Source organism: Xanthomonas sp. WHRI 7945, from assembly GCF_035026585.1.
Map to the genome: position 1 here is coordinate 1 of NZ_JAYIQP010000002.1, position 115,343 is coordinate 115,343.

Annotated in this window: 85 protein-coding genes (1 of these 85 running past the window's edge); 23 read left to right on the forward strand and 62 right to left on the reverse strand. The window is 69.3% G+C overall.

The window, feature by feature from the left end; all coding sequences use genetic code 11:
• Positions 1-377: 377 nt before the first annotated feature.
• From VDQ83_RS01985 to VDQ83_RS02010, 6 genes are all read right to left on the reverse strand, one after another.
• On the reverse strand, positions 378-767 hold the full coding sequence (locus tag VDQ83_RS01985) for a hypothetical protein (protein ID WP_455433677.1): 390 nt from the start codon (positions 765-767) through the stop codon (positions 378-380).
• A gap of 4 nt (positions 768-771) precedes the next feature.
• Complete coding sequence (gene yeiP, locus VDQ83_RS01990) at positions 772-1,338, reverse strand: elongation factor P-like protein YeiP (RefSeq protein ID WP_263398181.1); 567 nt, start codon at positions 1,336-1,338, stop codon at positions 772-774.
• Positions 1,339-1,449: 111 nt separating this feature from the next.
• Positions 1,450-2,220: an SDR family oxidoreductase gene (locus VDQ83_RS01995; protein WP_455433678.1), complete on the reverse strand. Its 771-nt coding sequence runs from the start codon at positions 2,218-2,220 to the stop codon at positions 1,450-1,452.
• Between the two features lie 304 nt (positions 2,221-2,524).
• On the reverse strand, positions 2,525-3,418 hold the full coding sequence (locus VDQ83_RS02000) for a hydroxymethylglutaryl-CoA lyase (RefSeq protein WP_455433679.1): 894 nt from the start codon (positions 3,416-3,418) through the stop codon (positions 2,525-2,527).
• Between the two features lie 169 nt (positions 3,419-3,587).
• Positions 3,588-3,989 (reverse strand): VOC family protein, encoded by a 402-nt coding sequence (locus VDQ83_RS02005; RefSeq protein ID WP_455433680.1) that lies wholly within the window; start codon positions 3,987-3,989, stop codon positions 3,588-3,590.
• Entirely contained in the window at positions 3,986-4,774 is a 789-nt protein-coding gene (locus VDQ83_RS02010; RefSeq protein ID WP_455433681.1) for an enoyl-CoA hydratase-related protein, read from the reverse strand. Before VDQ83_RS02010 ends, VDQ83_RS02005 begins: the two co-directional genes overlap by 4 nt.
• A 124-nt stretch (positions 4,775-4,898) precedes the next feature.
• Between VDQ83_RS02010 and VDQ83_RS02015 the strand changes: the two genes are divergently transcribed.
• From VDQ83_RS02015 to VDQ83_RS02105, 19 genes are all read left to right on the forward strand, one after another.
• Entirely contained in the window at positions 4,899-5,144 is a 246-nt protein-coding gene (locus VDQ83_RS02015) for a FeoA family protein (protein ID WP_309915581.1), read from the forward strand.
• On the forward strand, positions 5,141-7,000 hold the full coding sequence (gene feoB, locus VDQ83_RS02020; RefSeq protein ID WP_309915584.1) for a ferrous iron transporter B: 1,860 nt from the start codon (positions 5,141-5,143) through the stop codon (positions 6,998-7,000). Before VDQ83_RS02015 ends, feoB begins: the two co-directional genes overlap by 4 nt.
• A 3-nt stretch (positions 7,001-7,003) precedes the next feature.
• Positions 7,004-7,264 carry a DUF6587 family protein gene (locus tag VDQ83_RS02025; protein ID WP_309915586.1) on the forward strand — a complete coding sequence of 87 codons (261 nt, stop codon included), beginning with the start codon at positions 7,004-7,006 and terminating at the stop codon, positions 7,262-7,264.
• A gap of 5 nt (positions 7,265-7,269) precedes the next feature.
• Entirely contained in the window at positions 7,270-7,641 is a 372-nt protein-coding gene (locus VDQ83_RS02030) for a hypothetical protein (protein ID WP_455433682.1), read from the forward strand.
• Positions 7,642-7,897: 256 nt separating this feature from the next.
• Positions 7,898-9,106 carry an aminotransferase-like domain-containing protein gene (locus VDQ83_RS02035; protein ID WP_455433683.1) on the forward strand — a complete coding sequence of 403 codons (1,209 nt, stop codon included), beginning with the start codon at positions 7,898-7,900 and terminating at the stop codon, positions 9,104-9,106.
• A gap of 22 nt (positions 9,107-9,128) precedes the next feature.
• The gene (locus VDQ83_RS02040; RefSeq protein WP_455433684.1) at positions 9,129-9,845 is read left to right on the forward strand and encodes an MOSC domain-containing protein; all 717 of its coding nucleotides are present in this window, start codon (positions 9,129-9,131) and stop codon (positions 9,843-9,845) included.
• Between the two features lie 428 nt (positions 9,846-10,273).
• Positions 10,274-10,990, forward strand: coding sequence for a 4-hydroxy-tetrahydrodipicolinate reductase (gene dapB, locus VDQ83_RS02045; protein ID WP_455433685.1), 717 nt, complete (start codon positions 10,274-10,276; stop codon positions 10,988-10,990).
• Positions 10,991-11,151: 161 nt separating this feature from the next.
• Positions 11,152-12,306 (forward strand): glutamine-hydrolyzing carbamoyl-phosphate synthase small subunit, encoded by a 1,155-nt coding sequence (gene carA, locus VDQ83_RS02050; RefSeq protein ID WP_455433686.1) that lies wholly within the window; start codon positions 11,152-11,154, stop codon positions 12,304-12,306.
• Positions 12,303-12,707: a four helix bundle protein gene (locus VDQ83_RS02055; RefSeq protein ID WP_455433687.1), complete on the forward strand. Its 405-nt coding sequence runs from the start codon at positions 12,303-12,305 to the stop codon at positions 12,705-12,707. Before carA ends, VDQ83_RS02055 begins: the two co-directional genes overlap by 4 nt.
• Before the next feature lies 1 nt (position 12,708).
• Positions 12,709-15,951 carry a carbamoyl-phosphate synthase large subunit gene (carB, locus tag VDQ83_RS02060; RefSeq protein ID WP_309915604.1) on the forward strand — a complete coding sequence of 1,081 codons (3,243 nt, stop codon included), beginning with the start codon at positions 12,709-12,711 and terminating at the stop codon, positions 15,949-15,951.
• Positions 15,952-15,959: 8 nt separating this feature from the next.
• Complete coding sequence (greA, locus tag VDQ83_RS02065) at positions 15,960-16,424, forward strand: transcription elongation factor GreA (protein ID WP_170867603.1); 465 nt, start codon at positions 15,960-15,962, stop codon at positions 16,422-16,424.
• Between the two features lie 4 nt (positions 16,425-16,428).
• On the forward strand, positions 16,429-17,349 hold the full coding sequence (locus VDQ83_RS02070; protein ID WP_455433688.1) for a phosphoglycerate mutase: 921 nt from the start codon (positions 16,429-16,431) through the stop codon (positions 17,347-17,349).
• Positions 17,346-19,076, forward strand: coding sequence for a single-stranded-DNA-specific exonuclease RecJ (recJ, locus tag VDQ83_RS02075; protein ID WP_455433689.1), 1,731 nt, complete (start codon positions 17,346-17,348; stop codon positions 19,074-19,076). The genes VDQ83_RS02070 and recJ overlap by 4 nt, the downstream gene beginning before the upstream one ends.
• A gap of 761 nt (positions 19,077-19,837) precedes the next feature.
• Complete coding sequence (locus tag VDQ83_RS02080; protein ID WP_455433690.1) at positions 19,838-22,774, forward strand: VIT domain-containing protein; 2,937 nt, start codon at positions 19,838-19,840, stop codon at positions 22,772-22,774.
• A 51-nt stretch (positions 22,775-22,825) separates the two neighbouring features.
• A complete protein-coding gene (locus tag VDQ83_RS02085) occupies positions 22,826-23,722 on the forward strand; it encodes a LytTR family DNA-binding domain-containing protein (protein ID WP_455433691.1) in 897 nt (298 codons plus the stop codon).
• 115 nt (positions 23,723-23,837) lie between these two features.
• A protein-coding gene (gene prfB, locus VDQ83_RS02090; protein WP_263398200.1) for a peptide chain release factor 2 occupies positions 23,838-24,963 on the forward strand; the annotation gives its coding sequence in 2 pieces (ribosomal slippage) (positions 23,838-23,912 and positions 23,914-24,963; 1,125 coding nt in all).
• Positions 24,964-25,059: 96 nt separating this feature from the next.
• Positions 25,060-26,577 carry a lysine--tRNA ligase gene (gene lysS, locus VDQ83_RS02095; protein ID WP_455433692.1) on the forward strand — a complete coding sequence of 506 codons (1,518 nt, stop codon included), beginning with the start codon at positions 25,060-25,062 and terminating at the stop codon, positions 26,575-26,577.
• A gap of 165 nt (positions 26,578-26,742) precedes the next feature.
• A complete protein-coding gene (locus tag VDQ83_RS02100; RefSeq protein ID WP_309915620.1) occupies positions 26,743-27,885 on the forward strand; it encodes an HD-GYP domain-containing protein in 1,143 nt (380 codons plus the stop codon).
• Positions 27,882-30,050 (forward strand): ATP-binding protein, encoded by a 2,169-nt coding sequence (locus VDQ83_RS02105; RefSeq protein WP_455433693.1) that lies wholly within the window; start codon positions 27,882-27,884, stop codon positions 30,048-30,050. Before VDQ83_RS02100 ends, VDQ83_RS02105 begins: the two co-directional genes overlap by 4 nt.
• Positions 30,051-30,098: 48 nt before the next feature.
• Here the strand turns inward: VDQ83_RS02105 and VDQ83_RS02110 are convergent, their stop codons facing one another.
• On the reverse strand, positions 30,099-30,974 hold the full coding sequence (locus VDQ83_RS02110) for a crotonase/enoyl-CoA hydratase family protein (protein WP_455433694.1): 876 nt from the start codon (positions 30,972-30,974) through the stop codon (positions 30,099-30,101).
• Positions 30,975-31,225: 251 nt separating this feature from the next.
• Positions 31,226-32,914, reverse strand: coding sequence for a long-chain fatty acid--CoA ligase (locus tag VDQ83_RS02115; RefSeq protein ID WP_309915629.1), 1,689 nt, complete (start codon positions 32,912-32,914; stop codon positions 31,226-31,228).
• 144 nt (positions 32,915-33,058) lie between these two features.
• Between VDQ83_RS02115 and VDQ83_RS02120 the strand changes: the two genes are divergently transcribed.
• On the forward strand, positions 33,059-33,457 hold the full coding sequence (locus tag VDQ83_RS02120; protein WP_309915632.1) for a Cif family virulence factor: 399 nt from the start codon (positions 33,059-33,061) through the stop codon (positions 33,455-33,457).
• A gap of 184 nt (positions 33,458-33,641) precedes the next feature.
• Here the strand turns inward: VDQ83_RS02120 and acnA are convergent, their stop codons facing one another.
• Complete coding sequence (gene acnA / locus VDQ83_RS02125) at positions 33,642-36,410, reverse strand: aconitate hydratase AcnA (protein WP_455433695.1); 2,769 nt, start codon at positions 36,408-36,410, stop codon at positions 33,642-33,644.
• Positions 36,411-36,557: 147 nt separating this feature from the next.
• On the opposite strand from acnA, the gene VDQ83_RS02130 reads away from it, so the two are divergent.
• Genes VDQ83_RS02130 through acnB form a run of 3 tightly spaced genes read left to right on the forward strand, consistent with a single transcriptional unit; the run spans position 36,558 to position 39,863 of the window.
• Positions 36,558-36,815, forward strand: a complete 258-nt coding sequence (locus VDQ83_RS02130; RefSeq protein ID WP_455433696.1) for an AbrB/MazE/SpoVT family DNA-binding domain-containing protein — start codon at positions 36,558-36,560, stop codon at positions 36,813-36,815.
• On the forward strand, positions 36,812-37,219 hold the full coding sequence (locus tag VDQ83_RS02135; protein WP_309915640.1) for a type II toxin-antitoxin system VapC family toxin: 408 nt from the start codon (positions 36,812-36,814) through the stop codon (positions 37,217-37,219). The genes VDQ83_RS02130 and VDQ83_RS02135 overlap by 4 nt, the downstream gene beginning before the upstream one ends.
• A gap of 52 nt (positions 37,220-37,271) precedes the next feature.
• The gene (acnB, locus tag VDQ83_RS02140; protein WP_455433697.1) at positions 37,272-39,863 is read left to right on the forward strand and encodes a bifunctional aconitate hydratase 2/2-methylisocitrate dehydratase; all 2,592 of its coding nucleotides are present in this window, start codon (positions 37,272-37,274) and stop codon (positions 39,861-39,863) included.
• Positions 39,864-40,289: 426 nt separating this feature from the next.
• Here the strand turns inward: acnB and VDQ83_RS02145 are convergent, their stop codons facing one another.
• From VDQ83_RS02145 to VDQ83_RS02405, 53 genes are all read right to left on the reverse strand, one after another.
• On the reverse strand, positions 40,290-43,211 hold the full coding sequence (locus tag VDQ83_RS02145; protein ID WP_455433698.1) for a diguanylate cyclase: 2,922 nt from the start codon (positions 43,209-43,211) through the stop codon (positions 40,290-40,292).
• 56 nt (positions 43,212-43,267) lie between these two features.
• Positions 43,268-45,910, reverse strand: a complete 2,643-nt coding sequence (locus VDQ83_RS02150; RefSeq protein ID WP_455433699.1) for a sensor domain-containing protein — start codon at positions 45,908-45,910, stop codon at positions 43,268-43,270.
• 185 nt (positions 45,911-46,095) lie between these two features.
• Positions 46,096-47,172 carry a protein-glutamate methylesterase/protein-glutamine glutaminase gene (locus VDQ83_RS02155; protein ID WP_309915652.1) on the reverse strand — a complete coding sequence of 359 codons (1,077 nt, stop codon included), beginning with the start codon at positions 47,170-47,172 and terminating at the stop codon, positions 46,096-46,098.
• The gene (gene cheD / locus VDQ83_RS02160) at positions 47,169-47,771 is read right to left on the reverse strand and encodes a chemoreceptor glutamine deamidase CheD (protein ID WP_263398213.1); all 603 of its coding nucleotides are present in this window, start codon (positions 47,769-47,771) and stop codon (positions 47,169-47,171) included. Before cheD ends, VDQ83_RS02155 begins: the two co-directional genes overlap by 4 nt.
• Positions 47,768-48,634, reverse strand: coding sequence for a CheR family methyltransferase (locus tag VDQ83_RS02165; protein WP_263398214.1), 867 nt, complete (start codon positions 48,632-48,634; stop codon positions 47,768-47,770). Before VDQ83_RS02165 ends, cheD begins: the two co-directional genes overlap by 4 nt.
• Positions 48,635-48,724: 90 nt before the next feature.
• Positions 48,725-50,971, reverse strand: a complete 2,247-nt coding sequence (locus tag VDQ83_RS02170; protein WP_455433700.1) for a methyl-accepting chemotaxis protein — start codon at positions 50,969-50,971, stop codon at positions 48,725-48,727.
• A 55-nt stretch (positions 50,972-51,026) separates the two neighbouring features.
• Positions 51,027-51,596, reverse strand: coding sequence for an MCP four helix bundle domain-containing protein (locus VDQ83_RS02175; RefSeq protein WP_455433701.1), 570 nt, complete (start codon positions 51,594-51,596; stop codon positions 51,027-51,029).
• Positions 51,597-51,765: 169 nt separating this feature from the next.
• Positions 51,766-54,033, reverse strand: a complete 2,268-nt coding sequence (locus VDQ83_RS02180; protein ID WP_455433702.1) for a methyl-accepting chemotaxis protein — start codon at positions 54,031-54,033, stop codon at positions 51,766-51,768.
• Positions 54,034-54,212: 179 nt separating this feature from the next.
• Positions 54,213-56,600, reverse strand: coding sequence for a methyl-accepting chemotaxis protein (locus VDQ83_RS02185; protein ID WP_455433703.1), 2,388 nt, complete (start codon positions 56,598-56,600; stop codon positions 54,213-54,215).
• Between the two features lie 100 nt (positions 56,601-56,700).
• Positions 56,701-57,081 (reverse strand): hypothetical protein, encoded by a 381-nt coding sequence (locus VDQ83_RS02190; protein ID WP_309915673.1) that lies wholly within the window; start codon positions 57,079-57,081, stop codon positions 56,701-56,703.
• Between the two features lie 183 nt (positions 57,082-57,264).
• A complete protein-coding gene (locus VDQ83_RS02195; protein WP_206258023.1) occupies positions 57,265-57,756 on the reverse strand; it encodes a chemotaxis protein CheW in 492 nt (163 codons plus the stop codon).
• A 258-nt stretch (positions 57,757-58,014) separates the two neighbouring features.
• The gene (locus VDQ83_RS02200; protein ID WP_455433704.1) at positions 58,015-58,797 is read right to left on the reverse strand and encodes a flagellar brake protein; all 783 of its coding nucleotides are present in this window, start codon (positions 58,795-58,797) and stop codon (positions 58,015-58,017) included.
• 61 nt (positions 58,798-58,858) lie between these two features.
• Entirely contained in the window at positions 58,859-61,066 is a 2,208-nt protein-coding gene (locus tag VDQ83_RS02205; RefSeq protein ID WP_455433705.1) for a methyl-accepting chemotaxis protein, read from the reverse strand.
• Positions 61,063-61,563: a hypothetical protein gene (locus tag VDQ83_RS02210; protein ID WP_455433706.1), complete on the reverse strand. Its 501-nt coding sequence runs from the start codon at positions 61,561-61,563 to the stop codon at positions 61,063-61,065. The genes VDQ83_RS02205 and VDQ83_RS02210 overlap by 4 nt, the downstream gene beginning before the upstream one ends.
• A 419-nt stretch (positions 61,564-61,982) precedes the next feature.
• Positions 61,983-64,583, reverse strand: coding sequence for a methyl-accepting chemotaxis protein (locus tag VDQ83_RS02215; protein WP_455433707.1), 2,601 nt, complete (start codon positions 64,581-64,583; stop codon positions 61,983-61,985).
• A gap of 471 nt (positions 64,584-65,054) precedes the next feature.
• Entirely contained in the window at positions 65,055-67,292 is a 2,238-nt protein-coding gene (locus VDQ83_RS02220; RefSeq protein ID WP_455433708.1) for a methyl-accepting chemotaxis protein, read from the reverse strand.
• Between the two features lie 777 nt (positions 67,293-68,069).
• Complete coding sequence (locus tag VDQ83_RS02225; protein ID WP_455433709.1) at positions 68,070-70,313, reverse strand: methyl-accepting chemotaxis protein; 2,244 nt, start codon at positions 70,311-70,313, stop codon at positions 68,070-68,072.
• Between the two features lie 236 nt (positions 70,314-70,549).
• Entirely contained in the window at positions 70,550-72,910 is a 2,361-nt protein-coding gene (locus tag VDQ83_RS02230) for a methyl-accepting chemotaxis protein (RefSeq protein WP_455433710.1), read from the reverse strand.
• Between the two features lie 14 nt (positions 72,911-72,924).
• Complete coding sequence (locus tag VDQ83_RS02235) at positions 72,925-73,689, reverse strand: transporter (RefSeq protein ID WP_455433711.1); 765 nt, start codon at positions 73,687-73,689, stop codon at positions 72,925-72,927.
• A gap of 317 nt (positions 73,690-74,006) precedes the next feature.
• Positions 74,007-76,679 (reverse strand): methyl-accepting chemotaxis protein, encoded by a 2,673-nt coding sequence (locus VDQ83_RS02240; protein ID WP_455433712.1) that lies wholly within the window; start codon positions 76,677-76,679, stop codon positions 74,007-74,009.
• A 187-nt stretch (positions 76,680-76,866) separates the two neighbouring features.
• Positions 76,867-79,077 carry a methyl-accepting chemotaxis protein gene (locus tag VDQ83_RS02245; RefSeq protein ID WP_455433713.1) on the reverse strand — a complete coding sequence of 737 codons (2,211 nt, stop codon included), beginning with the start codon at positions 79,075-79,077 and terminating at the stop codon, positions 76,867-76,869.
• A 495-nt stretch (positions 79,078-79,572) separates the two neighbouring features.
• Positions 79,573-81,573, reverse strand: coding sequence for a chemotaxis protein CheA (locus tag VDQ83_RS02250; protein WP_455433714.1), 2,001 nt, complete (start codon positions 81,571-81,573; stop codon positions 79,573-79,575).
• A 37-nt stretch (positions 81,574-81,610) separates the two neighbouring features.
• The gene (locus VDQ83_RS02255) at positions 81,611-81,976 is read right to left on the reverse strand and encodes a response regulator (protein WP_263109418.1); all 366 of its coding nucleotides are present in this window, start codon (positions 81,974-81,976) and stop codon (positions 81,611-81,613) included.
• Positions 81,973-82,281, reverse strand: a complete 309-nt coding sequence (locus tag VDQ83_RS02260) for an STAS domain-containing protein (protein ID WP_309915709.1) — start codon at positions 82,279-82,281, stop codon at positions 81,973-81,975. Before VDQ83_RS02260 ends, VDQ83_RS02255 begins: the two co-directional genes overlap by 4 nt.
• A gap of 275 nt (positions 82,282-82,556) precedes the next feature.
• Positions 82,557-83,921 (reverse strand): chemotaxis protein CheW, encoded by a 1,365-nt coding sequence (locus VDQ83_RS02265; RefSeq protein ID WP_455433715.1) that lies wholly within the window; start codon positions 83,919-83,921, stop codon positions 82,557-82,559.
• A complete protein-coding gene (locus tag VDQ83_RS02270) occupies positions 83,918-84,700 on the reverse strand; it encodes a ParA family protein (protein WP_455433716.1) in 783 nt (260 codons plus the stop codon). Before VDQ83_RS02270 ends, VDQ83_RS02265 begins: the two co-directional genes overlap by 4 nt.
• Complete coding sequence (motD, locus tag VDQ83_RS02275) at positions 84,700-85,704, reverse strand: flagellar motor protein MotD (protein ID WP_455433717.1); 1,005 nt, start codon at positions 85,702-85,704, stop codon at positions 84,700-84,702. The genes VDQ83_RS02270 and motD overlap by 1 nt, the downstream gene beginning before the upstream one ends.
• Positions 85,705-85,714: 10 nt before the next feature.
• On the reverse strand, positions 85,715-86,455 hold the full coding sequence (locus VDQ83_RS02280; RefSeq protein ID WP_309915715.1) for a flagellar motor protein: 741 nt from the start codon (positions 86,453-86,455) through the stop codon (positions 85,715-85,717).
• Between the two features lie 316 nt (positions 86,456-86,771).
• Positions 86,772-88,508: a chemotaxis protein CheA gene (locus VDQ83_RS02285; protein WP_263398235.1), complete on the reverse strand. Its 1,737-nt coding sequence runs from the start codon at positions 88,506-88,508 to the stop codon at positions 86,772-86,774.
• A 4-nt stretch (positions 88,509-88,512) separates the two neighbouring features.
• Complete coding sequence (locus tag VDQ83_RS02290; protein WP_263398236.1) at positions 88,513-89,121, reverse strand: protein phosphatase CheZ; 609 nt, start codon at positions 89,119-89,121, stop codon at positions 88,513-88,515.
• Positions 89,121-89,513, reverse strand: a complete 393-nt coding sequence (cheY, locus tag VDQ83_RS02295; RefSeq protein ID WP_010341542.1) for a chemotaxis response regulator CheY — start codon at positions 89,511-89,513, stop codon at positions 89,121-89,123. Before cheY ends, VDQ83_RS02290 begins: the two co-directional genes overlap by 1 nt.
• 17 nt (positions 89,514-89,530) lie before the next feature.
• On the reverse strand, positions 89,531-90,280 hold the full coding sequence (locus VDQ83_RS02300; protein WP_263398237.1) for an RNA polymerase sigma factor FliA: 750 nt from the start codon (positions 90,278-90,280) through the stop codon (positions 89,531-89,533).
• The gene (locus tag VDQ83_RS02305) at positions 90,277-91,161 is read right to left on the reverse strand and encodes a MinD/ParA family ATP-binding protein (RefSeq protein WP_263398238.1); all 885 of its coding nucleotides are present in this window, start codon (positions 91,159-91,161) and stop codon (positions 90,277-90,279) included. Before VDQ83_RS02305 ends, VDQ83_RS02300 begins: the two co-directional genes overlap by 4 nt.
• Positions 91,148-92,803: a flagellar biosynthesis protein FlhF gene (gene flhF / locus VDQ83_RS02310; protein ID WP_455433718.1), complete on the reverse strand. Its 1,656-nt coding sequence runs from the start codon at positions 92,801-92,803 to the stop codon at positions 91,148-91,150. Before flhF ends, VDQ83_RS02305 begins: the two co-directional genes overlap by 14 nt.
• Before the next feature lie 183 nt (positions 92,804-92,986).
• Positions 92,987-95,071 carry a flagellar biosynthesis protein FlhA gene (flhA, locus tag VDQ83_RS02315; RefSeq protein ID WP_455433719.1) on the reverse strand — a complete coding sequence of 695 codons (2,085 nt, stop codon included), beginning with the start codon at positions 95,069-95,071 and terminating at the stop codon, positions 92,987-92,989.
• Entirely contained in the window at positions 95,068-96,198 is a 1,131-nt protein-coding gene (gene flhB / locus VDQ83_RS02320; RefSeq protein ID WP_263398240.1) for a flagellar biosynthesis protein FlhB, read from the reverse strand. Before flhB ends, flhA begins: the two co-directional genes overlap by 4 nt.
• A gap of 182 nt (positions 96,199-96,380) precedes the next feature.
• Positions 96,381-99,326, reverse strand: coding sequence for a diguanylate cyclase (locus VDQ83_RS02325; RefSeq protein ID WP_455433720.1), 2,946 nt, complete (start codon positions 99,324-99,326; stop codon positions 96,381-96,383).
• Positions 99,327-99,486: 160 nt separating this feature from the next.
• Positions 99,487-102,369, reverse strand: coding sequence for a ligand-binding sensor domain-containing diguanylate cyclase (locus VDQ83_RS02330; protein WP_455433721.1), 2,883 nt, complete (start codon positions 102,367-102,369; stop codon positions 99,487-99,489).
• A 196-nt stretch (positions 102,370-102,565) separates the two neighbouring features.
• Entirely contained in the window at positions 102,566-103,357 is a 792-nt protein-coding gene (gene fliR / locus VDQ83_RS02335; RefSeq protein WP_263398243.1) for a flagellar biosynthetic protein FliR, read from the reverse strand.
• Between the two features lie 136 nt (positions 103,358-103,493).
• Positions 103,494-103,766, reverse strand: coding sequence for a flagellar biosynthetic protein FliQ (locus tag VDQ83_RS02340; protein WP_263398244.1), 273 nt, complete (start codon positions 103,764-103,766; stop codon positions 103,494-103,496).
• A gap of 4 nt (positions 103,767-103,770) precedes the next feature.
• Complete coding sequence (fliP, locus tag VDQ83_RS02345; protein WP_263398245.1) at positions 103,771-104,601, reverse strand: flagellar type III secretion system pore protein FliP; 831 nt, start codon at positions 104,599-104,601, stop codon at positions 103,771-103,773.
• A 2-nt stretch (positions 104,602-104,603) separates the two neighbouring features.
• Positions 104,604-105,020 carry a flagellar biosynthetic protein FliO gene (gene fliO / locus VDQ83_RS02350; RefSeq protein WP_263398246.1) on the reverse strand — a complete coding sequence of 139 codons (417 nt, stop codon included), beginning with the start codon at positions 105,018-105,020 and terminating at the stop codon, positions 104,604-104,606.
• Positions 105,017-105,358 carry a flagellar motor switch protein FliN gene (gene fliN / locus VDQ83_RS02355; protein ID WP_263398247.1) on the reverse strand — a complete coding sequence of 114 codons (342 nt, stop codon included), beginning with the start codon at positions 105,356-105,358 and terminating at the stop codon, positions 105,017-105,019. Before fliN ends, fliO begins: the two co-directional genes overlap by 4 nt.
• Positions 105,355-106,362, reverse strand: coding sequence for a flagellar motor switch protein FliM (gene fliM / locus VDQ83_RS02360; protein WP_263398248.1), 1,008 nt, complete (start codon positions 106,360-106,362; stop codon positions 105,355-105,357). The genes fliN and fliM overlap by 4 nt, the downstream gene beginning before the upstream one ends.
• A gap of 12 nt (positions 106,363-106,374) precedes the next feature.
• Positions 106,375-106,902, reverse strand: a complete 528-nt coding sequence (locus tag VDQ83_RS02365; protein ID WP_263398249.1) for a flagellar basal body-associated FliL family protein — start codon at positions 106,900-106,902, stop codon at positions 106,375-106,377.
• A 229-nt stretch (positions 106,903-107,131) separates the two neighbouring features.
• On the reverse strand, positions 107,132-108,427 hold the full coding sequence (locus VDQ83_RS02370; RefSeq protein ID WP_455433722.1) for a flagellar hook-length control protein FliK: 1,296 nt from the start codon (positions 108,425-108,427) through the stop codon (positions 107,132-107,134).
• Entirely contained in the window at positions 108,424-108,891 is a 468-nt protein-coding gene (gene fliJ / locus VDQ83_RS02375) for a flagellar export protein FliJ (RefSeq protein ID WP_263109388.1), read from the reverse strand. The genes VDQ83_RS02370 and fliJ overlap by 4 nt, the downstream gene beginning before the upstream one ends.
• Positions 108,892-108,894: 3 nt before the next feature.
• Positions 108,895-110,271, reverse strand: a complete 1,377-nt coding sequence (locus VDQ83_RS02380) for a FliI/YscN family ATPase (RefSeq protein ID WP_455433723.1) — start codon at positions 110,269-110,271, stop codon at positions 108,895-108,897.
• Positions 110,268-110,891, reverse strand: a complete 624-nt coding sequence (locus VDQ83_RS02385; RefSeq protein ID WP_263398252.1) for a FliH/SctL family protein — start codon at positions 110,889-110,891, stop codon at positions 110,268-110,270. Before VDQ83_RS02385 ends, VDQ83_RS02380 begins: the two co-directional genes overlap by 4 nt.
• Positions 110,888-111,877, reverse strand: a complete 990-nt coding sequence (fliG, locus tag VDQ83_RS02390) for a flagellar motor switch protein FliG (protein WP_263398454.1) — start codon at positions 111,875-111,877, stop codon at positions 110,888-110,890. Before fliG ends, VDQ83_RS02385 begins: the two co-directional genes overlap by 4 nt.
• Positions 111,878-111,887: 10 nt before the next feature.
• A complete protein-coding gene (fliF, locus tag VDQ83_RS02395) occupies positions 111,888-113,594 on the reverse strand; it encodes a flagellar basal-body MS-ring/collar protein FliF (protein ID WP_263398253.1) in 1,707 nt (568 codons plus the stop codon).
• A gap of 11 nt (positions 113,595-113,605) precedes the next feature.
• Positions 113,606-113,968 carry a flagellar hook-basal body complex protein FliE gene (gene fliE / locus VDQ83_RS02400; RefSeq protein ID WP_263398254.1) on the reverse strand — a complete coding sequence of 121 codons (363 nt, stop codon included), beginning with the start codon at positions 113,966-113,968 and terminating at the stop codon, positions 113,606-113,608.
• 345 nt (positions 113,969-114,313) lie between these two features.
• On the reverse strand, positions 114,314-115,343 hold the 3' portion of the coding sequence (locus VDQ83_RS02405) for a glycosyltransferase (RefSeq protein WP_455433724.1). Its footprint extends 2,519 nt past the window's final position; the window shows 1,030 of its 3,549 coding nt (coding positions 2,520-3,549); the start codon falls outside the window, past its right edge; it ends in the stop codon at positions 114,314-114,316.

Genomic DNA, 115,343 nt, shown 5'->3' on the forward strand with positions numbered 1-115,343 from the left:
AGGGGCTTCAGCCCCGACCGAATCCATGGCCGGCGGGTGTGCTGCTCCGTTCGTCGCGACTGAAGTCGCTCCCACAAGGGCGCGCGGGGGGCCGGCCGGGTGCACTGTGGGAGGGACTTCAGTCCCGACTGCTGCCGAAGCCGGGAAGCTGGACGGCTCCGTTCGTCGCGGCTGAAGCCGCTCCTACCAAGGCTTGCGGCGAGCTGGCTGGGTGCACTGTAGGAGGGGCTTCAGCCCCGACCGAATCCGCGGGCGGTAGGTGTGCCGCTTCGTTCGTCGCGACTGAAGTCGCGCCTACAAGAACTTTTTGCGAGCTGATCGATGCGGTGTAGGAGGGCTCAATTCCAGCCCTCCCTTTCCAAAGCCGGCTGCCGCCGCTACGGCAGGTCGAGGCCGGCGTCCTCGCCGTAGCGGTTCAACCAGGCGGTGCGCGCCGGGTCCTGGCGGTACTGCGCGCGCAGCTTGGTCCAGGCCGCTTCGTTGCCGTCGCAGTACTTCGCGATCGCCCGTTCCAGTTCGCGACGGCGCGCCGCGTCGTAGGGCTCTTCGCCGGCGAAGTGGTTGCAGACGTCCTGGCGCGCGACGAACGCGCGCACGTCCTGCGGCATGGCGCAGAAGCCGGCGTGATGCTCGGGATCCACGTCCGCGGGAATGGCGCAGGCGGCCTTGGCCGCCGGCGCGCCCGCCGGTACGGCAGCGTCGGCGCCGGACACCAGGCCCGGCAGCGTCAGCAGCGCCACCAGGGCGAACTGGCGGGGTGTGCGCATGCGCTCAGTCCGCACGCCCGGCGAATTCGCCGGTGGTGGTGTTGACCAGCACGCGTTCGCCGTTGCCTATGTACTCCGGCACCATGATCTCCAGGCCGGTATTGAGCTTGGCCGGCTTCGGCCGCTTGGTCGCGGTGCCGCCCTTCAGCTCCGGCGGGGTCTCCACCACTTCCAGGGTCACGCTCTGCGGCAGCTGCACCGCCACCGGCTGGTCGTCGATGACCTGCACGTAGATGCCGGTCAGGCCCTCGGTGATGTAGCCGGCGTCGTCGCCGATCACGTCGGCGTCGAGCGTGTACGGGGTGTAGTCCTCGTCGTCCAGGAACACGAACGCGTCGCCGTCCTTGTACGAGAAGGTGGCCTGGTGGCGGGTCAGCTCGACTTCGCGCAGGTCGTCGTCGCCGTCGAAGCTGGCGTCGAGCTTGTTGCCGCCCGGCACGCTGTACATCACGAAGCGGAAGCGCACGTTGCCGCCGCGGCCCTGCGGCGAGCTGCGTTCGATGTCTCGGATCTGATAGACGCCGTTGTTGTACTCGACGACGTTGCCTTTCTTGATTTCGTTGGCTTTCATGGGTTTGGAGCCGGGATTGGGGATTGGAGATTCGGGATTGGTAAAGAGCAGGGCGGGGGCGAAGGGGCGGGGCGCTTTTACGAATCCCCAATCCCGAATCACGAATCCCGGTTACTTGGGCGCCAAGCGTACCGCGCCGTCGAGACGGATGACCTCGCCGTTGAGATAGCGGTTGCGCAGCAGGAACATCACCGTGTCGGCGAATTCCTCCGGGCGGCCGAGCCGCGGCGGGAACGGGATCGACGCCGCCAGCGACTGCTGCACCGCCTCGGGCATGCCGTCCACCATCGGGGTCCAGAAGATGCCCGGGGCGACGGTGTTGACGCGGATGCCGAAGCGCGCCAGTTCGCGCGCCATCGGCAGGGTCATCGCCACCACGCCGCCCTTGGACGCGGCATAGGCGGCCTGGCCGATCTGGCCTTCGTAGGCGGCGACGCTGGCGGTGTTGACGATCGCGCCGCGCTCGCCGTCCTCGCCCGGCGCGTTGTGCTGCATCAGGTCGGCGGCGGCCTTGGCGACGTTGAAGCTGCCGACCAGATTGACCATCACCGTGCCCTGGAACGTGGCCAGCGCCATCGGCGCTTCCTTGCCGAGCACACGGCCGGCGCCGAGGATGCCGGCGCAGTTGATCGCGGCGTTGAGCCCGCCGAGGAAGTCGCGCGCGGCGCCGAGCTGCGACGCCACCTGCGCCTCGTCGCTGACGTCGGTGCGGAAATAGCGCGCCTGCGCTGCGCCGAGCGCGGCGACCGCGGTCGCGCCCTTGTCGTCGTTGAGGTCGAACAGCGCGACCTTGCCGCCCTCGGCGACGATGCGCTGTGCGACCGCCAGGCCGAGGCCGGAAACGCCGCCGGTGACCACCGCGCGGATATCGGCAAGCTGCATTGGGTGTTCCCTCCCAGGAAAGGGCGCATTTTAGCTGACGCGCCTGAAGGCGGGGGACCGGGACCGGGGACCAGGGACCAGGGACCAGGGACCAGGGACCCGAAGAGGGTTTCTCGAGAAGGCCTCGTTGTTACCAGCGCTGTTGGCACGGTCGAGCGGAGCACGCGTGGCTGCTCGGTTCGGCGTTGGCGACCGCGCGAACCGGCTGGATCGCCTCGCTGTGCATGCACGGCGAATGGCGTGGGGCACAGGGAGGGCGCGCGAAGAAGGACGCTGCCGACGCGTCGTCGCCGCTCGCTTGCGGTTACGCCGCTGCCAGCGCCTGGCCGACCTTGCTGCCGGTCGGCCGGCCGAGTTTCTGCGCCAGCCAGCGCCCGGTCGCGGCCAGCGCATCCAGGTCGATGCCGGTGTCCATGCCGCTGCCGTGCAGCAGGTAGACCACGTCCTCGCTGGCCACGTTGCCGCTGGCGCCCTTGGCGTAGGGGCAGCCGCCGGCGCCGGACACCGCCGCATCGACCACGCGCACGCCTTCTTCCAGGCACGCGGCGATGTTGGCCAGGGCCTGGCCGTAGGTGTCGTGGAAATGCACCGCCAGGGCTGCCATCGGCAGCTCGGCGGCGACCGCGCGCAGCATCGCCCGCGCCTTGGCCGGGGTGCCGACGCCGATGGTGTCGCCCAGCGAGATCTCGTAGCAGCCCATCGCGTGCAGTTGCCGCGCCACCCGCACCACGTCGGCCAGCGGCACCGCACCCTGGTAGGGACAGCCGAGCACGGTGGAGACGTAGCCGCGCACCTTGACCCCGTCGGCCGCGGCGCGCGCCAGCACCGGGGCGAAGCGCGCCAGCGATTCATCGATGCCGGCATTGGTGTTGGTGCGGTTGAAGGTCTCCGAGGCGGCGGTGAACACCGCGACCTCGCGCACGCCGACCGCCGCGGCGCGCTCGTAGCCCTGCAGGTTCGGCACCAGCACCGGATAGTCCACGCCCGGCGCCGGCACGATGCCGGCATAGACCTCGGCCGCGTCGGCCAGCTGCGGCACCCACTTCGGGCTGACGAAGCTGGTCGCCTCGATGCTGCGCAGGCCGGTACGCGACAGCTGCGCGATCAGGTCGATCTTGTCGGCGGTGGCGACCCAGGCCTTCTCGTTCTGCAGGCCGTCGCGCGGCCCGACTTCCACCAGGCGGACGAAGTCGTTCATCGGCTGCGCCGGTGGCGCGGCGCGCAAGCCGATGCCGGCCAGGCATGGCGCGCGAGGCAGGGCGGAAGCGGCGAATCGGTGGTCACGGGCGATCCTTGGAGCGAATGGCTGGGCGCCGTTGCGTGAACGGCGCAGGCTGGGCGAAGGACGGTGGCCACCGGGCGAGGCCTCAGGCGCCCGCCGGCCGGTGGCAGACGGCCTCGATGTTGTGCCCGTCCGGATCCAGCAGGAAGGCGCCGTAGTAATTGGGGTGGTAATGCGGCCGCAGCCCGGGCGCGCCATTGTCGCGACCGCCGGCGGCCAGCCCGGCGCGATGGAACGCATCCACCTGGGCGCGGTCGCCGGCGACGAAGGCCAGGTGCAGCGCGCCGCCGGCGCTGGTGGCGCCATCGGTCAGCCAGACGCTGGGTTTGCCGTCGCGGCCGAAGCCGATGTGGCGGCGGTCGCCGGTCTGCTCTGCGCTCACCTCCATCACGATGTCCAGCCCGAGCGTGGCCAGCGCGGCGCGATAGAAAGCCAGGCTGCGCTCCAACTCGACGCAGCGCAGGCCGATGTGGTCGAGCGGGCTCACCAGAATCCCACCCAGTTCGGGTCGCGCTTGTCCAGGAACGCGCTGAGTCCTTCCTGGCCTTCGGCCGAGACCCGCAGCCGCGCGATCAGCGCGGCGTTGTCGCGGTCCAGCGTGGCGCCGTCGCCGCCCGCGGCGACCCGGCGCACCAGTGCCTTGGCGCCGGCGGCGGCGAGCGGGCCGGCCTGGCCGAGCAGTTCCACCTGGCGCTGCACCGCCGCGTCCAGTGCGGCCGGCGCCACCGTCTGGTGCACCAGGCCGATCTGGGTGGCGGTGGCCGCGTCGAACGCCTCGGCGCTGGCGAACCAGCGCCGCGCCTGGCGCGCGCCGATCGCGGCGATCACGTAGGGCGAGATCACCGCCGGCAACAGGCCCAGGCGGCTCTCGCTGAGCGCGAAGCGGGCGTCGGTGGCGGCCACGGCGATGTCGCAGCAGGCCACCAGCCCGACCGCGCCGCCGAAGGTCGCGCCGTGCACCCGCGCCACGGTCGGCTTGGGCAGCTCGTCCAGGACACGCATCAACTGCGCCAGCGCCAGCGCATCGGCCAGGTTCTCCGCCTCGCTGGCGCTGGCCATCGAGCGCATCCATTGCAGGTCGGCACCGGCGGAGAACGCGGCCCCGGCGCCGGCCAGCACCACCACCTTGACCCTCGGATCGACGCCTGCCTGCTGCAGCGCCGCGGTCAGCTGCGCGATCAGGTCGGCGTCGAAGGCGTTGCGGACCTCGGGTCGGTTCAGGCGCAGCGTCAGGACCTTGCCCGAGCGTTCCAGCAGCAGTGCATCGCTCATCGGCGAGTCTCGTACGAAGGGGTAACGGCAGCCATACGGACATGATAGCGGGCCGCGCCGGCGGCGCCATGACGCGATGCGGCGGTGCTACAATTGATAACCATTCTTATCGCCGGAACGTTCAGTGACGTTGTCCGATATGCCGTTGCGCAGCACCGCCCTCGTCGAAACCGTGCACGACCGCCAGCCCAACGACGCCATCGCGCGGCGCCTGCGCGAGCTGGGCTTCGTCGCCGGCGAGCAGGTGCAGGTGCTGGCGAGCGGTCCGGTCGGCGGCGAACCGTTGCTGGTGCAGGTCGGCTATACGCGCTTCGCCCTGCGCCGCAGCGAGGCGGCGCGGGTGCAGGTCACGGCCGAGGCGCAGCCATGAGCGCGAACGCGGTGCCGCTGCGGCTGGCGCTGGTCGGCAATCCGAACTGCGGCAAGACCGCGCTGTTCAACCAGCTCACCGGCAGCAAGCAGAAGGTGGCCAACTACGCCGGGGTCACCGTCGAGCGCAAGGAAGGCCGCTTCCGCGCCCCGTCCGGGCGCGAGTTCGCGGTGCTCGACCTGCCCGGCGCCTACAGCCTGCAGCCGGCCAGCCTGGACGAGGCGATCACCCGCGACCTGTGCCGCGGCTTCTATCCGGGCGAACCGGCGCCGGACGTGCTGGTGTGCGTGGTCGATGCCACCAACCTGCGCCTGCACCTGCGCTTCGCGCTGGAGCTGCGCGAGCTGGGCAAGCCGATGCTGGTGGCGCTGAACATGGTCGATGCCGCGCAGCGCCGCGGCATCCGCATCGACCGCCAGGCGCTGGAAGACGCGCTCGGCGTGCCGGTGATCGAGACCGTGGCGGTGCGCCGCAACGGCGCCAAGGCCCTGGTCGAGCGGCTCGACGCGCTGGCCCCGGCGCTGCCGCCGGCGGTGGCGCCGGCCGAAGGGCAGGGCGACTACCACCAGCAGGTGCGGCGCATCCTCGCCGCGGCGGTGTCGATGCCGACCCGCACCTCGCGCATCGACGACGCGCTGGACCGCTGGCTGCTGCACCCGGTCGCCGGGCTGCTGACCCTGGCGCTGGTGATGTTCCTGATCTTCCAGGCGGTGTACGCCTGGGCCGCGCCGCTGATGGACCTGATCGACGGCGGCGGCAAGGCGCTCGGCGCCTGGGTCGGCAGCACCTTGCCGGCGGGGCCGCTCAACAGCCTGCTGGTCGATGGCATCATCGCCGGCCTCGGCGGGGTGGTGATCTTCCTGCCACAGATCCTGATCCTGTTCGCCTTCATCCTGGCGCTGGAGGAATCGGGCTACCTGCCGCGCGCGGCGTTCCTGCTCGACCGCATGATGGCCGCGGCCGGGCTGTCCGGGCGCTCGTTCATCCCGCTGCTGTCCAGCTTCGCCTGCGCGGTGCCCGGGATCATGTCCACGCGCAGCATCCAGGACCCGCGCGACCGCCTGGCCACGATCCTGGTCGCGCCGCTGATGACCTGCTCGGCGCGGCTGCCGGTATACGCGCTGCTGATCGGCGCGTTCATTCCGCAGAAGCAGGTCTGGGGCGTGTTCAACCAGCAGGGGCTGGTGCTGTTCGGGCTGTATTTCGCCGCGATCGCAAGTGCGCTGGCGGTGTCGTGGACGATGAAGAAATGGCGCCGCGACAAGGGCGAGCACCCGTTGCTGCTGGAACTGCCCTCGTACCGCGTGCCGCACCTGCGCGACCTGGCGCTGGGCCTGTGGGAGCGCGCGGCGATCTTCCTCAAGCGCGTCGGCGGCATCATCCTGGCGCTGACCATCCTGCTGTGGTTCCTGCTGTCGTTCCCGGCGGCGCCGGCCAACGCCACGCTGCCGGCGATCGACTACAGCTTCGCCGGCCGCATCGGCCACGCGATGACCACGGTGTTCGCGCCGCTGGGCTTCAACTGGCAGATCTGCATCGCGCTGATCCCCGGCCTGGCCGCGCGCGAAGTGGCGGTGGCGTCGCTGGCCACGGTGTACGCGCTGTCGGAAGTCGACGACGATGCCGCCGCGCAGGCACTGTCGCCGCTGATCCACAATGGCTGGTCGCTGGCCACGGCGCTGTCGCTGCTGGTCTGGTACATCTACGCGCCGATGTGCATCTCCACGCTGGCCACGATCAAGCGCGAGACCAACTCGTGGAAGCAGATGAGCTTCGCCGCGTTCTACCTGTTCGCGCTGGCCTACCTGGCCTCGCTGGTCACCTATCAGGTCGCGGTGGCGCTGGGAGCCGGCTGAGCCATGTCCACGTCCATGTCGCTGCTGCTGCAGTACGCCGTGATCGCGCTGGCGGTGCTGCTCAGCGCGTGGGTGGTGCTGAAGAAGCAGTTTCCCGGCACCGCGCGCAAACTGCGCAGCGCCATCGCCTTGCGCCTGCTCAAGCCAAACCGCGCGTCCTGGTTGCAGGCGCTGGGCCGCAAGATCGCGCCTGCGGCCAGCGGCGGCGCCGGTGCGTGCGGCGGCTGCGACAGTTGCGGTCCGGCACCGCCGCGGCGGCATTGAGCCACATGACGGCATTGGACGCTGTATTCCCGGGCATCGATCTGCAGGCGCTGGCGCCAGCGCAGCGCGATGCCCTGAATCAGGCCGCCGCGGACTTTCGCGCGGTGGCGGCCGGTGGAGCGCCGCGCTACGCGTTGATCGACGCCGAGGCACCGGTGCCGGCCGATGGTGGCACCTGCTACTACCAGGGCCAGGGCTATCGGCTGACCGTGCTGCGCGGCCTGTGCACGCTCGGGGCGCAGACGACGGTCGTCTACGGACCGATCCTGCAGCTGGACGAGACCCTGTTCGCGCCACCGTTGCCGCCGGTGTCGGACGTGCGGCTGTATGCGCACGACGCGTTGCGGCGACTGCAGCAGGCCGCGCGCCAGGCGTGAGCGGCGGCGTCCGGCCGCCGTGCCCGCAATGCGGGTGACGGCATGCGGCTGGCTGCGGGCGCGCCGCGCCTGCCGATGTAAGGATGCGTGAGTGGATGCCTGGGCGCCTGGCCGGCATCGCGCTGATGGTCGCGGTGTTCGTGAGAGCTATGCGTTTCAGATCGCGGCCGGCCCGCGTCGCTGCGGCAGTACGGCAGTGCGGCAGTGCGGCGCCAGCGTCGTGGCGCATGCGCAGGGGCACGGTCACGCTTATCCTATGTCGATGACGACCTCCTTCCAGCTTTCCCGCCGTGCGCAGGCGCTGACCAGTTCGGCGATCCGCGAAATCCTCAAGATCACCGAACGCCCGGAGGTGATCTCCTTCGCCGGCGGGTTGCCGTCGCCGGACACGTTTCCGATCGCGCGCATGCAGTACGCCTGCGACAAGGTCCTGCGCGAGGCGCCGCAGGCTGCGCTGCAGTACGGCCCGACCGAAGGCTATCTGCCGCTGCGCGAATGGGTGGCGGCGCGCCTGAGCCGCGACGGCGCCAGCATCCGCCCCAGCCAGGTGCTGATCACCACCGGCTCGCAGCAGGGCCTGGACCTGCTCGGCAAGGTGTTCATCGACGAAGGCAGCAAGGTGCTGGTGGAGACGCCGAGCTACCTGGGGGCGCTGCAGGCCTTCTCGCTGTTCCAGCCGGCCTTCGCGGCGATGGCGTCGGACGACGACGGGCTGGTGGTGGATGCGCTGGACGACGCGCAGCTGGCCGGCGCGCGCTTCATGTATTGCCTGCCGAACTTCCAGAATCCGACCGGGCGGCGCCTGCCGCTGCACCGGCGCCAGGCGCTGGTCGCGCGCGCCGCCGCCGCCGGCGTGCCCATCGTCGAGGACGATCCGTATGGCGAGCTGTGCTACAGCGGCGACACGCTGCCCAGCCTGCTGTCGATGCATCCAGACGGCGTCATCTACATGGGCTCGTTTTCCAAGGTGCTGGCGCCAGGCCTGCGCCTGGGCTTCGTGATCGCGCCCGAAGCGGTGCACGCCAAGCTGGTGCAGGCCAAGCAGGCGGCGGACCTGCATACGCCCTCGTTCAGCCAGCGCATCGTCTACGAGGCGGTGCAGGACGGCTTCCTGGATGCGCACATTCCCGGCATCCGCAGCCTGTACGCGAGCCGTTGCGAACAGATGCTGACGGCGCTGGGGAAGTACTTCCCGTCGCAGGTGCGCTGGAACCGCCCGGCCGGCGGCATGTTCATCTGGGTCGAACTGCCGGCGGGCATGGACGGCGGCGCGCTGCTGGCCAAGGCGATCGAACGCAACGTCGCCTTCGTGCCGGGCGCGCCGTTCTATGCGGTCGAGCCGCAACGCAACACCTTGCGCCTGTCGTTCGTGACCGTGCCGGAAGAGCGGATCGATGCCGGCGTGCGCATCCTCGGCGAACTGCTGCAGGCCGAGGTCGCCGCGCATCGCGGCGCTGCGGCCTGATGCGGCATCCCGGCGCACGCGCATGACGGCGGCTGCGGCCCTGGACCTAGACCTGGGCGTGGAGGCGGTGCTGGTCGGCCGTGCGCAGGACTTCACCCGGCCCGGCAGCCGCAGCGCCATCGCCAAGCAGCCGCTGCCCGGGCGGCTGCGGATCGGGCTCGAAGGCCTGGAACTGGACGAACAGGGCGACCGCCGCGTGCACGGCGGCCCGGACAAGGCGCTGCACCATTATCCGCGCGACCACTACACGGCCTGGCGCCAGGAACTGGGCGAGCACGCCCTGCTGGACGCGCCCGGCGCGTTCGGCGAGAACCTCAGCACGCACGGCGCCACCGAGGCCGACCTGTGCCTGGGCGACCGGCTGCGGCTGGGCACGGCGCTGGTCGAGGTCTCGCAGTCGCGGCAGCCGTGCTGGAAGCTGTCGGACCGCTTCGGCGTGCCCACGCTGGCGCGGCGCGTGCAGGAAAGCGGCCGCACCGGCTGGTACTACCGCGTGCTGCAGCCGGGCGAGGTCGCCGCCGGCGACCGCCTGACCCTGCTGGAGCGGCCGTATCCGGCCTGGTCGCTGGCCCGGTTGATCCAGCTGCTGTATCGGCGCGAGGTGGATCCGGCGCAACTGGAACAGGTGCTGGCCCTGCCGCTGGTGCCGAACTGGCGCCTGCTGTTCGAACGGCGCCTGGCCCAGCGCGAGGTCGAATGCTGGAACAAGCGCCTGCTGGGACAACCGGCGGCCGAGTAGGGCGCGCCCTTTCTGCAGCGCAGGTAGCCAACTGATCGAACGTCCATGTGGGAGCGACTTCAGTCGCGACGAACGCAGCGATGGGCCTGCCGGCTTCGGATGGCCGTCGGGACTGAAGTCCCTCCAACAGTGCACCCAGCGAGCCGGCCGCAAGCCCCTGTAGGAGCGGCTTCAGCCGCGACGAACGAAGCGGCAGACCTGCCGGTTGCGAGTGGAGTCGGGGGCTGAAGCCCTCTTGCAGTGAACCGACCTGCAGTGGAACGGCACGCAGGCCGCAGGTCCCTGTGGGAGCGACTTCAGTCGCGACGAGCGAAGCAGTGGCCGCCCAGCTTCCCATGCGATCAACGCTCAAGCGGTTTCCGCCGCCGATCAACGCCACAGCGCAACACCCCTGTCGCCCATCGCGACAAACCGCTAGCCTTGTGCCGATGACGACTTCCCCCGTGCGTGTGTTGATTCATGGTGCGTCCGGCCGCATGGGCCAGGCGCTGTTGCGGCTGGCTGGGCAGGAGCCTGCGTTGCAGGTGGCGGCGGCGGTGATCCGGCGTGCGCCGGCGCAGCGGGTGGTCGACGGGGTGCCGTACTTCGCCGCGGCCGAACTGAACGCAGCGCCGGCGTTCGACGTGGCGATCGATTTCAGCCTGCCGCAGGGCTTCGACCCGGTGCTGGCGCTGTGCGTGGCGCGCGGTGCGGCGCTGGTGTCCGGCACCACCGGGCTGGACGACACGCAGCGCCAGGCATTGACCGACGCGGCGGCGCGCATCCCGCTGATCTGGGCGTCGAACTTCAGTCTCGGTGTGGCGGTGCTGAACGATCTGGTGGAACGCGCCGCCGCGGCGCTGCCGGGCTGGGACTGCGACATCGTCGAATCGCACCACGTGCACAAGCAGGACGCCCCATCCGGCACCGCGCTGACCCTGGGCGAGGCGGCCGCGCACGGCGGCGCGCAGCCGCGCTACGCCAGCCTGCGCGCCGGCGACATCGTCGGCGAGCACCTGGTGCAGTTCGCCGGGCTCGGCGAGCGGGTGGAGCTGGTGCACCGCGCCAGCAACCGCGACATCTTCGCCCGCGGCGCGCTGCATGCCGCCGCGCGCCTGCCGAGCCGCGCGCCGGGGGCCTACCGGCTGCGCGATCTGCTCGGCTGAACGGCGCTTTCACATAAACGTCTGGCGCGGACAGGTCCGCGCCGGTACAATTCTCGCTCGCCTGTTACCCATCGCCACGGACCCGGAGAAGCGCCGAGTTCGCGGTTTCTTGCAGCCGCAAGTTGGTGGGGCAGGGTTCCTCTCTCCCCAAGGCGAACCCCGTGACTCAACCCGCAATCCTTGTCCTTGAAGACGGCACCGTGTTCGAGGGCGAATCCGTAGGCGCCACTGGCCTGTCCGTCGGCGAAGTGGTGTTCAACACCGCGATGACCGGCTACCAGGAGATCGTGACCGATCCGTCCTACGCCCGCCAGCTGGTCACCCTGACCTATCCGCACATCGGCAACACCGGTTGCACCGACCAGGACGACGAGGCCGCCCAGGTCTGGTCGGCCGGCCTGATCGTGCGCGACGTGCCGCGCCGCCCCAGCAGCTGGCGCAGCCAGGTGTCGCTGCCGGACTGGCTGATCCAGCGCGGCGTGGTCGCCATCGCCGGCATCGATACCCGCAAGCTGACCCGCATCCTGCGCGAGAAGGGCGCACAGAATGGCGCAGTGATGGCCGGCGAAGTGAACGTGGACACGGCGCTGGAAGCGGCGCGCAAGTTCCCGGGCCTGAAGGGCATGGACCTGGCCAAGGTGGTGTCCACCGACAAGGCCTACCCGTGGCGCGACGGCCAGCTCGACCTGGACAGCAACGCGTTCGCCCAGGCGGCGCCGAAGTACAAGGTTGTCGCCTACGACTACGGAGTGAAGCTCAACATCCTGCGCATGCTCGCCGAGCGCGGCTGCGAGGTCACCGTGGTGCCGGCGCAGACGCCCGCCGCCGAGGTGCTGGCGATGAACCCGGACGGCGTGTTCCTGTCCAACGGCCCCGGCGATCCGGCGCCGTGCGACTACGCGATCGCCGCGATCAAGCAGTTCGTGGACAGGAAGATCCCGACCTTCGGCATCTGCCTGGGCCACCAGCTGCTGGCGCTGGCCGCCGGCGCGCAGACGCTGAAGATGGGCCACGGTCACCACGGCGCCAACCATCCGGTGCAGGACCTGGACAGCGGCCGGGTGATGATCACCTCGCAGAACCACGGTTTCGCGGTCGACGAAGCGTCGCTGCCGGCCAACGTGCGGGTGACCCACCGCTCGCTGTTCGACGGCACCAATCAGGGCATCGAACTGACCGACGCGCCGGCCTTCAGCTTCCAGGGCCACCCGGAAGCCTCGCCGGGCCCGCGCGACGTGGCGCCGTTGTTCGATCGCTTCACTGCGTTGATGCGGGACCGGGGACCGGGGACCGGGGACCGGGAGGCGAGGGCTTGAGCCCTTCGCATTTCAGAGAACTCGACGTATGGCGACTGTCCATCGAGCTTGCCAAGGCGGTCTACATATTGACCGCGGATTTCCCGAAAGAAGAGCGTTATGGACTCACTTCGCAGCTGCAACGCGCTGCCGTTTCGGTGCCATCCAACATCGCCGAGGGCAATGCGCGCGCATCGACGCGTGACTACGCCCGCTTCGTCTCGATGGCACGCGGTTCGATCGCAGAGCTACAGACGCAGCTGACGTTGGCCGCCGAACTCTCGCTGGCCGATGCGCAGGCGGTGGATATCATCATGGATATCGCCGAGCGGGTCGGCAAAATGCTGCACAAATTGCACTATTCACTTAATCAACGGCTGGAAACCGGGTCCCTGGTCCCCGGTCCCCGGTCCCGGAGCTGACATGCCCAAGCGCACCGATCTAAAAACCATCCTCATCATCGGCGCCGGCCCGATCGTCATCGGCCAGGCCTGCGAGTTCGACTACTCCGGCGCGCAGGCGTGCAAGGCGCTGCGCGACGAGGGCTACCGCGTGGTGCTGGTCAACAGCAACCCTGCCACGATCATGACCGACCCGAACATGGCCGACGCCGTGTACATCGAGCCGATCAACTGGCAGACGGTCGAGAAGATCATCGCCAAGGAAAAGCCCGATGCGCTGCTGCCGACCATGGGCGGGCAGACCGCGCTGAACTGCGCGCTGGACCTGGCCGACCACGGCGTGCTGGAAAAGTACGGCGTGGAGCTGATCGGCGCCAAGCGCGAGGCGATCATGATGGCCGAGGACCGCGAGCTGTTCCGCGTGGCGATGGGCGAGATCGGCCTGGAGTGCCCGAAGGCGGCAGTCGCGCACACCCTCGAGGAAGCGCTGGAGATCCAGACCCGGGTCGGCTATCCGACCATCATCCGCCCCAGCTTCACCCTCGGCGGCAGCGGTGGCGGCATCGCCTACAACCGCGAGGAGCTGATCGAGATCGTCGGCCGCGGCCTGGAGCTGTCGCCGACCAGCGAAGTGCTGGTCGAAGAGTCGGTGCTGGGCTGGAAGGAGTTCGAGATGGAAGTGGTCCGCGACACCGCGGACAACTGCATCATCGTCTGCTCGATCGAGAACCTGGACCCGATGGGCGTGCACACCGGCGACTCGATCACCGTGGCGCCGGCGCAGACCCTGACCGACAAGGAATACCAGCGCCTGCGCGACGCCTCGATCGCGGTGCTGCGCAAGATCGGCGTGGACACCGGCGGCTCCAACGTGCAGTTCGGCATCAACGCGCAGACCGGCCGCGTGGTCGTCATCGAGATGAACCCGCGCGTGTCGCGCTCCTCGGCGCTGGCCTCCAAGGCCACCGGCTTCCCGATCGCCAAGGTCGCGGCCAAGCTGGCGGTCGGCTACACCCTGGACGAACTGAAGAACGAGATCACCGGCGGCCTGACCCCGGCCTCGTTCGAGCCGTCGATCGACTACGTGGTGACCAAGATCCCGCGCTTCGCGTTCGAGAAGTTCCCGCAGGCCGACGCGCGCCTGACCACGCAGATGAAGTCGGTGGGCGAGGTGATGGCGATGGGCCGCACCTTCTCCGAATCGCTGCAGAAGGCGCTGCGCGGCCTGGAAACCGGCAAGATCGGGCTCGACCCGACCGGGCTGGACCTGGGCAGCGAGGACGACATGGCCGCACTCAAGCGCGAGCTGAAGGCGCCCGGTCCGGAGCGCCTGTTCTACGTCGCCGACGCGTTCCGTGCCGGCATGAGCGTGGAGCAGGTGCATGCGCTGTCGTTCATCGATCCGTGGTTCCTGGACCAGATCGAGGACCTGATCGCGCAGGAGAAGCAGCTGGCCGCCGACGGCCTGGGCTCGCTGGACGCCGCGCGGCTGCGCAAGCTCAAGCGCGCCGGCTTCTCCGACGCGCGCTTGGCCGAACTGTGCGGTACCAACGAGGCCGCGCTGCGCGCGCTGCGCCGCGCGCACAAGGTGCGCCCGGTGTACAAGCGGGTGGACTCGTGCGCGGCCGAATTCGCCACCGACACCGCCTACCTGTACTCGACCTACGAGGACGAGTGCGAGGCCAAGCCGAGCAATCGCGACAAGATCATGATCCTCGGCGGCGGCCCCAACCGCATCGGCCAGGGCATCGAGTTCGACTACTGCTGCGTGCACGCGGCGCTGGCGCTGCGCGAGGATGGCTATGAAACCATCATGGTCAACTGCAACCCGGAGACCGTGTCCACCGACTACGACACCTCCGATCGCCTGTACTTCGAGCCGCTGACCCTGGAAGACGTGTTGGAGATCGTCGAGCTGGAGCAGCCCAAGGGCGTGATCGTGCAGTACGGCGGACAGACCCCGCTGAAGCTGGCGCGCGCGCTGGAGGCCAACGGCGTGCCGGTGATCGGCACCAGCCCGGACTCGATCGACCTGGCCGAGGACCGCGAGCGCTTCCAGCAGTTGGTCGACAAGCTGGGCCTGAAGCAGCCGCCGAACCGCATCGCGCGCAACGCTGAAGAGGCGCTGGTGCTGGCGCGCGAGATCGGCTATCCGCTGGTGGTGCGCCCGAGCTACGTGCTCGGCGGCCGCGCGATGGAGATCGTCTACGGCGAATCGGACCTGGCGCGCTACGTGCGCGACGCGGTCAAGGTCTCCAACGATTCGCCGGTGCTGCTGGACCGCTTCCTCGACAACGCGGTGGAAGTGGACGTGGACATCATTGCCGACAAGGACGGCCACGTGCTGATCGGCGGGGTGATGGAACACATCGAGGAAGCCGGCGTGCATTCGGGCGATTCCTCGTGCTCGCTGCCGCCGTACTCGCTGTCGGCCAAGACCCAGGCCGAACTGCGCCGCCAGGTGGTGATGCTGGCCAAGGGCCTGAACGTGGTCGGGCTGATGAACACCCAGTTCGCGGTGCAGGTGGACGAGGCCGGCGACGACATCGTGTTCCTGCTGGAAGTGAACCCGCGCGCCTCGCGCACGGTGCCGTTCGTGTCCAAGGCCACCGGCATGGCGCTGGCCAAGATCGCCGCGCGCTGCATGGCCGGCAAGACCCTGGCCGAGCAGGGTGCGCTGAAGGAGATCGTGCCCGACTACTACTCGGTGAAGGAAGCGATCTTCCCGTTCGCCAAGTTCCAGGGCGTGGACCCGATCCTCGGCCCGGAGATGCGCTCCACCGGCGAGGTGATGGGCGTGGGCCGCAGCTTCGGCGCCGCGTTCGCGCGCGCGCAGGAAGCCGGCGGGATCAAGGCGCCGCCGCTGGGCAAGGCGTTCCTGTCGGTGCGCGACCCGGACAAGCAGCGCGTGCTGCCGGTGGCGCAGGCGCTGGTCGAGCGCGGCTACACCCTGGTCGCGACCAGCGGCACCTGCGCGTGGCTGCGCCAGCACGGCCTGCAGTGCGACCAGATCAACAAGGTCGCCGAGGGCCGCCCGCATATCGTCGACCTGATCAAGAACGGCGAAATCGTGTATATCGTCAACACCACCGAGGGCCGTGCGGCGATCTCCGATTCGTTCTCGATCCGGCGCGAAGCCCTGCAGCAGCGCGTCACCTATTCGACCACCGTCGCCGGCGCGCGTGCGCTGGTGCATTCATTGGAATTCCGCGGCACCGGCCCGGTCTGGGCGCTGCAGGAACTGCACAAGGAGCTGGAAGCGTGAGAGCCCCGATCACCATGCAAGGCGCGCTGCGTTTGCGCGAGGAACTGGACCAGTTGAAGTCGGTCAAGCGGCCGCAGGTCATCGCCGCGATCGCCGAGGCGCGCGCGCACGGCGACCTGAAGGAAAACGCCGAATACCACGCCGCGCGCGAGCAGCAGAGCTTCATCGAAGGCCGCATCAAGCAGCTGGAGAGCGAGCTGTCGCACGCCGAGATCATCGACGTCAGCAAGCTGGCGGTCGGCAGCAAGGTGGTGTTCGGCGCGACCGTGACCCTGGCCGACGTGGAAAACGACGAAGAGAAGCGCTACCAGCTGGTCGGCGATCTGGAAGCGGACATCAAGCTGGGGCTGATCGCGATCTCCTCGCCGCTGGCGCGCGCGCTGATCGGCAAGCTGGAAGGCGACAGCGTCAGTATCGATGCCCCGGCCGGGCGCCGCGAGTACGAGATCGTCAGCGTCGAATACGTCGGCTGACGCCGTGGCCGTCGCCACCTTGCTGTTGCCGGAGCGGGCGCGCCTGGCCGGATCGGGCCTGACCGGCGAGGTGGCGCGCGCGTTCGGCCGTGCCCAGCGCGAGCGCCTGGAGGCCGGTTCGGAGGCGCAGTTGCGCCGCCATTTCGTGCTGCCGCCCGGGCAATGGCCGGTGGCCGCGCTGACCCGGCAGCTGGATGCCGGGGACGCCGGCGACGCGGTGTGGCTGCGCGCCGATCCGGCCTACGTGGTACCGGACATGCAGGGCGCGCGGTTGATGGCGCACGGCGACATGCTCGCGATCGACGCCATCGACCTGGCCGCGCTGCTGCCGGCGCTGCAGGAGACGTTCGCCGAGGCCGGCCTGGCGCTGGACGCCGCCGACGCCACCCGCTGGTATCTGCGGCTGGAGCCGGGCAGCGCGCTGCCCGATTTCGCCGCGCCGGCACAGGTGCTCGGCGCGGACCTGTTCGACCATCTGCCGCAGGGCGAGGGTGCGCGCCGCTGGCGTGCGCTGCTGACCGAAGCGCAGATCGTGCTGCACCAGCATCCGTGGAACCGCGAACGCGCCGCGCGCGGCCAGCCGGCGATCAACTCGCTGTGGTTCTGGGGCGGCGGCGCGCTGCCGGCCTCGGTGAGCACCGCGCACGCGCAGGTGCGCAGCCGCGAGCCGCTGCTGCGCGCGCTGGCCCAGGCCGCCGGGATCGACGCCGAGCAAACGCCGCGGGTCGATGCGCTGGTCGACCTGCGCCAGCTGCGCGCGCCCGAGCAGTTCGTCGGCGAGGTGATGCAGCCGCTGCTCGAAGCGCTGCGCCTGGGCGAACTGCAGCAACTGCTGCTGGATTTCGAGGACGGGGTGCGTTTCCGGATCGAGCGCGAGCAGCGTTGGCGCTTCTGGCGGCGTCCGCTGGCGCGCCTGGACGCATGAGCCCGCTGCTGCGCATCACCCGGCGGCCGGCCGCCGAGGGCGGGCCATGGACGGAGGCCGTGCTGCCGCTGCTGCGCCGCATCTACACCGCGCGCGGCGCGCACGACGCCGCGCTGGCGCAGCCGAAACTGGCGCAGTTGCTGCCGCCGGACGCGCTGAGCGGCATCGGCGCGGCGGTGGCGCTGCTGGCCGACGCGATCGCTGCGGGCAAGCGCATCCTGGTGGTTGGCGACTTCGACTGCGACGGCGCCACCGCCTGCGCGGTGGCGGTGCGCGGGCTGCGCCTGCTCGGCGCCGCGCAGGTGCTGCATGCGGTGCCGAACCGCATGGTGCACGGCTACGGCCTGTCGCCGGCGCTGGTCGCCGAACTGGCGCCGCTGCAGCCCGACCTGCTGGTCACCGTCGACCACGGCATCGCCTGCCATGCCGGCGTCGCCGCGGCCAAGGCGCTGGGCTGGCAGGTGCTGGTCACCGACCACCACCTGCCGGGCAGCGTGTTGCCGCCGGCCGACGCGATCGTCGATCCGAACCTGGCCGGCGACGCGTTCCCGAGCAAGATGCTGGCCGGCGTCGGGGTGATCTTCTACGTGCTGCTGGCCTTGCGCAGGCACCTGCGCGAGCGCGGCGCGTTCGCGGCGCAGGTGCCGGACCTGACCGTGCTGCTGGACCTGGTGGCGGTCGGCACCGTCGCCGACCTGGTGCCGTTGGACGCCAACAACCGCGCGCTGGTGTCGGCCGGGCTGCGCCGCCTGCAGCGCGGCGACGGCTGCGTCGGCCTGCGCGCCTTGATCGAGGCCAGCGGCCGCGATCCGGCGCGGCTCAGCGCCAGCGACATCGGCTTCGCGCTGGCGCCGCGGCTCAACGCGGCCGGCCGCCTCGAGGACATGGCGCTGGGCATCGAACTGCTGCTGTGCGACGACCCGCGGCAGGCGCGCGAGATCGCCGCCACGCTGGAACAGATCAACGGCGAGCGCCGCGCCGTGCAGCAGCAGATGACCGACGAGGCCGAGGCCACCGTGGCGCAGGCCTTGCTGGCCGCGCCGGACGCGCCGCCGGTGGCGGTGTGCCTGTTCGATGCGCAATGGCATCCGGGCGTGATCGGCCTGGTCGCGTCGAAGCTGAAGGACCGGCTGCACCGCCCGGTGATCGCCTTCGCCCCGGCCGAGCCGGGCAGCGACCAGTTGCGCGGCTCGGCCCGCTCGATTCCCGGCTTCCATATCCGCGACGCGATGGCGGCGGTGGAGGCGCGCCGGCCTGGGTTGATGGAAAAATTCGGCGGCCATGCGATGGCCGCGGGGCTGAGCCTGCGCCAGGACGCGCTGGCCGAGTTCGAACAACTGTTCCGCGACCATGCGCTGGCCAGCCTGGACGCGACGCTGCTGCAGGCCGAGCTGCTCAGCGACGGCGCGCTGGATCCGCACGAGCTGGACCATCGCCATGCCGAGGCCTTGCGCCTGGCCGGGCCGTGGGGGCAGGGCTTCCCCGAGCCGCTGTTCGACGGCGAGTTCGAGGTCGTGCAGTGGCGCGTGCTGAAGGAGCGCCACCTCAAGTTCAGCCTGCGCTGCGCCGGCCGCAACGAGCCGCTGAACGCGATCCACTTCAACGGCTGGCGCGGCGACGAACCCGGCCGCCGCGTGCACATCGCCTACCGTTTGGTCGCCGACGACTATCGCGGCGGCGAAGCGGTACAACTGATGGTGGAGCACTGCCGGAGCCTGGCGGGCTGATCCAGCGTCCTTAGCCCCTCTCCCTCTGGGAGAGGGGTTGGGGAGAGGGTACGGCGCAAAGCGACTCGCTGTGTTTGGGGCGCACGAGGCTGCGCCCGTACCCTCATCCGCCCCTTCGGGGCACCTTCTCCCGGTGGGAGAAGGGAACAGCCGAGCGCACATAGCCCCTCTCCCACCGGGAGAGGGGTTGGGGTGAGGGTACGGCGCGAAAGCGGCTCGCTGAATTTGGGCCACGAGGCTTCGCCCGCACCCTCATCCGCCCCTGCGGGGCACCTTCTCCCGACGGGAGAAGGGACCGTCTAGCCCCTCTCCCCTCGGGAGAGGGGTTGGGGAGAGGGTACGGCGCGAAGCGACTCGCTGTGTTTGGGTGCACGAGGCTGCGCCCATACCCTCATCCGCCCCTTCGGGGCACCTTCCCCCGAAAAGGGGCCATGGTCCCGGTGGGAGAAGGGAATAGCCGAGCGCGCATAGCCCCTCTCCCCTCGGGAGAGGGGTTGGGGTGAGGGTACGGCGCGAAAGCGACTCGCTGAGTTTGGGTGCACGAGGCTGCGCCCGTACCCTCATCCGGCCCTGCGGGCCACCTTCTCCCGTTGGGAGAAGGAACAAGCCAGCCGCTCTCCCGGGAGACGGGTTGGCTGAAGATAGGATCAGTCGCATCGATGCAAGGCTCAGAGGTCCAAACACACCGCGCGAAGATTCTGGATAACCCCACCGCGCCGCACCGGACGTTCAAGCTATACCGTCCCATCAAGGAGTGATCCATGCCGTACGTCGCGCGCAAAGGCCTGTGCTTGCTGTTGTTCTCGGTGTTGTCGGCCATCGCCGCACCGGCCTGGGCGCAAACCGCGCCAACGCAGCACCTCCTCGCCCCGCTACTGAAGACCGACCGAGGCGAGCGCCCGGTCGAACTACGCTCGGCGACGGTGAGCGCGCATGCCGCGGCCGGCCTGGCCGAGACCACGGTGGAACTGGTGTTCTTCAATCCCAACGCGCGCGTGCTGGAAGGGCAACTGGCGTTCCCGCTGCGCGACGGGCAGCAGATCAGCGGTTTCGCGCTGGACATCGACGGACAGATGCGCGATGCGGTACCGGTGCCCAAGGCGCGCGGACGCCAGGTGTTCGAGGCGATCGAACGGCGCGGCGTGGACCCCGGCCTGGTCGAGCAGACCGCCGGCAATCAGTTCCAGTTGCGGCTGTATCCGATCCCCGCGCACGGCAGCCGCCGCGTGCGCCTGGTCTATCGCGAATCGCTGGCGCGCACTGCGGCGGGCTGGCAGTGGCGCCTGCCGCTGGGCTATGCGGCCAGCGCGCAGTCGCTGCGCCTGCAGCTGAGCACGCAGGCGGCAGCGGTCGATGCCGCGGCGCTGCCGGCCGGCCTGCGCCTGCTGTCGACGCCCGGCGGCTATGCGGCGGCGTGGTCCGGAACGCCAACCCAACTGCCGAAGGAACTGGTGCTGTCGTTGCGCGCGACCAGCGATCCGCGCGTCGCGGTCGGCAGCCATGACGGCCAGCGCTATTTCCAGGCGCTGGTGCCGATCGCCGATCTGCGTGCCGCGCGTCCGCTGCCGCAACGCATCGGCCTGCTGTGGGACGCGTCCGGGTCGGCGCGGCAGCGCGACATTCCCGCCGAACTGGCCTTGCTGCAGCGCTATTTCGCCGCGGTCGGCAACGCGCAGGTGGATCTGCTCGTACTGCGCGACCGCGCCGAGGCGCCACGCCGCTTCCAGGTCCGTGACGGCGACTGGAGCGCGTTGCAGGCGACGCTGCAGGGCCTGCAGCCGGACGGCGCCAGCGCGTTGGGCGATTGGCGGCCGGCGGCGGAGGTGCAGGAGTATCTGTTGTTCAGCGATGGCCTGGGCAACTACGGTGCGCAGGCCTTGCCGGCGCTGGCGCCGGGCCAGCGCCTGTACGCGGTCGAGTCGGCCGGCGCCCATGCCGATGCCGCGCGCCTGGCGGCGTCGGCGGAAGCACGCGGCGGCCGCTTGATCGCGTTGCACGGCATGCAAGGCGTGCGGCAGGCCAGCGAGCGGCTGCTGCAGCGCGGCGGCGAACTGGTCGCGCTGCAGGGCGAGGGCGTCGCCGACCTGGTCGCCGACTCCCGCCATGCCGACGACGGCTACCTGCGGATCGCCGGTCGCCTGCTTGCCGACACTGCGACGCTGCAACTGGAGATCGCCACCGCCTCCAGCACGCGCCGGCTGCGTCTGCCGTTGCGCGGCGCCAGCGAAGTACCGGGCGATCTGGTGCCGGGCGCCTGGGCGCGGGCCATGCTGCGCAGCCTGGCCGCCGATCCGCTCGGCGACGCCGCGCGCCGCCAGCAACTGGCCAGCCGCTTCGGCCTGGTCAGCGCCGACACCTCGCTGCTGGTGCTGGAGAACGTCGACGACTACGTGCGCTATGCGATCGCGCCGCCGCCGGCGCTGCGCGAGGCGGTCGCACGCGCGCAGGCGCAGCGCCAGCAGGAACAGGGCGAACAGCGCAAGCAACGTATCGACCACGTCGCCGGGGAGTTCGCGCAGCGCATCGCTTGGTGGCAGCGCACGTTCCCGAAGAACGCACCGCCGCAGGCCAAGCCGCAAGGCGAGCAGGGCGATGCCCGCCTGCAGCGGCGCGACGGCGTTTCGCGGCCCGCGCCGGCGATGGCCATGGCGCCGCCGCCGGCACCCGCCGCGCCGATGCAGGTGGCAGAGTCTGCGGCGCTGGAGGCGGTGGCCGTCAGCGGCGCGGTCGCGGCATCGAATGGCGACGCGACGGACGCCTATGCGCGTGTCGGCGCGTCCGCGCCCACCACGATCTCGCTGGCCTTGCAGCCCTGGCAGCCGGACTCGCCGTACGCCCGGCGCCTGCGCGCCGCGGCGCCGGATGCGGTCTATCCGCTGTACCTGAGCGAGCGCGCGGCGCATGCCGACAGCGTGGCGTTCTATCTGGACGTGGCCGACGTGCTGTTCGAACGCGGCCAGCGCGACCTGGCGCTGCGCGTGCTGTCCAACCTGGCCGAGCTGCAGCTGGAGAACCGCCACGTGCTGCGCGTGCTCGGCTACCGATTGCTGCAGGCGGGCAGGGCGGACCTGGCGGTGCCGGTGTTCGAGCAGGTGCTGCGGCTGGGCGAGGAGGAGCCGCAGAGCTTCCGCGACCTGGGCCTGGCCCAGGCCGCGGCGGGCGACGAGCAGGCCGCGATCGAGCAGCTGTACCAGGTGGTCGCGCGCGATTGGGATCCGCGCTTCGACGGCGTGGCGCTGATCGCCTTGAACGAGTTGAACGCGATCGTGGCGCGGGCGCAGCGCCCGCTGCAGACCGGTTTCGTCGACCCGCGCCTGCTGCGCAACCTGCCGCTGGACCTGCGCGTGGTGCTGAACTGGGACAGCGACAACAGCGACATGGACCTGTGGGTGACCGATCCCAACGGCGAGCGTTGCTACTACGCGCACCGTTCGACCTACCAGGGCGGGCAGCTGTCGCAGGACTTCACCGGCGGCTACGGGCCGGAAGAGTTCTCGCTGCGCCGGGCCAAGCCGGGCAAGTACAAGGTGGAGGCGAACTTCTTCGGCGACCGCCAGCCGCTGGTAACCGGCGCCACCACCTTGCACCTGCAGCTGAGCACCGGCTGGGGCGGCGCCACGCAGCGCGACCAGCAGGTGACGCTGCGGCTGAAGGACAAGAAGGACACGATCCTGGTCGGCGAGTTCGAGGTGCGCTGACAGCGCCGCCGCGCCGACCATCGCCCGATGGCCGGCGCGTTAAAATGCGGCATGTCCGAATCGCCAAGCCCCAGCGTCTACTCCCGTTTCCTGCCCTGGCGCCGCAGCTTCGAGATCGGCTTCTGGGTCGCGCTGACCCTGGTCAACGGCATCGCCAACAGCATCACCGTGCTGATCGACATCCGCCGTACCGGGCTGCACTTCGCGGCGTGGGAGCCGGCGTTGTGGGAATGGTCCAGCGGCCTGGTGTTCCTGCTGAGCGTGCCGCTGCTGGTGCTGCTGACCCGGCGCTACCCGCTGCACTGGGACAACTGGCGGCGCCGGCTGCCGGCCTACCTGCTCGGCAGCGTCGCGCTGTCGGTGCTGCACGTGCTGGGGATGGTCGCGATCCGCAGCGTGGTCTATCGCCTGCAGGGCCTGCACTACGACTTCGGTCCCTGGCCGCAGGGGCTGGCCTACGAATACCTGAAGGACGTGCGCAGCCTGGCCTCGATGCTGCTGTGCGTGGAGATGTACCGCTTCCTGCTGCGCCGCTGGCAGGGCGAGGCGGCCTTGCTCGGCGCGCCCGACGAAGGCCCGCCGGTGGAGTCGCTGGAGCGTCCCGAGCGCTTCCTGGTGCGCAAGCTCGGCCGCGATTTCCTGGTCGCCGCCGCCGACATCGAGTGGCTGCAGGCCTCGGGCAACTACGTCAACCTGCGCGTGCGCGGCCACGACTACCCGCTGCGCAGCACCATGGCCGCGATCGAGGCCAGGCTCGATCCGGCGCGGTTCGTGCGCATCCACCGCAGCTACATGGTCAACCTGGCGTGCGTGGTCTCGATCGAGCCGCTGGATGCGGGCGAGGCGCGCGTGCACCTGCGCGACGGCAGCCATGTGCCGTGCAGCCGCCGCTACCGCGCCGCCCTGCGCGCGGCGGCCGGGGAGGGCGAGGCCGCGCTCGCCGAGTGATCGGCGCGGCGCTCGGGCTGGGCGGGCCGCCGGCGCGCTGTGGCGCGGCGGCCGGAATTGCCAGACCGGAATTGCTAGAATCGCGCTCTTGTCTGCCGTTTGTCGGAATACCGCCATGATCGAACTCAATCCCATCCGCCACCGCATCGCCGATCTGTCCGATCGGGTGCTGTCGCTCCGGGGGTTTCTTTGACTACGACGTCAAGAAGGAACGCCTAGAGGAAGTCACCCGGGAACTGGAAAATCCCGATGTCTGGAACGACCCCGAGCGCGCCCAGGGCCTGGGCCGCGAGCGCTCCAATCTGGAGAAGACCGTCGGCGGCATCGCCAGCGTGCTCGACGGGCTGAACGAGGCGCTGGAGTTCCTTGAACTGGCCGAGAGCGAGGACGACGAGGACACCGCGCTGGCGGTGGTCGCCGATGTCGAACGCTTCCAGGCGCACGTGGAGAAGCTGGAATTCCAGCGCATGTTCTCCGGGCAGATGGACGCCAGCAACGCCTTCGTCGACATCCAGGCCGGCGCCGGCGGCACCGAGGCGCAGGACTGGGCCGAGATCCTGCTGCGCATGTACCTGCGCTGGTGCGAATCGCGCGGCTGGAAGACCGAGCTGATGGAAGTGTCCGGCGGCGAAGTGGCCGGCATCAAGTCGGCCACGCTGCGCGTGGAAGGCGATTTCGCCTATGGCTGGCTGAAGACCGAGACCGGCGTGCACCGGCTGGTGCGCAAGTCGCCGTTCGATTCGGACAACCGCCGCCACACCAGCTTCACCTCGGTGTTCGTGTCGCCGGAAGTGGACGACAACATCGACATCGACATCAACCCGGCCGACCTGCGCACCGACGTCTACCGCTCCTCCGGCGCCGGCGGCCAGCACGTCAACAAGACCGAGTCGGCGGTGCGCATCACCCACATCCCGACCAACATCGTCGTGGCCTGCCAGACCGGGCGCAGCCAGCACCAGAACCGCGACAACGCGATGAAGATGCTCGCCGCCAAGCTGTACGAGCTGGAGATCCAGAAGCGCAACGCCGAGCGCGATGCGGTCGAGGCGACCAAGTCGGACATCGGCTGGGGCAGCCAGATCCGCAACTACGTGCTCGACCAGAGCCGGATCAAGGACCTGCGCACCGGCATCGAACGCACCGACACGCAGAAGGTGCTGGACGGCGACCTGGACGAATTCGTCGAGGCCAGCCTCAAGTCCGGCCTGGAAGTCGGCGCCAAACGCAGCGACGCCTGAACCGTCGGCCTCCGCCCGCCGTGGCGGAGGCCGGCCACGCGGCGCGGCACCCGCATCTGCTGCATCCTCTCCCTTCTTCCCCGCGTACCCATTCCCATGACCGAGCAGACCCCCGCGCCGTCCCTTCCCGCCGACGAGAACGGCCTCATCGCCGAACGCCGCGCCAAGCTGGGGGCGTTGCGCGCGCAGGGCGTGGCGTATCCGAACGATTTCCGCCGCCACGACTTCGCCGGCGACCTGCAGGCCGAGTTCGCCGACGCCGAGCGCTGGAGCGCCGAGGCGCTGGAGGCCGAAGGCCGCAGCCTGCGCCTGGCCGGGCGCCTGCTGGCCAAGCGGGTGATGGGCAAGGCCAGCTTCGTGCAGTTGCAGGACGAGTCCGGGCGCATCCAGCTGTTCCTGCAGGCCAACGCGCTGGGCGCGGCCTACGACGCGTTCAAGGGCTGGGACATCGGCGACATCATCGGCGTGGAGGGCGGGCTGACCCGCACCAAGACCGGCGAGCTGTCGGTCAAGGCGACCGCGCTGCGGCTGCTGACCAAGGCGCTGCGCCCGCTGCCGGACAAGTGGCACGGCCTGTCCGACGTGGAGCAGCGCTACCGCCAGCGCTACGTCGACCTGATCGTGTCGCCGGAGGCGCGCGAGGTGTTCGTCAAGCGCTCCAAGATCATCCGCGCGATGCGCGCCTGGCTGGACGCGCGCCGCTTCCTGGAAGTGGAGACGCCGATGATGCATTACATCCCCGGCGGCGCCACCGCCAAGCCGTTCACCACCCACCACAATGCGCTGGATCTGGACCTGTACCTGCGCGTGGCGCCGGAGCTGTACCTGAAGCGGCTGGTGGTCGGCGGCCTGGAACGCGTCTACGAGATCAACCGCAACTTCCGCAACGAAGGCGTCAGTACCCGGCACAATCCAGAATTCACCATGATGGAGCTGTACGAGGCCTACGCCACGTACCACGAGGTGATGGACCTGACCGAGAACGTGATCCGCGACGTGGCCCAGGAGGTGCTCGGCACCACCCAGGTGCATTGGGACGGCGCCGACATCGACCTGACGCCGGCATTCCGCCGCTGGCGCATGGACGAGGCGGTGCGCCACCACAATCCGCAGATCAGCGCCGCCGACTGCACCGACCGCGACGCCCTGCTGCGCCACTGCGAGCGGCTGAAGATCCGCACCAAGCCGTCCTACGGCTGGGGCAAGCTGCTGCTGGAGATCTTCGAGGCCACCGTCGAGCACACCCTGATCCAGCCGACCTTCATCACCGATCATCCGGTCGAGGTGTCGCCGCTGGCCCGTTCCAGCGACACCGAGCCGGGCTACACCGACCGCTTCGAGCTGTTCATCAACGGCAAGGAGATCGCCAACGGTTTCTCCGAGCTCAACGATCCGGAAGACCAGGCGGCCCGATTCCAGGCCCAGGTGGCGGCGAAGGAGGGCGGCGACGACGAGGCCATGCACTTCGATGCCGACTACATCCGCGCTCTGGAAGTCGGCCTGCCGCCGACCGGCGGCCTGGGCATCGGCATCGACCGGCTGGTAATGTTGCTGACTGGCAGCAACTCGATCCGTGACGTGCTGCTGTTTCCGTACATGCGTCCGGAGGCTTAATCTAACCAGGGCGATGCGGCCCTGGCGCGGTTCTTGTATCGGGCGTCGGCAAGCAGGCGGTTGGCACGCCGGCTGAAGTGAGGCGAGCGGGTCGGCGTGGCCGGCACCGGAGCGTTTCCCGTTGTTGTCTCAGCAGCCCGGTACGCGTGGGCGGGAGGGTCGCAGATGCAAGGTGCCAGCATGAGCCTGTCCGGAGTATCCTCCAGCGGGGACCGCCCGGACTGGGCGGAGGGGACGGACAATCGCTTGAATATCGTCATCGTCGACGATCAGACGTCCGCGCGCACGATGCTGCGCCACGTGATCGAGGACGTCGCCCCGGAACTGACCGTACGCGACTTCGGCGACTCGCAGGCCGCACTGGCCTGGTGCGAGGCCGGCAAGGTCGACCTGTTGCTGCTCGACTACCGCATGCCCGGCATGGACGGGCTGGAATTCGCGCGCCGGTTGCGGCGCCAGCCCAAGCATCGCGACATCCCGATCATCCTGATCACCGTGGTCGGCGACGAGCCGATCCGCCAGGCCGCGCTGGAAGCCGGGGTCATCGACTTCCTGGTCAAGCCGATCCGCCCGCGCGAACTGCGCGCGCGCTGCCACAACCTGCTGCAGCTGCGGCTGCAGAGCGAGAACATCAAGCAGCGCGCGATGTCGCTGGAGCAGCGCCTGCTGGCCAGCATGCGCGAAGTCGAGGAACGCGAGCGCGAGACCCTGTCGCGGCTGGCGCGGGCGATCGAGTACCGCGATGCCGGGACCAGCGCCTACCTGGAGCGGATGGCGCACGTGGCCGGCCTGATCGCCGAGCAGCTCGGCCTGTCCGAAGACGAGGTGAGGGTCATCGAAATGGCGGCGAGCCTGCACGACATGGGCAAGATCGCCATTCCCGATGCGGTGCTGCTCAAGCCCGGCAAGCTCAACGAGGAGGAGATGGCGGTGATGCGCATGCACCCGCGCATCGGCTACGAACTGCTCAGCGGCAGCCAGAACCGCTTCATCCAGGTCGGCGCGCTGATCGCGCTGCGCCACCATGAGCGGTACGATGGCAGCGGTTACCCCGACGGGCTGGTCGGCGAAGCGATCCCGCTGGAAGCGCGGATCGTCGCGGTCGCCGACGTCTTCGACGCGCTGATCTCGCCGCGTCCCTACAAGGAAGCATGGACCATGGACGCGACCCTCGCCTACCTCTACGCGCAACGCGGCCGCCTGTTCGACCCGCGCTGCGTCGACGCGCTGTTCCGCGGGCGCGAGCAGCTGCACATGATCTGCGAGAAATTCTCGACGGCGTCGGTCCGGCCGGGGTCGGCGTTGTGAAACGGCGGCTGCAGTGGATCCACGGCCGCCTGCGACAGCGCTCCGATACCGAACATGGTCAGACGCTGATCCGGGTCGGCATCTTCGTAGGCGTCATCGTCTGCATGATGGTCGCCGAAAAGCTCGGCTATCTCGCGCCCGACGTCTACCTGACCTCGGTGTTGATGAGTGGGGTCGGTGTCCTTGTCGGCTTGGCCCTGTTTGCGGCGATCCTGGCCAGGCCCGAGAAATCCAACGCGCGCCGCATCGTCGGCATGGTGACCGACTATGGGCTGATGACGGTAGCGATGATCCTCCAGGGAGAACCGCTGGCCTGGCTGTACGTCATCATCATGTGGGTCACGGTCGGCAACGGCCTGCGCTACGGAAACCGCTACCTGATCGGCGCCGTCGTCTCCGCCTGCATCAGCTTCGGTTGCGTGATCCTGCTCAATGGCTACTGGCGCGAGAACATGACGCTCAGCGTCGGTCTGTGGGCCGGCCTCATCGCCATTCCCATGTACCTGTCGGGTCTGTTGCGCCAGCTGACGCGCGCAACTGCCGAGGCGCGGCGCGCCAGCGAGGCCAAGAGCCGTTTCCTGGCCAATATGAGCCATGAATTCCGCACGCCATTGAATGGCTTGTCAGGCATGACCGAAGTGCTGGCTACCACCAAGCTCGATGCCGAACAGCGTGAGTGCGTCGGCACCATCCAGGCGTCGGCACGCAGTCTGCTTTCCTTGGTGGAGGAGGTGCTGGATATTTCCGCCATCGAGGCGGGCAAGATCCGGACCGAGAAGCACGATTTCTCGCTACGGGAGACGTTGGCGCAGATCGGATTGATCCTGCAGCCGCAGGCGCGCGCCAAGACGCTCGGCTATCACCTTGAGGTCGCGGCCGATGTTCCCGACAACGTGCGCGGCGATGCGGGCCATCTGCGGCAGATCCTGCTGAACCTGGCGGGCAATGCGATCAAGTTTACCGATATCGGGCGCGTGGATATCCGGGTCCGGGTCCAGCGCAACGACGCCGGGGAGCCGTTCCGTCTGAGTTTCGACATCATCGACACCGGCATCGGCGTGCCGCCATCCATGCGCCCGCGCCTGTTCGAGGCCTTCGAGCAGGCCGATGTGGGTTTGTCCCGGCGTTACGAGGGCACGGGGCTGGGCACCACGATTGCAAAAGGCCTGGTGGAATCGATGGGAGGCAGCATCGGCTATCAGGAGAATCCGCCCCGGGGTAGTCACTTCTGGTTCGAGTTACCGTTCGAGGCTGCCCTCGCTTCGCCGCTTTCCACTCATGTCCCAGAGGAGGGCCCAGCCGAGGAGCGCGTCTCGCAGAGCGGCAATATCATCGCGTTCACCGACCCGTTCTTGCGGCATCGCGCACGTGTCCGCAGCATGCGCATCCTGGTCGCCGACGACCATGCCGCCAATCGCATGGTGCTGCAGCGGTTGCTGCAGAAGGCCGGGCATCGCGCGATCTGTCTAGAGGGTGCGGAAGCCGTGCTCGATGCGCTTGCCGAGACCGACTTCGACGCCGTTATCGTCGATCTGCACATGCCGGGAATGAGCGGCCTGGACATGCTCAAACAATTGCGGGTCATGCAGGCAGGCCGGCCGCGGACCCCGGTCGTGGTTCTCAGTGCGGACGTCACCCCGGAATCGATCCATCGCTGCGAACAAGCCGGAGCGCATACCTTCCTGGCCAAGCCGGTGGTGGCATCGAGGCTGCTGGATACGCTGACGGATATCGCCACCGACGGCAGATTGCGCTCCTCCGAGCCGCAGTCGCGCCCGAAGCTTGCCGTGGAGGGCGTGCTGGATTCGTCCGTGCTGGACGAATTGGCGGGCCTTGGCATGGGCGAAGGGTTCGAGCGCGAATTCATTTCCCAATGCCTCAACGACGCCGACGGCTGCCTTGGCGGGATGCAGATAGCTGGCGAGTCCGAAAATTGGGACCGATTGAGGGAACATGCGCACGCGGTGAAAGGCGTGGCCAGCAACTTGGGGCTGGTAAAGATGGCCAGCCTGGGTGGCGACCTGATGAGGATGGCCGATTGGCAGATGCGGAGCGAATGGAAGCAATGCCTTGCCGCACTCAACGCCAGCCTCACCGAGGGGAAGGAGGTGCTGGACATGCGGGCGTTGCAGAGCAACAAGCAGGATGGCAACGAATTGCGGTGAGGAAAGCCCGGCGTTCGTGCCGGGCCGGCCCCCTCCGGTGTAGGGCTTCTATGCGAGCGCGGCGAGACTCTGCGCGCGCCGGGTCTGGGCGCGGACCACGCGATCCATCGTGCGTAGCGACTTGTCATCGAGCGCAAGTGCTGTGTCCACCCAGAGTTCGGTGATCGCCATCAGTTCCTGCAGTGGCACCTGTTGCGAGATCTGGCGCGCGGCATTCATCGCCAGATAGGACAGACTGCTACGTTTCTGGTTGCGAATCAGCTCCTCGACCGCAGCCTTTCCTTCGCCCTTTGGCACCAAGATGTCGACCACGCCGAGCGCGTGCATCTGTTCGCTGCTGTAGACCGTTCCTTCCAGAATGATCCTCTCCGCCAGTTGCGGCGGGACGCGCTTGCATAGGAACGAATATGCGCCCATGCCCGGGAACAGGCCGAACATGACTTCGGGCAAGCCCATGCCGATACCTTCTTCGGCCACGATGGTGTGGCATGCCAGCGCCATTTCCAACCCACCGCCCAGCGCATCGCCTTGCAGCAGCGCGATGGTACGCACGTCGCCGCCCAGTCCGGTATGCAGGATGTGCACACCTTCCACGCAGCGCTTGGCGTAGGCGAGCAAGCCAGCCCTGTCCCGCAAGCGGATGAGCTGAGTGAACAGTTCCAGATCTCCGCCGAGGTTGAAGACGTTCGCATCGGAGGCCAGCACGAAATGTCGGAGCTGCTTGCGTCCCGGTGCGTCGCCTCCGCCCAGAGTGATGGCGTCGGTGAAGTTCCACATGTCGTCGAGCAGATCGTCCCGAAAGCAGGGACGGGAGCCGCTGGCGGCATCGTGATGCATGAACATCCAATGCACGTTGCCGTCGGCACTCGACTCAACGCGGATGGTGGGGAAGCTCGGGTTGAAGAAGCGTTTGTCGACGTTCATGGGATTTCCTCGGTTTGTGGGCAGCGAAACGGCGTGCGCTAAGGCAAAGGAGCGGCGCGCGAGCCGATGCTACACCTACGTAAACCGGGGATTGGCGAGCGTCTGGACGGGATATTCACGTCTGCCTGGCATGCGTGGCTGCTGAAGCCAGAGGGCTTTCCGGCGGTGCGGCAACCGCTGAGATCGTCCTCCCGACAAGACGGAGCGTGCTCCGCCTGCCGGGGGTGGGCCGTAGCCCACGCGAATCGGCTCTATTGAGCGTTTGGAACGTTGTCGCGCAGCTCCCGCCGCAGGATCTTGCCGACATTGGTCTTGGGCAGTTCCTTGCGGAACTCGACGATGCGCGGGTGCTTGTAGCCGGTCAGGTTGGCGCGGGCGTGGGCCTTGACGTCCTCGGCGGTGAGGTTGGGGTCCTTCTTGACGATGACCACCTTGACCACTTCGCCGGATTTCTCGTCCGGCACCCCGACCGCGGCCACTTCCAGCACGCCGGGCATCATCGCGATCACGTCCTCGACCTCGTTCGGGTACACGTTGAAGCCGGAGACCAGGATCATGTCCTTCTTGCGGTCGACGATGTAGAAGAAGCCCTGCGGATCCATCCGCGCCATGTCGCCGGTGTGCAGCCAGCCGTCGGCATCGACCGCGCCGGCGGTCTCTTCCGGGCGCCGCCAGTAGCCCTTCATCACCTGCGGCCCCTTGATGCACAGCTCGCCGACCTCGCCGGGCGCCAGGGTCTGGCCCTGGTCGTCCTTGACGCATGCGTCGGTGGACGGGATCGGCAGGCCGATGGCGCCGTTGTATTCCTGCAGCGTCAGCGGGTTGATGCAGGCCGCGGGCGAGGTCTCGGTCAACCCGTAGGCCTCGACCAGGGTCACTCCGGTCACCTGCTTCCAGCGCTCGGCCACGGCGCGCTGCACCGCCATGCCGCCGCCCAGGGTGAACTTCAGTGCCGAGAAATCCACCTTGTCGAAGCCGGGCGTGTTGAGCAGGCCGTTGAACAGCGTGTTGACCCCGGTGAAGGCGGTGAAGCGGGTCTTCTGCAACTCTTTGACGAAGCCGGGCATGTCGCGCGGATTGCTGATCAGGTGGTTGAGGCCGCCGAGCTTCATGAACACCAGGCCGTTCGCGGTCAGCGCGAAGATGTGGTACAGCGGCAGCGCGGTGATGATGACTTCCTTGCCTTCCTCCAACTTGCCGGACGCGGCGATCCAGGCGCCGGCCTGCAGCATGTTCGCGACCAGGTTGCGGTGGGTCAGCATCGCGCCCTTGGCCACCCCGGTGGTGCCGCCGGTGTACTGCAGGAACGCGATGTCGTCCGGGTCGATGTCCAGCTGCGGCAGCGTGTGCAGGCGGCCCAGGGTGAGCGTGTCGCGGAAGCGCACCGCGTTGGGGATGTCGTAGTCGGGCACCAGCTTCTTGACGTACTTCAGCACGAAGTTGACCAGCGCGCCCTTCGGGAAGCCGAGCATGTCGCCCAGGCCGGTGGTGATGACCTGCTTGAGCGGGGTGTCGGCCAGCACTTCCTGCACGGTCTTGCCGAAGTTGTCGATCACCACGATCGCGCTGGCGCCCGAGTCGATCAGCTGGTGGCGCAGTTCGCGCGGCGTGTACAGCGGATTGACGTTGACCACGGTCATGCCGGCCAGCAGCACGCCGAAGGTGGCGATCGGGTACTGCAGGCAGTTGGGCATCATCAGCGCGACGCGGTCGCCCTTCTTGAGCTGCAACTCGCCGAGCAGGTAGGCGGCGAAATGCCGGGCCAGTTCGCCGGCCTCGCGGTAGGTCAGGGTCTTGCCGAAGTTGCTGTAGGCCGGGCGGTCGCCGAACTTGGCGACGGAAGTTTCGAACACCGCTGCGACGGATCGGTACTCATTGACGTCGATCTCGGCGGGAATGCCGGCCGGATAACTCTGCAACCACGGACGTTCCTGACTCATGTACTCCCCCCTCGTGTGGAATGCTGCCGCACGCCGACGCAACGCTGCGGCGTGGCGAGTGGCAGGATACCGTTCCGCATGGAAAAGGCGAAACCGAGGAGGAATCCGGTGCGACAGGCGATGGCGTGGGGATGGGGATGCGCGATGGCGCTGGCGTTGCTCGGCTGCCAGCGCGATTCGGCGGAACAGCGGCTGCGCAAGGACATGGCCGCCATGCAGGCGGCGGTGGAGGAACGCCGGCCGCGCGAGGCGATGGCGGCGGTGGCCGACGATTTCGTCGGCGAGGCGGGGATGGATCGTGCTGCGCTGCACAACCTGTTGCGCGCGCAATTCCTGGCCAACGCGCGGATCGGCGTGAGCACCGGGCCGCTGTCGATCCAGTTGCAGGGCAGCGACGCCACGGTGCGTTTCGATGCCGTGGTCAGCGGCGGCGACGGACGTCTATTGCCGGAGCGGATGCAACGCTATGCGGTGGTCACGGGCTGGCGCGAGCAGGATGGCCAGTGGCGGTTGCGGCATGCGCAATGGAGCGCGGCACCGTAACGGCGCAAAGTGTGCGTGTGCGCTGACGGCTATCGCCCCGTTGCGAGAACAGGGCGCCTTCGCTATCGATGTAACCGAACTGCACTTCGAACGTCGTGCCACGAAATCGGATCGTACAAGGCCGCGCGCTTTTGCGTGAGTGCGCCACGCGGCGCCGGGTAGGGCGCCGCGCGCGGCTGCAGCCTCAGGCGGCCTTGCGCGCCGCCAGCTGGCGCAGCACGTATTGCAGCAGGCCGCCGTGCTTGAAGTACTCCACTTCTTTCGGCGTCAGCAGCAGCACCTTGACCTGGAACTGCTTGACGCTGCCGTCGGCCTTCTTCGCATCGACGGTGGCGCGCTTGCTGGCGCCGTCCTGCAACCCGGTGATGTCGAACACCTCCGAGCCATCCAGGCCCAGCGACTGCGCGTTCTCGTTGTCCAGGAACTGCAGCGGCAGCACGCCCATGCCGACCAGGTTGGAGCGATGGATGCGCTCGAAGCTCTCGGCGATCACCGCCTTGACCCCGAGCAGGTTGGTGCCCTTGGCCGCCCAGTCGCGCGAGGAACCGGTGCCGTATTCCTTGCCGGCCACGACCACCAGCGGCACGCCGTCGGCCTTGTACTTCATCGCCGCGTCGTAGATCGCCAGTTTCTCCGGCTGCGCACCGTCCGGTCCGCGGTACAGCGTGTTGCCGCCTTCCTCGCCGCCGAACATCAGGTTCTTGATGCGGATGTTGGCGAAGGTGCCGCGCACCATCACGTCGTCGTTGCCGCGGCGGCTGCCGTAGCTGTTGAAGTCGGCCGGCTGCACGCCGCGTTCCTGCAGGAAGCGGCCCGCCGGCGAATCCTTCTTGATGTTGCCGGCCGGGGAGATGTGGTCGGTGGTGATCGAGTCGCCGAACAGGCCGAGCACGCGCGCGCCGTGCACGTCGTCGACGGTGCCGACCTGCATGGTCATGCCGTCGAAGTAGGGCGGATTCTTGATGTAGGTGGAGGCGGCGTCCCAGGCGTACAGCTCGCCGTCGGGCGAAGCGATCGCGGCCCAGCGGCTGTCGCCCTTGAACACGTCGGCGTAGTTCTGCTTGAACATCTCCGGGCCGACGGTGGCGGCGATGGTGTCGCCGATCTCCTTGTTGCTCGGCCAGATGTCGCGCAGGTACACCGGCTCACCGTCGCTGCCCACGCCGAGCGGGTCGCGGCTCAGGTCGATGTCGGTGGTGCCGGCGATGGCGTAGGCGACTACCAGCGGCGGCGAGGCCAGGTAGTTCATCTTCACTTCCGGGTGCACGCGGCCTTCGAAGTTGCGGTTGCCCGACAGCACCGAGGCCACCACCAGGTCGTCCCTGGCGATCGCCGCCGACACGTCCTCCGGCAGCGGGCCGGAATTGCCGATGCAGGTGGTGCAGCCGTAGCCGACCACGTAGAAGCCGAGCTTCTCCAGGTCGTCCATCACCCCGGCCTTCTTCAGGTAGTCGGTGACCACCAGCGAGCCCGGCCCGAGCGAGGTCTTGACCCACGGCTGCGCCTTCAGGCCCTTGGCCACGGCGTTGCGCGCCAGCAATCCGGCGCCGAGCATCACCGCCGGGTTGGAGGTGTTGGTGCAGGAGGTGATCGCGGCGATCACCACCGAGCCGTCGCGCAGCTGCCAGCCGGCGCCGCTGTCTTCGGCGGTCTCGGCCTGCGAGGCCTTGGCGCCCACCGCGGTGCCGCCGCCGCCTTCGTTCTTGAGCCGGTCTTCCTGCTTCAGGTCGCTGCGGCGCTTGTGCCGCGCTTCGGCGAACGGCACCAGGTTGTCGCGGAAATTGCGCTGCATGTCTTCCAGCAGCACCCGGTCCTGCGGGCGCTTGGGCCCGGCCAGCGACGGCTTGACCTCGGCCATGTCCAGCTCCAGCGTGGCGCTGTAGGCGGCGTGCGCGGTGTCGGCGTCGTGCCACAGGCCCTGCGCCTTGGCATAGGCCTCGACCAGCGCGATCTGCTCTTCGCTGCGCCCGGACAGGCGCAGGTAGGTCAGCGATTCGGCATCGACCGGGAAGATGCCGCAGGTGGCGCCGTACTCCGGGGCCATGTTGCCGATGGTGGCGCGGTCGGCCAGCGGCAGGTGCTGCAGGCCGTCGCCGAAGAACTCGACGAACTTGCCGACCACGCCGTGCTTGCGCAGCATCTGCGTCACCGTCAGCACCAGGTCGGTGGCGGTGGCGCCTTCGGGCAGCCTGCCGGTCAGCTTGAAGCCGACCACCTGCGGGATCAGCATCGACGAGGGCTGGCCGAGCATCGCCGCTTCGGCCTCGATGCCGCCCACGCCCCAGCCGAGCACGCCGATGCCGTTGATCATGGTGGTATGGCTGTCGGTGCCGAACACCGTGTCCGGATAGGCGATCGCTTCGCCGTCGCGCTCGGCGGTCATCACCACCCGCGCCAGGTGTTCCAGGTTGACCTGGTGCACGATGCCGGTGTTCGGCGGCACCACCTTGAAGTTGTCGAACGCCTTCTGCCCCCAGCGCAGGAAGCCGTAGCGTTCCATGTTGCGCTGGAATTCGATCTTGCCGTTGAGGTCGAGCGCGTCGGCCTTGCCGAACACGTCCACCTGCACCGAATGGTCGATCACCAGTTCCGAGGGGATCAGCGGGTTGATCTGCTCCGGGCGTCCGCCGAGCTTGACCACCGCATCGCGCATCGCCGCCAGGTCGACCACGCACGGCACACCGGTGAAGTCCTGCAGCACTACCCGCGCCGGCATGAACGCGATCTCGGTGTCCGGCTCGGCCTTGGGGTCCCACTTGGCCACCGCCTCGATGTGGTCCTTGCCCACGGTCACGCCGCCATCTTCGTGGCGCAGCAGGTTTTCCAGCAGGATCTTCAGCGAGTAGGGCAGGCGGCCGATGTCGAAGCGCTCGGCGAGCTTGGGCAGGCTGTAGTAGGCGTAGCGTTTGCCGTTGACCTCGAGCGAGGTACGGGTGGAGAAGGAATCGCTCATCACGGAACTCCTATGGCGTCGCGGCTGTAGGGACTGCGGTCATTCTGACCCATTCAGTGTGTATGGAGGGTGTTACCGGCGCTGTATGCGGGCTTGAGTATGACGCTTCAAGTATGTAAAATTCGTGCATACCTTGTGGAGGCCACCATGGAAGCCACCGTCGCCGAGCGCGGTCAGATCACCTTGCCCAAGGCCGTGCGCGATGCGCTGGGCCTGAGCAAGGGCACCATCCTGAAGGTGGAGCTGGACGGCGGCCGCATCATCCTGCGCAAGAGCGTGGACGATGCGATCTCGCGCGCGCGCGGCCGCTTCAAGCTCGACGGCTTCGCCAGCACCGACGAGGCGATGCGCGCGATCCGCGGCCGCGCGCCGGGCGATCCGTTCGAGCCCGACACCACGGCATGATCGCGATCGACTCGTCCGTGCTGGTGGACCTGCTGGCCGACGGCCCGCAGGCCGACGCCACCGAGGCCTGCCTGCGCCAGTGCCTGAGCACCGGCCCTGTGGTGGTGTGCGACATCGTCCTGGCCGAGGTGTGCAGCGCGCTGCGCGACGGCGCCGAGGCGCTGTCGGTGCTGGAGGACATGAGCATCCGCTTCAGCGCGCTGGAGGCCAAGTCGGCGTTGCGCGCCGGCGAGATGCAGCGCCGCTTCCGCGCCCGCGGCGGCAAGCGCGAGCGGGTGGTGGCCGATTTCCTGATCGGCGCCCATGCGCTGCTGCAATGCGATGGCCTGATCACCCGCGACGACGGTTTTTTCCGCGACTACTTCAAGGGCCTGAAGATCATCGTGCCCAAGCCGGCCGCCTGACGCCGCGCATCCGCTTACCGCTCATCCCCACCGAAATTCCCGGAGAACCCGCATGTTGGAAGCCTACCGCCACCACGTCGCAGAGCGCGCCGCGCTCGGAATCCCGCCGCTGCCGCTGAGCGCGCAGCAGACCGCCGAGGTCATCGAGCTGCTGAAGCAGCCGCCGGCCGGCGAGGAACAATTTCTGGTCGAGCTGCTGAGCCAGCGCGTGCCGGCCGGCGTCGACGACGCCGCCAAGGTCAAGGCCTCGTATCTGGCCGCGGTCGCCTTCGGCACCGAGAAGAGCGCGTTGATCAGCCCGACCCGCGCCACCGAACTGCTCGGCACCATGCTCGGCGGCTACAACATCCATCCGCTGATCGAGCTGCTGGACAACGCCGAGCTCGGCGCGGTCGCCGCCGAAGCCCTGAAGCACACCCTGCTGATCTTCGATGCGTTCCACGACGTGCAGGAAAAGGCCGAGGCCGGCAACGCGCACGCCAAGGCGGTGCTGCAGAGCTGGGCCGATGCCGAGTGGTTCACCAGCAAGCCGGAAGTGCCGCAGAGCCTGACCGTCACCGTGTTCAAGGTACCGGGCGAGACCAACACCGACGACCTGTCGCCGGCGCCGGACGCGACCACGCGCCCGGACATCCCCATGCACGCGTTGGCGATGCTGAAGAACAAGCGCGACGGCGCCGCGTTTGTGCCGGAAGAAGACGGCAAGCGCGGTCCGATCCAGGCCATCGCCGACCTCAAGGCCAAGGGCCACCTGGTCGCCTACGTCGGCGACGTGGTCGGCACCGGCTCCTCGCGCAAGTCGGCGACCAACTCGGTGCTGTGGTGGACCGGCGAGGACATTCCCTACATCCCGAACAAGCGCTTCGGCGGCGTGTGCCTGGGTTCGAAGATCGCGCCGATCTTCTACAACACCATGGAAGATGCCGGCGCGCTGCCGATCGAACTGGACGTGTCGCAGATGGAGCACGGCGACGTGGTCGAGCTGCGTCCGTACGACGGCAAGGCGCTGAAGAACGGCCAGGTGATCGCCGAATTCGCGATGAAGTCGGACGTGCTGTTCGACGAAGTGCGCGCCGGCGGCCGCATCCCGCTGATCGTCGGCCGCGGCCTGACCGCCAAGGCGCGCGAGTTCCTGGGCCTGCCGGCCTCGGACCTGTTCCGCCTGCCGATGGTGCCCGCCGATACCGGCAAGGGCTTCTCGCTGGCGCAGAAGATGGTCGGTCGCGCCTGCGGTCTGCCGGAAGGCAAGGGCATGCGTCCGGGCACCTACTGCGAACCGAAGATGACCTCGGTGGGCTCGCAGGACACCACCGGCCCGATGACCCGCGACGAGCTGAAGGACCTGGCCTGCCTGGGCTTCTCCGCCGACCTGGTGATGCAGTCGTTCTGCCACACCGCCGCGTATCCGAAGCCGGTCGACGTCAAGACCCACCACACCCTGCCGGAGTTCATCTCCACCCGCGGCGGCGTGTCGCTGCGTCCTGGCGACGGCGTGATCCACAGCTGGCTCAACCGCATGCTGCTGCCCGACACCGTCGGCACCGGCGGCGACTCGCACACCCGTTTCCCGATCGGCATTTCGTTCCCGGCCGGCTCCGGCCTGGTCGCCTTCGCCGCGGCCACCGGCGTGATGCCGCTGGACATGCCGGAAAGCGTGCTGGTGCGCTTCAAGGGCGAGATGCAGCCGGGCGTGACCCTGCGCGACCTGGTCAACGCGATCCCGCTGTACGCGATCAAGGACGGCCTGCTGACCGTGGCCAAGCAGGGCAAGAAGAACATCTTCTCCGGCCGCATCCTGGAGATCGAAGGCTTGCCGAACCTGAAGGTGGAGCAGGCGTTCGAGCTGTCCGACGCCTCGGCCGAGCGCTCCGCCGCCGGCTGCAGCGTGCGCCTGAACAAGGAGCCGATCGTCGAGTACCTCACCAGCAACATCACCCTGCTGCGCTGGATGATCGCCGAAGGCTACGCCGATGCGCGCACCCTGGGCCGCCGCATCAAGAAGATGGAAGAGTGGCTGGCCGATCCGCAGCTGCTCGAGCCCGATGCCGATGCCGAGTACGCCGCGGTAATCGAGATCGACCTGGCCGACATCCACGAGCCGATCGTGGCCTGCCCGAACGATCCGGACGACGTCAAGACGCTGTCGGACGTCGCCGGCGCGGCGATCGACGAGGTGTTCATCGGTTCGTGCATGACCAACATCGGCCACTTCCGCGCGGCGGCCAAGCTGCTGGAAGGCAAGCGCGACATCCCGACCCGGCTGTGGGTCGCGCCGCCGACCAAGATGGACGCCTCCGAGCTGACCAAGGAAGGCCACTACGGCACCTTCGGCGCGGCCGGCGCGCGCATGGAGATGCCGGGCTGCTCGCTGTGCATGGGCAACCAGGCGCAGGCGCGCGAGGGCGCCACGGTGTTCTCCACCTCCACCCGCAACTTCCCCAACCGGCTGGGCCGCAACACCAACGTGTATCTGGGCTCGGCGGAACTGGCGGCGATCTGCTCGCGCCTGGGCCGCATCCCGACCAAGGACGAATACATGGCCGACGTGGGCGTGATCAAGACCAGCGGCGAGCAGATCTACCGCTACATGAACTTCGACCAGATCCAGGAATACCAGGACGTGGCCGATACGGTCGCCGCCTGATCCTGGCGGTCGAGCGCTGTAACGAAAAGCCCGGCGATGCCGGGCTTTTTCGTTTGCGCTTGGCCCTGCAGCAGTCCAAAGCCCCTCTCCCCCCCCGGGAGAGGGGTTGGGGTGAGGGTACGGCGCGAAAGCGCCTCGCCGAGTTGGGTGCACGAGGCTGCGCCCGTACCCTCATCCGCCCCTGCGGGGCACCTTCTCCCGAGGGGAGAAGGGAACAGCCGCTTAGCCCCTCTCCCCTCGGGAGAGGGGTTGGGGTGAGGGTACGGACGCGAAGCGTCTCGCGAAGTTCGGTACATGAGGCTTCGCCCGTACCCTTATCAGCCCCTTCGGTTCGGTCGCGTCGTGCTGCGGGAGCGGTTCGCGTCTGGATCGGTTGCAGCGCCGGCCGACCGACTTCGTTGGTCGCGGTCGCGCAAAGACCTGCGCTCAGGCGCTTTCCACCCGGTTGCGGCCGTTTTCCTTGGCCCGGTACAGTGCCTGGTCGGCGAGGTCGGTCAGGCGCGTGCTCGACAGGTTGGCGCTCGGCCATTTGCTGGCGCAGCCGACGCTGACGGTCACCAGCCGATGGCTGGCGTCCGGTGCGTGCAGCACCGCGCAGTCCAGTACCGCCTGGCGCAGGCGTTCGCCGACGGCGAGCGCGGCGGCGGTATCGCAGCCGGGCAGCAGCGCCACGAATTCCTCGCCGCCGTAGCGCGCCAGCACGCCGTCCTCGCGCAGTTGCGCCGCCATCGCCAGGGCGACCGTGCGCAGGCACTCGTCGCCGGCCAGATGGCCGTAGTGGTCGTTGAAGCGCTTGAACTCGTCGATGTCGATCATCAGCAGCGACAACGGCCGCTGCTGCGCCTGCATCTGCTCCCACAAGCGCTGCTGGCTTTCGACGAAGTGGCGGTGGTTGGCGATGCCGGTGACCGGATCGCGCTGCGCCTGGTCGGCGAGGCGGCGGTTGGCCTGCTCCAGTTCGTGGGTGCGCGTGCGCACCAGCCGCGCCAGCAGGTCGCGGTGACGGCGTAGCCGGTAGCCGTGGACGCGCCAGCCGAGCAGCAGCGCGGCAATCAGCAACAGCACCGCCGCACCCCAGCTCAGCGGCGACAGGTACCACGGCGACGGCTGCCGGAAGCGCAGCCGTGCCGGCGTGGCCGACCAGGCGCCGGTGTCGCTGCGCGCGATGATCTCCAGCGTGCTGTCCTCCCACGGCAGCAGCGGGAAGTGCAGGCTGCGCTGTGCGCCGATGTCGGTCCAGGCCGGGTCCTGCCCGGGGCGCGTCAGGCGGTAGCGGAAGCGGGTCTTTTCCGGCGCGCTGAGGTTGATCGCGGTGAACTCCACTTCGATGTCGTGGCTGTGCGGCGGCAGGCGCAGTTCCGTCGCCAGCGGCACGCTGCGGCCACCGACGGCGAGCGACTGGATGCGCACCGGCGGCGCCTGCGCGCGGCGGCGGCCGAGCGCCAGCGGGTCGATCTCGGCGAAGCCGGAAATCAGCGGGAACCACAGCTTGCCGGCGCTGTCGCGCAGGCATGCCGGCTGGCCGCCGCCGTTGGTTTCGGCCGGCTCCAGGCCATCGCTTTCGGAAAAGCCGATCGCGCTCAGCTCCTGGCTGCCGCTGGCGGCCTTGGCCAGTTGCTCCGGCGGCAGCAGCGAAATGCCGCGGTTGCCGCTGAGCCATAGCCCGCCCTGCGCGTCGGCGACCATGCACGAGACTACGTCGTCGAACAGGCCGCTGCCGCGATCGAAGCGCTGCACGCGGCCGCCGGCGATGCGGTTGAGGCCGCCGCCGTAGGTGCCGATCCACAAGGTGCCGTCGGGCTGTTCGTACAGCGAGCGCACGAAGCGGCTGGACAGGCCGTTGGCGGTGCCCCAGCGTTCCACCACCCGCTGCCGCCGCCAGCGCACCACGCCTTCGCCGCCGGCCAGCCACAGCCCGCCTTGCTGCGCCGGCTGGATCAGGGTGACGCTGCCGGGCAGCCCGGGAATGGCCTGCGGCGTGCCGGTCTCGCCGCCGGCGCCGACCGCGATGGCATAGACGCCGTGGCCGCTGGCGACCAGCAGCTTGTTCTTGGCGGTGCGGTACAGGGCGCGGATCGGCAACTGGTCCGGCCAATGCGCGATCAGCCGCAGCGCCTGGCTGCGGTAGTCGTCGCTGTCGCGCGCCGCGCGGTCGTCCTGCGCGTCCGGCGCCAGATAGCCGACGCGGCCGTCCACGGTGCCGATCCACAGTCCGCCGGCCTCGTCGCGGTGCAGGGACCACACGCACTCGTTGCCGAGCGTGCGTTGCAGCGACCAACTGCGCAGGCGCCCGCTGGGCGCATCCCAGTGCCGCAGGCCGCCGCAGACGGTGCCCAGCCACAGGCCGCCGCTGCCGTCGCCGATCACCGGCAGGCCGGGCAGGTCCATGCCCTGCTGCGGATCGTTGAGCAGGCCGATGCGCGAGCGCGCGATGCGCAGCAGGCCGCGCGCGTTGCTGCCCAGCCACAGGTTGCCGTCGCGATCGTTGAGCAGGCTGTGCGCCGCCGGCAGCGCCGGGGTCGCCAGCGGGCGCAGCCCGGCGCCATCGTCGTCGTCGCGGAACACCCGGCCGTCGACATCCAGCGCCCACAGGCGTTGCTGCGCATCGCGCGCCAGCGCCTGCGCGCCGCGCACCGGCGCCGGCTGCGGCAGCCATTGCCGGCGCACCGTGTCGTAGCGGTGCAGGGCGCCGCCGGCGCCCACCCACAGCACGCTGCCTTCGCTGAAAAGGGAATTGATCCGGGTTTCCCCGGCCGGCAGCGGCACCGCCTGGCGCTGCCCGCGGCGCAGCCGCCACAGGCCTTGCCCGCCCAGATAGAGCTGCGCGTCGCCACCGAGCGCGGCGGCCATGTCCAGCGCCTGCGGATGGTGCTCGAGGGTGCGCAGCGTGCGCGGGTCGATCCGGTACGCGCCGGCGCTGCTCAGCACCCACACGCTGTGGTCGGCGGCGGCGACGAAGCGGCGGATCAGGCAGCGGCCGCCGCACACGTCCAGGCGCAGGAAGCGGCCGTCGCGATAGACGCTGACCCCGGCGTCCTCGCTGCCGATCCACAGCTGGCCGCGCGCGTCCTCGAACAGCTGCAGGATCCGGTCGCTGGACGGACCGCTGTCGGCCAGGCTGCGGTAGACGCTGAAGTCGCTGCCGTCGAAGCGCGCCAGTCCGCCGAAGGTGCCCAGCCACAGGAAGCCGTCGCGATCCTGCACGATCGCGTTCACCGAATTCTGCGGCAGGCCGTCGTCGGTGGAGAAGCGGCGCACGACCTCGGGATAGGCAGGGCGCAGCGTCTGCGCGGCGAGCGCGGCACTGGCGGACAGCAACAGCAGCGACAGCAGGAAGCGGATCGGCATTGCGCGAGAGCGATGAAAAAGTGATCCGGATCAAGCAATATCTGTGCCGCAACCCGCTATGGCGTGGCGCCGCCGGAGCCGGCCGGCGGTGTCCGCGCACCTGCGCCGGCCAGGTGCGCGTCGAGCCAGCGTTCCAGGGTCGCTCCCGGCAACGCCGGGGCGAACAGGAAACCCTGCAGCACGTCGCAGCCGAGCGCGGCCAGGAACGCCCGCTGCGCCTCGGTCTCGACGCCTTCGGCGACGGTATGCAGGCGCAGGCTCTCGCCGATGCGCAGCACCGAGGTGGTCAACGCGCGTGCGGTCTCGCTGTGTTCCAGGTCGCGCACGAAGCTCATGTCCAGCTTGAGTTCGTTGACCGGCAACTGGTGCAGGTGGCTGAGGCTGGAATAGCCGGTGCCGAAATCGTCCAGCGACAGGCGCACGCCGCTGGCTTGCAGTTGACGCAGATTGGCCAGCACCGCCGGTGCGTTGGACAGCATGACGCTCTCGGTCATCTCCAGCGCCAGGTCGCTGGGCGCCAGCGCATGCGCGCTCAGCATCTGCGCCACGCGCGCGGGCAACTGCGCGTCGGCGAAGTTGCTGGCCGACAGGTTGACCGCCACGCGCGGCACCGGCACGCCGCGCAGGCGCCAGTCGGCCATCTGCCGGCAGGCCTGGCGCAGCACCCAGTGGCCGAGTTCGTCGATCAGCCCGCATTCCTCGGCCATCGGCACGAAGCGCCCCGGCGAGATATCGCCCAGGTGCGGGTGCTGCCAGCGCAACAGCGCTTCCACACCGTACAGCGCGTACGGCGGCTGGCTGCGCAGTTGCGGCTGGTAGTGCAGTTGCAGCTGGTCGCGGCGCAGCGCTTCGCGCAGCGCGGTCTCCATCGCCACGCGTTCCTGCGCCATGCGGTTCATGTCGGCGCTGAAGAAGCGGAAGCTGCCGCCGCCTTCGTTCTTGGCCCGGTACATGGCCAGGTCGGCATGGCGCAGCAGGGTCTCGATGTCGCGGCCGTCGTCGGGGAACATCGCCACGCCGATGCTGGCGCCCGGGTGCAGAGTCACATGTCCGACCACCAGCGGCTCGGCCAGCGCCAGCAACAGGCGCTCGGCCACCCCGGCCGCCTGCTCGGCGCCGCATTGCGGCAGCATCAGCACGAACTCGTCGCCGGCCTGGCGGCCGATCAGGTCGGCCGCGCCCAGGGTCTCGCCCAGGCGCCGGGCGATGTCGCGCAGCAGGCCGTCGCCGGAGGCGTGGCCCTGGGTCTCGTTGACCCGCTTGAAGCGGTCGATGTCGACGAACAGGATCGCCACCGGAAACTCGTGGTACTCGGCGGCGGCCAGCGCCTGCTCGGCGCGGGCGCTGAACATCACCCGGTTGGGCAGGCCGGTCAACGAATCGTAGAACGCCAGTTGGTGCACGCGCGCCTTGGTCTGCTCGCGCTCCAGCGCCAGCGCGCACAGGTGCAGGCACAGCTCGATCAGCCGCAGGTGCCAGGCCGGCGGCTCGCACACCTCGCGGTAGTACAGCGCGAAGCTGCCGAGCACGCGCCCGCCGCTGGACTTGATCGGGCTGGCCACGCAGCTGCGCAGGCCCAACTGCGCCATCAGCGCACGATGGTCGGCGAACACCGGGTCGGTGCCGGTGTCGTGCACCAGTACCTGCTTGCCGCGCCAGATCGCGGTGCCGCAGGCGCCGGCGGCGGGGCCGATGCGCAGGCCCTCGACCGCCGCGTTGAACGAGGTCGGCAGGCTCGGCGAGGCCAGCGGGTGCAGCAGTCCATCGCCATCGACGCTGATGATCGAAGCGATCACCTGCGGGGCGATGCGCTCGACTTCGTTGCAGATCAGCGCGGCCACGTCGACCAGCGGCTGTTCGCGGACCAGCGCATCGAGCACGTTCTTGTGCAGGATCTCGTGCATCTTGCTGTGGGTGATGTCGGTGAACGACAGCACGTAATGCTGGATGCCGCCGTCCTCGTCGGCGATCGGATTGGCCACGATCGTGGTCCACAGCGGCGAGCCGTCCTTGCGATAGACCAGCAGATCGGCCTGGTGGCCCTGGCCGCCGACCACGCGCTCGCGGATCTGCCGGACCACCTGCATGTCGGTGCCGGGGCCAGGCAGCACCTTGCTCGGCAGGCGCCCGCGCACGTCGGCGGCGGCATAGCCGAACATCTGCACGAAGCCGGCGTTGACGTAGAGGATGGTCAGCTGCGGGTCGCAGACCACGATCGCGTTGTCGCTGCGGTCCAGCGCCAGCGACAGCAGCCGCATCTTGGCGTCGCGCCCGCGTTCGGCGCTGATGTCGCGCACGAACACCACGTGCAGCGGCCCGTGATCCTGCGGCACCGTGGTCGCGCTCACCGCCACCCAGCGCTGCATGCCGTCGTTGCCGGGCAGCTGCAGTTCGTGGCTGTCGCCGGGCGTGCGGGTGCCTTGCTGCAGGCAGCGGGCCAGGAAGCCCACCCGCGTGTCGTCGCTCACCAGTTCGCCGAGCGAACGCCCCAGCACCTGGGCCTGGGACAGGCCCCACAGCGCTTCGGCCGTGCGGTTGAAGGCGAGGATGCGCGCGTCGGCGTCGATCACCACCACGCCGTCGGGCGCCTGCTGCAGGCAGTTCAGCAGCGCCTGCTCGGACAGGGCCAGCGCGCCCGGGACCGACGCCGCGCCGGCGCCGCTGGATGCGATCGGTGTGCGGCCGCGCTGGTGCGGCATGGCGTCAGCGCCCGCTCGCGCGACGTGTGGCGGGCTGGGCGGCGCGCACGGCACGCCGAGGGGGCGTACGCGGACGCGCATGGGACGGTGTCATCGCTGACTCGCTGATCGACATAGGTTCCCCTCGTTGTTGCTTGCCCGCACGTCCAGGTACGCGTGGCCCCACCCAGTCGCGTCGACAGAGCCTAGCGCGCCTGGCTGGACAACGCGATCAGGCGCTCGGCGATGCGGTCCAGCGGCAGCACTTCCTGTGCGGCGCCGAGCCGGAACGCGGTGCCGGGCATGCCCCAGACTACGCTGGTGGCCTCGTCCTGCACCAGCGTGCTGGCGCCGGCCTGCAGCATTTCCAGCAGGCCGCGCGCGCCGTCGTCGCCCATACCGGTCAGTACTGCGCCGATCGCGTTGGCGCCGGCGTTGCGCGCCACCGACTGGAACAGCACGTCCACCGCCGGCTTGTGCCGGTTGACCGGCGGGCCGTCGTCGATCTTGCAGCGCCAGCGCGCACCGTCGCGGACCACCTGCAGGTGCTTGCCGCCGGGCGGCAGGTAGGCGTGGCCGGGCAGGATCGCTTCGCCTTCGCTGGCCTCGCGCACCGCCATCGCCGAATGCCGGTTGAGACGGTCGGCGAAGGCGGTGCTGAAGCCGGCGGGCAGATGCTGGGTCATCACCACCGCCGGCGCGTCGGCCGGCATGCCTTCCAGCACCACGCGCAGCGCCTCGGTGCCGCCGGCGGAGGCGCCGATCGCGATCAGCCGGTCGGTGGTGCGGAACTTCAGCGTGGACGCGGCGCTGGGCAGCACCACGTTGCCGCCGGGCCGCGGCGCGGCGGCCGGACGGTCGAGCGCGCGGACCTTGGCCTTGGCCGCGGCCTTGACCTTGCCGACGATTTCCTCGGCGTATTCCTCCAGGCCGCGCGCCACGTCCAGCTTGGGCTTGGAGATGAAGTCGACCGCGCCCAGCGCCAGCGCCTGCAGGGTGGTGTCGGCGCCGCGTTCGGTCAGCGAGGAGATCATCACCACCGGCGTGGGCCGCAGCCGCATCAGGTTTTCCAGGAACGCCAGGCCGTCCATGCGCGGCATTTCCACGTCCAGGGTGATCACGTCCGGATTCAGCCGCTTGATCTTCTCGCGGGCCAGGATCGGATCGGCGGCCGAGCCGACCACCTCGATGCCGGGCGCGCGCGACAGGATCTCGGTCAGCATCTGCCGCACGACCGCCGAGTCGTCCACGATCAGCACGCGGCAAGGATTTTCTGCAGTCATTCGAACAACTCCACGGCGCCGGTGACCGGCGCTTTGGCGAGACGGGCACGTACCGCCGATTCGGCGGCGGCGACTTCGGCTTCCTCGTGCGCGTGCGGCAGGCGCTGCACGACCACGCGGCCGGTGGTGGGAAAGAACCAGATCTTGCGCGGATGGATGCCGCGCAGGTCTTCGGCCAGCACCGGGATGTGTTCGGCCTTGAGGTAGTTCAGCACGAACTCGGCGTTGCGGGTGCCGACCGGATTGTTGGTGAAGCCCCTGAGCACGTTGCCGCCGCCGAACACCTTGGCTTCCAGGCGGCCGCGGCTGGCGCCGCGCTTGAGCAGGTCGTTGATCAGCACTTCCATCGCGTAGCTGCCGTAGCGCGCCGGCGCGCCGTCGCCGGCCTGGCCGTCGGGCAGCATGAAGTGGTTCATGCCGCCGATCTTCAGCAGCGGATCGCGGATGCAGGCGGCCACGCACGAGCCGAGGATGGTGGTCAGCGCGGTGTCGTCGTCCACCACCAGGTACTGGGTCGGCAGCAGCTTGGCCGCGACCGTCTGGAAGCGGGTGTCGTGGTAGCGCATCACCTGATCCGCGACCATCGTGGCGGCACTCATGCGCGTGCCTTGGCGGCGCGTCGGTACAGGGTGCGGCCGCAGGGCTGGATCAGGTCGGCCGCATGCAGGTAGTTCTCCGAATGGCCGGTGTAGAGCATGCCTTCGTCGTCCAGGTGCGGGATCAGCCGCGACAGGATGCCGCGCTGGGTCGGCTTGTCGAAATAGATCATCACGTTGCGGCAGAACAGCGCCAGGTACGGGCCGCTGACGTCGTAGCGCGGTTCCAGCAGGTTCAACTGGCGGAACTCGAGCAGGTCGCGCAGCGCCGGCAGCACCCGGCACTGGCCTTCGTTGGCGCCGCTGCCGCGCTGGAAGTACTTGCGCTTGAGCGCCGGATCCAGGCTGGAGATGCGGTCGACCGCGTACACGCCGCGCGAGGCGGTGGCCAGCACCTGGGTATCCACGTCAGTGGCCAGGATCCGCACCGGCGGGGTCAGCGTGCCGAACGCCTCGCAGGCGGTGATCGCCAGCGAATAGGGCTCCTCGCCGGTGGAGGCGGCGCAGGACCAGATCTTCACCGGCGCCGAGGCGGCATGCTTCTGCAGTTCCTCGCGCAGGCGCTCGAAGTGGTGCGGCTCGCGGAAGAACGAGGTCAGGTTGGTGGTCAGCGCGTTGGTGAAGGCTTCCCACTCGTCGCCGCCGTCGCGCTCCAGCCAGTCCAGGTATTCGCGGAACGAGCGCAGGCCCAGCGTGCGCAGGCGCCGCGACAGGCGGCCATAGACCATGTCGCGCTTGGCCGGCGCCAGCGCGATGCCCGCCTTCTGGTAGATCAGGTCGCAGACCCGCTTGAAATCGCGATCGCTGAATTCGAAGTCGCGATTGTCGGAACCGGGATGGGGCAGGGAGGACGTTGGAGTGGCCATGGCTCGCAGCGGTGATCGGTCTAACGGGTTATCGGCCGGCGCCGAGCGAAATTGACGCCGGAAGGAGGCGCGGCCTGCGCCGCCGCGGTATCAGAACTCCTGCCACTGGCCTTCGGCGGCGGTGGCGCTCGCCGCACTGCGCTGGCGCGGCGCCGGACGCGGCGCGGGCGCCGCCGGCCTGGGCTTGGCCCGCAGCGGTGCCGCCAGCGCGGCAGGCGCGGCAGGTGCCGGCGCGCTGGCATGCGGATCCAGCTTGAACTCGGCGACGGTGGCGCTGAGCTGGTTGGCCTGGGTCTGCAGCGTGCGTGCGGCGGCGGTGGCTTCCTCGACCAGGGCGGCGTTCTGCTGGGTGGCCTCGTCCATCTGGGTGACGGTCTGGTTGACCTGCTCGATGCCGGCGGACTGCTCCTGCGAGGCGGCGGAGATCTCGCCCATGATGTCGGTCACGCGCTGCACCGAGGTCACGATCTCCTGCATGGTCTGGCCGGCCTTGCCGACCAGCGCCGAGCCTTCGCTGACCCGGGTGACCGACTCGTCGATCAGGCCCTTGATCTCCTTGGCCGCGCCGGCCGAGCGCTGGGCGAGGGTGCGCACCTCGCTGGCGACCACCGCGAAGCCGCGGCCCTGTTCGCCGGCACGCGCCGCTTCCACCGCGGCGTTGAGCGCCAGGATATTGGTTTGGAACGCGATGCCGTCGATCACCGAGATGATGTCGGCGATCTTCTTCGAGGAGGTCTCGATGCCGCTCATCGTGGTCACCACCTGGCTCACCACGTCGCCGCCCTGCGAGGCGACGGCCGCGGCGCCCACCGCGAGCTGGTTGGCCTGGCGTGCGTGCTCGGCGTTCTGCTTCACGGTGGAGGTCAGTTCCTCCATCGAGGCGGCGGTTTCCTCCAGGCTGGCGGCCTGCTGTTCGGTGCGCCGCGACAGGTCGTCGTTGCCGGCGGCGATTTCCGACGAGGCGACGTTGATGCTGGCGGCTGCGGTCTGGATGCGGCCGACGATGCCGGCCAGCTGCTCGGCGGTGGCATTGGCGTCGTCGCGCATCCGGGCGAACACGCCCTGGAACTCGCCGCGCATGCGCACGCTCAGATCGCCGGCGGCGATGGCCTGCAGCAGCTGCGACAGCTCGCCGAGCGTGTGGTCGCTGACTTCCATCATCGCGTTGAGGTTCTGCACCATCGCGCGGAAGTCGTACTGGAAATGCGTGGCGTCGCCGCGGGCGCTGAAGTCGCCGGCGGCGGCGGCTTCGGCCAGCTGCTTGACCTGCACGTTCATCGCCATCAGGTTGGCCTTGGCCGTGTCCATCGCTTCGGTCAGCACCGCCTTCTCGCCGGGCAGGCGGTCCATGTCCTCGGTCAGGTCGCCGATCGCATAGCGCTGGATGATCTGCACCAGGCGCAGTTTCACCGCCACGTGCGAGGCGACCAGGTCGTTGGTGGCCTTGACCATCTGTCCGTAGTCGCCGGGGAAGGCGCTCTCGTCCATGCGATAGCTGATCGTGCCCTGTTCATGGCGCTGCGCCATCTGGTTCTGCGCGTCGATCACCTCGCGGATGCGGGCGCGCATGTCCAGCATGTCGCCCATCAGCTGGCCGATCTCGTCGTTGGAACGCGTGCGCACGGCGCTGTCCAGTTCGCCGCTGGCGATGGCCCGCGACAATTGCCGCGCCGCCTCGAGCTGTCGCGCGATGCCGCGCGCGATCAGCCAGCCGATGCCGGCCGCGGCGGCGATGGTCAGCGCGAGCAGGGCCACGATCAACAGCTTGGTCCGCGCCAGCTGTGCGTTGATGGTGTCCATTTCCTGGTTCAGTTGCGCGACGTTGTAGTCGGTCAGCGCCACGATGCGCTCGAACAGCTCGCGCCGCTGCGGCCGCGACTGCTTGTCGGAGATGGCCTGCGCGCCGACAACGTCGCCGGCACGCAACGCATCGCCCATCAGGCTGTTGCTGTGCAGATACCCGTCCAGCTTTTCCTTGACCCCGGCATACATCTGCGCCTGCTGCTTCTCCTGCATCACCCGTTCGATGATGGCCTGGTTCTTCGCCACTTCGGTGCGTACCTTCTGCATGCGCTTGAAATAGTCGGCCACCGCCTCCGGGTCGCCGGCACGTGCGATCTGCGCCAGTTCGTAGGTGCGGAACTCGCCGAGCTGCGCGCGGACTTCGGCCAGCGCCTGGGTGGCCGGCACCCAGTCGGCCTCGATGCGCCGCAGTTCGGTCATCGCCAGGGTGGTGCGCGAATAGGTGAAGACGCCCAGGACCACGGTCAGCAGCGTGGTCAGGGCGAATGCGAAGATCAGCTTGTCGCGGATTTTCAGTTGCTTGAAGAAGTTCATGACGTTTCCGTGCAGACGGTTGTCGAAGAAATGACGATGTTGGAGCGACGGCCGGTCAGCGCGTGGCGTAGGCGCGCGCCGCGGCGTCCGTGTCCGATGCGCGCCGGGCGTTGATGCGGTCCAGCTCCAACAGATCGGCGAACAGCGCCCGGCGCAGCGGCAGCAGCTGCTGCGTGGACAACTCGCTGGCGCGGTCGCGGTCGCCGGCATGCACTGCGGCGCTGAGCTGCCGATGCACTTGCAGGTAGGCGTCCAGTTCGGCCTGGACCTGGGCGAAGCGGCGGCGCTCCTCGCCGCTGGGCACGGTGGCGGTGTACAGCGCCAGCTGCCGGCGTGCGCCGCGCAGCGCCTGCGCGATGCGCCGGTCGTAGTCGGCCACGTCCGCGGCATTGCCGGTCGCGGCGACCAGCGACAGCTGGTACAGCCGCAGTTCCGCCAGCTGCGCACGCAGTTCGCGCAAGGCCATGGCCGACGGCGCCTGCCGGGTCTGCAGGCGCAGCAGGTGCTCGCGCGAGGCATCCAGCGTGCGCGAGCCCTGCTGCGCCACGCCGATCACCAGGGCGCAGCCGAGGAGGCACAGCAGCGAGGCGAGCAGGGACGATTTCAGATCGATATAGCGTGGCATCTCAAGCTCCCGAAGCGGCGGCGGTGACGACAGGGACGCAACGGTGCATTGCATTCCAGCGGCGTGATTCAGATATCGACGGCCAAGCGCATCGCTTGAGCCGTTGGGTCCAGCGCGTCCATGCAATTGGGATGCCAATGCGGTCCCCAGCCTTGGGGGCCGTCACGATTCAGAACGTGGCCCAGTCGGTTTCGGCCGTCGCACGCGAGGCCGCCGCCGGCACCGCGGGCCGGGCCGGCTTGGCCGCGGTGGGTCGCGACGGGGCAGGCCGCGAGGCGGCATGGGCCGGTGCGGCCGCCGCGGCACGGACCGGCGCGGCCGCGCCGGGGGCACCGCCGAGCCGGAACACGGCCGCAGCCTCGCCCAGCCGGCGCGCTTCTTCCTCCAGCGCCCGCGCCGATGCGCTGGCTTCCTCGACCAGGGCCGCGTTCTGCTGGGTAGCCTCGTCCATCTGGGTGACGGTCTGGTTGACCTGCTCGATGCCGGCGGACTGTTCCTGCGAGGCGGCCGAGATCTCGCCCATGATGTCGGTGACGCGCTGCACCGAGGCCACGATCTCCTGCATGGTCTGGCCGGCCTTGCCGACCAGCACCGAGCCTTCGCTGACGCGGGTGACCGATTCGTCGATCAGGCCCTTGATCTCCTTGGCGGCACCGGCAGAGCGCTGGGCGAGGGTACGCACCTCGCTGGCGACAACCGCGAAACCGCGGCCCTGTTCGCCGGCACGGGCCGCTTCCACCGCGGCGTTGAGCGCCAAAATATTGGTCTGGAACGCGATGCCGTCGATGACGCTGATGATGTCGGCGATCTTCTTGGAGGAGGTCTCGATGCCGCTCATCGTGGTCACCACCTGGCTCACCACGGCGCCGCCCTGCGAGGCCACCGCCGCGGCGCCGACTGCCAGCTGATTGGCCTGGCGCGCGTGCTCGGCGTTCTGCTTGACGGTGGAGGTCAACTCTTCCATCGAGGCGGCGGTTTCTTCCAGGCTGGCCGCCTGCTGTTCGGTGCGGCGCGACAGGTCGTCGTTGCCGGCGGCGATCTCGGTGGTCGCGGTATTGATGCTCAGCGCCGCGGTCTGGATGCGGCCGACGATATCGGCGAGCTGATCGGCGGTGGCGTTGGCGTCGTCGCGCATCTTGGCGAACACGCCGTTGAACTCGCCCTGCATGCGTACGCCCAGGTCGCCGGCGGCGATGGCCTGCAGCAGGGTGGACAGCTGGCCCAGATTGCGGTCGCTGACCTCCATCATCGCGTTGAGGTCCTGCACCATCAGCCGGAAATCGTGCTGGAAGTGCGCCGCATCGCCGCGGGCGCTGAAGTCGCCGGCGGCCGCCGCCGCGGCCAGGCGCTTGATCTCGGTGTTGATCGCCAGCAGGCTGGCCTTGGCCGCGTCCATCGATTCGTGCAGCACCGCACGGCTGCCGGGCAGGCGCCGCGCGTCGCGGCGCAGGTCGCCGTTGGCGTACTCGTTGAGCACCGCGATCGCATCGACGATCGCGTCCAGGTGCTCGAACATCATCGTGTTGATGCCCTGGCTCAGCTCGCCGTACACGCCGGGGAAGTCCTGCGGCATGCGATGGGTCATGTCCTTGTCCGCATGCAGCAGCGCCATCTTCGCCGTCTCGCTGGAGAAACGCTCCAGCATCTGGATCATCTCGCCGGTGGCGCGCAGCATCTGCCCGGTCTCGTCGCGTCCGGGATTGTCGATGCGTACGCTGAGATCGCCCCTGGACACCGCGCGGATTGCCTGCAGCGTGCGCGCGACCGGCACCAGCACCGAGCTGCCGATCAGCCAGTTGATGCCGAAGGTGATCAGCACCAGCACGCCGCCGGCCACGGTCATCACGCCGGTGAACAGCAGCGCCTGCGCCTGCACGTCGTCCATGTACACGCCGGTGCCGATGACCCAGTTCCAGGGCTTGAACGGCGCGTTGTAGGACACCTTCTCGACCGGCTCCTCGTTGCCGGGCTTGGGCCACAGATAGTCCACATAGCCGCCGCCGGCCGCCGCCGCGGTGACGAACTGGCGGAAGATCGGCTTGCCGTCGGCGCTCAGCACGCCGCCGAGGTCCTTGCCGACCAGGTCGTGGCGGGTCGGGTGCATCAGCATGGTCGGGCGCATGTCGTGCACGTAGAAATAGTCCACGCCGTCGCGGGCGCGCATCGATTCGAGCGTGGCCAGCGCGGTGCGCTGCGCGTCGGCCAGCGGCATCTGCCCGGCCTCGGCTTTGGCCGCATAGGCCTGCACCACGCCCAGCGCCAGTTCGATCTGGCTCTTCAGCGCCTGCTCGCGGGTGTTGCGGATATCCACGTATTGCATCCGCGCGGCGATGATCGCCAGCAGGACGATGCCGCTTCCCAGCAGCAGGGTCTGCCAGACGAACTTGCGGCGCAGCGGCAGATCCGACAGGCGGGCAACGAGCGAGGTGTACGACATGGAGGTAGGCCTTCGGATTGTCTCGAAAGTCTTAGCGGCGCAGATGTCACAAAGTTGAGACATGCACGGCCCGAGTCCTGAACGCGCTGGCCGACCGATATCGCGACACGCTGCGCAAAAAAAATCCCCGGCGCGAGGCCGGGGATCGGGAAGTGCCGGAAGCTGCCGTCGCCGGCGCCTCAGAACTCCTGCCAGTCCGAATCGGCCAGCGCCGGCTCGGACTTCTTGCTGCGCGCGGCCGGGGCCGGCTTGCTCGACGCCACCGCGACCGGCTTTTTCGCCGCCGGGCGGATCGGGTGCACCTGCGCCGGTGCCTGCTTGGCCACCGGTGCGCCGAGCGCAGACTGCTCCAGGCGGAAGATCGAGACCGCCTCGGTCAGCTGTCCTGCCTGCTCTTCCATCGAGCGCGCCGCCGCGGTGGCTTCTTCCACCAGCGCCGCGTTCTGCTGGGTGGTTTCGTCCATCTGGGTGACGGTCTGGTTGACCTGCTCGATGCCGGCCGACTGTTCCTGCGATGCCGCCGCGATCTCGCTCATGATGTCGGTGACGCGCTGCACCGAGGACACGATCTCCTGCATGGTCTGGCCCGCCTGGCGCACCAGCGCCGAGCCGTTGGCGACCTGGCCGACCGACGCATCGATCAGGCCCTTGATCTCCTTGGCGGCGTTGGCCGAGCGCTGGGCGAGGGTACGCACCTCGCTGGCGACCACCGCAAAACCACGACCCTGTTCGCCGGCACGGGCCGCTTCCACCGCGGCGTTGAGCGCCAGGATGTTGGTCTGGAAGGCGATGCCGTCGATCACAGAGATGATGTCGGCGATCTTCTTGGAGGACGTCTCGATGCCGCTCATCGTGGTCACCACCTTGCCGACTACCTCGCCGCCTTGCGAGGCCACCGCCGCGGCGCCGACCGCCAGCTGGTTGGCCTGGCGTGCGTGTTCGGCGTTCTGCTTCACCGTGGAGGTCAGCTCTTCCATCGACGCGGCGGTCTCTTCCAGGTTGGCGGCCTGCTGCTCGGTGCGCCGCGACAGGTCGTCGTTGCCCGAGGCGATTTCGCCGGCGGAGGCGTTGATCGAGAGCGCGGCGTGCTGGATGCGGCCGACGATCCCGGCCAGCTGCTCGGCGGTGGCGTTGGCGTCGTCGCGCATGGTCGCGAACACGCCGTGGAACTCGCCGTGCATGCGCGCGGTCAGGTCGCCTTGCGACAGCGCGGTCAGCAGCTTGGAGACTTCGCCGATGCTGTCGCCGTTGGCCTGCAGCAGGCCGTTGAGCTGTTGCGCCAGCTGCAGGAAGAAGCCGTGCTTGCCGTCGGTGGCCACGCGTCCGGACAGGTCGCCGTCGGCGGCGGCCTGCACGATCCTGGCCACTTCCTCTTCGACCTGGGCCTCGACGGTGCGGTCGCGCGATTCGCAGACGAACCCGACATGGCTGCCGTGCGCGTCGCGAATGCTGGAGATGATCTGCGCGATGCGCGCATGGCCGTAGGCCATCTCGCGCTCGGCGGTGCCCTGCTTCTCGATCGCGGCCACGGTGCGGCTGTCGATCAGATTGCCGTGTTCCAGCACCGTCAGCGAGGAGCCGACCAGCGGCATGCTCGAGTCGAAGGCCGGGGCGACGCTGTGGATCTGGTCGGCGTACTTGTCGACGATGCCCTGCATCGACGGGTTCGCGTAGACGATGTTGTAGTCCAGGTCGGCGATGAACATGCCGGTGGAGGAGTTGTCCAGCGCGGTGCGGATGCGCAGGTTCTCGGCGGCCACCGCCGCGTCGCGCTCGGTGCGCTCGCGCAGGTCCTGCTGCATGCGCTTGAGCGCCTGCAGCAGTTCGCCGACCTCGTCCTTGCCGCTGGCGTCGATATGGCCGTCGAGCTTGCCGCCGGCGACTTCGTTGGCCACCTTGACCGCGCTGCCCACGCTGCCGGCCAGCATCCGCCCGAACAGCCATGCCATGCCCACCGCGCCACCGATGCCGATCAGCAGGCAGACCAGCAGCGTGGCCGAAGCCTTGCCGTAGGTGCCGTGGGCTTTTGCCGCAGCGACCTTGGCCTGGCGGTCGTTCTCGGCGATCAGCTCGATCACGTCGGCGACCACCTTGTTGTGCAGGGTGCGGGTCTCGCCGGTGAAGGTGTCGATCGCGTCGTCGTGCAGTTCCAACTGCAGCATCTCTTCCACGGACTGGTAGGAGGCGCTGGCCTTCTTCCAGTCGGCGACGGTGCGCTGGTAGATCGCGCGCTCCTTGTCGCTGGCGATCAGTTGCGGGTAGTTGGCCAGGATCCCGTCGAGCTGCTTCTTCAGCGCGATCCGGCGGATTTCCGATTCCTTCTTCACCGCTTCGCTGCTGCGGATCAGGCTCTGGTAGGCGGTGTTGCGGTACTCGCCGAGGATGCCGCGCATCTCGCCGCCGGTGCGCACACCTGGCACCACTTGGCTGGAGACATTGTCGGCCACGCCGTTGAGCGAATGCAGGCCGTTGTAGGCCGCCAGCCCCTGGATCAGCATGATGACGAGCACGAGACCGAACGCCAGCATCAGCTTCGGCATCAGCTTCAGATTCTTTATCCACTGCATGAACGCATTTCCCCTTGGTTCGACGACGGCGGCGAAGGATCAGAAAGCAAAAAGCGCCGCCGTGCCGGAAGCAATGGCTCCGGCGCGGCGACGCTTCGTCTTACTTGATCGTGGCCAGCTTCAGGCTGGACGGCGCGCTGACCTGGATCTCGGCGCGCGAGCTGTCGCGTTCGATCTTGCCGAGCACGCACACGTCCTTGCCTTCCAGGCTTTCCGGCGCGAAGCCGAACTTGCCGCGGTCGGCGCCGGCGATGCGCGCGGAGAAGGTGTGGCGCGGGAACATGCCGCCCATGTACAGGAAGGTCGGCTCGCCTTCGGAGTTCTGCGCGTACTTGGCCTTTTCGACCTTGCCGCAGACCATGCCGTCCTTGCCGACGAAGCGCGACGCCATCTCCGGCGGGATCATCTGCTGCGATTGGGCGAAGGCGCTCGGGCTGGCGGCAAGCAGCAGGACCAGCAGCAGGGGGAAGTTCGGCTTCATGGGGGACAACTCCTTTAGGGTGGGCAAATGGGTCGGCCCGGTGCTGCGTCGGGCCACGTATCAGCTATCGGCGTGGTAACGACGAACTTGATCGTTGCAAGTGATAAGCAGTTCGCATTTCCGAAAAAAAACCCGCCGGTGAGCGGCGGGTCAGGGAAGTGCGTTCAGTGCGGCGGCGAAGGCTCAGGCGGCTTCGTCGACGTGCGCCTGCTGGCTCAGGTCGGCGCTGTCCAGCAGCGTCTCGATGTCCAGCAGGATCAGCATCTTGTCGTCCTGGGTGCCGATGCCGGAGATGAAGCGGGTGTCCACCGCGGCGCCGAACTCGGGCGTCGGCCGGATCTGCTCCTCGTTCAGCGGGATTACGTCGGAGACGCTGTCCACGACGATGCCGACCACGCGGTCCTCGACATTGAGCACGATCATCACGGTGAAGGCGTCGTAGCGCGCTTCCTTCAGGCGCAGCTTCAGGCGCAGGTCGATCACCGGCACGATGGTGCCGCGCAGGTTGATCACGCCCTTGATGTATTCCGGAGCGTCCGGCACCCGGGTGACCGAGTCGTAACCGCGGATTTCCTGCACTTTCAGGATATCGACGCCGTAGTGCTCTTCGCCGAGGGTGAAGCTGAGGAATTCGCCGCCGGTGGCACCGGAGGCAGAGGTGTTCTTGTCGTTCATCGTGTGCTCCTGGTGCGCACGGAATTGCGGAGGGATGGCGGGAAGCGGGAAATGCGGCTCTTGCACTAGATCGGCGTGGCGCGGCGGAACTTTAGTGGTCCTGCAACCGTCCCGACCGGCCTGGGTGTTCGATGCGGACGACATGGCCTGTAGGAGCGGCTGCAGCCGCGACTGGGCCTTACCGGTACTTTCCGGTCGCGGCTGAAGCCGCTCCTACAGGGGGTGCCGGGTGCGGTCAGGGCTAGGTCGAAGCGCTCCTCAGGACAGCACGCCGCTCTTGCGGGCGCTGCGCTGGCGTTCGATGCGGAAGATGTAGCGCTGGATCGCCGCATCGGCGCCGCGCGGCAGGTCGGCGAAGCGCAGTCCCACCCGCAGCGTGTCCTGGCCGTTGGCCAGCTTGTGCGGATGCAGGTTGCACACCTGCAGGGTCAGCGGGATCGCATCGGCGTCGGGCAGTTGCAGCACGCAGTGCGGGTAGCTCTGCTGGCTCTGCGGCAATGGCTGGCCGGGCAACAGCGCCACCGCCACGCCACCGGCGCTGATGTCGATGATCCGCAGCACCAGCTCGGCCGGCGGGCTGGCATCGTTCAGCCGCAGGACGCACATCGGCGATTCGGTGATCGGCGTCTCCAGGCGGAAATGCTCGCGGCGCTGCAGGTAGTACAGCGCGTCGGGCAACGGCGCGCGGAAGCCGGAAACCTCGTCGCTGCGGACCAGTTCCAGGTCGGCGATGCGGAAGCGCAGGCGGACCTTGTCCAGCTGCGCGAAACACAGCAGGTACTCGGCCTGCTCGGTCAGGCGGTTGTTGGCTTCGTTGACGCTCAGGTCCAGCAGCAAGGAGTGCTCGTCCACTTCCAGCAATGCGGTCGAGAACGCGTGGTCGCGGCCGCCCGGATGCGCGCTGACCTGCGAGCGCTGGTTGATCAGCGATTGCAGCAACTGCCGGATCTGCCGCGCGTTGGTCAGCAGGAAGCGGTCGTCCTGTTCCGTCGCCTCGTGCGGAGACGGCGTGGTGGAGTCGCTGGGAATGCCTTCGGCCATAGTGGGCAATGAGGAGGATGGAATGGGATGGAACGATGCGTTTCCGCCCCGTCCCACGATCCTATCGGCCGTGTCCGGCTTTTTTGTAGCCTGGATGTAATGTGGCGACGTTGCCGCCCGCGCCGCCCTGCGGATGCCGCTCCAGGGTGAACGAGGCGACCGCCCGCGCCAGCTCGCCGGCCTGGCCTTCCATCGTGCGGGCATTGGCGGTGGCTTCCTCGACCAGGGCGGCGTTCTGCTGGGTGGCCTCGTCCATCTGGGTGACGGTCTGGTTGACCTGCTCGATGCCGGCGGACTGCTCCTGCGAGGCGGCGGAGATCTCGCCCATGATGTCGGTCACGCGTTGCACCGAGGCCACGATCTCCTGCATGGTGCGGCCGGCCTGGTCGACCAGCGCCGAGCCTTCGGCGACGCGGCCGACCGACTCGTCGATCAGGCCCTTGATCTCCTTGGCCGCGCCGGCCGAGCGCTGGGCCAGGGTGCGCACCTCGCTGGCGACCACCGCGAAGCCGCGGCCCTGTTCGCCGGCACGCGCCGCTTCCACCGCGGCGTTCAAGGCGAGGATGTTGGTCTGGAAGGCGATGCCGTCGATGACCGAGATGATGTCGGCGATCTTCTTCGAGGAGGTCTCGATGCCGCTCATCGTGGCCACCACCTGGCTCACCACGTTGCCGCCCTGCGAGGCGACCGAGGCCGCGCCGACCGCCAGCTGGTTGGCCTGGCGCGCATGCTCGGCGTTCTGCTTGACCGTGGAGGTCAGCTCCTCCATCGACGCGGCGGTCTCTTCCAGGCTGGCGGCCTGTTGCTCGGTGCGCCGCGACAGGTCGTCGTTGCCGGCGGCGATCTCGCCGGCGGCGGTATTGATCGCATCGGAGGCGCCCTGGATCTGGCGCACGATCGTCGCCAGCTGTTCGGCGGTGGTGTTGGCGTGTTCCTTCATGCCGGCGTAGACGCCTTGCAGGTCGGCGTCGATGCGGGTGGACAGGTTGCCCTCGGCCAGCGCCTGCAGCATGTGCTGGATATGCGCCAGGCCGGAGGCGCTGGCTTCCAGCATGGCATTGATCTGTTCGGCCAACAGCAACAGGAAGCCGTGCTTGTTGTCCAGGCGCACGCGGCCGTCGAGGTCGCCGGCGACCGCGCCGCGCACGATGCCGGCGATTTCCTCTTCCACCGCCACTTCATCGGTGCGGTCGGCCCATTCGACGACGAAGCCGAGGCGGTTGCCGTCGCCATCCAGCACCGGGTTGACGATCAGGCGCATGGTGCGCCCGCCCACCCGGATCTGCGCGGTATGGGTCTGCTGCAGCGACGCCAGCAGCTTGGCCTGGTGCTCGGGCCGCTTGTGGAAGATGTCGATGTTGCGCGTCAGCAGGTCGTTGGCATCGAAGCCGGGAAGGTCGCGGCGCAGGTCGTCCTGCGCGGCCAGCAGCATGCGCGCCAGCGGCTTGTTGACGTAGACGATGTTGCGGTCGGCGTCGGCGATCATCACGTTGGTGGTGACGTTTTCCAGCGCGCTGCGGATGCGAAGGTTATCGCGATGGGCTTCCGCCTCCTGTTCGCGGCCGCTCAGCAACTGCTCGCTGGCCACCACCAGGGTATGGGCGATCGAGCCTTCCGGCAGCGCCAGGCCGCGGATCGAGGCCGGCAGCGGTTGCTGGCGGGCGATGGCGCGCGCCAGCAGCGACAGGTCGCGCGGATCGTGGCCGACGTCCAGCAGCTGCCTGCGCATCTGCACGGCCATCGCCACCAAGATGCCGGCTTCGGCCATCACATAGCCCGCGTGGATGGCCAGGATGTCGATCCCGGCGCCAGCGGCGAACGCACGCAGCGGCAGGCCGCGATGCTGCAGCCAGAAGAACAGCAGGTGGTGGACGGCGATGGCTGCGGAGGCGACCACGATCGGCCGCCAGTCGCGGTAGTACAGCAGCAAGGCGATCAGCACGATCACGCCGAAGTGGACTTCGGTCATGCCGCCGGCCTGCTGGATCAGCACCGCGGCCAGCACCATCAGGCCCAGCGCCACGGTGCAGCGGCTCAGCAACGTGCCGGGATAGAGCTTCACCTGCAGGGCGATGACCGCCAGGGTCGGCAGCGTCACCGCCAGCCACGGCGTCCACACGCCCTGGCGCCAGGCGACGGCGAGGCTGACGACGCCGACGACCGCGGCCACCGCCAGGAACAGCCGGTCGGCCTCCGCGGCCAGTTTTTGCAGATACACGTAGCGCTCGTTGCCTACGAGGAAGCTTCCCTGGGTGTTCGATGCGCTCATGCGGATAATTCCTTGGGGCATGCACAGTGGGTAAAGAGGACCAGCGGCGACGCATCGCCGGCCGCGAGCAGACGCGGGACCAGCGAGGCGGCGGGGATGGCGTCGCCGCAGCCTTCGATTTGCGACGGTCCGGCGTAGACCAGGCGATCGTCGGCGCCGAACACGATCAGCGCATACGGCAAGGCCTTGGGTGCTGGCCTGTCGCTCAGGTCGATACTGAGCAGGCCGGGCGGCGCAGACGCCAGTGCGCGCGGCTTGCAGCCGCATCCGGTCACGCGCAACTGGAACGCCACGGCCTGGCCGCGCGGCGGCATGGAAGACACGAATGCCTGCAATTGCCGGCGGATATCCTCGGCGCTGGCGGTGGCCGGCGGCTTGCCGAGGAACGCCAGGCTGGCCGCCGCCCACGCCGCCCACAAGGCGAGCAACAGCGCACCGACGGGGAGGGACGATGAACGGGGAGAATTTCCTCCGGCGGTGGTGGCGTCGTCGTACATGGCATTCGGGCAGGCGATGCGCCGACATTCACCGGCTCTTCACGTTATCGACGGGAAGGGGTGGGGCTTTAGGATCGATGACGCTTTCGAGGCAAATGCGTTCCCTGCCTGCGCATACGAGCAAGGAACGCCAGGAATCTCATGGCGATAAGCGACAGGGTCGAAGACAGTCGGTCGTGCCCTGGATCTATGCATTCGATGCTGGCGCAGCGCCCAGATTTGCGCGCAGCTTGGGCGGGGCGGCAGCCTGCAGGTGCCGCTATGCGCGGGGATCTCCGATTCCATGCTGGAGGCCGTGAACGGCGTTGGCGCTATGCCATTGCGTCCGGTCCGCCCACCGCGGTTGCCGCGGTGGCGCAAACGACATCGGCCGCGAATGCTCCGCGGCCGATGCTGTCAGCATACTGGCATGGCGCCCGTCAGAACTCGTGCCACTGCGACTCGGCCATGGCTCCGCCACCGTGGCCGGCGCGCGCCGGCTGCGGCTTGCGCTTGATCGCCGCTGCCGGTGCGCTCGCCGGCGCCTTGGACAGCGGGGCGGGGCGGGGCCGCTGCGACGGCGCGGCAGGCGCGGCAGGGGCGGCATCGATCTTAAACAGGGCGACGGTTTCGGTGAGCTGCCCGGCCTGTTCTTCCATCGAGCGCGCGGCCGCGGTGGCTTCCTCGACCAGCGCGGCGTTCTGCTGGGTGGCCTCGTCCATCTGGGTGACGGTCTGGTTGACCTGCTCGATGCCGGCGTACTGTTCCTGCGAAGCGGCGGAGATCTCGCCCATGATGTCGGTCACGCGCTGCACCGAGGACACGATCTCCTGCATGGTCTGGCCGGCCTTGCCGACCAGCGCCGAGCCTTCGCTGACCCGGGTCACCGACTCGTCGATCAGGCCCTTGATCTCCTTGGCCGCGCCGGCCGAGCGCTGGGCCAGGGTACGCACTTCAGAGGCGACCACGGCGAAACCGCGGCCCTGCTCGCCGGCACGCGCCGCTTCCACCGCGGCGTTCAGGGCCAGGATGTTGGTCTGGAAGGCGATGCCGTCGATGACCGAGATGATGTCGGCGATTTTCTTCGAGGAGGTCTCGATGCCGCCCATCGTGCTCACCACCTGGGCGACCACGTCGCCACCTTGCGAAGCGACCGCCGCGGCGCCGACCGCGAGCTGATTTGCCTGGCGCGCATGCTCGGCGTTCTGCTTGACGGTGGAAGTCAGTTCCTCCATCGAGGCGGCGGTTTCTTCCAGGCTCGCCGCCTGCTGCTCGGTGCGCCGCGACAGGTCGTCGTTGCCGGTGGCGATCTCGCTGGACGCGGCATTGATGCTGACTGCCGCGGTCTGGATGCGGCCGACGATGTCGGCCAGTTGCGCGGTGGTGGCATTGGCGTCGTCGCGCATGGTCGCGAACACGCCATGAAACTCGCCGCGCATGCGTGCGGTCAGGTCGCCGGCGGCGATGGCCTGCAGCAGCTTGGACAGCGCGTCGAGGTTGCCATCGGCGGTCGCCATTAGCTGGTTGAGGCTGTCGACCATGGCGCGGAAGTCGTACTGGAAGCGCTGCGCATCGCCGCGCACGCTGAAGTCGCCGGCGGCCGCGGCGGTGGCCAACTGGCCGATCTCGCGGTTCATCGCGGTCAGGTTCTGCTTGACGGTGTCCATGGTTTCGGTCAGCACGGCTTTTTCGCCGGGCAGGCGGTCCATGTCCTCGCTGAGGTCGCCGATCGCGTACCGACCTGCGATTTGCGCCAGACGCAGCGTGACCGCGATATGCGCCGCGGCCAGCGCATTGCTGTCGCGGATCATGCGCCTGTACTCGCCGGGAAAAGCGCTTTCGTCCATGCGGTAGCTGATCTGGCCGGCGTCGTGGCGCTGCGCCATCTCGACCTGCGCCGACAGCACATGCTGTAGCTGCTGCTGCATCTGTCGCATGTTTTCCAGCAATTGACCGCTTTCGTCGCGGCTGGAAACCACGATCGCCGTGTCCAGGCGTCCCTGCGCAATCTGCGCGGCGGCGTCGGCGGCACGGCGTACGTTGCGGGTCAATGCCGACAGGGTATGCACACACAAGGCCATGATCAGCAGTGTCAGCAGGCTCAGTCCGGCGATCGTCCGCCACATCGCGCTGCGTGCGTCCGCCAGGTGCCGCGCCGACTGGCGCTGGAGGGCCTGCAGCGAGGTCGTGCTCAGCGATTGCAGCGCCTGGCCCCAATCGTCAAGCGCGCGGTTCCAGTGCCGGTCGGCATCGGGCGCGCCGCTGTCCAGCGCGGCGGACAGTTGCAGCAAGGCCTGGTCGGCGCGGCCCGCCTCGCCGGCGACGGCCTGGGCCAGCGCCGGATCCGCTTGCTCAAGCAGGCCGATCGCTTTTTCCAGTTCGTTGCGCAGCCGGGCATGGTCGCGCGCGATCTGCGCGATCTGCTCGCGCAGCACCGGTGTCTGCGCAGCGGCCTGGGACGGATCGGCGGCCGCGTCCAGGCGCGTCAGTGCCTCGCTGGTATCGGGGCCGTAGATCAGGCTGGCCACGACCAGGTGGTAGCTCTCCACATAGGGGGTATAGACCAGTTGGCTGTCGTCGCGCATCGCATCCAATGCGGCAGAAGCCTGCTCGGCGACAGCGCCGCTGTCGCCCTGCGCGTCGGTCAGCGCCTGACGCAGGCGCGCCAGCGCCTTGGCGCTGTTTTCGAAGCCGGGCAACGTGGCGACGTTTCGTTGCAGATCGGTCAGGGCGCGGTCCGCGCGCCGCGCCGACGCTGCGGCGGCAGCCCCGGTTTCGACGCGTTGCGCCTGCAGCGCAGCCAGCAGCGACAACATTTCGTGCAGTGGTGCATAGCTGCGCAGTTCGTTGCGGCTGATGCCGACGCTTTCGTCGAGCTTGTCGCTGTAGAGCAACACCGGGATCACCAGCCCGAGCAGGGCGAGGATGCCGATGATGCTGAGCTTCCTGGCGATGGCCAGATCGTGCCAGCCACGCAGCAGCCGGCGCGGTCCGGTGGAGGGAAGGGGATGGCCGGAAGCTGTATGGATGGACGGGGTCATGGAAAATCTCTGAGCGTCATCGTGGATGACGGATCAGGCGGTCCGTGACTGCAGGCGTCGAGCATCCGCTGCCGGCCGTTGCAGAACGGCCGCCAATGGCAGCATGACAGACGGTCCCAGCGCGGTCGGAAGATGTCCCATGGCGATGGCGGCCTGCGTAACGTTTTGGAAGTAAGGCTTTAGCGGCACGCCTGCGGGATTGCTGAAGCGTTGCCGATGTACGCGCCAGCCGGCGATCGACTGTCGCCTGAGCGTGATGGGGGCATTACAGCGTGCTTGCGTTATCGCCACTGGCGCAATGCCCGCCCGGCGCGGCAGGCGCTTTAGCCCGCAACCGCAACCCGCAATTGGCAACCGGCAGCGTGGCTGCCGGCATTCGCATGATCGGTGTGTTTGCGCGGAGGAGAAGCGGCCAAGCTGCGGCCGCCTCAACACGATCGCCATGCCCGAGTCGGCTTGGCGACGGCTGGCTTAGAACTCGTGCCAGCTGGTGTCGCCGCCGGTGCTGGCCACGCGCTTGGGCGGAGCGCTGCGCACGGCGCGGGTCGCCGCCGCCACCTGCGCCTTGACCACGGCGACCACCGCCGGAGCGTTGGCCGCCTGGCGCCGGCTCGCGCTCGCGGGAGCATCGTCGATCTTGAACACCGCGACAGTCTCGGTGAGCTGGCGTGCCTGCTCTTCCATCGAGCGTGCGGCCGCGGTGGCTTCCTCGACCAGGGCGGCGTTCTGCTGGGTGGCCTCGTCCATCTGGGTCACGGTCTGGTTGACCTGCTCGATGCCGGCGTACTGCTCCTGCGAGGCGGCGGAGATCTCGCCCATGATGTCGGTGACGCGCTGGACCGAGGACACGATCTCGGTCATGGTCTGGCCCGCCTGGCGCACCAGCGCCGAGCCGTTGGACACCTGGCTCACCGAGTCGTCGATCAGGCTCTTGATTTCCTTGGCCGCGTTGGCCGAGCGCTGGGCCAGCGTCCGCACCTCGCTGGCGACCACGGCGAAGCCGCGGCCCTGTTCGCCCGCACGCGCCGCTTCCACGGCGGCATTCAAGGCCAGGATATTGGTCTGGAAGGCGATGCCGTCGATGACCGAGATGATGTCGGCGATCTTCTTCGAAGAGGTCTCGATGCCGCTCATCGTGGTCACCACCTGGCCGACCACCTCGCCACCCTGCGAAGCCACCGAGGCCGCGCCGACCGCGAGCTGGTTGGCCTGACGCGCGTGTTCGGCATTCTGCTTGACGGTGGAGGTCAGCTCTTCCATCGAGGCGGCGGTTTCTTCCAGGCTCGCCGCCTGCTGCTCGGTGCGGCGCGACAGGTCGTCGTTGCCGGTGGCGATCTCGCTGGAGGCGCTGTTGATGCTCAGTGCGGCGGTCTGGATGCGACCGACGATGGCCGCCAGCTGCTCCGAGGTGGCGTTGGCGTCGTCGCGCATCTTGGCGAACACGCCCTGGAACTCGCCGTTCATGCGCGCGGTCAGGTCGCCGGCAGCGATGGCCTGCAGCAGCGTGGATAAGGATTCCAGGTTGCCGTCGGCGGTGGCCATCAGCTGGTTGAGGCTGTCGACCATGGCGCGGAAGTCGTACTGGAAGCGCTGCGCATCGCCGCGCACGCTGAAGTCGCCGGCGGCCGCGGCGGTGGCCAGCTGGCCGATCTCGCGGTTCATCGCGGTCAGATTCTGCTTGACCGTGTCCATGGTCTCGGTCAACACCGCTTTCTCACCGGGCAGGCGGTCCATGTCGTCGTTGAAATCGCCGATCGCGTAGCGGCCCATGATCTGCGCCAGGCGCATCTTGACCGCGATGTGCGAAGCGGCCAGTTCGTTGCTGTCGTGGACCATGCGGCCGTATTCGCCGGGGAACGCCTTGGCGTCCATGCGATAGCTGATCTGGCCGGCATCATGGCGCTTGGCCATCTCGGTCTGCGCCGCCATGACCGCCTGCAACTGACCCTGCATCTTGTCCATGCTGATCAGCAGCCGGCCGGTCTCGTCGCGCGACTGGGTATCGATGGCGTTGTCGAGCTTGCCCGAGGCGATGGCATCGGCGACCGTGATGGCCTGGCCCAGGCGCTTGAGCAACTGGCGGCGGATCAGCAGGCCCATGCCCACGGCGACCAGGATCGCGATCAGGCTGCCGATCAACACCGACCACTTGCCGCGCGCACGCACCGCCTCCAGCTCCGCGGCGCGCTTGGTCAGCAATACACGTTCTTCGTTGGAGAACTCGCCGATCGTGGAGCGGATGCCCGCCATCGCGGCGCGGTCGCGGCCTTCCAGGAACATCGGCACCACCTGCTCGGCACTGGTGGCGGTTTCGCGCAGTGCGATGGCGTCCCTCTCGGCTGCCAGCAGCTGCTGGTAGGCCTTTTCCAGTGCGACCAGACGCCGCTGTTGCTCGGGATTGTCCGCGGTCAGTTGCTTGGCTTCGGCGTAGCTCTTTTCGAAGCCCACTTGGCCATTGCTGAAAGGCTGCAGATGCTTCTTGTCGCCGGACAGCAGGTAGCCGCGCGTACCGGTCTCGATATTCAGGGCGTTCGCCTGCATCGCTTCGCCGGTCGCCAGCACCTGGAAGGTATGCTCGTTGATGCCCATCGCACTGTTCAATTTGAACTGGCTGCTGAGGCTGATGGCACCCACGATGAGCATGACCAGCACCACGGCGCCAAAGCCGAGCGCGAGCTGGGTGGAGATAGTGAGGTTCTTTGATTTCATTTTGGCTGTACCGGTCAGGTGAACGACGATCGAACTGTGAAAGTAAGTGCAGTGCCGGCGGCAGCGGCCAGGCAGGAAAAGCGGTCCACGCGGCGCTGAGCCGGCAGACGTGAAGCACACACAGGTAGAAGTCGTTGGCGCTGTTCACCTAGCCGCAAGCGGTGTCGATGCGTCGGGCAGCGACCGCCTAACGAGGGCAGGCCAAAACTTTAGTAGTATTTTCTAGACAAATTCTCGTACTGAGACTTTAGCGGCAATCGCCGGCCGGACTTTAGTGCGCCAACGGGAAAAAGTTCGGTCCACGATAGCGATCCCAGAATCGCCCCCAGCGCGCGAGGCCATGGTTTTTATGCGGCGCGCGCGAATGATTCTCATGCCTTGATCCGGCAATGGGCGATGCTGGCGGACGCCCGAGGTCTATGCGCTCGGCGCGATGCAGCGATGTTAAGGATGCCGATCTCTTCCGGAGCCATCGTCCATGCAACGCCAAGGCAACGATCGGCGTTGTGGTGTCCCAGGGATTGCGCCATGTCAGGCCGTGTTCGAGCCTGTGGTCGATGCGCCGCACCAGGTGCGTTGCTGGCAACCGTGGATGCGATGGTGGGCGATCGCATCCATGGCGATGCCAGGCGCCGGACAGCGACGCTGAGGGGCGGGGAGCCTTGGCTGATGGATTGTCCCTGTCGGGATATCCCAATGCCGATATTCAGGCAGGCAGTGCCTCGCGGTTTCCGGGATGCGCGGTCGCCACACCGTGCGGTGTGGCGACCGCGCTTCTCAGAATTCCTGCCAGCTTGCGTCGTTGCTGCTTGCGGCCGACGGCTTGGGGACGTTGCGCGCCGCACGCGTCGCGGCGGCGACCTGTGCCTTGACCACGGCCGCGACAGAGGGCGCGGCCGCGGCAGGACGCTTCTGCGACGTGGCGGCGCCGTCGATCTTGAACACCGAGACCGCACCGCGCAGTTGCACCGCCTGCTCCTCCATCGAGCGCGCCGCGGCGGTGGCTTCCTCGACCAGCGCGGCATTCTGCTGGGTGGTCTCGTCCATCTGGGTCACGCTCTGGTTGACCTGTTCGATGCCCGCGTACTGTTCCTGCGAGGCGGCGGAGATCTCGCCCATGATGTCGGTGACGCGCTGCACCGAGGCCACGATCTCCTGCATGGTCCGCCCGGCATGGTCGACCAGCACCGAGCCTTCGGTGACGCGGGTGACCGACTCGTCGATCAGGCTCTTGATCTCCTTGGCCGCACCGGCGGAGCGCTGGGCGAGGGTACGCACCTCGCTGGCGACCACGGCGAAACCGCGGCCTTGTTCGCCGGCACGTGCCGCTTCCACCGCCGCATTGAGCGCCAGGATATTGGTCTGGAACGCGATGCCGTCGATCACCGAGATGATGTCGGCGATCTTCTTCGACGAGGTCTCGATGCCGCTCATCGTGCTCACCACCTTGCCGACCACCTCGCCGCCTTGCGAGGCGACAGTGGCGGCGCCGACCGCCAACTGGTTGGCCTGGCGCGCATGCTCGGCGTTCTGCTTCACGGTGGATGTCAGTTCTTCCATCGACGCGGCGGTTTCCTCCAGGCTCGCCGCCTGCTGCTCGGTGCGGCGCGACAGGTCGTCGTTGCCGGCGGCGATCTCGCTGGCCGCGCCGTTGATGCTGACCGCCGCGGTCTGGATGCGGCCGACGATGTCGGCCAGCTGCTCGGCGGTGGCATTGGCGTCGTCGCGCATCCGCGCGAACACGCCCTGGAACTCGCCGTGCATGCGCGCGGTCAGGTCGCCGGCGGCGATGGACTGCAGCAGCTTGGACAGCGCGTCGAGGTTGCCGTCGGCGGTGGCCATCAGCTGGTTGAGGCTGTCGACCATCGCGCGGAAATCGTACTGGAAGCGCTGCGCATCGCCGCGCACGCTGAAGTCGCCAGCGGCCGCGGCGGACGCGAGCTGGTTGATCTCGCGGTTCATCGCGCTGAGGTTCTGCTTGACCGTGTCCATCGTCTCGGTCAGCACCGCCTTCTCGCCGGGCAGCCGGTCCATGTCCTCGCTGAAGTCGCCGATCGCATAGCGGCCCATGATCTGCGCCAGGCGCAGCTTGACCGCGATGTGCGAGGCCGCCAGCGCGTTGCTGTCGTGGACCATGCGCCCGTAGTCGCCGGGGAATGCCGCGGCATCCATGCGGTAGCTGATCTGGCCGGTGTCGTGGCGGCGGGCCATCTCCAGCTGCGCGGTGAGCACGGCCTGCAACTGGCCCTGCATCCGCTTCATGCTGGCGAGCAGGCGGCCGGTCTCGTCGTGGGCGTCGCTGTGGATGTCGTCGTCCAGTTTGCCGGCAGCGATGTTTTCGGCCACGCGGGTGGCCAGGCTCAGCGGCTGGGTCAGGCTGCGGGTGATCAGCCAGGCGAGCAGGCCGCTGATCACCACCACCGCGATACCGCCGGCGATCAGCACGTTGCGGCCGGTCGTCATCGCCGCCACGGCCGCGGCGTAGGCCTGCTGGCTCGCCCTGCGCTGCATCGCGACGTCGGCGCGGATGGCGTCCTGCCAGCTGTCCATCGCCGGGCCGGCTTCGCTGATCAGCAGCGCCTGCGCCTGTGCGTTCTGGTTGTTCTTGGAAAGCGCCATGACCCGGTCGTTCAGCAGGCGCACTTTTTCGCGGCGCGCGTTGATCGTGTCGCGAATCTTCTGGCCTTCGGCATTGGTCGCGGTCGCGTACAGCGCGTCGCGGTTCTCGTTGTAGCGCTTGCGCTCGGCGGCAAAGATGTCCAGCGCCTTCTGGTTGTCCTCGGGCGAGGTGACGATGGTGGCGTTGCGCACCGCCACGGCGATGCCCGAGTTCGCGTCCAGCATTTCGGACGACAGGCGGATCTTTTCCATGTTGGTCTTGACGATGCCGTCCAGCTGCTTGCGAGCGCTGGACATCGACAACAGGCCCGCTGCGACCAGCAGGACGGACAGCAGGATCAACAGGCCGAAGGCCGCGGCCAGGCGGCGCCCGACGTTGTAGCGTTGCAATAGCGAGTTCATGACTGACCTCATTGGTTACCGGAGATGGCGATGTCGCTCCAGTGGCGCAACGCCTCTGCGGAGAGGCGTTGCCTGGAACGACGCGACGTGGCGGTAGGCGAATGAAGAAAGTGACTGGACTGCTTTGCTGCGTTTATTGCCTTCGCCTGAATGCAATATCGGCGCGGCGGGTGAGTTATGGATGGGGCGCCGGACTCAGGGCGATACGCCGACCTGAACGATTTCCCTTCCGCAGGTCAGGATGTCTGCCATTGCGCATCGATCGCATCGGCGATGGCTTGCGCGTCCGCCTGGGCGGGGCTTCGCCGCACGGGTTCGGCAACCGCGGCAGGGCGCGCCGGGAGCGCAGAAAGCGCGGGGACGCCGGCCTTGCGGGCGGTGGTGGCCTGGACCAGCCGGAACACCGCGACCGCGTCGCTCAGCTGCGCCGACTGCTCTTCCATCGAGCGTGCCGCGGCGGTGGCTTCTTCCACCAGCGCGGCGTTCTGCTGGGTGGTCTCGTCCATCTGGGTCACGGTACGGTTGACCTGCTCGATGCCCTGCGACTGCTCCTGCGAGGCCGCGGAGATCTCGCCGATGATGTCGGTGACGCGCTGCACTGAGGACACGATCTCCTGCATGGTCTGGCCGGCGCGGTTGACCAGCATCGAGCCTTGGGCGACGCGGCCGACCGACTCGTCGATCAGGCCCTTGATTTCCTTGGCGGCATTGGCCGAGCGCTGGGCCAGCGTCCGCACCTCGCTGGCGACGACCGCGAAGCCGCGGCCCTGCTCGCCGGCACGCGCCGCTTCCACCGCCGCATTGAGCGCCAGGATATTGGTCTGGAAGGCGATGCCGTCGATCACCGAGATGATGTCGGCGATCTTCTTCGACGAGGTCTCGATGCCGCTCATCGTGGTCACCACCTGGGCGACCACCTCGCCGCCTTGCGAGGCCACCGCCGCGGCGCCGACCGCCAGCTGGTTGGCCTGGCGCGCGTGCTCGGCGTTCTGCTTGACCGTGGAGGTCAGCTCTTCCATCGACGCGGCGGTCTGCTCCAGGCTGGTGGCCTGCTGCTCGGTGCGGTGCGACAGGTCGCTGTTGCCTTGCGCGATTTCGCTGGCGGCGGTGTGGATGTTGCCGCTGGCTTCCTGGATACGGCCGACGATGCCGGCGAGCCGTTCCGCGGTGGCGTTGGCATCGTCGCGCATGCGGGCGAACACGCCGTGGAAATCGCCGTGCATGCGTGCGCCCAGGTCGCCGTCGGCCAGCGCGCTGAGCAGGCGCGAGACTTCGGCGATGCTGACCGCATTGGCGTCGAGCAGGCCGTTGAGCTGCTGCGCCAGCAACAGGAAGAAGCCCTGCTTGCCATGGCTGTCGATGCGCTTGGACAGATCGCCGGCGGCGGCGCTGCGCACGACTTCGGCCACTTCCACTTCGACCTTGGCCTCGGCGGTGCGGTCGCGCCATTCGCAGACGAACCCGACGTGGGCGCCGGCCTCGTTGCGGATCGCGGAAATCTCCTGGGAGATGCAGGCGCCGCGATAGCGCACTTCGCGCTGCGCCGCACCCTGGCGGTCGAGCCGCTGGTAGATCTCCGCGTCCTGCGAGTTGCCCACTTCCAGCAGCGACACCGACTGGCCGAGCAGGGCCGCCGAACCATCGAAGGCCGGGGCGCAGGCGCGGATGTCGTCGGCATAGGTGTGCAGCAGTTTCTGCAGCGCGCCGTTGGCGTAGACGATGGTCAGGTCGGGATCGGCGATGTACATGCCGGTCGAGGCGTTGTCCAGCGCGATGCGGATGCGCAGGTTCTCGGCGGCGACGCTGCGCTCGCGTTCGATCCGTTCGCGCAGTTCGCGCTGCATCCGCGCCAGCGCCGCCATCAGGCTGTGCGCGTGCTTGGCGGCGACCGGGATCGGCTGGTCCAGGCGGCCTTCGGCGATGTGCTGGGCGGCGGCCATGGCCACGCGCGGCTCGCCGCCGAGCAGGCGCGACACCGAGCGCAGGATCCAGGCGGCGGCCAGGCCCAGGCACAGCACGGCCAGCACCACGGCGCCGGCCTGCTGCCAGGTGGCGCGGCGGCTGCGCTGTTCGGCGGCGCTGCGGCTGGCCTGGTTCAACGCCAGGATGTGTTCGCTGATCGCGCCCATGCGCGTCTCCAGCTGCTCGAAGCTCTCGCTGAACGCGGCATAGGCGGCGGTGCTGTCCGCATGCGCTTCGGCCAGGGTCACCACCTGGTCCGCGGCGGCGATGTAGCTCTGTAGGGCGGGCGCGACCGCATCCAGCTCGGTGCGCAAACCGGGATCCAGCGGCAGTTTGCGGCTCTCGGCCAGGGCTTGGCGGAACTCCGCGGCGTGCTCGGCCAGCGAGACGCGCGCGGCCTTGATGCCGGCGTCGTCCTGCCGCGAGCCGGCCAGCAGCGCGGTGGTGACGTCGCCGCGCAGGGCGTCGTGCATCATGTCCGCCTGCATGTGGTTGCGCAGCGCATCGGAGGAGGTGACCTGCGCGGCGACCGCGCTCAGCAACCCGTGCTGTGCGTTGTAGCCGACGCCGCCCAGCGCGAGCAGCGCGAGCACCGCTACCAGCACCAGGATTGCGAGCATGTGCATGATCTTCATCGGCGTCGCCTGGTTCAGAAGCGGAAGGACAGACCGACGCCGAGCGCGTGATCCGGCGAACGGTCGTTGAGACCGTAGCTGTAGACCGCGTCCAGCTGCACGTCGTTGCTCAGCAACCAGGCCGAGCCGACGTCGAGCAGGGCGACGGTGCCGCCGTCGTCGCTGTTGGCGATCTGCGGCAACGCCAGTTCGACGAACGAGCGGCTGTGTTCGGTCCATGCCTTGCCGACCACGACGCCGAAGATGCCGGCGGCGTAGCGATGGCCATCGCCGTCGTCGTCCCAGATCACGCCGGGCATCACCCCGGCCGATAGCGTCTCGCTGAGTTCCCACTCGGCGACCAGCCGGAACGATGGCCGCGCGCCATGGCCGCGCAGGGCGCGCGCGCCGCTGGGCAGATCCACGTGCAGCAGCCAGGCCAGCGAGGCGCTGCCGTCGTCGGAACTGGCCAGGTGGTGCTTGATCCCGAGCGAGACATCGGCGAAGCCGGAGACGTCGGCCTGGCCGGGCGCATCGAACTGCTGCCAGCCGTCGGTCTCCAGGCGCAGTTCCCAGGTCGGACCGAGGCCGTAGCGGAACAGGGTGGGCGTGGAGTAGCCATCGACATCGCCGTCGCGCTCCCAGGCGACGCTGGTCTCGACCTGCAGCCGGCGGTCGCCGACGGTGAGGCTGGATTCGACGAAGTCCGGGCGATCGGTGGCGATCGGATCCTCTTCGGCGTGAGCGAGGCTGGCGATGCCGAACAAGGTCAGGCAGCTGGCGAGAACGATAGGCTTCATTGCGATCCCCATGAACGGTCAATCCTGAAACGCAGGTGCTTGGCTGCCTGTCCGCCGACTGGCCGCATGGTGCGTTCGGCCGGCTGTCGCGCTTTCGTGATGCAGCTAGCTGAATGTCTTCAAGCTAACGGCCCGGTCCGGGTTTTCTTTAAATGTGTCCGACCAGTGGCTTGGAGCGGACATCGAAAGGTCAATCGAGCAGCGCTCGGCATCGCGTCGCCGTCGCACCACAACATGCTGTGCGGGCGGCGATGCTGCTACGCAGGCCGTGGACGGCGCGTTCCCGGAGCGATGCGGGAACGCGCCGAATCAGCGGTTCAGAACTCGTGCCACTGCGCCTCGTTGGCGCTCGCGGGCTTGCTCGGCACCGCACGTATCGGCGCCTGGCTGCGCTTGGCCGGCGCGCTCCTGGTTTTCGCGGCCGGCGCTTTCGCGCCGGGCGTGGCGTCCACGATGGCGGGCCTGGCCACGGCTGCCACGGAAGAGGCGACCGAGTTGCCGAGCTTGAACAAGGCCACGGTCGCGGTGAGCTGTCCGGCCTGTTCTTCCATCGAGCGCGCCGCGGCGGTGGCTTCCTCGACCAGCGCGGCGTTCTGCTGGGTGGCTTCGTCCATCTGGGTGACGGTCTGGTTGACCTGCTCGATGCCCGCGTACTGCTCCTGCGAGGCGGCCGAGATCTCGCCCATGATGTCGGTGACGCGTTGCACCGAGGCCACGATCTCCTGCATGGTCTGGCCGGCCTGGCCGACCAGCACCGAGCCTTCGCTGACGCGGGTGACCGATTCGTCGATCAGCCCCTTGATCTCCTTGGCCGCGCCGGCCGAGCGCTGGGCGAGGGTACGCACCTCGCTGGCGACAACCGCGAAACCGCGGCCTTGCTCACCAGCACGGGCCGCTTCCACCGCGGCGTTCAAGGCGAGAATGTTGGTCTGGAAGGCGATGCCGTCGATGACCGAGATGATGTCGGCGATCTTCTTCGAGGAGGTCTCGATGCCGCTCATGGTGGTCACCACCTGGCTCACCACGGCGCCGCCCTGCGAGGCCACCGCCGCGGCGCCGACTGCCAGCTGGTTGGCCTGGCGCGCGTGCTCGGCGTTCTGCTTCACCGTGGAGGTGAGCTCTTCCATCGAGGCAGCGGTCTCCTCCAGGCTCGCCGCCTGCTGCTCGGTGCGGCGCGACAGGTCGTCGTTGCCGGCGGCGATCTCGCTGGCCGCGCCGTTGATGCTGACCGCCGCGGTCTGGATGCGGCCGACGATGTCGGCCAGCTGTTCGGCGGTGGCGTTGGCATCGTCGCGCATCCTGGCGAAGACGCCGTTGAACTCGCCGTGCATGCGCGCGGTCAGGTCGCCGGCGGCGATGGACTGCAGCAGCTTGGACAGCGCGTCGAGGTTGCCGTCGGCGGTGGCCATCAGCTGGTTGAGGCTGTCGACCATGGCGCGGAAGTCGTACTGGAAGCGCTGCGCATCGCCGCGCACGCTGAAGTCGCCCGCGGCCGCGGCGGACGCGAGCTGGTTGATCTCGCGGTTCATCGCGGTCAGGTTCTGCTTGACCGTGTCCATGGTCTCGGTCAGCACCGCCTTCTCGCCGGGCAGCCGGTCCATGTCCTCGCTGAAGTCGCCGATCGCATAGCGGCCCATGATCTGCGCCAGGCGCAGCTTGACCGCGATGTGCGAGGCGGCCAGTTCGTTGCTGTCGCGGACCATGCGCCCGTAGTCGCCGGGGAACGCGGTTTCGTCCATGCGGTAGCTGATCTGGCCGGCGTCGTGGCGCTGCGCCATTTCCTTCTGCGCACCCAGGACCGCGCGCAGCTGTTCCTGCATGCGCTGCAGCGCGCCGAACAGACGGCCCAGCTCGTCGTTGCGCGGGTATTGGATGCGGCTGTCCAGGCGCCCGGCAGCGACCGCGCCGGAGACCTCGACGGCATCGGCCAGCGGCTTGACCACCAGTCGCCGCAACAGCACGTAGAGGCCGCCGCTGAGCAGCAGCGCCGCGCACAGGCCGACTGCGACGATGGTCCACAGCAGCGAGCGCGCCTGCGCCATCAGCACCGCGCGCGGGACCACCACGCCCAACGCGAAGCGCTCCTGCGCCTGGCCGATCTGCAACGGCACATAGACCTCGACATCGGTGGCGCCGGTCTGCGCATCGGCGACTTCGCGGGTCACGTTCTGGCCCTTGGCGATATCGGCCAGCAACGCGCGCGTGCCCGGGTCTTCCAGCTTCTTGCCGACCAGGGCCGCATCGCGATCGGCGATGATCGCGCCGCCAGGCGACAGCAGGCGTACGTGGCCTTCGCCGAGCGGGCGCAGCTTGGCCAGGCGCTGCTGCAACTTTTCCAGGCCGAAATCGGTATTGATGATGCCGAGGAACTTGCCGTCCTCCATGATCGGCGTGGTCAACGTGGTCATCAGCACCTTGGTGCCGCCGATCTCGTATACATAGGGTTCGACCACGGTCGGGCGGTGCTGCTGGCGCGCTTTCAGATACCAGTCGCCCACGCCGGGGACATCGTAGTCGCGCAGCGGCTCGCGCACCTGCTTGTCGCCCTGCCAGGCCCAGTACACCATGTAGCGGCCGCTGGCGTCGTGGCCTTCGGCGTTGCTGTAGGCGGTGTCCTTGCCGTCGAATGCCTGCGGTTCCCACAGCGTGCCCAGGCCGGTCCAGTCCGGGTGCTGGCGCAATTCGCGCAGCACGACGTCGCTGAACGTCTCGCGCATCTTGTCCTGGTGGCGCTGCGCCAGCAGGCTGTTGGCGAAGACCTGGTTGGAAACGAAGGCCGCGCCGACATCGCTGGAAATGCGCTGCGCTTCCAGGTGCGCGGTTTCGGTCATGCCGGTCTTGGCCGAGGCCAGTAGCGTATCGCTGCTGCGCACGTAGATGATCGCGGCGGTGACGCCGAAGCAGAATACGGCGATCGCCGCCACGCCGAGCATCAGGCGGGTCGCGACACTGGTGGAGCGGGAGGCTGGAGTCGGGCTCATGGCGTTCATCGGCTGGCGGAAGTGGAGAGCGCCCGACCGGTTCGCGCGCCGGCGATTGGCGGCGTCGATCGCTGGCGCGACGCAGCGTCTGTGGTGTCTGCGTCTAGGTTCTTATCGGCAGCGGATTGCGCAAGTTGAATCGGCCGCAGGGCTGCGGCCGATCGGGAACGTCGCGCTGCGGAGCGGATACTCGGGTTCAGAATTCCCGCCATTGCGTTGCGGTGCCGGCGGCGGCCGGCACCCGCGATACCTGCGCCAGGCGCACGGGCGCAGGCGAGGCGGGCACGCCGCGCAGCGCAGGGCGGGTCGGCGCCGCGGTGTCGGCCGCCTCGATCTTGAACACCGCCACCGCCCCGAGGAGCTGGCCGGCCTGTTCTTCCATCGCGCGCGCGGCCGCGCTGGCTTCCTCCACCAGCGCAGCGTTCTGCTGAGTGCTCTCGTCCATCTGGTTCACGGTCTGGTTGACCTGCTCGATGCCGGCGTACTGCTCCTGCGAGGCGGCGGAGATCTCGCCCATGATGTCGGTCACGCGCTGCACCGAGGCCACGATTTCCTGCATGGTGCGGCCCGCCTGATCGACCAGTACCGTGCCTTCGGCGACGCGGGTGACCGACTCGTCGATCAGGCCCTTGATCTCCTTGGCCGCGCCGGCCGAGCGCTGAGCGAGGGTACGCACCTCGCTGGCGACCACCGCGAAGCCGCGGCCCTGTTCGCCGGCACGCGCCGCTTCCACCGCGGCGTTCAAGGCCAGGATGTTGGTCTGGAAGGCGATGCCGTCGATCACCGAGATGATGTCGGCGATCTTCCTGGAGGATGCCTGGATGCCGCTCATCGTGGTCACCACCTGGCCGACCACCGCACCGCCTTGCGAAGCGACGGCGGCCGCGCCGACCGCGAGTTGATCGGCCTGGCGCGCGTGTTCGGCATTCTGCTTGACGGTGGAGGTCAGCTCTTCCATCGAGGCCGCGGTTTCCTCCAGGCTGGCCGCTTGCTGCTCGGTACGCCGCGACAGGTCGTCGTTGCCGGCGGCGATCTCGCTGGCCGCACCGTTGATGCTGACCGCCGCGGTCTGGATCCGGCCAACGATGCCGCCCAGCTGTTCGGCGGTGGCATTGGCATCGTCGCGCATCCGGGCGAACACGCCATTGAATTGGCCGTGCATGCGCGCGGTCAGATCGCCGGCGGCGATCGCCTTCAATACCGTGGACAGCGCTTCGAGATTGCCGTCGGCGGTACCCATCAACCGGTTGAGGCTGTCGACCATGCTGCGGAAGTCGTACTGGAAGCGCTGCGCGTCGCCGCGCACGCTGAAGTCGCCGGCCGCCGCGGCGGAGGCGAGTTCGTTGATCTGCCCGTTCATCGCGGTCAGGTTCTGCTTGACCGTGTCCATGGTCTGCGCCAGCACGGCCTTCTCGCCGGGCAGCCTGTCCATGTCCTCGCTGAGGTCGCCGATCGCATAGCGGCCCATGATCTGCACCAGGCGCATCTTCACCGCGATATGCGCCGCGACCAGCGCGTTGCTGTCGCGGACCATGCGTCCGTAGTCGCCGGGAAACGCGGCTTCGTCCATGCGGTAGCTGATCTGGCCGGCGTCGTGGCGCTGCGCCATTTCCGTCTGCGCCGCCAGGACGTCGCGCAACTGGGTCTGCATGGTGCTCATGCTGGCCAGCAGGCGCCCGGTCTCGTCGCGCGATTGGGCATCGATGCGGTTGTCCAGCTTGCCCGCGGCGATGGCATCGGCGACACCGATCGCCAGGCCCAGGCGCTTGAGCAACTGGCGGCGGATCAGCAGGCCCATGCCCACGGCGACCAGGATCGCGATCAGGCTGCCGAGCAGCACCGACCACTTGCCTTGCGCGCGCACTGCCTCCAGCTGTTGGCTGCGCTTGACCAGCAAGCCGTTTTCCTCATCGGCGAACGCGCCCAGCAGTGAACGGATCTGCCCCATCGTCTTGCGGTCGCGGCCCTCGGCGAACGCGGACAGGACCTGTTCCTGGCTATCGGAGTGCTCGCGCAGTGCGATCATCCGCTGCTCGATCTGCAGCAATTGCTGATACGCGACCTGCAACTGCACCAGGCGCGCCTGCTGCCGCGGGTTGTCGGCGGTCAGGTGCTTGGCCTCGGCAAAGTTCTTGTCGAAGCCGGCCTGGCCGAGGGCGAACGGCTGCAGATAGTCCTTGTCGCTGGACAGCAGATAGCCGCGGGTGCTGGTCTGCACGTTCAGCGCATTGGCCTGCATCAGTTCGCCGGTGGCGAGCACCTTGAAGGTGTGTTCGTTGATGGCGACCGCGTCGTTGAGCTGGAACTGGCTACGCAGGCTGATCGCCCCGACGACGAGCAACACCAGCACGACGGCGCCGAAGCCCAAGGCGAGTTGCGCAGACAAGGGCAGATTCTTGGTCTTCATCGTGATCCCGGAGCTGAGAGGAATGGACTATGGAAGGCGGTTGCCGCGCCGCGAATACCTGGGGCGCGACATCCATGTCCTCTGTAACGGCTGGGATATCGTTAAGTTCAGTCGATTTCCAGACGCCTATAGATAGGCGTAGTCAATGGAGATGCGCGGACCTGCGGAACGAGACTTTGGCCAAGGTCACATACGGGACGCTCGTCGGCCTTGACCTGCGCCGTGTATTCCACAGTGGTCGCCGGCGATGAGCCGATAAAGGGCGGCAATGTAAGAAGCCGGGCGTAGACAGCCGGCGTCGCGTCGCCAAAGCAAAGGGCCGCGGAGGTCGCGGCGCGCTCGCGTGCCGTCCGACTACGCCCGCAATCGCGCCGGCGGTGCCGGCGCGGAGGTGGCCAACACGCATCGGCACAGAAAAACAAAAGCCCCGGCATCGCTGCCGGGGCTTGGTTCTTGCTGGCCACGCGATGCGCGGCGCGGTAGGGAGGCAACCGATCAGGCGGCTTGCGGTACCCGCAGCGAGCGCACCAGTCCGCCGATGTCCACGATCAGCGCGACGCGGCCGTCGCCGAGGATGGTGGCGCCGGAGATGCCGCCGATGCGCCGGTAGTTGTTCTCGATGTTCTTGACCACCACCTGCTGCTGGCCGACCAGTTCGTCCACTTCCAGCGCGATCTTCTGGCCGTCGGCCTCGACCACCACCACCAGCGGCTCGGCCTGCTCGGTACGGCCGTAGCCGTAGGAATCGCTGAGCGAGAGGATCGGCAGGTATTCGCCGCGGACCCGCAGCACCCGGCCTTCGCCGGCCATGGTGCGGATGTCGTCGGGCTGCGGCTGCAGCGCCTCGAGCACGTAGGCCAGCGGCAGGATCAGGGTCTCGCCGGCGACCGACACGGTCATGCCGTCCAGGATCGCCAGGGTCAGCGGCAGCCGGATCAGCACGCGGGTACCGCGGCCGGCATTGCTTTCCAGCTGCACTTCGCCGCCCAGGCCCTGGATGTTGCGGCGGACCACGTCCATGCCCACGCCGCGGCCGGACAGATCGGTGACCGCGTCGGCGGTGGAGAAGCCCGGGGCGAAGATCAGGTCCCACACCTGCGCGTCGGTCGGGTTGTCCGGCACGCTCAGGCCGCGCTCGGCGGCCTTGGCGAGGATACGATCGCGGTTGAGGCCGGCGCCGTCGTCGCTGACTTCGATGACGATGTGCCCGCCCTGGTGCGAGGCGGCCAGGGTGATGGTGCCGGTCTCGTCCTTGCCGGCGGCGCGGCGCGCCTCGGGCATTTCCAGGCCGTGGTCGATCGAATTGCGCACCAGGTGCACCAGCGGATCGGCGATCTTCTCGATCAGGCCCTTGTCCAGCTCGGTGCCTTCGCCGATGGTGCGCAGCCGCACCTGCTTGCCGAGGCGGCTGGACAGGTCGCGGACCAGGCGCGGGAAGCGGCGGAACACCGCGTCCACCGGCAGCATGCGCACGCCGATCACCGCTTCCTGCAGGTCGCGGGTGTTGCGTTCGAGCAAGTCCAGGCCGGCGAACAGGCGTTCGGCATGGGCCGGGTCGAGGTCGCCGGAGACCTGCTTGAGCATGGCCTGGGTGATGACCAGTTCGCCGACCAGGTTGATCAGCGCATCGACCTTGTCGACGCTGACCCGGATCGAGCTTTCCGCTTCGTGCGCGGCGGCGGCGTTGCCGGCCGGCGCATTGGCGGCCACGGCGGCCGCCGGCGCGGCGGTGGCGCTGGCCGGGGCCTGCGCCAGCACCGGTGCCGGCGCGCTGGCCAGGCTCGGCGGCGGCACCGCGCGGATGTCCAGTTCGCAATCGTCGATCACCCAGGCGAAGGTGTCCTCGATCGCGCTGCGCGGGATCTTGCCGACCAGGCCTAGGTCCCACGCCAGGTAGGCCTCGAGCGGGTCGAGCTCGTTGAAGCCGGGCAGGCGGCCGCTGCGGCAGGCGATCTGCAGCGGGCCGAGGTGTTCGAGTTCGCGGATGATGCGCAGCGGGTCGTTGCCGCTCATGAACAGCGACGGCGCCGGGGTGAAGCCGATCTGCCAGGCTTCCGGCTCGGCCGGCTGGTTGGCGGCCGGGGTCGCCGCGGGCGCGGCGGCGGCGGTGCCGTTCAAGGCCTGCTGCAGGCGGTCGTGCACGGCCTTGACCGCGACCGGATCGGCCAGGGTGCCGTGCTCGGCTTCGCGCAGCAGCGCGCGCAGCACGTCCACCGAGCCCAGGATCGCATCGATCGCGTGCGCTTCCACTTCGCGCTTGCCCGAGCGCAGCTCGTCGAGCAGCGTCTCCAGCACGTGGGTCAGCCCGGCCATCGCCTCGAAGCCGAAGGTGGCGGCGCCGCCCTTGATCGAGTGCGCGGCGCGGAACACCGAGTTGATCACTTCGGGATCGCGGTTGCCTTCTTCCAGCGACAGCAATCCGGCTTCCATCGCGTCCAGCCCTTCGCGGCTTTCCTCGAAGAAGGTGGCGTGGAAACGTTGCAGGTCCATGCTCATGGGCGGGGAATCCGGAAAAAGGTGTGGAAAAAGGAAATCAGCCCAGGACTTTCTGGACGGTGGCGATCAGCTGTTCCGGGTTGAACGGCTTGACCAGCCAACCGGTGGCGCCGGCGGCCTTGCCTTCGGACTTCTTGTCCGCCGCCGACTCGGTGGTCAGCATCAGCATCGGCGTGAACTTGTAGTCCGGCAGCTGGCGCAGCGCGCGGATCAGCGAGATGCCGTCCATGTTCGGCATGTTGACGTCGGTGACCACCGCGTTGAAGCGCTGGCCCTGTGCGCGGCCGAGGGCGACCTGGCCGTCTTCGGCTTCCTCCACCGCGAAACCGGCCGAGGTAAGGGCAAAGGCGACCATCTGGCGCATCGACGCCGAATCGTCCACCACCAAGATACGTGCGCTCATGCGGCGTTCTCCACAGATTTCAGGTTGTCAGGGGTTGCAGGAAGGCCCAGCGATTCGCTGACCCCCAGTAGGCGTGCCGCATCGCGGAACGTGTCGTTGCAGGCGTCGAACACGGTGCGTTTGCCGTCCTGGCGACGTGCATCGACGAATGCGCACAGCACCTGCACGGACGCGGTGTGGATGCGGCGGACCTCGCCGGCGTCCAGCCGCAGCTCGTCGTCCGACGCCAGGAACGGGGTCAGCCGTTGTTTCAGGTCGGCGCTGGTCTCGATGCCGAGATCTTCGCCAAGGGTGACTGTGCTCATCATTGCTCCGCACGAATGGTTCTAGGGCAGATAACGGCCAATGCGCGGGAAGCTTTAGCGGCGCATCGGGAAAATGCTGCGGGGTTGGCAGTCGCCGCGCGGCCGGGCCGCGGCGCGCGGGGCATGCGGCGGCGCCGTGGCGGTCCGCGGCAAGCCTGGACGCCGCCGTGGCGGCGTCGCCGGATTGCCGCACGCGCTGCGTTTGCTTGGTTCCTGGCGCCCGCGCGCCAAGGCGCGGGCGCGGGGGACCTGCCTGCAGCGACGCGTCCGGCGCGTCAGTGCAGCAGCTGCTCGGCGTCGAGCAGGATCATCGGCTGCGCCCCCAGCCGCGCCACGCCGCGGAACAGGTGGTTTGAGATGCGGCAGATGCGGGCGTTGTCCGGTGGCTCGATCTGCTGGTCGGTGAGGCTGGCCACGTCCTCGACCGCGGACACGCGCAGGCCCAGGGTCTCGCCGTTCTCTTCCAGCACCACCACCCGGGTGAGCATGTCCATCTCGATCGGCGCGGCGCCCAGATGGATGCCCAGGTCGATCACCGGCACCACCTGGCCACGCAGGTTCATGATCCCCAGCATCGCGGTCGGGGTGCCGCGCAGTGCCAACAGCGGCACCGGCAGCACCACTTCCTGCACCTTCAGCAGTTCCAGCGCGTAGGCCTGTTCGCCGCAGCGCAGGCGCAGCCAGCGGGTGCTGCGGTCCGGCGCGCGGCGCTGGTGCGGGGAGGCTTCGTGCGCCGCGCTCGGGGCCATGAACGCCTCCAGGTTGGGCGGCAAGCGCGAGGCTCCGCCGGCCAGTGCGCGCTCGGCCTCGGCGCGACGCTCCGGCGGCACCGCCATCGGCGCGCGCTTGATCGCACGCGCTTCGGCGGCATCGTCCTCGGCGGCCAGGTTGCGCGGCGTGGTGACGGCGCGTTCCATCTCCATCGCCGCGACCACCTCCAGGTCGGCCTGGCGCTCGGCGTCGGGCTGCGCCTGCTGCGACATGATCCCGGCCAGCGCCGGATCCGAATCGGCTTCGGCCAGCACCGCGGCGGCGATCTCTTCCGGAGTGGGGGCCGCTGCGGGCTTCGGCGCCTGCTGCGACATGATGCCGGCCAGGGCCGGGTCGGAATCGGCTTCGGCCAGCACCGCGGCAGCGATTTCTTCCGGGGTGGGACCGGCCGGCGCAGGTTTCGGTGCCTGCTGCGACATGATGCCGGCCAGGGCCGGATCGGAGTCGGCTTCGGCCAGCACCGCGGCGGCGATTTCTTCCGGGGTGGGGCCGGCCGGCGCGGGCTTCGGCGCCTGCTGCGACATGATCCCGGCCAGGGCCGGGTCGGAATCGGCTTCGGCCAGCACCGCGGCGGCGATTTCTTCCGGGGTGGGGCCGGCCGCTGCGGGCTTGAGCGCCTGCTGCGACATGATGCCGGCCAGCGCTGGATCGGAATCGGCTTCGGCCAGCACCGCGGCGGCGATTTCTTCAGGTGTAGGGCCGGCCGCTGCGGGCGCCTCGGCGACCGGTTCCGCTTGCGGCGCCGGCGCCGGCGTCGGCGCGGCGCTGGCAGCGGCCAGCGTCGCCAGCCGTTCGGCGTTCTGCTCTTCGGCGATCACGTCGTGCAGCAGGCCTTCCAGATAGTCGTCGATCACGCCGGGCGTGTTCATGCGGCCTGCTCCATCGGCGTGGCGTCGCTGGCGATCAGCCATTCCAGCGCGCGGCGGTAGGCGGCCAGGCCGCGGCCGGGGTAGTCGCCGGGCACGCCGGCGATCGTCAAGGCCTTGACGTTGCAGATCTTGGTGTCGACCGGGATCGCGTCTTCCCAGACCCGCTCGCCGTAGCTGTCCTGCATGTGCCGCAGGCTGTCGTTGCCGGCGCGGGTGCGCTTGTCGAACAGGGTCGGCAGGATCGAGGCGGGCAGGGGCCGGCGGCGCGAGCGTTCGACCATGTCCACGGTGCGGACCATGCTGGCCAGGCCGTGCAGCGCGAGCGGTTCGGCCTGGGTCGGGATGATCACCCGATCGGCCGCGGCCAGCGCGTTGATCATCAGCAGGCCCAGGGTCGGCGGGCAGTCGAGCAGGATGTAGTCGTGCTGGCCGACGTGGCGGGCCATGGCCTGTTGCAGCGCCAGGCCGAGTCCGGGCTGGTTGGCGCTGCGCCGCTCCAGCGTGGCCAGCGCGGTCTGTCCGCAGACGTAGCTGAGGCGGTCGATGGGGCTGTTGTGGGCCAGCGACGCCAGGTCGCCCGGCGGGGTCGCGAACAGGTCGAGCACGCCGCTCGGCGGCGGGTCCTGCGGCACGTCGAAGGCGCGGGTCAGCGAGGCGTGCGGATCGAGATCCAGCATCAGCACCCGGTGGCCGAGCATGGCCAGGCCGCGGCCCAGCGCCAGCGTGGTCGTGGTCTTGCCCACGCCACCCTTCTGGTTGGCAATCGCCCAGATGCGCATCAGTTCACTCCTTCAATTGCGGCAGGTACGGCGCGGGGCCCGCCGGCAGCGCCGGCAGCCGCCGCGGCGGGTTGGATCGGGGACGCCGGCGCGGTGCCGGCACTGCTGAATCGGTCTTGCGGCGACGGAGTACCGGCCGCCGCGGCGACGGGCGCGGTGCCGCGGCCGGCGTCGAGGCTGTCGGCCTCGGCGCCGCCGGCATCGGCCAGGATCACCAGCACCACGCGGCGGTTGGCGTTGCGGCCGGCCTGGCTGTCGTTGTCGGCGAGCGGGCGGAACTCGCCGTAGCCGATCATCGACAGCCGCGACGGCTGCAGGCCCTGGTCGGCGAACAGATGCACCACGCTGGCCGCGCGCGCCGCCGACAGCTCCCAGTTGGACGGGAACTGCAGGGTGGCGATCGGGCTGTTGTCGGTATAGCCCTCCACGCGCACGCCGTTGGGCACCGGCACCAGCACCTGCGCCAGTTGCGTCAGGGTGGCGCGAGCGCTCTGGTCCAGCGACGCGGAGCCGGAGCCGAACAGGATGTCGCTGTTGATCTCCACTTCGATCCACAGCCCGGCATGGCGCACGCTGATCAGCTTCTTGTCGATCAGCGGCGCCAGGGCGGCGCCGAGCCGGGCGGCGATGCCGTCGAGCTGGCGCTGCGCGCGCCGCAGTTGTTCTTCGTTGCGCAGCGCGTCGGCCGCGCGCAGCGGCGAGGCCGACGGCAGCCGGTTCGGGTCGGGCAGGGACAGCGCCGGGCTGGACTTGATCGGGGTCGGACGCGCGCCGCCCTGGCCCTGCATCAGGCGCTCGCCGACCTGCACCGGGCTCATCGTCCGCGGCGCGCCGCCGAAGGCGGTGCTCATCGCGTCGGCCATGACCCGGTACTTGGCCTCGTTGACCGTGGACAGCGCGTACATCACCACGAAGAAGGCGAGCAGCAACGTCATCAGATCGGCATAGGGGATGGCCCATGCCTCATGGTTGACGTGATCTTCGTGCTGACGCTTGCGGGCCATAGTGGTCGGGTCAATGCAAGAAGCCGGCCAGCTTCGATTCGATGTTGCGCGGGTTCTCGCCCTGGGCGATGGCGATGAGCCCTTCGATGATCATTTCGCGCTCGCCGCTGCTGTGCTTGATCACGCTCTTGAGCTTGCTGGCCATCGGCAGGAACAGCAGGTTGGCCGAGGCGATGCCGTAGATGGTGGCGGTGAACGCGGCGGCGATGCCGTGGCCGAGCTTGCTCGGGTCGGCCAGGTTCTTCATCACCGCGATCAGGCCCAGCACCGCGCCGATGATGCCCAACGTCGGCGCGTAGATGCCCATGCCTTCGAACACCTTGGCCGCGGCCAGGTCGCAGTGTTCCTGGCCGTCGAGGTCGATCTCCAGCATGTGCCGGATCGATTCCGGTTCCACGCCGTCGACCAGCATCTGCAGGCCCTTGCGCACGAACGGGTCTTGCTGGTGCTGGACCTGGTTCTCCAGGCCGAGCAGGCCCTGGCGGCGGGCGATGTTGCTCCACTCCACGATCTGCTGCAGCAGCTGCTGCCGATCGCTGGCCGGCGGATGCAGGATCCACTTGGCGATCTGGAACGCGCGCCGGAACACCGCCGGCGGCGTGTGCACCAGGATCGCGGCGACGGTGCCGACGATCACGATCACGAACGCGGCCGGCGACCACAGCGCCGAAATGCCGGCGCCCTTGAGGATGCTGCCGCCGACCAGCGAGGCGATCGCCAACAGCAGACCGATGAGACTGAGTTTGTCCATGCAGGATCTATCGGCAGATGGGGGAGGGACTTGATGGTGGAGCTCGGGACTCGGGACTGGGGACCCGGGACTCGGAGGGTGGTCGCGAGTGCGCTGCGTTTTTGCTTTTCTGTGGGAGGGGCTTCAGCCCCGAGGCGTTATCGGTACGGCGTCGGGGCTGAAGCCCCTCCTACAGAAAAGCGGCTGGGTTAAAAAAAAGCCGCTTTTTCTTCAAAAAAAATCGGCACTTTTTTCATCAAATCGCTTAACAGCGATTTGGCCCGGGACATCATCCCGAGTCCCGAGTCCCGAGTCCCGAGTCCCGAGTCCCGAGTCCTCAGCTCTTCAACCCGTCCACATCCAGGATCAGCGCCAGCCGGCCGTCGCCGATCAGGGTCGCGCCGGCGTAGCCGGGCAGGCCGCGCAGGGCGCGCGGCAGCGGTTTGATCACCACTTCCTCGCGGCCGCGGACCTGGTCCACGACCAGGCCCATGCGCGATTCGCCGGCCTGCAGCACCACCACGGTGAGCAGCGGCAATTGCGGTGCCTCGATGTTCAGCCATTGGCGCAGGTCGACCAGCGGCAGGGTGTGCGATTGCCGGTCGAGCACGGCGCGGCCGTCGAACCAGCCCAGCGAGCGGCTCGGCGCGTGCAGCACTTCCACCACGCGCGCCAGCGGCAGCGCATAGACGGTGTCGCCGGCCTGCACCAGCAGGGTCGGCAGGATCGCCAGGGTCAGCGGCACGCGGATCAGGAAGCGGCTGCCGCGGCCCAGTTCGGACTGGATCTGGATCTGCCCGCTGAGTTCGCGGATGCGCGACTGCACCACGTCCATGCCGACGCCGCGGCCGGAGATGTCGGTGACTTCGGATTTGGTCGAGAAGCCGGGCAGGAACACCAGGTGCAGGCATTCCTCGGTGGTCAGCCGCGCGGCGGCTTCCGGATCGATCAGGCCCTTCTCGCGCGCCTTCTGGCGCAGGCGTTCGGGGTCGATGCCGGCACCGTCGTCCTGTACCTCGATGCTGACGTAGTCGCCTTCCTGCTGCGCCGACAGGCGCACGTGGCCGCCGCGCGGCTTGCCGGTGGCCTCGCGCAGCGCCGGGGTCTCGATGCCGTGGTCGATCGCGTTGCGCACCAGGTGCACCAGCGGATCGGCCAGCGCCTCGACCAGGTTGCGGTCCAGTTCGGTTTCGGCGCCGATCAGTTCCAGGTCCACTTCCTTGTTGAGGGAGCGGGCGACGTCGCGCGCCACCTTCGGGAAGCGCGAGAACACCTTGCCGACCGGCTGCATGCGGGTGCGCATCACCGCCGACTGCAGGCGCGCGGTGGCGATGTCCAGGCTGCTGACCGCGCGGTCCAGTTCCTCGTCGCGCAGGCGCACGCGCAGGGTCTTGAGCCGGTTGCGCGACAGCACCAGTTCGCCGATCAGGTTGACGATCGCGTCCAGGCGCTTGGTGTCCACGCGCACGGTGTGTTCGGGTTCGGCGGCCTTGGCCGGCGCGCCGGCGGGCTTGGCGCTGGGTGCCGGCCGCGGCGCGGCGGCCGGTACCGGCAGCGCGGCCGGTGCGGCACCGCCGTGCAACTGGTCGAGCAACGCTTCGAATTCGTCGTCGTCGATCATCTCGCTGTTGCCGCCCGCGGCCGCTGCCGGCGCGGCGACCGCAGCGGCCTTGGCGCTGGGTGCGGCGGTCTCTTCGCCGCTGGTCGCGAACTGCGCGATCAGCTGCTGCGGCGCGCGCGGCGGTTCGTTGCCGCTGCCGAACGCGTCGAGCATCGATTGCAGGTAGTCCAGCGACTGCTGCGCGGCGTCGAAGTGCCGCGCCTGCAGTGTGGCCTGGCCGGCGCGGGCCTGGCCCAGGGTGTCCTCGGCGGCGTGGCACAGCTCGACCATGGCGTTGATCGCCAGGAAGCCGGCGCCGCCCTTGAGCGTGTGGAAGCCGCGGAACACCGCGTTGAGCTGGTCGCTGTCCTCGGGCGCCTGCTCCAGCGACACCAGCTGCTCGCCGAGCCGGTCCAGGATTTCCTGGGCTTCGATGATGAAGTCGGCAGCGATGTCGTCGGGTACGGCGCTCATAAAATTACAATCCCAGTCCGGACAGCAGGTCGTCGGCGTCGTTCTGCGACACGCCGTGACGGTCCAGTCCGGCCAGTGCGGGGCCGGCCAGGCTGCCGTCGGGTTTCTTGTCTTCCTTCGGCGGCAGGCCGAGCGCGCCGAAGCCTTCGTGGACGCGGCGCACGATGGTCGCGACGCGGCGGATGATCTGCCCGGTCAGGTCCTGGAAGCTCTGCGCCAGGGCCATCTCGGTGAGGTTGTGGCGGATCTTGTCGAGGATCTCGCCCTGGTCGCCGGTCAGCCCGCCGGCGCGCAGCTGTTCGGCCAGTGCGCGGCATTCCTCGGCCAGGTCCAGGGTGCGGTGGCTGGCCTCTTCGGTCATCGCCACCACGTGGTCCAGGCGCGAGCAGGCATCGTCCAGCTCGCCGGCCTCGGTGGGCACGGTCGGCAGTTCGCCGAGCGCCTGGCCCAGGTCGCGCGCCAGCCTGCTCAGGCCCTGCATCATCGGCCGCGTGCGCCAGGCGGCGAGCGTGTCGATTTCCTTGCGCCATCCGGCTTCGTCGCCTTTTTCCAGTGCGTCCAGCGCACCTTGCAGGCGTTCGATCAGGGCGCTGCGTTCGGCGGTGGCTTCCATCAGGCGGTCGCTCCCAGGCGCTCGAAGATCTTGCCCAGCTTTTCCTGCAGGGTCTGCGCGGTGAACGGCTTGATGATGTAGCCGTTCACGCCGCACTGCGCCGCCTCGATGATCTGCTCGCGCTTGGCCTCGGCGGTCACCATCAGCACCGGCAGGTGCTTGAGCTTGTCGTCGGCGCGGATGTTGCGCAGCAGGTCGATGCCGGTCATGCCGGGCATGTTCCAGTCGGTGACCACGAACTCGAACGGTGCCGAGCGCAGTGCAGCCAAGGCACTGTTGCCGTCTTCGGCCTCTGCAGTGTTGGTGAAGCCGAGATCGCCGAGCAGGTTCTTGACGATGCGCCGCATCGTCGAGAAATCGTCCACGATCAAAATCCGCATGTTCTTGTTCACCGCTAACTCCTTGGGTCTTATTCTTCGTCTTCCAGGCCGGCGTCGGCCGCTTCGAACGCTTTCAAGCGCCCGCGCAACCGTACCGTGGCCTGGCCGTGGATCTGGCAGACGCGCGACTCGCTGACACCGAGCACCGCGCCGATTTCCTTCAGGTTCAATTCCTGTTCGTAGTACAGCGACAGCACCAGCTGCTCGCGTTCGGGCAACTGCGCGATCGCCTTGCCCAGCTCGCGGCCGAATTCGCTGCGTTCCAGCATCTGCTGCGGATTGGGCCCGCCCTTGGCGATGGTGTCCAGCTCGCCGTGGTCCTCGACCCGCGATTCCAGGCTCAGCACCTGGCCGCGCGCGGCATCTTCCATCAAGCGCAGGTATTCGGGAAGCGGCATGTCCATCGCTGCGGCCACTTCGTTGGCGGCGGCGGCGCGGCCGGTGCTCTGCTCGATCTTGCGGATCGCCGAGGCGGCGTCGCGGGCGCGGCGGTGCACCGAGCGCGGCACCCAGTCGCCGCGGCGGATCTCGTCGATCATCGAGCCGCGGATGCGGATCGAGGCGTAGGTCTCGAACGAGGCGCCCTGGTCGGCATCGTAGCTGCGCGAGGCCTCGATCAGGCCGATCATGCCGGCCTGGATCAGGTCGTCGATCTCGACGCTGGCCGGCAGCCGCGCGGCCAGGTGGTGGGCGATGCGCCGCACCAGGTCAGAATGCTGGGCGATGTAGTCGTTGGAGCTGTTGCGCTGCACGGCGCGGTATTGGGCGGCGACGTTCATGCGGCGACCCCCCGCTGGATGATCCGTTCGACGAAGAACTCGACGTTGCCGCGCGGCGCGGTCGGTGCCTGCCAGCGCGCGGTGCGCCGGGCGATCTCGGCGATCGCCTGCGCCGACGGGCTGGACGGGTAGGCCTTGACCACCGGTTGCTGGCGCTGCACCGCCAGGCGCAGCCAGTCGTCCTGCGGCACGCAGCCCAGGTAGTTCAGCGACACGTCGCCGAGGAACTTCTCGCAGACCCGGCTCAGCTTGTCGTACAGCAGGCGGCCTTCGTTGAGGTCGCGGACCATGTTGGCGACGATCTGCACCCGGTCCACGCCGCGTTCGCGCGACAGCACCTTGATCAGCGCGTAGGCGTCGGTGATCGAGGCCGGCTCGTCGCAGACCACCACCACCGCGTCCTGCGCGGCCTGGCAGAAGGTCAGCACGCTGTCGGTGATGCCGGCGGCGGTGTCGATGACCATCACGTCCAGCTCGCGCTGCAGCTCGGAGAACACATTGACCAGGCCGACGTGCTGGGCCGGCGGCAGCTCGGCCATGTGCCGGCGGCCGGAGGCGGCGGGCACCACCATCAGGCCGTTGGGCATGTCGATGATCACCTCTTCCAGCGTGCAGCGGCCGGCCACCAGGTCGCCAAGGGTGAACTTGGGGGTCAGCCCGAGCACCACGTCGACGTTGGCCAGGCCCAGGTCGGCGTCCAGCAGCAGGGTGCGCTTGCCCATGTCGGCCAGCGCCATCGACAGGTTGACCGAGATGTTGGTCTTGCCGACGCCGCCCTTGCCGCCGGTCACGGCGATGGTACGCACCGGGCCGAGCGGTTCGCTGCGGGTGGCCGACAGGGGGAAGGCATTGGTCAGATTGGCGTAATCACGCGACGGCATGGTTCTGCTCCGGAGTACAGGGCTTATCGGCAGCGCGCCGCAAATCTTCAAGGCGCAATACCAGGCTGGCGGCGTTGGCGCGGTGCAGGTCGTCCGGCACGCGTTGACCATCGGTCACCCAGGTGATGGGAAGCCGGTGGTCCGCGACCACCGACAGAGCACTGCCAAAACGCCCGGTTTCATCCAGCTTGGTCAAGATCACCCCCTGCGGATCGGCGCCGGCGAACCGGCGCACCACCTCGTCCAGGTCGGAGAAATGCGCGTTGGCAGGGAGTACTAGCAAGGACCGGACCACTCGCGACGCGCGCAGCCAGTGCAGCTGCGCGACCAGCGCGCGGTCGCGCTGGCCCATGCCGGCGGTGTCGATCAGCACCAGCTTGTAGTCGCGCAGGCGCTCCAGCAGCTGCTGCAGGGCGGCGTCGCTGTCGGCCTCGTGCACGGCGATGCCGAGCTGGCGGCCGTAGCTGTGCAGCTGTTCGCGGCCGCCGACGCGGATGGTGTCGGTGGTGACCAGGGCCACGTCGCGGGCGGCGTGGCGTTCCAGGAAGCGCGAGGCCAGCTTGGCGATGGTGGTGGTCTTGCCGGCGCCGGTGGGGCCGATCAGGGCGATCACGCCGCCTTCCTCGATCGGGTCCAGCGGGGCGATCGGCAGGCGCTTGGACAGCAGCCCCAGCATCAGCCCGCGGCCGCGGTGCAGCTCCAGGTCGGCGGGGATCTGCATGACCACGTCGCGGGTCAGGCCGCTGTCGAAGCCGTAGTCGTCCATCAGCTCCAGCGCCTGGGCGCGTACCGGCGAGCCGCGCAGGCGTTCGTCGGTGAGCCGGTTCATCTCGCGCTCGATCATCTGCCGCATCAGCGCCAGTTCGTCGCGCAGCTGAGTCAATTGTTCGTCGTTCTGCACGGCCGGGAAGCTCGGCACCGGCGTCAGCGTGGCCGGCGCCGGGATCCCGGCGCTGGCGGCTGCCGCTGCCGGCGCGGTGGTGGCCGCGGCCGACGCGGCGGCCGCTGCGACCGGCGCCGCCGGGGTCAGCGACACCGCGGCGATGTTTTCGAGCCAGCTCGGCACCGCCGCGGCGCTGGCGGCCGCTTCGGCAGCGGCGGCCGGGGCGGCGAACGGGCTCGGCATCGGCACGCTGATCGGCGCGTTGCGGAACACGTCCTCGGGAATGCGGAATTCGGCAGGCGCCTGGGCCGCGGCCGGGGCCGGGGCCGGGGCACGCGGTGCGGCGGCGGGTCGGCTCGGCGCGGTCGCCGCGCCGGCCGGCATCGCCGAGGCGGCGATCGCGGCCGGCTGGGTCAGCGGCCGCGCCGGGGCGGCCTGCGCCGCCGTCGCGTTTGCGGCTGGCGCGCGGCGGTCGCTGATCGCGGCCATCATCGCCATCGCCGAGTTGCCCGCGGCGCCGGCCTTGGCCGCACGCGGCGCCGGGTTGGCGGCCGACACCGGCAGCCGCGCCGTCTCGTCCGGCCGCACCGCGTCCAGCGCCTGCTGCACCAGCGCCTCGTCGTAGTTGCTGGCGGCGACGATCTCGATGCCCTCGTCGGTGCGACGGTTGGACAGGATCACCGCATCCGGGCCGTGCTCGTCGCGCACCATGCGGAACGCGGTGCGCATGTCGGGGGCTACGAAGCGTTTGATTTTCATGCGTGAGTTCTCCGGGACCGGGGACCGGGGACCAGGGACCCGGCAAAAGCCGATGTCCCGGTGCCCAGCGATTGCCTATGTGCTGCCAAATTCATGAGTGCCTAACCATCCAATCGTTGCGTCGGTACCGCTGTGTCGCTCTTCGCTTGTCCGGGTCCCTGGTCCCGGTCCCGGGTCCCCGCTTCAACTAATCGTTCCCACCAACTTCAGCCGCTTGTCTTCCGGTACTTCGCTGTAGGACAGCACCGACAGCGAGGGGACGCTGTGGCGGACCAGGCGGGCCAGCGCGGCGCGGACTTGCGCCGGGACCAGCACCACGGCCGGTTCGTTGCGCGCTTCCTGCTTGCTGACGCATTCGGCCAGGCTCTGGTGCAGTCGCTCGGCCAGGCCGGGTTCCAGCGCGGCACCGTTGCCTTGGGTAGAGTCTTGCAAGACACGTTCCAATTGCGGGGCCAGGGTGAACACCGGCAGTTCGGCGGACATGCCGGCGATTTCCTGGACGATGAACCGGCCCAGCGCATTGCGCACCGCGGCGGTGAGCACGCCGGGTTCCTGACTTTGCGGGGCCTGCTCGACCAGCGCCTCGACGATCTTGCGCAGCTGCCGCACCGGGATCTTCTCGATCAGCAGGTTCTGCAGCACGCGCACCACCACCGACAGCGGCAGCGCCTTGGGGGTGAGGTCCTCGACCAGCTTCGGCGCGCTCTTGGCCAGGGTGGCCAGCAATTGCTGCACTTCCTCGTGGCCGAGCAGTTCCGGGGCGTGTTCGCGGATCAGGTGCGACAGGTGGGTGGCGATCACCGTGGCCGGGTCGACCACGGTGTAGCCCATGGTCTCGGCCTGGGCGCGCTGGTGCGGCTGGATCCAGATGGCGTCCAGGCCGAAGGCGGGGTCCTTGCCGGCGATGCCGTCGATCTTGCCCAGCGCGCCGCCCGGGTCCAGCGCCAGTTCGCGGTCCGGATGGATGTCGGCGGTGGCCACCGGCACCCCGTGCACCAGCAGGCGGTAGGCGTTGGCCGGCAGTTCCAGGTTGTCGCGGATGTGCACCGGCGGTATCAGGAAGCCGATGTCCTGGGTCAGCTTGCGCCGCACGCCCTTGATCCGCGCCATCAATTCGCCGCCCTGGGCCTTGTCCACCAGCGGGATCAGCCGGTAGCCGACCTCCAGGCCCAGCGGATCGATCGGGCGCAGTTCGTCCCAGCCCAGTTCGGCATTGGCCTGCGCGCCGGCGCTGGCCGCCTGCTGCACCGGATCGGGCGTAGCCTCTTCCGGCAGCAGGCTGCGCTTCCACATCTTCCAGGCCAGCAGGCCCAGGATCAGCGCCAGCGTCAAGAAAGCGACGTTGGGCATGCCCGGGACCAGGCCGACCAGTCCCATGATCGCCGCGGCCACCGCCAGCGCTTTGTGCTGGCCGAACACCTGGCCCATCATCGAGGCGCCCATGTCCTGCGAGCGCGAGGCGCGGGTGACCAGCATCGCCACCGCCGAGGACACCAGCAGCGCCGGCAGCTGCGCGACCAGGCCGTCGCCGATCGACAGCAGCGTATAGGTGGACGCGGCCTGGGCGACCGGCATGCCGTGCTGCAGGACGCCGACCGCCATGCCGCCGATGAGGTTGATGAACAGGATCAGGATGCCGGCGATGGCGTCGCCGCGGATGAACTTGCTGGCGCCGTCCATCGAGCCGTAGAAGTCCGCTTCCTCGCGGACCTCCTCGCGCCGGGCCTTGGCTTCCTCGCGGGTCAGCAGGCCGGCGTTGAGGTCGGCGTCGATCGCCATCTGCTTGCCGGGCATGGCGTCGAGGATGAAGCGCGCGGTCACTTCCGACACCCGCCCGGCGCCCTTGGTGATGACCACGAAGTTGATGATGGTCAGGATCGCGAACACCACGATGCCGACCGCGTAGTTGCCGCCGATCACGAACTCGCCGAAGGCCTCGATGACCTTGCCGGCGGCGCCGTGGCCGTCCTGGCCGTTGATCAGGATCACGCGGGTGGAGGCCACGTTCAGCGCCAGGCGCAGCATCGTGGTCATCAGCAGCACGATCGGGAAGATGCTGAACTCCAGCGGCCGCTTCACGTAGACCACGGCCAGCAGCACCATCAGCGAGATCGCGATGTTGAAGGTGAACAGGGCGTCCAGCACCGGCGCGGCCAGCGGCACCACCACCATCGCCAGCATCGCCATTACGATCACCGGCGCGCCCAGGCCGTGCTTGATCATGTCCATCATCTTGCGCGTGTTCATCTGCGCGGCCGGCTGGCTCATGGCTTGCTCCCGGGGGCGAATTCATCGACCTCCAGCGGCGGCAGCGGCGGCATCGGGCCAGTGCGCCAGGCGCGCAGCTGGTACACGTAGGAGAGGATCTGCGCCACCGCCGAATACAGTCTCACGGGAATTTCCTTGCCGAGTTCCCCTTCCCGATACAAGGCGCGTGCCAAAGGTGGCGCAGACACCACTGCGACGCGGTGTTGCTCGCCGATCTCGCGGATGCGGAAGGCCAGTTCGTCCACGCCCTTGGCCACCACGGTCGGCGCGCGCATGCGCCCGCCCTCGTACTTGAGCGCCACCGCGTAGTGGGTGGGGTTGACCACCACCACGTCGGCGCTGGGCACCGCCTCCATCATCCGCCGCTGCGACAGCTGCATCTGCATCTGCCGGATGCGGCCCTTGACCTCCGGGCTGCCCTCGCTCTCCTTCATTTCCCGGCGCACTTCGTCGCGGGTCATCATCAGTTTGCGGATGTGGTTCCACTTCTGGTACGGCGCGTCGATCGCGGCCAGCAGCGCCAGCGCGCCGGCGGTGTACAGCAGCAGGCGCAGGGTGAAGCCCAGGCCGTCGCCGATGGCCTGTTCCAGCGGCTGCCGCATCAGGTTGCGCAGGCCGTCCACGTTGTTGGAGATGCACAGGGCGGCGGCACCGCCGACGAAGCCCATGCGCAGGATCGACTTGAACAGCTCCGCCAGGCTCTCCATGCCGTACAGCCGGGTCAGCCCGGCCATCGGGTTGAGCCGCTCGAGCTTGGGCACCAGCGCGCTGCCGGAGAAGCGCAGGCTGCCCATCAGGATCGGCGCGACGAAGCCGGCCGCCAGGCAGATGCCGACCAGCGGCAGCGCCACCCACAGCAGCCCCAGCAGCAGCTCGCCGAAGTGGCCGAACAGGGCGTCGGGGTGCCCGTACAGGCTCGGGTCCGGGCGCAGCGCGCCCTTCATCCAGTTCACCGCGCCGGCCGTCAGTGAGCCGGACATGCCCATCAGCGCGAAGATGCCGGCGCTGAACACCGCCGCCGTGGCCAGTTCGCGCGAGCGCGGGATGTTGCCCTGCTCGCGCGCTTGGCGCAGGCGTTTTTCGGTCGGTTGTTCGGTCTTTTCGGTGCCTTCTTCGTTTTCGGACATGGCGGTGGGACGAGCCGGGCAGGGGGTTCGACCCAGCCTCCTGCAAGGACCGTTCCGTTCGCCGCGGCCTGGCGGGCGCTGTGCCGCCGCGTGCCGCCGCGCGCACGGCCTACGGCATGGCGCTGCCGCCGCACCGCGCGGATGCCGGCCTGCGCGGCTGGCCGGCAGGACAAGCGCAAGCGTTACTGCTGCAGTTCGACCCGGTTGCGGCCCAGGTGCTTGGCCCGGTACAGGGCCTCGTCGGCGCGGGTCAGCAGTTGCTGCAGGCTTTCGCCCGGGCGGTACCAGGCCACGCCGATCGAGGCGGTGACGGCCAGCTGCTGCGTGCCGATCTGCAAGGGCCGGCCGCCGATCGCGCCGCGCAGGTGCTGCAGCCGCTCCTGCGACGGGATCGGCAGGCCCGGCAGCACGCCCAGCAGTTCCTCGCCGCCGTAGCGGCCGATCAGGTCCGAGCCGCGCAGGTTGGCGTTCAGGCGCCGCGCGACCTTGATCAGCACCGCGTCGCCGACCAGGTGGCCGTGCGCGTCGTTGATGCGCTTGAAGTGGTCCAGGTCGATCATCGCCACCGCCAGCGGCTGGCCCTCGGCCTGGCTGCGCTGCATCTGCGCGGCCAGCGCATCGAGGATGCCGGCGCGGTTGAGCAGGCCGGTCAGCGAGTCGTGCGAGGCCTTCACCGCCAGCGCGGCGCGGGCGATCTCCAGTTCGCGCTTGTCGTGTTCCAGCTCCTGGGTGCGCAATGCGACCAGGTCGGCCAGTTCGCGCTGGCGCTGGCGCAGGCGGCGCTCGCGCCAGTGCAGCGCGGCGATCGCCAGCCCGCCGCCGAGCAGCGCGTACAGCGCCAGCATGGCCTGGCTGCGCCACCACACCGGCGCCACCGAGAACGCCACCCGGGTCGGCGCCGAGGCGCTGCGCCGGTAGGCATCGAGCATCTGGATCTCGAACACGTAGTCGCCCGGCGCCAGCGGCGGGTGCTCGATCTCGAAGTTGGGGGTGTGGATCCAGCGCGTGTGCGCGCCCTGGAAGCGATAGCGGAACGAGACCCGGTTGCGGTCGTCGTAGAGGTTCGGCGAGGCCACTTCGATGTGCAGCGGCTCCTCGCTCCAGGGCAGTCGCGCGCCGGCGGCGATCGGATGGCCGCCGCGGGTGAATTCGGTCAGCGCCACCTTCGGCACGTGCGCCTGGAACAGGCGCTGCGGCGACAGCACATGGCTGACGCCCTTGCTGTTGCCGATCCACACCGAGCCGTCGTCGTCCTCGAAGAACGCCGCCTCGGAGATGTCGTCCCACAGCAGCCCCTGCGACTGGGTCAGGCGCGACCAGCGGGGTCCGTCGTGGACGTCCACGCCCTGGCTGTGGCCGATCCACACGCGGCCGTCGCGGGTCGCCCGGATCAGGTAGACCTGCAGTTCGCGCAGCTGCGGCTCGGCCGCCGCCTGCAGGTGCAGGGTGTCGCCGTCGAGCCGGCCCTGCCAGAGGCCCGGATGGTAGAGCGCCGCCCACACCTGGCCGTCCTCCTGGATCAGCAGCTTGCTGACCCAGGGGTGCGCCGGCGCACCGTTCAGCAGCAGCCGGATCGGGGTCCAGGTGCTGCCGCGCAGCCGGAACACGCCGGCCGCGCCGGACAGCCACAGGCTGCCGTCGCGGCGCTGCTGGATGTCCGAGAACTCGCTGGCCGGCAGCGCCTGCACCCGCTGCGGCAGCGCGTCCGACTGCGGCCGCGCCAGCAGGTACAGGCCGTCGATCGCCAGGATCCAGACCCGGCCCGCGGCATCCAGGTACAGCCGCTTGATCGCGCTGCCGAGCCGCGGATAGGCGCGCAGCAGGCGGCCGTCGCGGTCGTGGTGGTGCAGTTCGCCCAGCGAGCCGATGCTCCACAGCGAGCCGTCGACGGCGCTGCGCATGGCCACGATCTGCAGCCCGGCGTCGGCCAGCCAGGGCTGGAAACGCTCGCCGTCGCGGCGCTGGCGGTTGATGCCGCCTTCGTTGCCGATCAGCAGCGCGCCGGCGCCGTCGCGGTGGATGGTCCAGGTCGGCGCGGTGCTCATGCCCTGCGCGGCGTCCCAGTTCTCGATCCAGCCGTAGCCGTTCCAGCGCACCACGCCTTCGCCGTCCACGGTCATCCACAGGTCGCCGGCGTGGTCGAACGCGAGCGCGACGATGCCGCCGTCGGGCAGGCCGTTGCCGCGGTCGAAGCGCCGCCAGCGGTCGCGTTCCCAGCGCGCCAGGCCCTGGTTGGTGCGCATCAGCACGCGCCCTTGCGGGTCGAGCAGGAGCTGCGCCTGGACCATGACCTTGTCCAGGCCGACGTCGGGCGGGTTCTGCGCGAGGAAGCGCGCGGCGCCGGCCGGCAGCCGCATCACGTGGCGATCGCCGCGCACCCACAGCGCGCCGTCGCGGTCGCGCAGCACGCTGCGCCAGCGCTCCGGCGGCAGCCCCTGGGCCTGGCCGTACACCGTCACCGCGCCGTCGGCGTCGACCCGGCACAGCTCCTTGGCGCAGCCGAGCCACAGGTACCCGGCCTCGCCCTGGATCGCGCCGATCTGCCCCAACTGCGGCAAGCGCGCCAGGGTCGCCGGGTCGAACAGCGGCCGCAACCGCCAGCGGCCGCCGCCGACGGCGACCGCGCGCAGCACCTGCGTGCCGTTGAGCAGCGCCATGCCCCATTGCGTGCCGGCCAGGCGCAGCGCGTTCTTGCGCAGCGGGCCGGTCTCCTCCGGCGCGAGCCGGCGCAGCTGCGTGCCGCTGCCGACGAAGACGGCGTCGAAGGAGGCCACCCACAGCCGCTGCCCGGCATCCTCGGCCGCGGCGCTGATGAAATGGCCGCGCTGTCCCTGCAGCGGGATCTGCTGGAACTGGTGGCCGTTGAAGCGGTACAGGCCGCTCTCGGTGCACACCCACAGGCCGCCGTCGCGGGTCTGCAGCAGACAGGTGCCGGCCAGGCCGAGCAGGCCCTGGTCGTGGGCATAGCGGCGCAGCGGAATCGACTGGGCGCGGGCGCCATCGCCCAGCGCCAGAACCAGCAGCAGCCCCAGGCCCAGCCACAGCAGCAGCACGCAGCGCGTCGGCCAGTGGCGCCGACGCGCGCGCAGGCCCGGCAGCTCAGCCGCCGCGAATGCCGCGACGGTCATGAGCGGGAACTGGCGAGGAGTCGGACATGGCGGCAGGCACGTGGCGAGGAATGGAGAGGAGCGGGCGGCGGGCGGCGCTCGGTTGCGCGGACGCTCCGCGATTGCGCTGCCGACGCTGTCTGTATCGGCTGCGATGCGCTCGCGCTTGAGCCGCCGCCGTTCAAGACGGCAGCGCTTCTCCCTGCGCCGGGTCCAGGTGCAGCTCGACCCGGTTGCGGCCGCCATGCTTGGCCCGGTACAGCGCGTCGTCGGCGCGGCTGAGCAATTGCTGCACGGTCTCGCCCGGGCGGTACCAGGCCACGCCGATCGAGGCGGTGACCTCGAGCATCCCGGCATCGGTCAGGAACGGCGTGGCGCCGACCACCTGGTGCAGGGCATGCAGCCGGGTCCGTGCCGGCGGCGCCAGGCCCGGCAGCACCGCCAGCAGTTCTTCGCCGCCGTAGCGGCCGATCAGGTCGGCGCCGCGCAGATTCGCGTTCATGCGCCGGCCGACCCGCGCCAGCACCGCATCGCCGACCAGGTGGCCGTGCAGGTCGTTGACGTGCTTGAAATGGTCCAGGTCGATCATCGCCACCGCCAGCGCGCTGCCGTCGCTGCGGCTGTGCTGCATCTGCACGGCCAGGGCATCGAGGACGCCGACGCGGTTGAGCAGGCCGGTCAGGTCGTCGCGGACCGCCTTCAGCGCCAGCGCGGCGCGGGCGACCTCCAGTTCGCGCTTGTCGTGTTCCAGTTCGCGGGTGCGCTCGGCGACCAGCCGCGCCAGGGTGCGCTCGCGCGCCAGCAGCTGTTTCACCCGCCAGCGCCACACCGCGGTCACCAGCAGCGCGGCGGCCAACGCGTACGCCATCCACGCCAGCGGGCTGCGCCACCATGGCGGCAGGATCACGAACTCCAGGCGCGCCACCTCGCTGCGCGCGCGCTGGCGCTCGTCCAGCGCCTGCACCTCCAACGCGTAGCGGCCCGGCGACAGCAGGGTATAGGTCAGATGCGCCTGTTCGGTGTCGGCCCATTGCTCCTGCAGGCCCTCGAGGCGGTAGCGGAAGCGCAGGGTGTCGTTGCCGCCGACCGCGCCGGGCACCGCGAAGGCGATCTCGATCGGCTGCTGCGACCACGGCAGCTGCGCGCCGGCGGTGACCGCGCGGCCGCCGCGGGTGGCGTGCAGCAACTGCAGGTGCAGCGGCCGCGCGGCGAACAGCCGCGCCGGGTCCAGCACCTGGCTGAGGCCCTTGCTGTTGCCGATCCAGACCGAGCCGTCGGCATCCTCGAAGAACGCCGATTCGGAGGTGTCGTCCCACAGCAGGCCCTCGGCCTGGGTCACGCGGATCCAGCGTCCGTCCGACCACAGGTCCAGGCCCTGGCTGCTGCCGACCCACAGCCGTTGCTGCCGGTCCTGCCGCAGCACGTAGGGCACGATCCGCGCCAGCAGCGGATCGTCGACCTTGCGCACGAACAGGGTGGCGCTGCGCGGGTCGAAGCGCCCGTGCCACACCCCGACGTCGCCGAACGACAGCCAGGCCTCGTCGCTGGCGTTGATGGTGAACTTGTCCAGTTCCGCGTCCGGCACCGCGCCGCGCAGGCGGACCGGTTGCCAACCCTGCGCCTGGTGCAGGTACAGGCCGTGGTCGCCGACCAACCACAGGCGGCCGCGCGCGTCGTAGCCGCCGCTGCTGAAATGGTCGCGCGGCAGGTCGGGCGCCGGCCGTGCCTGGCGTTCGCCCGGCGCCAGCAGGAACGCGCCACGGCTGGTCAGCAGCCACAGCGTGCCGGCGTCGTCGAAGAACATCCATTTCAGCGACGCCGGCGCCCTGGCGATCTCGTGCATGCGGCCGCTGCCGCGGTCCAGGCGCAGCACCCGGCCGGACGACTGGCCCAGCCACAGGGTGCCGTCGGCGGCGTCGACCAGTTGCACGGTCTGGCGCAGCGGTTGCCCGTCGCGGTCGGTCAGCGGGCGCATGCGGCCGCTGCCGGCGTCGAGCACGTTGGCGCCCATTTCGCTGCCGACGTACAGGCGGCCGTCGCCGCGGCTGCGCATGACCGCCCAGGTCGGCCCGGTGGCCAGCCCCTGCGGTTCCTCCCAGTGCTGGATCACGCCGTAGCCGAGCCAGCGCTGTACGCCGCGGCCGCGGGTGCCCATCCACAGGCGGCCCTGGCGATCGCTGAGCAGGGCGCAGATATTGGCCGCCAGCGCGCCCAGGCCCTGGGTGCGGTCGAAGGCGCGCCAGCGTCCGTCTTCCCAGCGCAGCAGGCCGGTATCGCTGCGGGTCAGCACCCGGCCGTGGGCGTCCTCCACCAGATTGATGCCGACCGCGACCGTGGACAGCTCGCTGCCTGGCGGCGGCGCGCGTTCGGCGAAGCCCGCCGTGCCGGCCGGCCAGGCCAGCACATGGTGGACGCCGCGCGCCCACAGCGTGCCGTCGCGGCCGCGCAGCAGCGCCAGCCAGCGGTCCTCGGGAACGCCCTCGGCGCGGCCGAGCCGGCGCAGCCGGCCCTGCGCATCCAGCCGGCACAGTTGCCGGCCGCAGCCCATCCACAACGCGTCGCCGATCGCGGCGATGCTGGAGATCTCGGCCAGGGCGGTGCCGTCGGCGCTGCGCAGCGGCGCGACCAGCCAGCGGCCGTCGGCGCCGGCGGCGATCCGCAGCGGCCGCTTGTCGCTGAGCGCGACGAGCCCGTCGCCGAATGCGGCCAGGGAGCTGCCCTGGTCGATCGGCAGGCGCCGGCCGTCGGCGCCGGGGACCGCGGCAAAGCGCCGCCCATCGCCGACGTACAGCGCATTGGAGGCGCCGACCCACATGCGCTGGCGGCGGTCTTCGGCGATCGCATAGACCAGCGGACTGCCGAGGCCGGCATCGGCGCCGACCTGCTCGAAACGTTCGCGCTCGTAGCGGTGCAGGCCCAGTTCGGTGCAGGCCCAGACCACGCCCTGCCGATCGGCGTACAGGCAGTTGACGCTCAGGCCCTGCAGGCCGTCGGATTGCGCGTAGTCGCGGAAGCTGTACTCCTGCGCCAGCGCGGCGCCGGCCCAGGCGCACAGCGCGAGCACGGCGGCGAACCGCCATGCGCGAGCGCGCGGCGGGGAGGGCGACGACGGCGGGTGGCTGATCGGCACGGCGATGACTGGCGTCCCCGGAAGGCGCTGCGCGACGGTGGGCGCTGCACCTGCAACACCCCTGGAACAAAGGTATCGGCGCAGCGGGGCGAGGCTTGAATGGCGCGCGGACCCGCTTGCGCGAGTGCGCCTAGGCGGTCACTTGCCGGGCGGCGTCGAAGGCGGCATCGAACAGGCGCTGCACCGGCGGTCCCATTTCCCCGACCAGCACCGCCAGCAGCGCCAGGCCGAGCACCACCGCCACCGGCAGGCCGAGCTGGATCGGGTTCAGCGCCGGTGCGGCCTTGGCCAGCGCGCCGAACGCCAGGTTCACCGCCAGCATCGCCACCATCACCGGCAGCGCCAGGGTCACCGCCCCGCGCATCATGCTCATGAAGAAATCCGGCGCCACCGAGGCCATCGCCTGCGCGTCCGGCAGCGCATTGCCGATCGGCAGCGCCTTGTAGCTGTCCACCAGCAGCTGCACCACGGCCAGGTGGCCGTTGGCAGTGAAGAACAGCAGGCCGAAGGCCAGGTAGAACCATTGCCCGATCACCCCGGAGGTGACGCCGCGCAACGGATCGGCCATCTGCGCGAAGCCCAGGCCGGTGCTCTGCGACACCAGTTCCCCGGCCAGCGCGCCGGCCTCGAAGATCAGCCGCAGCATGAAGCCCATGCTCGCGCCGACCGCCAGCTCGCGCGCCACGCTCAGCACCACCGCGGCATCGAATCCGTCCCAGTCCGGTACCGGTGGCAGCAGCGGCGCCAGCGCCATCGCCAGCGTCGCCGCCAGCATCACCCGGATCCGCGCCGGCACCGCGCGGGTGCCGACCAGCGGCATCACCATCAGCATCGCGCCGATGCGCAGCATGGTCCACAGGATCGCGCCGACCATCGCGAAGGCCTGTTGGCCATCGATGACCATCTGGGTTGCCGAATCCATCAGGCGGGGACCACGGCGGGGACCGGGGACCGGGGACCGGGGACCCGAAGAGCGCGTAGCGGGAAAGCCCCGAGGCTGCCCCTGCTTTTCCGGGTCCCTGGTCCCCGGTCCCCGGTCCCGTTCTCGCCAGCCACGCCTAGCCCCCGATCAGATGCGGAATGCGCTGGAACAGCATCGTGGTGTACTCGACCAGGTGCGCCAGCAGCATGCTGCCGGTGGCGAACAGCATCGCGGTCAGGGCGACCACCTTGGCGACGAAGGCGATGGTCGGCTCGTTGAGCTGGGTGGCGGCCTGGAACACGCCGATCACCACGCCCACCACCAGCATCGACAGCAGCAGCGGGCCGGCCACCCACAGCACGGTGATCAGGCCGCCGCGCAGTTCGGTCAAGGCCAGTTCGGGACTCATCGGCTCAGACTCCGTTGAAGCTGGCGGCGAGGGTGCCGACGGTCAGCACCCAGCCGTCGACCAGCACGAACAGCAGGATCTTGAACGGCGCCGAGACCAGCATCGGCGACATCATCATCATGCCCATCGACATCAGCACGCTGGCCACCACCAGGTCGATGATCACGAACGGGATGAAGATCAGGAAGCCGATCTCGAAGGCGGTCTTCAGTTCCGAGGTCACGAACGAGGCCACCAGCACCGGGAACGGGATCGCGTCGGGACCGCTGTAGGTGCCGTTGCCGGCCATGCCGGCGAAGGTCATCAGGTCGGCCTCGCGCACCTGCGCCAGCATGAACGCGCGCAGCGGCTGGGTGGTCAGGGTCCATGCGGTCTGGAAATCGATCTGGCCGTTGAGGTAGGGGCTCATGCCCTGGCCCCAGGCCTTTTCCCACACCGGCATCATCACCAGCGCGGTCAGGAACAGCGCCAGGCCCATCAGCACCTGGTTGGACGGAGTCTGCCCGGTGCCCATCGCCTGGCGCAGCAGGCCGAGCACGATGGTGATGCGGGTGAACGCGGTCAGCACCAGCAGCATCGACGGCAGCAGGGTGATCGCAGTCATCAGCAGCAGCGTCTGCAGCGGCAGGCTCACCGGTTGCGCGCCGACCTTGCCGACGTTGACCTGCGGCAGCGACGGCAGGGTCGGCGCGGCGTTCTGCGCGGCCGGTGCCGGCGTGGCCGGCGCCGCGGCGGGCGCGGCCTGGGCCCAGCCCAGCGCCGGCAGCAGGCTCAGCGTCAGCAGGATCAACAGCAGGCGCAGGCCGCGCGCGTAACGGTTCCAACGAAGCAACATGGTCATTTGTCCTTGCGCAGCTTCTGCGCCAGCAGCTGGGCGAAATCGGGGAGGTTCTTGAGCTGCTTGAGGTTCGGCAGCGACGGCGCCGGTGCCTGCGGCAGCGGCTCGGGCAAGCGATGCAAGGTGCGTACCCCGCCGGCCGACACCCCGAGCAGCAACTGCTCGCCGTTGACGTCGACCACCACCACGCGCTCCTTGGCGCCGACCGCCAGGCTGGCCACCACGCGCAGCCCTTCGGCCGGGCGGAAGCCGCTGCCGGGCAGGCGCTTGAGCACCCAGGCCATGCCCAGGATCAGGCCGAGCACCAGCAGCAGGGCCAGCACCGCACCGAACAGGCTGGGCGGCGACGGCGCGGCGCTGCCGACGCCCGAGGCGGACTTGGCCGCCTGGGTGGCGGCTGCGAGCAATAGGCTCACCGCAGTCTCCGGATGCGTTCGGTGGGGCTGACCACGTCGGTCAGGCGCACGCCGAAGCGGTCGTTGATCGTCACCACCTCGCCATGCGCGATCAGGGTGCCGTTGACGTACACGTCCAGCGGTTCGCCGGCGCCGCGCTCCAGTTCCACCACCGAGCCCTGGTTGAGCTGCAGCAGGTTGCGGATCGGGATGCGGTTGCGGCCGACTTCCAGCGACAGCGTCACCGGCACGTCCAGGATCATGTCAAGGTTCAGGTCGTTGCCGATGCCGCCATGGGACTCCGGCTGCAGGCTGTCGAACTGGGTCGGGATCGGCTCGGGGATGTCGTTCTGGCTCATGACGCGTCTTCCTGGAAGGCGGGGCGGCGGCGCAGCGCGCCCGGGGGTTGGTTCGAAGTGATCTTCACGGCGTTCTGGCCGCGCGAGATGCCGAATTCGCCGGTGAACAGCGGGATGTTCTCCACGCACAACGGCACCTGCTTGGGCAGGTCGATCGGCAGCACGTCGCCGATCTTCAGCCGGGTCAGCTCGCGCAGGGTCATCTGCTTTTGCGCCAGCACGCTGGAGATGGTGACCTCGGCGGTATTGAGCTGCTCGCGCAGCATCACGTTCCAGCTCTCGTCGCGGTCCACGCGGTCGCTCTGGATGCCGGCGTCGAGCAGTTCGCGGATCGGCTCGAGCATCGAATACGGCAGGGTGATGTGGATCTCGCCGCCGCCGCCTTCCAGTTCCACATGGAAGCGGCTGACCACCACGTACTCGCGCGGGGTGACGATGTTGGCGAAGTGCGGGTTGACCTCGGAATTGAGGTACTCGAACTCCACTTCCATCACCGGCGCCCAGGCCTCGTGCAGGTCGGCGAAGGTCTGCTTGAGCATCAGCTGGATCACCCGCATCTCGGTCGGGGTGAATTCGCGGCCTTCGATGCGGGTGGGGTAGCGGCCGTCGCCGCCGAAGAAGTTGTCGACCACGGTGAACACCAGGGTCGGCTCGAACACGATCAGGCCGGTGCCGCGCAGCGGCTTGAACTTGATCAGGTTGAGGTTGCTGGGCACGTACAGCGAGTGCATGTAGTCGTTGAACTTGATCAGGTCGATGCCGCGCACCGACAGGTCGGCCGAGCGCCGGATCAGGTTGAACAGGCCGATCCGCCACAGCCGCGCGAAACGCTCGTTGACCATCTCCAGGGTCGGCATGCGCCCGCGGATGATCCGGTCCTGGCTGGAGAAGTCGTACTGGCGCGCTTCGCCCGGCGCCGGCGGTGCCGGCCCGGTGTCCACCGCGCCGGCATCGACGCCATGCAGCAGCGCATCGATCTCGTCTTGGGAAAGCAGGTCGGTCATCGCGGCGGCGCCTTACTGGGTCACGAAGCTGGTGAACAGCAGTTCTTCGACGCACTTCTTGCCGGTCTCGGCGGTCATCAGCTTCTGCGCGTCGGCCAGCGCCGCGGCCTGCAGCTTCTTGCGCCCGGCGAGGTCGGCGATGTCCTGCGCCTGCACCTGCGAGAACAGCATCAGCAGGTGCGCGCGGATCGCCGGGGCGTTCTCGGTGATCAGCTTCAGTTCTTCCGGGTCGCGGGTCATCAGCTGCACTTCCATCTGCAGGTAGTGCGGGCCGTCTTCGGCGCTGCCGTTGAGGTTGACCACGAACGCCGGGTCCATCGCGAAGTACTGCGCCGGCTTGGGCAGTTCGGCGGTCTTGGCCGCGGCCTTGGCGTGGGCGTCGTCGGGCTTCTTCAGGAAGAACCACGCGCCGGCGCCGCCGCCGCCGAGCACCAGCACCGCGGCGGCGAGGATGATCAGCAGCTTCTTCTTCGACTTGCCGCCCTCGGGGGCATCCTTGGCGTCGGCGGGTTTCTTCGATTTGTCGGCTGCAGCTGCCACGGATTGGCTCCTTGAAGGGGGACTCTGCCCCTAGGGATGCAATCGGTGTGCCGAAACGGCAGCAGTGGCTTGCCGGATATTTGACGGGGGCTGCGACGGCCCGTTGCTGCGGCCGGTTTTCAGCAGGAACCGCAGTCCCGACGGGCTTTGTCGGTGATGCCCGTCGCGGCCGAAGCCGCTCCGGGCAGGGAGCGGTTCGCGCCGCGGCCACCGCGGCGGCGCGGCCGGATTACGCGTAGGCGTCGAGCAGGCCGCGCTGGCGCAGGACCGCCGACGGAATCCCGACGCTGCCCAGCAGCTCGTCGCCGCCGGCTTCGCCGCCGCCCGGCGCGGTGCCCTGCGGAGCGTTCTGCGCGGCGTGCTGTTGCTGCTGGCCGACGTCGGCCTGGCCGAGCTGGAAACCGTGCTGGCCGAGCATCTCGCGCAGCCGCGGCAGGCTGTTCTCCAGCGCCTGGCGCACATCGGCCTGGGCGCTGCTGAAGCTGGCGTTGACCTGATCGCCGTTCAGGTGCAGGCGCACCTCGACCGGGCCGAGCTCGGCAGGACTGAGCTTGATGTGGGCGTGGCCGATCTTCTGGTCCGCCAGCCAGCTCATGCGCGCGCCCATCGCGTCGTCGAAGTTGTCGCCGTGCAGCTGCGGGGTCGGGGTCGGCGAGCCGGTGAATGGCGCGGCCGCGTCCGCGGTGCGCGACGGGGCGTGGATCCCCGCCGGTCCCACGAGGTTGACCGGATCGGTGCCGGGGCCGGCGGCAGCGCCGCCGTTGTCGGTGGCCTTGTCCGCGACCGCGCTGGCCAGCGCCGCCAGCGCGGCCACCGGTGCCGCGGCATCGCCGCCGCCCGCCGCCTGTGCGGCGGCACCGGCGACCTGCGCCAGCATGCCGCCGAAGCTGCCGGCGGCGACCGCGGCGCTGGCCCCGGTCGCGCCCGGCGTGGCCGCGGTCGTCGCGCCCGCAGCGGCGGCTGCGGGGTCGGTGCCGGCGGCCAGGGCGTCGCCGCCGAGCAGCGCAGCCACGCCCTTGGCCGCAGCGCCGGCCACGCCGATCGCCAGCCCGGCGGCCGCGCCCAGCGGGCCGGCACTGACTGCGGGCAGCGCCGCGCCGAGCACGGGCAACAGGCCCAGGCCGATGCCGGCCAGGCCGGCCGGCGGCCAGCCGGCGTCTTCTTCGCTGTCCTCGCCCTGCTTGGCGTCGGCCTTGGCGCTCTTGGCCGGCGCCTTGGTCTCCTCGCTGCTGCTCTTCTCGCTGTCGCCCGCGGCCTGCGCGCCGGCCTGCGCGCTGCGCGCCGGCTCGCTGGCGGCGTCGTCCGCCGCCTCGGGCCGCTTGGATGCGGCGTCCTTGTCGGCAGAGGCCTGCTGCGACTTGGCGCTGGGGCGCGGCGCCGGCTTCGGCGCTGCGTTCGCGTTGTCGTTGCCGAGCAGCGCGGCGAAGTCCTGGCCGCCGCTGCGGTCCGGACCCTGCGCGTCGGCGCCGCCGCCGGGGATGCTGGCGCGGCCGCTGCCGCCCAGTGCGGAAAGTGCGCTGTTCATCGGTTGTCTCCGTGTTCGGTGTCGCTGTCGGCCGCCGCCACCGCCAGGCGCACCCGGCGCGCGCCGAGGTCGTCCATCTCGCGCTGGCTGCGGCGGTCGTCGACCTTGCGTTCCTGGGCGCGGTAGCTGGCCGCCAGCTGTTCCAGCACCTGCTTGTCGCGGCTGGCCAGCAGCAGCCGGCTGCGTTCCATCTCCACCTTCTCGCGGTTGCGGTCCACGGTCTGGCACTGCTGCTGTACCGCGCTCTCCAGGCGGTCCAGGAACGCGCGGCGGTTGGCCAGTTGCGCCAGGCTGGTCGCGGCCATCTGGCTGTTGGCGTATTCCTCGGCGTAGCGGCGCAGTTCTTCCAGCCGCGATTCGTGGGTCTCCAGCGCGCGCTGGCGCTCGGCCAGGTCGCGGGCGACCTCGTCCTCGTGCTGCTGGGCGCGGCGGAGCAGGGGGTCGATACGCTGTGATTGCATCATGGCTTAGTTCTCACGTTCGACCAGGCGCTTCAACGCGGCCTGGCTGTGGGGCAGATCTGCGGCCTTGGCGACGTCCTGTCCGAGGAATTCCATGATCTCCGGCCAGCGCTCCAGCGCCTCGTCCACGGCCGCATCGTTGCCGCGCTGGTAGGCGCCGATGGTGATCAGGTCGCGGTTGGACGAGTACGCCGAGACCAGCCGCTTCAGCGCGCGGATGCGCAGCCGCCACGGTTCGTCGGCGATGTCCTGGACCACGCGGCTGACCGAGGATTCGACGTCGATGGCCGGATACAGGCCGCTGTCGGCGACGCGGCGCGAGAGCAGGATGTGGCCGTCGAGGATGGCGCGCGCGGCGTCGGCGATCGGATCCTGCGGATCGTCGCCTTCGGTCAGCACGGTGTAGAAGGCAGTGATCGAGCCGCGGCCCTTGGCGCCGTTGCCGGCGCGCTCGACCAGCGCCGGCAGCTTGGCGAACACCGACGGCGGGTAGCCGCGGGTGGTCGGCGGTTCGCCGACCGACAGGCCGATCTCGCGCTGCGCCTGGGCGAAGCGGGTCAGCGAGTCCATCAGCAGCAGCACGTTCAGGCCCTGGTCGCGGAACCATTCGGCGATCGCGGTGGCGCGGTAGGCGCCATGCAGGCGCGCCAGCGGCGGGCGGTCGGCCGGGGCGGCGACGACCACCGCGCGGCGCAGGCCTTCCTCGCCCAGCGTGGTCTCGACGAAATCGCGCACTTCGCGGCCGCGTTCGCCGATCAGCCCGACCACGATCACGTCGGCGGCGGTGTAGCGGGTCATCATCCCGAGCAGGGTGGATTTGCCGACGCCGGAGCCGGCGAACAGGCCCACGCGCTGGCCGCGGCCGATCGGCAGCAGCGCGTTGATCGCGCGCACGCCGACGTCCAGCGGGGTGGTGATCGGCTCGCGCGCCAGCGGGTTGATCGACACGCCGGCCATGCCCACCGAGCCCTCGGCGCGGATCGGGCCCTTGCCGTCCAGCGGCACGCCGTCCGAGTCGATGACCCGGCCGAGCAGGCCTTCGCCCACTTCCACGCCGCCGCGGCGGCGCACCGGCACCACCCGCGCGTTGGGCAGCAGGCCATGGGTTTCGGCGCTGGGCATCAGCGAGGTGCGCTCGCCGGAGAAGCCGACCACTTCGGCATCGACCCAGCCGCCGTCGACCTCGACCTTGCAGGTGGCGCCCATCGGCGCCTCGCAGCCGACCGCTTCCAGGGTCAGCCCGACCGCGCGGCGCAGGATGCCCTCGCGGATCAGGCCGCGGCCGGCGGCGGCGTCGAGGTCGAGCTTGCCCAGGCGCGAGGCCAGGCGCAGGTTGCGCGCGTCCAGCCAGTCGGCCGGGTGGGTGCCGGACAGCGCGCTCACAGGCCCGCTCCGGACTTGCGCATCACCGTTTCCAGCGCCGCGCGCAGGCGCGCTTCCAGGGTGCCGTCGATACGTACCGCTTCGGCGTGCACGCGCAGGTCGCCGCGGCTCAGGGTCAGGTCCGGCACCAGCCGGGTGCCGTCGGCCATCAGCGCCAGCAGCGGGGTCAGCGCGGCGATGTCGTCCGGGTGCAGGCGCACCTCGACCTCGCGGCGCGCGCCGCCGACCGCGTCCAGCGCTTCGCCGACCAGGTCCGCCAGCAGCGCCGGATCGGCCTCGTAGGCGCGCCCGACCAGGCTGCCGGCGATGCGCACGGCCAGCTCGCCGAGCGCGCCGACCACTTCGTTCTCCAGCCGCGCCAGCGGGCGCGAGAAATTGTCCAGGATGCCTTCGATCTGCGCGGTCAGGCGGCGGATCTCGGCCTGGCCCTGGGCCAGGCCCTCGGCATGGCCGCGCTCGAAGCCCTCGTGTTGCGCGGCGGCCTCGATCGCCTGGATGTCCTCCAGGCTCGGCGGGCGCAGCACCGGTTCCTCGGGCAGCGACGGCTCCTCGAACTGCGGCTCCGACGGCGGCGCCACGTTGAGTTCCGGCGCCAGCCAGCGCACCACGTTGCCGCTCATACCATCGCCTCCGCACCGGCGCCGCCGAGGCTGATCACGCCTTCATCGGCCAACCGCCGCACGATCGCCAGGATCTCCTTCTGCGCGCCTTCCACGTCGGCCAGGCGCACCGGGCCGCGCGCTTCCATGTCCTCGAGCAGGATCTCGGCCGCACGCTGGGACATGTTCTTGGTGATCTTCTCGCGCACCTTGATGTCGGCGCCGCGCAGGGCCAGGCCGAGGCGGTCGCCGCTGACTTCGCGCAGCAGGGTCTGCAGCGCGCGGTCTTCCAGCTCGACCAGGTTGTCGAACACGAACATCAGGTCCTGGATGCGGGTGCTGAGCTCGGCGTCGATCTTGCCGATCGCCGCCAGCACGCCCTGGTCCTGGCCGCTGTCCATGAAGTTGAGGATGTTGGCGGCGACCTTGACCCCGCCGACGTTGGACGACTTCAGGTTCTGGTTGCCGGAGAACTGCCGCTCCATGATCTCGTTGAGCTCGCTCAGCGCGTTCGGCGGGATGCCGTCGAGCGTGGCGATGCGCATCAGCACGTCGGCGCGGGTGCGCTCGGGCAGCAGCTTCAGCGCCTCGGCGGCCTGGTCGCTGTCCAGGTGCGCCATGACGATGGCGATGATCTGCGGATGCTCGTTGCGCACCAGGTCGGCGACCGCGCGCGGGTCCATCCACTTCAGCGTGTCCAGGCCGGTGGTGTTGCGGCCGAGCAGGATGCGGTCGATCAGCCCGCCGGCCTTGTCGGCGCCCAGCGCCTGCACCAGCACGTTGCGGATGTAGTCGTCGGCACCCACGCCCAGCGAGGTCTTGCTGCCGAGTTCGGAATTGAACTCGTCCATGACCTGCTCGACCTGGTCGCGCGAAATGCCGCTCATGGTGGCCATGGCGATGCCGATCTTCTGCACCTCCTTGGGGTCCATGTGCTTGAGCACCTCGGCCGCGTCGGCTTCGCCGAGCGACAGCAGCAGCACGGCGGCGCGCTGGGTACCGTTCATCGCGCTTGCATCAGGCTTCATTGGCGACCCATCCCTTCACGACTTGCGCGACACGCTTGGAATCCACTTTGACCGCTTCGCGCGCCAGGCGCAGACGCTCCTCGTAGGCGTCGGGCAGGGCGATCGCCGGGCGCGCGCCGCCGGCGATGCGGGCGGTGTCCTCGGCCAGCGACGGCAGCAGCGGGTCTTCGTCGTCCAGCATCGAGACGTCGGCGCTGTGCGGTTCGGCCTTGTCCTTGCTCTTGGCCGGCGCCGGTCCGGCGATCTGGCGCAGCGCCGGGCGCAGCACGCCGAACAGCAGGGCCAGCACCACCGCCGCGCCGAGCAGCAGGCGCAACCCGTTCATCACCCGCGGATCTTCCCACCAACCCGGCTTGTCCGCCGCTTCCGGCGCTTCGCGCACGAACGGGGCGTTCATCACCGACACGGTGTCGCCGCGCTCGGCGCTGAAGCCGACCGCCTGCTTGACCAGGCCTTCGATGCGGGTCAGCTCGGCGGCGCTGAGCGCCTGCTCGACGGTCTTGCCCTTGGCGCCCGGCCGCGGCACGTGGTCGACCAGCACCGCCACCGACACGCGCTTGATCCGGCCCGGCGGCTGCCGGGTGTGCTGCAGGGTGCGGTCCAGCTCGTAGTTGCGGGTGGCGCTCTTGGAGCTTTCGGTCGGGGTCGCGGCGGCGGCCTGCTGGGTGTTGGCCGGGGTCGCGCCCGGGGTGCCGGCGGCGCCGGGCTGTCCTGGCGCGGCGGCGCCGGGCGGGGTGTTGCTGGTCGCGCCGGGCACGCCCTGCGGGCCGGCCGCGGCGGTGCTGCTGTCGCTGACCTGCTCGCTGCGCAGTTTCGGCGGCTCGCCGTTGTACAGCTCGCGCGCTTCCTCGGTGACCGAGAAATCCATGTCCACGCTGACTTCCGGATTGACCCGGCCGGGGCCGGTCATCGGCTCCAGCAGTTCGCGGATGCGCTGGTTGTAGGAGGCTTCCTGGCGCCGCACCTGCTCGAACTGGGCCGCGTTCAGCGCCGCGTCGCTGTTCGGATCGGCGATGGTCAGCATGCGCCCGCTCTGATCGACCACGGTGACCCGCTCCGGGGTCAGGTCGGGGATGCTGGAGGCGACCATGTTGACGATCGCATCGACCTGGTTGCGCTCCAGGGTGGTGCCGCCGCGCAGTTCCAAGACCACCGAGGCGCTGGCCACTTCGCGCTGGCGGGTGAAGGCGCTGGGCTTGGGAATGGCCAGGTGCACCCGCGCCTCGCGCACCGGGCGCAGGCTGGCGATGGTGCGCGCCAGTTCGGTCTCCAGCGCGTGCTGGTAGCGCGCGTTCTCGACGAACTGGCTGACGCCGAAGCCCGGATCCTTCTCCATCACCTCGAAGCCCATGTTGCCGGTGTCGGTCAGGCCGGCGCCGGCCAGCTTCAACCGCGCGTCGTAGAGCTTGTCCTCCGGCACGGTGATCGCGCCGGTGGTCGGGTCGAGTTTGAACGGGATCTGCGCGGTGCGCAGCAGGTCGGTGGCCTCGGCCGTGCCCTTTTCGTCCAGGCCGGTGTACAGCGGGGTGAAGGCGGGCTTCTGCGACCAGAAGAACACGAACAGGCCGGCGGCCACGGCCACCGCGATCATCGCCATCAGGCCGAGGCGACGGGTGATCTGCAGGCTCTGCAGGCGATCGAACCAGGCACCTGCCTTTTCGCCGTTGAGGGTTTCTTTGCTGAGCGCAAGGGCCATCGTCGTCTACCTTACAGCGGCATGTTCATCACGTCCTGGTACGCCTGGACGAGTCGGTTGCGGACTTCCACGGTGGCGCGGAACGCCACCTGGGACTGTTGCGCGGCCATCATCACCTTGGCCAGGCCGGCGTTGGGGTCGCCCATTTCGAAAGCCTTGGCCAGATTGCCGGCCTTCTGCTGGGTTTCGTTGACCCCGCTGAGCGCGCTGCGCAGGGTCTCGCTGAAGCTAGGCCCCTGCGTGCCCTGGGTCCCGGTCAGGCCCTCGATCGCATTGCTGCGCCCGGCATCGGCCACCTGCGCGGGCGCGGCCTGGCCGACCTGGCTCTGGTAGCTGCGGATCTGCGAGAGGATGGAACTGATGGAGTCGCTCATACGGGGATGTCCATGCCAGGGCGGCTACCCGGGATGGATGCAAGCCGTGTGCCGAAATCTGGCGGGTGCCGATCGGCTGCCCGGACGGACGGGCGAATGCGTCGCTGCGTCGAACGGCACGAGGCTTCGCCCGTACCCTCATCCGCCCCTTCGGGGCACCTTCCCCTGGGGGGGAGAAGGGAGCGCGCGCCGTGCGACGGCCGGCGGCGCCGGCGTCGGCTTCCCGACGCCGCCCGGCCGCAGCGGTCGGGCGGCGGGTGCCGGCCGATTGACGCGCCGCGCCGACGCGCGGGTCCCGGCCAGGATCAGGATGCAATGTCGGTGCCGGCCCGACGGCCGCTGTGCTCAGTCCGGCAGCCAGGCCGCGCGCCAGGCCTGCAGGTGTGCGCCCTGCAGCATCCAGTCGCGGCGGACCGCCTCGCGCAGCGCATCACCGGCGGCGGCGCGGCCCGGCGCATCGGCCAAATGCATGCGGATCGCCTGGATCCAGTCGCGGTAGCGGTTCTTGACCCGGGTCACCGGCAGCGCGCCTGCATAGCAGCGCAAGTCGCTGGCGACCACCGGGTAGCCGCAGGCGCCGTACTCGAGCAGGCGCAGGTTGCTCTTGCACTCGTTGAACAGGTTCTGCTCCAGCGGCGCCAGCGCCAGGTCCAGGTCCAGCGCGGCGAGCGCGCGCGGGTAGCGGGCCAGCTCGACGCCGGCATGGACCTCGTGCACGTAGGGACGCAGCTTGTCCGGGCACAGGCCGAAGAACACCCAGGTGACTTCGTCGGCCAGGTCGCGCACCACGTCGGCCAGCAGTTCCAGATCGCCGGTGTGGCTGGAGCCGCCGGCCCAGCCGACCCGCGGCTTGGCGCCGGCGTTGCGCCGCGACGGCGGCAGCGCGCCCCACCACTGCGGGCTGAGCCGGTTCTCGACCACGCGGATGTCGGCGTGGTAGCCGGCATAGGCCTCGGCCAGCGCCGCGGTCGAGACCACGAACCGGTCCATGTACGACAGCGCCTTGCGCACCGAGCGCGCGATGTCCTTGGGCATGTGTTCGCGGTGCACGCTCTTGGGCGGCAACTTGGGCAGGAAATCATCCAGTTCGAAGACGTTGAACGCGCGCGAATGCCGGTGCATGCGCTGCATCAGCCGCAGCGCGTCGTCGCCGACCCGCCGCAGCACCACCGCGTCCGGGGCGAAGCGTTGCAGTTCCACCGTGTCCAGCAGCCTGGCGTGGTACGCGCCGTCGATCAGGCCGGCATCGCGCAGCGCCAGGAACGGCTGGATCACCCGGTAGTGGCCGCTGCCGAACGCGTCGTCCGGATGCGCCAGCACCACCGGCAACGGGCGCCCGGGCAGCGGCCGCCACGAGAACTCCGATTCGTCCAGC

What these genes read in the sequence shown, in the direction of transcription:
- VDQ83_RS01985 (WP_455433677.1), bottom strand. Translation starts at nt 767, where the DNA reads ATGCGCACACCCCGCCAGTTCGCCCTGGTGGCGCTGCTGACGCTGCCG.
- yeiP (WP_263398181.1), bottom strand. Translation starts at nt 1,338, where the DNA reads ATGAAAGCCAACGAAATCAAGAAAGGCAACGTCGTCGAGTACAACAAC.
- VDQ83_RS01995 (WP_455433678.1), bottom strand. Translation starts at nt 2,220, where the DNA reads ATGCAGCTTGCCGATATCCGCGCGGTGGTCACCGGCGGCGTTTCCGGC.
- VDQ83_RS02000 (WP_455433679.1), bottom strand. Translation starts at nt 3,418, where the DNA reads ATGAACGACTTCGTCCGCCTGGTGGAAGTCGGGCCGCGCGACGGCCTG.
- VDQ83_RS02010 (WP_455433681.1), bottom strand. Translation starts at nt 4,774, where the DNA reads ATGAGCGATGCACTGCTGCTGGAACGCTCGGGCAAGGTCCTGACGCTG.
- feoB (WP_309915584.1), top strand. Translation starts at nt 5,141, where the DNA reads ATGAGCGCGAACGCGGTGCCGCTGCGGCTGGCGCTGGTCGGCAATCCG.
- VDQ83_RS02025 (WP_309915586.1), top strand. Translation starts at nt 7,004, where the DNA reads ATGTCCACGTCCATGTCGCTGCTGCTGCAGTACGCCGTGATCGCGCTG.
- VDQ83_RS02030 (WP_455433682.1), top strand. Translation starts at nt 7,270, where the DNA reads ATGACGGCATTGGACGCTGTATTCCCGGGCATCGATCTGCAGGCGCTG.
- VDQ83_RS02035 (WP_455433683.1), top strand. Translation starts at nt 7,898, where the DNA reads ATGTCGATGACGACCTCCTTCCAGCTTTCCCGCCGTGCGCAGGCGCTG.
- VDQ83_RS02040 (WP_455433684.1), top strand. Translation starts at nt 9,129, where the DNA reads ATGACGGCGGCTGCGGCCCTGGACCTAGACCTGGGCGTGGAGGCGGTG.
- dapB (WP_455433685.1), top strand. Translation starts at nt 10,274, where the DNA reads ATGACGACTTCCCCCGTGCGTGTGTTGATTCATGGTGCGTCCGGCCGC.
- carB (WP_309915604.1), top strand. Translation starts at nt 12,709, where the DNA reads ATGCCCAAGCGCACCGATCTAAAAACCATCCTCATCATCGGCGCCGGC.
- recJ (WP_455433689.1), top strand. Translation starts at nt 17,346, where the DNA reads ATGAGCCCGCTGCTGCGCATCACCCGGCGGCCGGCCGCCGAGGGCGGG.
- VDQ83_RS02080 (WP_455433690.1), top strand. Translation starts at nt 19,838, where the DNA reads ATGCCGTACGTCGCGCGCAAAGGCCTGTGCTTGCTGTTGTTCTCGGTG.
- VDQ83_RS02085 (WP_455433691.1), top strand. Translation starts at nt 22,826, where the DNA reads ATGTCCGAATCGCCAAGCCCCAGCGTCTACTCCCGTTTCCTGCCCTGG.
- lysS (WP_455433692.1), top strand. Translation starts at nt 25,060, where the DNA reads ATGACCGAGCAGACCCCCGCGCCGTCCCTTCCCGCCGACGAGAACGGC.
- VDQ83_RS02100 (WP_309915620.1), top strand. Translation starts at nt 26,743, where the DNA reads ATGCAAGGTGCCAGCATGAGCCTGTCCGGAGTATCCTCCAGCGGGGAC.
- VDQ83_RS02110 (WP_455433694.1), bottom strand. Translation starts at nt 30,974, where the DNA reads ATGAACGTCGACAAACGCTTCTTCAACCCGAGCTTCCCCACCATCCGC.
- VDQ83_RS02115 (WP_309915629.1), bottom strand. Translation starts at nt 32,914, where the DNA reads ATGAGTCAGGAACGTCCGTGGTTGCAGAGTTATCCGGCCGGCATTCCC.
- VDQ83_RS02120 (WP_309915632.1), top strand. Translation starts at nt 33,059, where the DNA reads ATGGCGCTGGCGTTGCTCGGCTGCCAGCGCGATTCGGCGGAACAGCGG.
- acnA (WP_455433695.1), bottom strand. Translation starts at nt 36,410, where the DNA reads ATGAGCGATTCCTTCTCCACCCGTACCTCGCTCGAGGTCAACGGCAAA.
- VDQ83_RS02130 (WP_455433696.1), top strand. Translation starts at nt 36,558, where the DNA reads ATGGAAGCCACCGTCGCCGAGCGCGGTCAGATCACCTTGCCCAAGGCC.
- VDQ83_RS02135 (WP_309915640.1), top strand. Translation starts at nt 36,812, where the DNA reads ATGATCGCGATCGACTCGTCCGTGCTGGTGGACCTGCTGGCCGACGGC.
- acnB (WP_455433697.1), top strand. Translation starts at nt 37,272, where the DNA reads ATGTTGGAAGCCTACCGCCACCACGTCGCAGAGCGCGCCGCGCTCGGA.
- VDQ83_RS02145 (WP_455433698.1), bottom strand. Translation starts at nt 43,211, where the DNA reads ATGCCGATCCGCTTCCTGCTGTCGCTGCTGTTGCTGTCCGCCAGTGCC.
- VDQ83_RS02150 (WP_455433699.1), bottom strand. Translation starts at nt 45,910, where the DNA reads ATGCCGCACCAGCGCGGCCGCACACCGATCGCATCCAGCGGCGCCGGC.
- VDQ83_RS02155 (WP_309915652.1), bottom strand. Translation starts at nt 47,172, where the DNA reads ATGACTGCAGAAAATCCTTGCCGCGTGCTGATCGTGGACGACTCGGCG.
- cheD (WP_263398213.1), bottom strand. Translation starts at nt 47,771, where the DNA reads ATGAGTGCCGCCACGATGGTCGCGGATCAGGTGATGCGCTACCACGAC.
- VDQ83_RS02165 (WP_263398214.1), bottom strand. Translation starts at nt 48,634, where the DNA reads ATGGCCACTCCAACGTCCTCCCTGCCCCATCCCGGTTCCGACAATCGC.
- VDQ83_RS02170 (WP_455433700.1), bottom strand. Translation starts at nt 50,971, where the DNA reads ATGAACTTCTTCAAGCAACTGAAAATCCGCGACAAGCTGATCTTCGCA.
- VDQ83_RS02175 (WP_455433701.1), bottom strand. Translation starts at nt 51,596, where the DNA reads ATGCCACGCTATATCGATCTGAAATCGTCCCTGCTCGCCTCGCTGCTG.
- VDQ83_RS02180 (WP_455433702.1), bottom strand. Translation starts at nt 54,033, where the DNA reads ATGTCGTACACCTCGCTCGTTGCCCGCCTGTCGGATCTGCCGCTGCGC.
- VDQ83_RS02185 (WP_455433703.1), bottom strand. Translation starts at nt 56,600, where the DNA reads ATGCAGTGGATAAAGAATCTGAAGCTGATGCCGAAGCTGATGCTGGCG.
- VDQ83_RS02190 (WP_309915673.1), bottom strand. Translation starts at nt 57,081, where the DNA reads ATGAAGCCGAACTTCCCCCTGCTGCTGGTCCTGCTGCTTGCCGCCAGC.
- VDQ83_RS02195 (WP_206258023.1), bottom strand. Translation starts at nt 57,756, where the DNA reads ATGAACGACAAGAACACCTCTGCCTCCGGTGCCACCGGCGGCGAATTC.
- VDQ83_RS02200 (WP_455433704.1), bottom strand. Translation starts at nt 58,797, where the DNA reads ATGGCCGAAGGCATTCCCAGCGACTCCACCACGCCGTCTCCGCACGAG.
- VDQ83_RS02205 (WP_455433705.1), bottom strand. Translation starts at nt 61,066, where the DNA reads ATGAGCGCATCGAACACCCAGGGAAGCTTCCTCGTAGGCAACGAGCGC.
- VDQ83_RS02210 (WP_455433706.1), bottom strand. Translation starts at nt 61,563, where the DNA reads ATGTACGACGACGCCACCACCGCCGGAGGAAATTCTCCCCGTTCATCG.
- VDQ83_RS02215 (WP_455433707.1), bottom strand. Translation starts at nt 64,583, where the DNA reads ATGACCCCGTCCATCCATACAGCTTCCGGCCATCCCCTTCCCTCCACC.
- VDQ83_RS02220 (WP_455433708.1), bottom strand. Translation starts at nt 67,292, where the DNA reads ATGAAATCAAAGAACCTCACTATCTCCACCCAGCTCGCGCTCGGCTTT.
- VDQ83_RS02225 (WP_455433709.1), bottom strand. Translation starts at nt 70,313, where the DNA reads ATGAACTCGCTATTGCAACGCTACAACGTCGGGCGCCGCCTGGCCGCG.
- VDQ83_RS02230 (WP_455433710.1), bottom strand. Translation starts at nt 72,910, where the DNA reads ATGAAGATCATGCACATGCTCGCAATCCTGGTGCTGGTAGCGGTGCTC.
- VDQ83_RS02235 (WP_455433711.1), bottom strand. Translation starts at nt 73,689, where the DNA reads ATGAAGCCTATCGTTCTCGCCAGCTGCCTGACCTTGTTCGGCATCGCC.
- VDQ83_RS02240 (WP_455433712.1), bottom strand. Translation starts at nt 76,679, where the DNA reads ATGAACGCCATGAGCCCGACTCCAGCCTCCCGCTCCACCAGTGTCGCG.
- VDQ83_RS02245 (WP_455433713.1), bottom strand. Translation starts at nt 79,077, where the DNA reads ATGAAGACCAAGAATCTGCCCTTGTCTGCGCAACTCGCCTTGGGCTTC.
- VDQ83_RS02250 (WP_455433714.1), bottom strand. Translation starts at nt 81,573, where the DNA reads ATGAGCATGGACCTGCAACGTTTCCACGCCACCTTCTTCGAGGAAAGC.
- VDQ83_RS02255 (WP_263109418.1), bottom strand. Translation starts at nt 81,976, where the DNA reads ATGAGCGCACGTATCTTGGTGGTGGACGATTCGGCGTCGATGCGCCAG.
- VDQ83_RS02260 (WP_309915709.1), bottom strand. Translation starts at nt 82,281, where the DNA reads ATGAGCACAGTCACCCTTGGCGAAGATCTCGGCATCGAGACCAGCGCC.
- VDQ83_RS02265 (WP_455433715.1), bottom strand. Translation starts at nt 83,921, where the DNA reads ATGAACACGCCCGGCGTGATCGACGACTATCTGGAAGGCCTGCTGCAC.
- VDQ83_RS02270 (WP_455433716.1), bottom strand. Translation starts at nt 84,700, where the DNA reads ATGCGCATCTGGGCGATTGCCAACCAGAAGGGTGGCGTGGGCAAGACC.
- motD (WP_455433717.1), bottom strand. Translation starts at nt 85,704, where the DNA reads ATGGCCCGCAAGCGTCAGCACGAAGATCACGTCAACCATGAGGCATGG.
- VDQ83_RS02280 (WP_309915715.1), bottom strand. Translation starts at nt 86,455, where the DNA reads ATGGACAAACTCAGTCTCATCGGTCTGCTGTTGGCGATCGCCTCGCTG.
- VDQ83_RS02285 (WP_263398235.1), bottom strand. Translation starts at nt 88,508, where the DNA reads ATGAGCGCCGTACCCGACGACATCGCTGCCGACTTCATCATCGAAGCC.
- VDQ83_RS02290 (WP_263398236.1), bottom strand. Translation starts at nt 89,121, where the DNA reads ATGGAAGCCACCGCCGAACGCAGCGCCCTGATCGAACGCCTGCAAGGT.
- VDQ83_RS02300 (WP_263398237.1), bottom strand. Translation starts at nt 90,280, where the DNA reads ATGAACGTCGCCGCCCAATACCGCGCCGTGCAGCGCAACAGCTCCAAC.
- VDQ83_RS02305 (WP_263398238.1), bottom strand. Translation starts at nt 91,161, where the DNA reads ATGCCGTCGCGTGATTACGCCAATCTGACCAATGCCTTCCCCCTGTCG.
- flhF (WP_455433718.1), bottom strand. Translation starts at nt 92,803, where the DNA reads ATGAAAATCAAACGCTTCGTAGCCCCCGACATGCGCACCGCGTTCCGC.
- flhA (WP_455433719.1), bottom strand. Translation starts at nt 95,071, where the DNA reads ATGAGCCAGCCGGCCGCGCAGATGAACACGCGCAAGATGATGGACATG.
- flhB (WP_263398240.1), bottom strand. Translation starts at nt 96,198, where the DNA reads ATGTCCGAAAACGAAGAAGGCACCGAAAAGACCGAACAACCGACCGAA.
- VDQ83_RS02325 (WP_455433720.1), bottom strand. Translation starts at nt 99,326, where the DNA reads ATGACCGTCGCGGCATTCGCGGCGGCTGAGCTGCCGGGCCTGCGCGCG.
- fliR (WP_263398243.1), bottom strand. Translation starts at nt 103,357, where the DNA reads ATGGATTCGGCAACCCAGATGGTCATCGATGGCCAACAGGCCTTCGCG.
- VDQ83_RS02340 (WP_263398244.1), bottom strand. Translation starts at nt 103,766, where the DNA reads ATGAGTCCCGAACTGGCCTTGACCGAACTGCGCGGCGGCCTGATCACC.
- fliP (WP_263398245.1), bottom strand. Translation starts at nt 104,601, where the DNA reads ATGTTGCTTCGTTGGAACCGTTACGCGCGCGGCCTGCGCCTGCTGTTG.
- fliN (WP_263398247.1), bottom strand. Translation starts at nt 105,358, where the DNA reads ATGAGCCAGAACGACATCCCCGAGCCGATCCCGACCCAGTTCGACAGC.
- fliM (WP_263398248.1), bottom strand. Translation starts at nt 106,362, where the DNA reads ATGACCGACCTGCTTTCCCAAGACGAGATCGATGCGCTGCTGCATGGC.
- VDQ83_RS02370 (WP_455433722.1), bottom strand. Translation starts at nt 108,427, where the DNA reads ATGAACAGCGCACTTTCCGCACTGGGCGGCAGCGGCCGCGCCAGCATC.
- fliJ (WP_263109388.1), bottom strand. Translation starts at nt 108,891, where the DNA reads ATGATGCAATCACAGCGTATCGACCCCCTGCTCCGCCGCGCCCAGCAG.
- VDQ83_RS02385 (WP_263398252.1), bottom strand. Translation starts at nt 110,891, where the DNA reads ATGAGCGGCAACGTGGTGCGCTGGCTGGCGCCGGAACTCAACGTGGCG.
- fliG (WP_263398454.1), bottom strand. Translation starts at nt 111,877, where the DNA reads ATGAACGGTACCCAGCGCGCCGCCGTGCTGCTGCTGTCGCTCGGCGAA.
- fliF (WP_263398253.1), bottom strand. Translation starts at nt 113,594, where the DNA reads ATGGCCCTTGCGCTCAGCAAAGAAACCCTCAACGGCGAAAAGGCAGGT.
- fliE (WP_263398254.1), bottom strand. Translation starts at nt 113,968, where the DNA reads ATGAGCGACTCCATCAGTTCCATCCTCTCGCAGATCCGCAGCTACCAG.